This is a genomic window from Sulfitobacter sp. 1A13353 (assembly GCF_043557255.1).
Taxonomy (GTDB): domain Bacteria; phylum Pseudomonadota; class Alphaproteobacteria; order Rhodobacterales; family Rhodobacteraceae; genus Sulfitobacter; species Sulfitobacter faviae.
Window position 1 is genome coordinate 168,773 of record NZ_JBIFFS010000003.1, and the last position, 115,343, is coordinate 284,115.

The 115,343-nt window shown below is 61.3% G+C and carries 92 protein-coding genes, 1 tRNA gene and 4 pseudogenes (2 of these 97 running past the window's edge); 55 read left to right on the top strand and 42 right to left on the bottom strand.

Features of this window, described 5'->3' with window-relative positions; translation table 11 throughout:
- The 11 genes in view from ACGYLO_RS08150 to ACGYLO_RS08200 are tightly spaced (at most 53 nt apart) and all read left to right on the top strand, a layout consistent with a single transcriptional unit that may run on beyond the window.
- On the top strand, positions 1-777 hold the 3' portion of the coding sequence (locus ACGYLO_RS08150; RefSeq protein WP_271689044.1) for a C4-dicarboxylate TRAP transporter substrate-binding protein. 279 nt of this gene lie to the left of the window's left edge; 777 of the gene's 1,056 nt are visible here — the last part of the coding sequence; the start codon falls outside the window, past its left edge; it ends in the stop codon at positions 775-777.
- A 26-nt stretch (positions 778-803) separates the two neighbouring features.
- Entirely contained in the window at positions 804-1,337 is a 534-nt protein-coding gene (locus ACGYLO_RS08155; RefSeq protein ID WP_067267049.1) for a TRAP transporter small permease, read from the top strand.
- A complete protein-coding gene (locus tag ACGYLO_RS08160) occupies positions 1,337-2,677 on the top strand; it encodes a TRAP transporter large permease (RefSeq protein ID WP_067267050.1) in 1,341 nt (446 codons plus the stop codon). Before ACGYLO_RS08155 ends, ACGYLO_RS08160 begins: the two co-directional genes overlap by 1 nt.
- A complete protein-coding gene (locus ACGYLO_RS08165; protein WP_271689045.1) occupies positions 2,674-3,462 on the top strand; it encodes an IclR family transcriptional regulator in 789 nt (262 codons plus the stop codon). Before ACGYLO_RS08160 ends, ACGYLO_RS08165 begins: the two co-directional genes overlap by 4 nt.
- A gap of 19 nt (positions 3,463-3,481) precedes the next feature.
- Positions 3,482-5,578 (top strand): 3-hydroxyacyl-CoA dehydrogenase NAD-binding domain-containing protein, encoded by a 2,097-nt coding sequence (locus ACGYLO_RS08170; RefSeq protein WP_271689046.1) that lies wholly within the window; start codon positions 3,482-3,484, stop codon positions 5,576-5,578.
- Positions 5,575-6,750, top strand: coding sequence for an acetyl-CoA C-acyltransferase (locus ACGYLO_RS08175; protein WP_271689047.1), 1,176 nt, complete (start codon positions 5,575-5,577; stop codon positions 6,748-6,750). Before ACGYLO_RS08170 ends, ACGYLO_RS08175 begins: the two co-directional genes overlap by 4 nt.
- An 11-nt stretch (positions 6,751-6,761) precedes the next feature.
- Positions 6,762-7,961: an acyl-CoA dehydrogenase family protein gene (locus ACGYLO_RS08180; protein WP_271689048.1), complete on the top strand. Its 1,200-nt coding sequence runs from the start codon at positions 6,762-6,764 to the stop codon at positions 7,959-7,961.
- On the top strand, positions 7,958-9,091 hold the full coding sequence (locus ACGYLO_RS08185) for an acyl-CoA dehydrogenase family protein (RefSeq protein ID WP_271689049.1): 1,134 nt from the start codon (positions 7,958-7,960) through the stop codon (positions 9,089-9,091). The genes ACGYLO_RS08180 and ACGYLO_RS08185 overlap by 4 nt, the downstream gene beginning before the upstream one ends.
- A complete protein-coding gene (locus ACGYLO_RS08190; RefSeq protein WP_271689050.1) occupies positions 9,072-9,479 on the top strand; it encodes a PaaI family thioesterase in 408 nt (135 codons plus the stop codon). The genes ACGYLO_RS08185 and ACGYLO_RS08190 overlap by 20 nt, the downstream gene beginning before the upstream one ends.
- Positions 9,476-10,243 (top strand): oxepin-CoA hydrolase, alternative type, encoded by a 768-nt coding sequence (locus tag ACGYLO_RS08195; protein ID WP_271689051.1) that lies wholly within the window; start codon positions 9,476-9,478, stop codon positions 10,241-10,243. Before ACGYLO_RS08190 ends, ACGYLO_RS08195 begins: the two co-directional genes overlap by 4 nt.
- 53 nt (positions 10,244-10,296) lie before the next feature.
- Positions 10,297-11,796, top strand: a complete 1,500-nt coding sequence (locus ACGYLO_RS08200; protein ID WP_271689052.1) for a class I adenylate-forming enzyme family protein — start codon at positions 10,297-10,299, stop codon at positions 11,794-11,796.
- A 33-nt stretch (positions 11,797-11,829) separates the two neighbouring features.
- On the opposite strand, the gene rpe is transcribed toward ACGYLO_RS08200, so the two are convergent.
- Complete coding sequence (gene rpe, locus ACGYLO_RS08205; RefSeq protein WP_271689053.1) at positions 11,830-12,519, bottom strand: ribulose-phosphate 3-epimerase; 690 nt, start codon at positions 12,517-12,519, stop codon at positions 11,830-11,832.
- Positions 12,520-12,584: 65 nt separating this feature from the next.
- Complete coding sequence (locus ACGYLO_RS08210; RefSeq protein ID WP_271689055.1) at positions 12,585-15,791, bottom strand: 4Fe-4S double cluster binding domain-containing protein; 3,207 nt, start codon at positions 15,789-15,791, stop codon at positions 12,585-12,587.
- Between the two features lie 123 nt (positions 15,792-15,914).
- Between ACGYLO_RS08210 and ACGYLO_RS08215 the strand changes: the two genes are divergently transcribed.
- The 5 genes from ACGYLO_RS08215 to ACGYLO_RS08235 all read left to right on the top strand — a co-directional run bounded on the left by ACGYLO_RS08215 (position 15,915) and on the right by ACGYLO_RS08235 (position 21,163).
- Complete coding sequence (locus ACGYLO_RS08215; protein ID WP_271689056.1) at positions 15,915-16,934, top strand: ABC transporter substrate-binding protein; 1,020 nt, start codon at positions 15,915-15,917, stop codon at positions 16,932-16,934.
- 173 nt (positions 16,935-17,107) lie between these two features.
- Complete coding sequence (locus ACGYLO_RS08220; protein ID WP_271689057.1) at positions 17,108-18,367, top strand: sodium:proton antiporter; 1,260 nt, start codon at positions 17,108-17,110, stop codon at positions 18,365-18,367.
- Between the two features lie 81 nt (positions 18,368-18,448).
- Entirely contained in the window at positions 18,449-19,216 is a 768-nt protein-coding gene (locus tag ACGYLO_RS08225) for an ABC transporter ATP-binding protein (protein ID WP_271689058.1), read from the top strand.
- Positions 19,209-20,015, top strand: coding sequence for an ABC transporter permease (locus ACGYLO_RS08230; RefSeq protein WP_271689059.1), 807 nt, complete (start codon positions 19,209-19,211; stop codon positions 20,013-20,015). Before ACGYLO_RS08225 ends, ACGYLO_RS08230 begins: the two co-directional genes overlap by 8 nt.
- 233 nt (positions 20,016-20,248) lie before the next feature.
- Positions 20,249-21,163, top strand: coding sequence for a D-amino acid aminotransferase (locus ACGYLO_RS08235; RefSeq protein ID WP_271689060.1), 915 nt, complete (start codon positions 20,249-20,251; stop codon positions 21,161-21,163).
- A 43-nt stretch (positions 21,164-21,206) separates the two neighbouring features.
- Here ACGYLO_RS08235 and ACGYLO_RS08240 read toward each other — a convergent pair whose 3' ends face one another.
- The 5 genes from ACGYLO_RS08240 to ACGYLO_RS08260 form a co-directional block, all read right to left on the bottom strand.
- The gene (locus ACGYLO_RS08240) at positions 21,207-22,616 is read right to left on the bottom strand and encodes a PepSY domain-containing protein (RefSeq protein WP_271689061.1); all 1,410 of its coding nucleotides are present in this window, start codon (positions 22,614-22,616) and stop codon (positions 21,207-21,209) included.
- Between the two features lie 40 nt (positions 22,617-22,656).
- Complete coding sequence (locus tag ACGYLO_RS08245) at positions 22,657-23,031, bottom strand: hypothetical protein (RefSeq protein WP_394376375.1); 375 nt, start codon at positions 23,029-23,031, stop codon at positions 22,657-22,659.
- Positions 23,032-23,049: 18 nt separating this feature from the next.
- A complete protein-coding gene (locus tag ACGYLO_RS08250) occupies positions 23,050-23,541 on the bottom strand; it encodes a copper chaperone PCu(A)C (RefSeq protein ID WP_271689063.1) in 492 nt (163 codons plus the stop codon).
- A 43-nt stretch (positions 23,542-23,584) separates the two neighbouring features.
- Complete coding sequence (locus tag ACGYLO_RS08255; RefSeq protein WP_271689064.1) at positions 23,585-23,956, bottom strand: hypothetical protein; 372 nt, start codon at positions 23,954-23,956, stop codon at positions 23,585-23,587.
- Between the two features lie 431 nt (positions 23,957-24,387).
- Positions 24,388-25,293 (bottom strand): LysR family transcriptional regulator, encoded by a 906-nt coding sequence (locus tag ACGYLO_RS08260; protein WP_271689065.1) that lies wholly within the window; start codon positions 25,291-25,293, stop codon positions 24,388-24,390.
- 144 nt (positions 25,294-25,437) lie between these two features.
- Between ACGYLO_RS08260 and ACGYLO_RS08265 the strand changes: the two genes are divergently transcribed.
- The 4 genes and pseudogenes from ACGYLO_RS08265 (at position 25,438) to ACGYLO_RS08280 (ending at position 31,477) form a co-directional block, all read left to right on the top strand.
- Positions 25,438-27,135: a GMC family oxidoreductase gene (locus tag ACGYLO_RS08265; protein WP_271689923.1), complete on the top strand. Its 1,698-nt coding sequence runs from the start codon at positions 25,438-25,440 to the stop codon at positions 27,133-27,135.
- Positions 27,136-27,160: 25 nt separating this feature from the next.
- The gene (locus ACGYLO_RS08270) at positions 27,161-28,504 is read left to right on the top strand and encodes a CoA transferase (RefSeq protein WP_271689066.1); all 1,344 of its coding nucleotides are present in this window, start codon (positions 27,161-27,163) and stop codon (positions 28,502-28,504) included.
- On the top strand, positions 28,497-29,669 hold the full coding sequence (locus ACGYLO_RS08275) for a CoA transferase (protein WP_271689067.1): 1,173 nt from the start codon (positions 28,497-28,499) through the stop codon (positions 29,667-29,669). The genes ACGYLO_RS08270 and ACGYLO_RS08275 overlap by 8 nt, the downstream gene beginning before the upstream one ends.
- A gap of 161 nt (positions 29,670-29,830) precedes the next feature.
- A pseudogene (locus ACGYLO_RS08280) lies at positions 29,831-31,477 on the top strand (BCCT family transporter).
- A gap of 88 nt (positions 31,478-31,565) precedes the next feature.
- On the opposite strand, the gene otnC reads toward ACGYLO_RS08280, so the two are convergent.
- Genes otnC through ACGYLO_RS08300 form a run of 4 tightly spaced genes read right to left on the bottom strand, consistent with a single transcriptional unit; the run spans position 31,566 to position 34,952 of the window.
- Positions 31,566-32,204: a 3-oxo-tetronate 4-phosphate decarboxylase gene (gene otnC / locus ACGYLO_RS08285; protein ID WP_168612328.1), complete on the bottom strand. Its 639-nt coding sequence runs from the start codon at positions 32,202-32,204 to the stop codon at positions 31,566-31,568.
- Entirely contained in the window at positions 32,201-33,463 is a 1,263-nt protein-coding gene (gene otnK, locus ACGYLO_RS08290) for a 3-oxo-tetronate kinase (protein WP_346348280.1), read from the bottom strand. The genes otnC and otnK overlap by 4 nt, the downstream gene beginning before the upstream one ends.
- 1 nt (position 33,464) lies before the next feature.
- Complete coding sequence (locus tag ACGYLO_RS08295) at positions 33,465-33,851, bottom strand: methylglyoxal synthase (RefSeq protein ID WP_168612326.1); 387 nt, start codon at positions 33,849-33,851, stop codon at positions 33,465-33,467.
- A gap of 3 nt (positions 33,852-33,854) precedes the next feature.
- The gene (locus tag ACGYLO_RS08300) at positions 33,855-34,952 is read right to left on the bottom strand and encodes an isocitrate/isopropylmalate dehydrogenase family protein (RefSeq protein ID WP_276154630.1); all 1,098 of its coding nucleotides are present in this window, start codon (positions 34,950-34,952) and stop codon (positions 33,855-33,857) included.
- 262 nt (positions 34,953-35,214) lie between these two features.
- Between ACGYLO_RS08300 and ACGYLO_RS08305 the strand changes: the two genes are divergently transcribed.
- The gene (locus ACGYLO_RS08305; RefSeq protein WP_168612324.1) at positions 35,215-35,910 is read left to right on the top strand and encodes a GntR family transcriptional regulator; all 696 of its coding nucleotides are present in this window, start codon (positions 35,215-35,217) and stop codon (positions 35,908-35,910) included.
- A 46-nt stretch (positions 35,911-35,956) separates the two neighbouring features.
- Here the strand turns inward: ACGYLO_RS08305 and ACGYLO_RS08310 are convergent, their stop codons facing one another.
- Positions 35,957-36,964, bottom strand: coding sequence for a Gfo/Idh/MocA family protein (locus ACGYLO_RS08310; protein WP_271689071.1), 1,008 nt, complete (start codon positions 36,962-36,964; stop codon positions 35,957-35,959).
- A 219-nt stretch (positions 36,965-37,183) separates the two neighbouring features.
- Between ACGYLO_RS08310 and ACGYLO_RS08315 the strand changes: the two genes are divergently transcribed.
- The 9 genes and pseudogenes from ACGYLO_RS08315 to ACGYLO_RS08355 all read left to right on the top strand — a co-directional run bounded on the left by ACGYLO_RS08315 (position 37,184) and on the right by ACGYLO_RS08355 (position 45,149).
- Positions 37,184-38,191: a tripartite tricarboxylate transporter substrate binding protein gene (locus ACGYLO_RS08315; RefSeq protein ID WP_271689072.1), complete on the top strand. Its 1,008-nt coding sequence runs from the start codon at positions 37,184-37,186 to the stop codon at positions 38,189-38,191.
- 67 nt (positions 38,192-38,258) lie between these two features.
- Complete coding sequence (locus ACGYLO_RS08320) at positions 38,259-39,029, top strand: hypothetical protein (protein WP_271689073.1); 771 nt, start codon at positions 38,259-38,261, stop codon at positions 39,027-39,029.
- On the top strand, positions 39,029-40,534 hold the full coding sequence (locus tag ACGYLO_RS08325; RefSeq protein ID WP_271689074.1) for a tripartite tricarboxylate transporter permease: 1,506 nt from the start codon (positions 39,029-39,031) through the stop codon (positions 40,532-40,534). Before ACGYLO_RS08320 ends, ACGYLO_RS08325 begins: the two co-directional genes overlap by 1 nt.
- Positions 40,534-40,824 (top strand): putative quinol monooxygenase, encoded by a 291-nt coding sequence (locus ACGYLO_RS08330; RefSeq protein WP_271689075.1) that lies wholly within the window; start codon positions 40,534-40,536, stop codon positions 40,822-40,824. Before ACGYLO_RS08325 ends, ACGYLO_RS08330 begins: the two co-directional genes overlap by 1 nt.
- Positions 40,821-41,615, top strand: coding sequence for an N-acyl homoserine lactonase family protein (locus ACGYLO_RS08335; protein WP_276154631.1), 795 nt, complete (start codon positions 40,821-40,823; stop codon positions 41,613-41,615). The genes ACGYLO_RS08330 and ACGYLO_RS08335 overlap by 4 nt, the downstream gene beginning before the upstream one ends.
- Positions 41,616-41,653: 38 nt before the next feature.
- On the top strand, positions 41,654-42,592 hold the full coding sequence (locus tag ACGYLO_RS08340; protein ID WP_276154632.1) for an aldo/keto reductase: 939 nt from the start codon (positions 41,654-41,656) through the stop codon (positions 42,590-42,592).
- A gap of 62 nt (positions 42,593-42,654) precedes the next feature.
- Positions 42,655-43,383: pseudogene (locus ACGYLO_RS08345) on the top strand (potassium channel family protein); the annotation flags it as partial.
- A 50-nt stretch (positions 43,384-43,433) separates the two neighbouring features.
- Positions 43,434-44,729, top strand: a complete 1,296-nt coding sequence (locus ACGYLO_RS08350; RefSeq protein ID WP_271689078.1) for a TrkH family potassium uptake protein — start codon at positions 43,434-43,436, stop codon at positions 44,727-44,729.
- Between the two features lie 150 nt (positions 44,730-44,879).
- Entirely contained in the window at positions 44,880-45,149 is a 270-nt protein-coding gene (locus ACGYLO_RS08355; protein ID WP_271689079.1) for a hypothetical protein, read from the top strand.
- Positions 45,150-45,623: 474 nt separating this feature from the next.
- Here the strand turns inward: ACGYLO_RS08355 and hisI are convergent, their stop codons facing one another.
- Positions 45,624-46,097, bottom strand: coding sequence for a phosphoribosyl-AMP cyclohydrolase (gene hisI, locus ACGYLO_RS08360; RefSeq protein WP_271689080.1), 474 nt, complete (start codon positions 46,095-46,097; stop codon positions 45,624-45,626).
- Between the two features lie 188 nt (positions 46,098-46,285).
- Between hisI and ACGYLO_RS08365 the strand changes: the two genes are divergently transcribed.
- The 3 genes from ACGYLO_RS08365 (at position 46,286) to zigA (ending at position 48,776) form a co-directional block, all read left to right on the top strand.
- Positions 46,286-46,774, top strand: coding sequence for a phosphoribosyl-AMP cyclohydrolase (locus tag ACGYLO_RS08365; protein WP_168613398.1), 489 nt, complete (start codon positions 46,286-46,288; stop codon positions 46,772-46,774).
- Positions 46,771-47,406, top strand: a complete 636-nt coding sequence (locus ACGYLO_RS08370) for a DUF1826 domain-containing protein (RefSeq protein WP_271689081.1) — start codon at positions 46,771-46,773, stop codon at positions 47,404-47,406. The genes ACGYLO_RS08365 and ACGYLO_RS08370 overlap by 4 nt, the downstream gene beginning before the upstream one ends.
- 149 nt (positions 47,407-47,555) lie before the next feature.
- Positions 47,556-48,776: a zinc metallochaperone GTPase ZigA gene (gene zigA, locus ACGYLO_RS08375; protein ID WP_276154633.1), complete on the top strand. Its 1,221-nt coding sequence runs from the start codon at positions 47,556-47,558 to the stop codon at positions 48,774-48,776.
- A gap of 42 nt (positions 48,777-48,818) precedes the next feature.
- Here the strand turns inward: zigA and ACGYLO_RS08380 are convergent, their stop codons facing one another.
- From ACGYLO_RS08380 to ACGYLO_RS08400, 5 genes are all read right to left on the bottom strand, one after another.
- On the bottom strand, positions 48,819-49,058 hold the full coding sequence (locus ACGYLO_RS08380; RefSeq protein ID WP_394376376.1) for a hypothetical protein: 240 nt from the start codon (positions 49,056-49,058) through the stop codon (positions 48,819-48,821).
- Between the two features lie 306 nt (positions 49,059-49,364).
- Positions 49,365-49,439, bottom strand: a tRNA-Gln gene (locus ACGYLO_RS08385).
- Positions 49,440-49,501: 62 nt separating this feature from the next.
- A complete protein-coding gene (locus ACGYLO_RS08390) occupies positions 49,502-50,845 on the bottom strand; it encodes a mechanosensitive ion channel family protein (RefSeq protein ID WP_271689084.1) in 1,344 nt (447 codons plus the stop codon).
- Positions 50,846-50,916: 71 nt separating this feature from the next.
- A complete protein-coding gene (locus ACGYLO_RS08395; RefSeq protein ID WP_271689926.1) occupies positions 50,917-51,909 on the bottom strand; it encodes an NADPH:quinone reductase in 993 nt (330 codons plus the stop codon).
- 80 nt (positions 51,910-51,989) lie between these two features.
- The gene (locus tag ACGYLO_RS08400; protein ID WP_271689927.1) at positions 51,990-52,469 is read right to left on the bottom strand and encodes an SH3 domain-containing protein; all 480 of its coding nucleotides are present in this window, start codon (positions 52,467-52,469) and stop codon (positions 51,990-51,992) included.
- 185 nt (positions 52,470-52,654) lie between these two features.
- Between ACGYLO_RS08400 and ACGYLO_RS08405 the strand changes: the two genes are divergently transcribed.
- The 4 genes from ACGYLO_RS08405 (at position 52,655) to ACGYLO_RS08420 (ending at position 58,665) form a co-directional block, all read left to right on the top strand.
- Positions 52,655-53,641, top strand: a complete 987-nt coding sequence (locus tag ACGYLO_RS08405; RefSeq protein ID WP_067262987.1) for a D-glycerate dehydrogenase — start codon at positions 52,655-52,657, stop codon at positions 53,639-53,641.
- 100 nt (positions 53,642-53,741) lie between these two features.
- A complete protein-coding gene (locus tag ACGYLO_RS08410; RefSeq protein ID WP_271689085.1) occupies positions 53,742-55,145 on the top strand; it encodes an FAD-binding oxidoreductase in 1,404 nt (467 codons plus the stop codon).
- Between the two features lie 284 nt (positions 55,146-55,429).
- A complete protein-coding gene (locus ACGYLO_RS08415) occupies positions 55,430-57,922 on the top strand; it encodes an FAD-dependent oxidoreductase (protein ID WP_271689086.1) in 2,493 nt (830 codons plus the stop codon).
- A complete protein-coding gene (locus ACGYLO_RS08420; RefSeq protein WP_271689087.1) occupies positions 57,919-58,665 on the top strand; it encodes a hypothetical protein in 747 nt (248 codons plus the stop codon). Before ACGYLO_RS08415 ends, ACGYLO_RS08420 begins: the two co-directional genes overlap by 4 nt.
- 186 nt (positions 58,666-58,851) lie before the next feature.
- Here ACGYLO_RS08420 and ACGYLO_RS08425 read toward each other — a convergent pair whose 3' ends face one another.
- From ACGYLO_RS08425 to xdhA, 10 genes are all read right to left on the bottom strand, one after another.
- Entirely contained in the window at positions 58,852-59,640 is a 789-nt protein-coding gene (locus ACGYLO_RS08425) for a GH25 family lysozyme (protein ID WP_271689088.1), read from the bottom strand.
- A complete protein-coding gene (locus tag ACGYLO_RS08430; RefSeq protein ID WP_271689089.1) occupies positions 59,637-60,290 on the bottom strand; it encodes a DUF938 domain-containing protein in 654 nt (217 codons plus the stop codon). The genes ACGYLO_RS08425 and ACGYLO_RS08430 overlap by 4 nt, the downstream gene beginning before the upstream one ends.
- A complete protein-coding gene (locus ACGYLO_RS08435; protein WP_271689090.1) occupies positions 60,287-61,225 on the bottom strand; it encodes an aldo/keto reductase in 939 nt (312 codons plus the stop codon). Before ACGYLO_RS08435 ends, ACGYLO_RS08430 begins: the two co-directional genes overlap by 4 nt.
- A 161-nt stretch (positions 61,226-61,386) precedes the next feature.
- Entirely contained in the window at positions 61,387-62,460 is a 1,074-nt protein-coding gene (locus tag ACGYLO_RS08440) for a BMP family ABC transporter substrate-binding protein (protein WP_271689091.1), read from the bottom strand.
- Positions 62,461-62,531: 71 nt separating this feature from the next.
- On the bottom strand, positions 62,532-63,452 hold the full coding sequence (locus tag ACGYLO_RS08445) for an ABC transporter permease (RefSeq protein ID WP_271689092.1): 921 nt from the start codon (positions 63,450-63,452) through the stop codon (positions 62,532-62,534).
- Positions 63,452-64,534: an ABC transporter permease gene (locus tag ACGYLO_RS08450; RefSeq protein ID WP_209217190.1), complete on the bottom strand. Its 1,083-nt coding sequence runs from the start codon at positions 64,532-64,534 to the stop codon at positions 63,452-63,454. Before ACGYLO_RS08450 ends, ACGYLO_RS08445 begins: the two co-directional genes overlap by 1 nt.
- Before the next feature lie 42 nt (positions 64,535-64,576).
- Positions 64,577-66,094 carry an ABC transporter ATP-binding protein gene (locus tag ACGYLO_RS08455; protein WP_271689093.1) on the bottom strand — a complete coding sequence of 506 codons (1,518 nt, stop codon included), beginning with the start codon at positions 66,092-66,094 and terminating at the stop codon, positions 64,577-64,579.
- On the bottom strand, positions 66,091-66,846 hold the full coding sequence (gene xdhC, locus ACGYLO_RS08460; RefSeq protein WP_271689094.1) for a xanthine dehydrogenase accessory protein XdhC: 756 nt from the start codon (positions 66,844-66,846) through the stop codon (positions 66,091-66,093). Before xdhC ends, ACGYLO_RS08455 begins: the two co-directional genes overlap by 4 nt.
- The gene (gene xdhB / locus ACGYLO_RS08465; RefSeq protein WP_271689095.1) at positions 66,843-69,257 is read right to left on the bottom strand and encodes a xanthine dehydrogenase molybdopterin binding subunit; all 2,415 of its coding nucleotides are present in this window, start codon (positions 69,255-69,257) and stop codon (positions 66,843-66,845) included. Before xdhB ends, xdhC begins: the two co-directional genes overlap by 4 nt.
- Complete coding sequence (gene xdhA, locus ACGYLO_RS08470) at positions 69,254-70,645, bottom strand: xanthine dehydrogenase small subunit (protein ID WP_271689096.1); 1,392 nt, start codon at positions 70,643-70,645, stop codon at positions 69,254-69,256. Before xdhA ends, xdhB begins: the two co-directional genes overlap by 4 nt.
- Before the next feature lie 200 nt (positions 70,646-70,845).
- Between xdhA and dnaE the strand changes: the two genes are divergently transcribed.
- Together dnaE and ACGYLO_RS08480 are read left to right on the top strand one after the other, a co-directional pair.
- Entirely contained in the window at positions 70,846-74,382 is a 3,537-nt protein-coding gene (dnaE, locus tag ACGYLO_RS08475; protein ID WP_271689097.1) for a DNA polymerase III subunit alpha, read from the top strand.
- Positions 74,383-74,476: 94 nt separating this feature from the next.
- Positions 74,477-75,043: a hypothetical protein gene (locus tag ACGYLO_RS08480; protein ID WP_271689098.1), complete on the top strand. Its 567-nt coding sequence runs from the start codon at positions 74,477-74,479 to the stop codon at positions 75,041-75,043.
- Between the two features lie 20 nt (positions 75,044-75,063).
- Here the strand turns inward: ACGYLO_RS08480 and ACGYLO_RS08485 are convergent, their stop codons facing one another.
- Positions 75,064-75,258, bottom strand: coding sequence for a SlyX family protein (locus ACGYLO_RS08485; RefSeq protein ID WP_082851915.1), 195 nt, complete (start codon positions 75,256-75,258; stop codon positions 75,064-75,066).
- A gap of 178 nt (positions 75,259-75,436) precedes the next feature.
- Here ACGYLO_RS08485 and hisS point away from each other — a divergent pair, with 178 nt between their 5' ends.
- The 9 genes from hisS to ACGYLO_RS08530 all read left to right on the top strand — a co-directional run bounded on the left by hisS (position 75,437) and on the right by ACGYLO_RS08530 (position 85,811).
- Positions 75,437-76,933, top strand: a complete 1,497-nt coding sequence (gene hisS / locus ACGYLO_RS08490; RefSeq protein WP_271689099.1) for a histidine--tRNA ligase — start codon at positions 75,437-75,439, stop codon at positions 76,931-76,933.
- Positions 76,933-78,015 carry an ATP phosphoribosyltransferase regulatory subunit gene (locus tag ACGYLO_RS08495; protein ID WP_271689100.1) on the top strand — a complete coding sequence of 361 codons (1,083 nt, stop codon included), beginning with the start codon at positions 76,933-76,935 and terminating at the stop codon, positions 78,013-78,015. Before hisS ends, ACGYLO_RS08495 begins: the two co-directional genes overlap by 1 nt.
- Positions 78,012-78,701: an ATP phosphoribosyltransferase gene (hisG, locus tag ACGYLO_RS08500; protein WP_067624598.1), complete on the top strand. Its 690-nt coding sequence runs from the start codon at positions 78,012-78,014 to the stop codon at positions 78,699-78,701. Before ACGYLO_RS08495 ends, hisG begins: the two co-directional genes overlap by 4 nt.
- 212 nt (positions 78,702-78,913) lie before the next feature.
- On the top strand, positions 78,914-79,729 hold the full coding sequence (locus tag ACGYLO_RS08505) for an ABC transporter ATP-binding protein (RefSeq protein ID WP_271689101.1): 816 nt from the start codon (positions 78,914-78,916) through the stop codon (positions 79,727-79,729).
- Positions 79,730-79,799: 70 nt separating this feature from the next.
- The gene (locus tag ACGYLO_RS08510) at positions 79,800-80,804 is read left to right on the top strand and encodes a branched-chain amino acid ABC transporter permease (protein ID WP_271689102.1); all 1,005 of its coding nucleotides are present in this window, start codon (positions 79,800-79,802) and stop codon (positions 80,802-80,804) included.
- Entirely contained in the window at positions 80,801-81,871 is a 1,071-nt protein-coding gene (locus ACGYLO_RS08515) for a branched-chain amino acid ABC transporter permease (protein WP_271689103.1), read from the top strand. Before ACGYLO_RS08510 ends, ACGYLO_RS08515 begins: the two co-directional genes overlap by 4 nt.
- A gap of 33 nt (positions 81,872-81,904) precedes the next feature.
- The gene (locus ACGYLO_RS08520; RefSeq protein ID WP_271689105.1) at positions 81,905-83,113 is read left to right on the top strand and encodes an ABC transporter substrate-binding protein; all 1,209 of its coding nucleotides are present in this window, start codon (positions 81,905-81,907) and stop codon (positions 83,111-83,113) included.
- A 71-nt stretch (positions 83,114-83,184) separates the two neighbouring features.
- Positions 83,185-83,979 (top strand): ABC transporter ATP-binding protein, encoded by a 795-nt coding sequence (locus ACGYLO_RS08525; protein WP_271689106.1) that lies wholly within the window; start codon positions 83,185-83,187, stop codon positions 83,977-83,979.
- 11 nt (positions 83,980-83,990) lie between these two features.
- Positions 83,991-85,811, top strand: a complete 1,821-nt coding sequence (locus tag ACGYLO_RS08530) for a long-chain fatty acid--CoA ligase (protein WP_271689107.1) — start codon at positions 83,991-83,993, stop codon at positions 85,809-85,811.
- Positions 85,812-85,814: 3 nt separating this feature from the next.
- Here ACGYLO_RS08530 and ACGYLO_RS08535 read toward each other — a convergent pair whose 3' ends face one another.
- Positions 85,815-86,246 carry a DUF1489 family protein gene (locus ACGYLO_RS08535; protein ID WP_209217204.1) on the bottom strand — a complete coding sequence of 144 codons (432 nt, stop codon included), beginning with the start codon at positions 86,244-86,246 and terminating at the stop codon, positions 85,815-85,817.
- A gap of 201 nt (positions 86,247-86,447) precedes the next feature.
- Here ACGYLO_RS08535 and ACGYLO_RS08540 point away from each other — a divergent pair, with 201 nt between their 5' ends.
- Entirely contained in the window at positions 86,448-88,727 is a 2,280-nt protein-coding gene (locus ACGYLO_RS08540) for an adenosylcobalamin-dependent ribonucleoside-diphosphate reductase (protein WP_271689108.1), read from the top strand.
- 154 nt (positions 88,728-88,881) lie between these two features.
- Here ACGYLO_RS08540 and ACGYLO_RS08545 read toward each other — a convergent pair whose 3' ends face one another.
- From ACGYLO_RS08545 to hsdR, 6 genes are all read right to left on the bottom strand, one after another.
- Positions 88,882-90,708, bottom strand: coding sequence for a TniQ family protein (locus ACGYLO_RS08545; protein ID WP_394376377.1), 1,827 nt, complete (start codon positions 90,706-90,708; stop codon positions 88,882-88,884).
- 147 nt (positions 90,709-90,855) lie between these two features.
- Entirely contained in the window at positions 90,856-91,434 is a 579-nt protein-coding gene (locus ACGYLO_RS08550) for a hypothetical protein (RefSeq protein ID WP_394376378.1), read from the bottom strand.
- Positions 91,434-92,411, bottom strand: coding sequence for a hypothetical protein (locus ACGYLO_RS08555; protein WP_394376379.1), 978 nt, complete (start codon positions 92,409-92,411; stop codon positions 91,434-91,436). Before ACGYLO_RS08555 ends, ACGYLO_RS08550 begins: the two co-directional genes overlap by 1 nt.
- Positions 92,412-92,557: 146 nt before the next feature.
- Positions 92,558-93,715 carry a restriction endonuclease subunit S gene (locus tag ACGYLO_RS08560; RefSeq protein ID WP_394376380.1) on the bottom strand — a complete coding sequence of 386 codons (1,158 nt, stop codon included), beginning with the start codon at positions 93,713-93,715 and terminating at the stop codon, positions 92,558-92,560.
- The gene (locus ACGYLO_RS08565) at positions 93,712-95,277 is read right to left on the bottom strand and encodes an N-6 DNA methylase (RefSeq protein ID WP_394376381.1); all 1,566 of its coding nucleotides are present in this window, start codon (positions 95,275-95,277) and stop codon (positions 93,712-93,714) included. Before ACGYLO_RS08565 ends, ACGYLO_RS08560 begins: the two co-directional genes overlap by 4 nt.
- A gap of 26 nt (positions 95,278-95,303) precedes the next feature.
- Positions 95,304-97,673: an EcoAI/FtnUII family type I restriction enzme subunit R gene (gene hsdR / locus ACGYLO_RS08570; RefSeq protein ID WP_394376382.1), complete on the bottom strand. Its 2,370-nt coding sequence runs from the start codon at positions 97,671-97,673 to the stop codon at positions 95,304-95,306.
- A gap of 695 nt (positions 97,674-98,368) precedes the next feature.
- Here hsdR and ACGYLO_RS08575 point away from each other — a divergent pair.
- Positions 98,369-99,547: an IS5-like element ISRssp10 family transposase gene (locus ACGYLO_RS08575; RefSeq protein ID WP_394376383.1), complete on the top strand. Its 1,179-nt coding sequence runs from the start codon at positions 98,369-98,371 to the stop codon at positions 99,545-99,547.
- Between the two features lie 271 nt (positions 99,548-99,818).
- On the opposite strand, the gene ACGYLO_RS08580 is transcribed toward ACGYLO_RS08575, so the two are convergent.
- From ACGYLO_RS08580 to ACGYLO_RS08590, 3 genes are all read right to left on the bottom strand, one after another.
- The gene (locus ACGYLO_RS08580; protein WP_394376384.1) at positions 99,819-100,694 is read right to left on the bottom strand and encodes an HNH endonuclease; all 876 of its coding nucleotides are present in this window, start codon (positions 100,692-100,694) and stop codon (positions 99,819-99,821) included.
- Positions 100,695-100,696: 2 nt separating this feature from the next.
- Positions 100,697-102,244, bottom strand: coding sequence for an AAA family ATPase (locus ACGYLO_RS08585; RefSeq protein WP_394376385.1), 1,548 nt, complete (start codon positions 102,242-102,244; stop codon positions 100,697-100,699).
- A gap of 112 nt (positions 102,245-102,356) precedes the next feature.
- A complete protein-coding gene (locus ACGYLO_RS08590; protein WP_394376386.1) occupies positions 102,357-105,278 on the bottom strand; it encodes a UvrD-helicase domain-containing protein in 2,922 nt (973 codons plus the stop codon).
- Between the two features lie 44 nt (positions 105,279-105,322).
- Between ACGYLO_RS08590 and ACGYLO_RS08595 the strand changes: the two genes are divergently transcribed.
- The 4 genes from ACGYLO_RS08595 (at position 105,323) to ACGYLO_RS08610 (ending at position 110,404) form a co-directional block, all read left to right on the top strand.
- Positions 105,323-106,000 carry a transposase gene (locus ACGYLO_RS08595; protein ID WP_394376387.1) on the top strand — a complete coding sequence of 226 codons (678 nt, stop codon included), beginning with the start codon at positions 105,323-105,325 and terminating at the stop codon, positions 105,998-106,000.
- 278 nt (positions 106,001-106,278) lie between these two features.
- A complete protein-coding gene (locus ACGYLO_RS08600; protein WP_394376388.1) occupies positions 106,279-107,091 on the top strand; it encodes a hypothetical protein in 813 nt (270 codons plus the stop codon).
- Complete coding sequence (locus ACGYLO_RS08605) at positions 107,088-109,445, top strand: hypothetical protein (protein ID WP_394376389.1); 2,358 nt, start codon at positions 107,088-107,090, stop codon at positions 109,443-109,445. The genes ACGYLO_RS08600 and ACGYLO_RS08605 overlap by 4 nt, the downstream gene beginning before the upstream one ends.
- Positions 109,442-110,404, top strand: a complete 963-nt coding sequence (locus tag ACGYLO_RS08610; protein WP_394376390.1) for an ATP-binding protein — start codon at positions 109,442-109,444, stop codon at positions 110,402-110,404. Before ACGYLO_RS08605 ends, ACGYLO_RS08610 begins: the two co-directional genes overlap by 4 nt.
- A gap of 784 nt (positions 110,405-111,188) precedes the next feature.
- Here the strand turns inward: ACGYLO_RS08610 and ACGYLO_RS08615 are convergent.
- Positions 111,189-112,186 (bottom strand): annotated as a pseudogene (locus tag ACGYLO_RS08615) (IS3 family transposase); the annotation flags it as partial.
- A 67-nt stretch (positions 112,187-112,253) separates the two neighbouring features.
- Between ACGYLO_RS08615 and ACGYLO_RS08620 the strand changes: the two are divergent.
- A complete protein-coding gene (locus tag ACGYLO_RS08620) occupies positions 112,254-113,270 on the top strand; it encodes an IS110 family transposase (RefSeq protein ID WP_394376391.1) in 1,017 nt (338 codons plus the stop codon).
- 235 nt (positions 113,271-113,505) lie between these two features.
- Here the strand turns inward: ACGYLO_RS08620 and ACGYLO_RS08625 are convergent.
- Positions 113,506-113,622, bottom strand: a pseudogene (locus ACGYLO_RS08625) (transposase); the annotation flags it as partial.
- Between the two features lie 26 nt (positions 113,623-113,648).
- On the bottom strand, positions 113,649-115,343 hold the 3' portion of the coding sequence (locus tag ACGYLO_RS08630) for a TniQ family protein (protein ID WP_276154449.1). Its footprint extends 189 nt past the window's final position; only the last 1,695 of its 1,884 coding nucleotides appear in the window; the start codon falls outside the window, past its right edge; it ends in the stop codon at positions 113,649-113,651.

The window sequence follows — 115,343 nt, forward strand, 5'->3', positions numbered from 1 at the left end:
CAAGAGATGGCGGGCTACGGCATCGCCGACCTGCCGGTGAACAACCCCGACGCTTGGGTCGGCATGCGCGCCACCGATGAGCTGATGCGCAGCAACGAAGCCATTCAAGAAGACCTCGCCGACAAGAACCTCGTCTACATCGGCACTTGGACCACCTCTCAGGTGAACATCGGCTGCAAGGGCGGCGCGATCAAATCCGTCGACGATATCTCGGGCAAGAAGGTCCGCGGCGTCGGCGCCTATGGCAAGGTCTTCGGCGAGCAGGGCGCGAATATGGTCAACATGTCGATCTACGACGCCTACCAAGGGCTCGACACCGGTCTGATCGACTGTTCGCAGGGCTACAGCTATGCCGTCGCGGCGCTGAAGCAGGCCGAGGTGATGGACAGCTATACGATCCTCGATTGGGGTCAGGTCGGCGGCCTTGGCATCTTTATGAACAAGGACATGCACGACAGCCTGACGGAAGAGCAGCAGGAAACGCTGGCCGAGGTTGGCGCGGACATGGCCGATGAATTCGGTCGTCTGATCACCACCGCCAACGAAAAGGCCATCGCCTCCATGAAAGAGCAGGGCGTCGAAGTCATCACCCTGCCCGAAGAAGACCGCGCGAAACTGGTCAAGGCCGGTGAGAAGTTCCTTGACGAATGGGTGCAAACGGCAAGCTCCGCCGGTCTGCCCGGTGAGGAACTGCTCGAAGAGTATAAGGCGCTCATCGCCAAATACACCGAAGAGCGTGACGCCAACGGCTACCCATGGGACGCCGCTGGTAACTGATCGCTGACACTGGGGAGGGGCAGCATATGTTGGTAAATCTGGAGAAAATCCTGTTGGGACTGGGGGCCTTGGCGGTGATCGCCTTGGGGGTGTTGATCACCTCCAACGTGATCGCCCGCGCGCTCTTTGCCAGTCAGGTGCCCGATAGCGTGACCATGGTGCGAGAGCTCATGGTCGCCGCCATCCTGCTGCCCCTCGCCGCCGCCACCGCGGCCCGTGCGCATGTCTCGGTCGCCTTCGTGACCGACCGTTTTCCCGAACGCGCGCGTTCGGTGCTGATCGTGGCAGGCTCTGCCATCGGGATGCTGGCGCTGGCGCCGCTGATCTATTCCGGCGGGCGCGAATTCCTCTCCGTGGTGGAGAAGGGGAGCTTTTTCTATGGCGACCTGAACCTGCCCAAGTGGCCGGGGCGGTTGTTGTTCCTGATCGGGATGATCGCCACTTTCTTGCGGCTGGCCGAGCTGACATGGCGCGACGGGCGCACGGTGCTTGCAGGCGGCGTCGTCTCGGATGAGCAACATCATGCGGCTGACCTTATGGTTGAAGAGGACCTGCGCTAATGGATGCTTCGACCATCGGAATGATCGCCTTTGCCGCGGTACTGATCATGTTGGCCCTGCGGGTGCCGATCGCCTTTACGCTGGCCTCGGTCGCGACCGTCGCCACCTTCTTTATCTTCGCCTTCCGCACCGGGACTTTCATGCCCGAGCGCGCGATCAAGGCGACCACCTCGATGGTGTTCTCGAACTCCTTCGACCTTATCCATTCCTACGATCTGTCAATGATCCCGCTCTTCGTGGCGCTTGGACATATCGCTTACCGCGCGGATATCACGACGAAAATCTACCACGCCGCCAAGGTCTGGCTGACCAAGCTGCCGGGTGGGGTCGCCATGGCCTCTGTCATGGGCTGCGGCGGGTTTTCCGCGATCACCGGCTCGTCCATCGCCTGCGCCTCGACCATGGGCAAGATCTGCACGCCCGAGATGCTGCGCATGGGCTATGACCCGCGCCTCGCCACCGCCTCGGTCGCGGCGGGGGGCACGCTGGGCTCGCTCATTCCGCCTTCGGTGCTCTTCATCATCTACGGCATCTTCACCGAGACCTCGATCTCCTCGCTCTTCCTCGCCGGTGTTCTGCCGGGGCTGCTGACGCTGATGGGCTTCGTGCTGGTCATCGCCGTTTGGGTCTGGCGCGATCCATCGGTCGCCCCCTCGACCGACCAGCGCTACAGCGCGGGGGAGCGTTGGACCGCAGCGCTCGAAAGCTGGCCCGCGCTGCTGCTCTTCGTGCTCATCATCGGCGGCATCTACGGCGGCATCTTCACCGCGACCGAGGCCGCAGCTGTCTGCGTCGTCTCGGCCACGCTGATCGGTTTTGCGCAGAAGAAGCTCGACTGGGCGGGCCTCTGGGCTGCGGTGAAAGAGACCTGCGTGCAGACCTCCGCCATCTTCCTCATCGCCGCCTCGGCCAAGATCTTCGTGGCCTTCGTCGCGCTGACTGGCGTCGCTGGCACCATCGTGGGCTTCGTCTCTGACGCGCAGATGTCGCTGGTGGTCCTGATGCTCTGCATCGCGCTGATCTACCTGCTTTTGGGCATGTTCCTTGATCCCATCGGCATCATGGTGCTGACTCTGCCGCTGATGATCCCGCTGGTAGAAAGCTATGACCTGAACCTCATCTGGTTCGGCGTCGTGGTCATCAAGCTGTTGGAGATCGGCCTGATCACCCCGCCGGTGGGTCTGAACGTCTTCGTCATCGCCAACGTGGTGGGGCGTGAAGCGCCGATCGACAAAATCTTTGCCGGGATCACGCGCTTTCTCAGCGTCGACGTGATCGTGCTGATCCTGATCATGTCCTTCCCGATGATCTCGCTCCTGATCCCGATGGCGGCGCGATGAACCAGGCGGCTTCCGATACCGTCACGGACCGCAAGTTCGCCAATACGCTAGCGCGGGGGCTTGGCATTCTGCGGGCCTTTCGCGCCAGCGACAGCGGGCTGAGCCACGCCCAGATTGCCGAGCGGACGGGGCTGCCGAAACCCACGGTGTCGCGGCTGACCTATACGCTTTGCGAGTTGGGGTATCTGGCCCATGGCGGGCGCAACGACAAGTTTCGACTTGGGCCTGCGGCGATTGCGCTCGGCTCCGTCGCCTCTGTCGCGGTGAGCTTCGTGGATATGGCGTCGGATGCGATGCAGGAACTGGCGGATGAGACCCGCACGCTGGCGTTGATCGCCGTGCGCGATGGCGACCGGATGATGCTGGTACGCACTTGGCGGCCGCGCACGGCCTCGACGATCTGGCTGGAGCCGGGGCACCGCATTCCGGTCTATGGCTCCTCCTCGGGTCTGGCCACGCTGGCCAGCCTTGACGAAGACCGTTTCGAAGCGTTGGAACCCGACGACCGGCTGCGCGATTTCCGCCGTGAGGGCTATGAGCAACTGCTGGCGCAGGGCTTCGTGCTGGCCCCGCCCGACACCCGCTATGCCCGCAATGTAAACGCGGTCAGCGTGCCCTATTACGCCGGTGAGTTCGGAGAGCCGGTGTCCTTTAGCTGCGGTGCGCTGCCGGCGGACTTGCCCGACGACCGCATTCTGTCACAAGTGGGGCCAGCCCTGCGTGACGTGGTCAGCGGCATCGAACAACGCACCGGACGGGCACCCGCCCTGTCACGGCGCGGATAAAGAACAAGGAGACATCATCATGACCGACAAGATCGCCTATTCCCGCCATGACGACATCGTCGTGCTGCGCATCCAGAACCCGCCCGTCAACGCGCTGAGCCAAGCCGTACGCCAAGGGCTGGCCGATGGCATGGACCGCGCCGAGGCCGAGGACGGCGTGCGCGCCGTGATGATCGTGGGCGAGGGCCGCGCCTTCATCGCGGGGGCCGATATCACCGAGTTCGGCAAGCCGCCGATGGAGCCGCATCTGCCCAACCTGTGCAACCGGATCGAAGCCTCGCCGCTGCTGGTCGTCGCCTCCATGCATGGCGTGAGCCTTGGTGGCGGTCTCGAGGTCGCGCTCTCGGCGCATTACCGCATTGCCCAGCCTTCGGCGCGTGTCGGTTTGCCCGAAGTACACCTTGGCCTGATCCCCGGCGCAGGCGGCACCCAACGTCTGCCGCGCCTCATCGGCGTGGAACCCGCCCTCGATGCGATCACCACGGGCCGCCACATCAAGGCACCGCAGGCGCTGGAAATGGGCATCGTCGACCGCGTGGAAGAGGGCGATCCGCAGGAAGTGGGGCTCGCCTATGTCCGTGAATTGCTCGACAGCGGGGCCGAGCGCCGTCCGATCTGCGACATGCCCGCGCCTGCACCCATCGACTGGGATGCAGCCTATGAGGCGACGCTGAAAAAGGGGCGTGGCCAGATTTCCCCCGCTGAGGCGGTGCGTGCCGTGCAGGCGGGCGTCGAGAAACCCTTCGAGGAGGGCATGAAGGCCGAGCGCCGCATCTTCTCGGAACTGATGAACACCGACCAGCGCCAGGGCATGATCCACGCGTTCTTCTCCGAGCGGGCGGTCAGCAACCTGCCGGAACTCAGGGGCGTCGAGCCGCGGGAGTTGAAAGCCATCGGTGTGATTGGCGGCGGTACCATGGGTGCAGGCATCGCCACGGCGGCGCTGCTTTCGGGTTTCTCGGTCGTGCTGATCGAGATGAAGGACGAGGCCGCCAAGGCCGCGCATGACCGTATCTCCGGCAACCTGCAGGGCGCGTTGAAGCGCGGCAAGATCGATCAGGCGAAGTTCGATCACCTGACCGGCGAGGCGCTCACGGTCTCCACCGAGTATGACAGCCTCAAGGACGTCGATCTGGTGGTCGAAGCGGTCTTCGAAGACATGGACGTCAAAAAGCAGGTCTTCGGCAAGCTCGACGCGGTCTGCAAACCGGGCTGCGTGCTGGCCTCCAACACCTCCTATCTGGACGTGAACGAGATCGCCGCCAGCACCAAGCGCCCCGAGGACGTGATCGGGCTGCACTTCTTCTCGCCCGCGCATGTGATGAAACTGCTCGAGGTCGTCGTCGCCGACAAGACCGCGAAAGATGTGGTCGCCACGGGCTTTGCGCTCGGCAAGGCACTGGGCAAGGTCTCTGTCCGCGCAGGTGTCTGCGACGGCTTCATCGGCAACCGCATCCTCGCCACCTACCGCACGGCGGCGGACCACATGGTACTCGACGGGGCAAGCCCCTACAAGATCGACGCAGCGCTTGAGAAATTCGGCTTCGCCATGGGCCCCTTCGCCGTGGCCGACCTCGCCGGTCTCGACATCGGCTGGGCTACGCGCAAGCGCAAGGCCGCGACGCGCCACCCCGAGGAGCGGGTACCGACCTATATCGACCGCCTGTGTGAACAGGGCCACTTCGGCCAGAAGACCGGGCAGGGCTATTACATCTACGAAAAGGGCAAACGCGGCGGCACGCCGAACCCTGAAATCACCCGTCTGATCGAAGAAGAGCAGAAGGAGCGCGGCATCACCCCGCGCGACTTCACCGACGCCGAGATCGTGCGCCGCTACATGTGCGCCATGGTCAACGAGGCTGCCAAGGTGCTGGAAGAGGGCATCGCTCAACGCCCGCTCGACATCGATATGACGCTGCTCTTCGGCTACGGTTTCCCGCGCTACTGGGGCGGCCCGATGAAATGGGCCGACATCCAAGGCCTGCCCAATGTGCTGGCCGCAATCGAAGGTTTCGCCGAGCAGGACCCGTGGTTCTGGAAGCCCGCGCCCCTGCTGGCCGAATTGGTCAAGACCAACCGCACTTTTGATGATCTGAACAAGGAAGCTGCCAAATGAAACAGGCCGTTATTGTCTCCGCCGCCCGCACCGGGTTGGCCAAATCCTTCCGCGGGTCATTCAACATGACCCATGGGGCCACCATGGGCGGCCATGTCGTCGCCGAAGCCGTGAAACGCGCGGGCGTCGACCCGTCGGCCATTGAGGACGTGATGATCGGCTGCGGCTACCCCGAAGGCGCCACGGGCTCGAACATCGCGCGCCAGATCGCCCTGCGTGCGGGCCTGCCGGTGACCGCTTCGGGCGTCACCGTGAACCGCTTCTGCTCCTCGGGTCTGCAAACCGTGGCCATGGCCGCCAACGCGATCTGCATGGAAGGCGCGGGCCCGATGGTCGCGGGCGGGGTCGAGAGCATCTCGATGGTCCAGCCCGATGCCAAATCCGTAAAGGAAGCCTGGCTGAAGGAGCACAAGCCCGAGGTCTACATGGCGATGATCGACACTGCCGACATCGTGGCCAAACGCTATAACATCTCCCGCGAGGATCAGGACGCCTACGGTCTGCGCAGCCAGCAACTCATTGCCAAGGCGCAGGAGGCCGGTCTCTTCGACGATGAGATCGTGCCGATGCAGACCACCATGGGCGTGCAGGACAAGGAAACCAAGGAGATCTCCACCCGCGAGGTCACCGTGGACCGCGACGAATGCAACCGCCCCACCACCACGATGGAGGGGCTTGCGGGCCTCACCCCGGTGCGCGGCGAGGGGGCCTTCATCACCGCCGGCAACGCCAGCCAACTGTCGGATGGCGCCGCCGCATTGGTGCTGATGGACAGCAAAGAGGCGGAGCAGCAGGGGCTAGAGGCCATGGGCGCCTTCCGCGGCTTCGCCGTCGCGGGCTGCGAGCCCGACGAGATGGGCATCGGCCCGGTCTTTGCCGTGCCGCGCCTCTTGGAACGCCACGGCCTCAGCGTCGACGACATCGACATCTGGGAGTTGAACGAGGCTTTCGCGAGCCAAGCGCTTTACTGCCGCGACCGTCTGGGCATCGACCCGGACAAGTGCAACGTGAACGGCGGCTCCATCGCTATCGGTCACCCCTTCGGCATGACCGGGGCGCGGATGACCGGCCACATCCTGCGCGAAGGCCACCGCCGCGGCGCGAAACTGGGCGTCGTGACGATGTGCATCGGCGGCGGCATGGGGGCGGCTGGCCTCTTCGAAATTTACTAAAGGGGGCCGACATGGACCTGAGCTATACAGACGAAGAACGCGCCTTCCGCGAGGAGGTGCGTCAATTCCTCGCCGAGAAACTGCCCAAGGAACTCTCCGAAAAGGTGCGCCGTGGGCAGGAGCTGACCAAGGACGACCACGAACGCTGGCACGCGATCCTGAACGAGCAGGGCTGGCTTGCCACCAACTGGCCGAAAGAGTTCGGCGGGGCCGCGTGGAACGCCGTGCAGCGCCATATCTTCGAGGAAGAGGCCGCCGCGCACCACGCGCCGCGCATCGTGCCTTTTGGCCTGTCGATGCTGGCCCCGGTGCTGCAGAAATTCGGCTCGAAAGAGCAGCAGGACTACTGGCTGCCGCGGATTCTTTCGGGTGAGGACTGGTGGTGTCAGGGCTATTCCGAGCCGGGCGCCGGGTCCGACCTCGCCTCGCTGAAGACCACCGCGGTGAAGGACGGTGACCACTACATCGTCAACGGTCAGAAGACATGGACCACGCTGGGCCAGCACGCCAACATGATCTTCTGCCTCGTGCGGACGAACAAGGAGGTGAAGCAGCAAGAGGGCATCTCCTTCCTGCTGATCGACATGGAAACCCCCGGCATCACCGTGCGCCCGATCATCCTGCTGGATGGCGGCGCCGAGGTGAACGAGGTCTTCTTCGACAACGTGAAAGTGCCCGCCGAAAACCTCGTGGGCGAGGAGAACAAGGGCTGGACCTACGCCAAGTACCTTCTTACCCATGAGCGCACCAACATTGCGGGCGTGGGCTTCTCCCAAGCCGGTCTTCAGGCCGTCAAACGCATCGCCCGCTCCGAGATGGCCGGGGGCCGTCCGCTGATCGAGAACCCGCATTTCGCCGCCCGCGTGGCACAGGCCGAGATCGACCTGATGGCGATGGCGACGACCAACCTGCGGATCATCTCGAAAGCCGCCGCAGGGCAGGCGCCGGGCGTGGAAAGCTCCATGCTGAAGGTCAAAGGCACGATCATCCGGCAGGAGATCAACGATCTGGCGCGTCGCGCCGCCGGGGTCTACGCTATGCCCTTTGCCTCCGAAGCGGTGGCAGGCAGCAACGACGCGCTGCCCGATCCCAATGACGCGGGCCCCGTGGCCGCGCAATATTTCAACAACCGCAAGCTGTCGATCTTCGGCGGCTCCAACGAGATCCAGCGTGGGATCATCGCCAAGACCATGCTGGGAGGTGGCAAATGAATTTCGACCTGACCGAAGAACGCCAGATGTTGCAGGACAGCCTGCGGCGGTTCCTGCGCGACAAATACGACACCGAAACACGCAACCGCATCCTTGAAAGCGAGACCGGCTATTCGACCGAGATCTGGGAAGGTCTGGCCGAACTGGGCGTGATCGGTGCGCTCTTCACAGAAGAGCAGGGCGGTTTCGGCGGTGCCGGTTTCGACCTCGCCGTGGTTTTCGAGGAGTTGGGCCGCGCTGGCGTGGTCGAGCCGCTTCTGGACAGCGCCGTGCTGGCCGGCGGGCTGATCGCCGATCTCGGCACCGAAGAACAGCAAGAGCATATTGAGCAGCTGATCGGCGGCGCGCTGCAACTCGCCTTCGCCCATGGCGAACCGGGCAGCCGCTATGACCTCGAGCGCGTCACCACTTCGGCCACGCAAAACGGCGACCAGATCGTGCTCAGCGGTCGCAAGGCCGTGGTGGCGAATGCCGAGGCCGCCGACATGCTCGTCGTCTCCGCCCGCGAAAGCGGGGAGGCAGGGGACCGCGACGGCATCTCGCTGTTCCTCGTGCCCGCCGATGCCAAGGGGCTGACCGTGACCGGCTACGCGCTCTTGGCCGGTGGCCGCGCCGCCGAGGTAACGCTGGATGACGTGACCCTGCCGGAAAGCGCCCGTCTGGGCGCGGCGGGCAAGGCATTTGAGGCGATCGAGACCCGCACCGCCAAGGCCACCGCTGCGCTTTGTGCCGAGACACTCGGCGCGATGGAGACCGCCTGCACCCTCACGCGCGAATACCTCGGCACCCGCAAGCAGTTCGGCCGCCCGATCGGCAGCTTTCAGGCGCTGGCGCACCGCATGGCGGACCTGCTCATCGACCTCGAACAGGCGCGCTCGGCGGTGATCAACGCGGCGGGCCATCTGGAAGACGACCGCGCCAGCCGCGAGCGTCACGTCTCGGCGGCGAAGAACCTGATGGGCCGCGTTGGCCGTCTGGTCTCGGAGGACACGATCCAGATGCATGGCGGCATCGCCATGACGCAGGAGTACGAACTGGCGCATATCGCCAAGCGCATCACCATGGCGGACCACCGCTTTGGTGACGTCGACCATCATCTGGAGCGGTTCATTGCACTATCCGCCGCATGATGCACCGACCAGCGGGGTTCAGCAGCTGATCGGGTTTACCCCCGACCTGTCGAACCCCGATGGCAGCACCCGCGTGACGCTCGACCTCGGCCCGCAGCACCTGAATGTTTCGGGCGTGCTGCACGGCGGGCTGCATACGCTGATGCTTGACGTTGCCGCCGGTTTCGCCTGCGCGCGGCACTGCGCGATGAGCGGGCCTTTCGTGCCGATGCTGACGCTCTCGCTGACCACCGACTACATCGGCGCGGTCCGCGAGGGGCAGATTGTCGCCACGGGGCGCGTCACCGGCGGGGGCTTCAAGATTCTCTACGCCGAGGCGCAGTTGCACGATGCCGAAGGCCGCCTGCTGTCGCGCGCCACCGGCGTATTCAAGAGGGCCAAGACATGACTGCACGCGTCGAGGACCGGGGCGACCGGTTGATCGTCTGGAACGGCAACGCCGAAAAACGCGGCGCGCTCACGCCCGCGCTTTACGACGCGATTGCCGAGGCGATGCGACTGGCCGAGGAGCCGCGCATCCGCGCGGTGATCCTGACCTCCGAGGGGCGGTTCTTCTGCGCCGGGGGCGACCTCAACGTGCTCATCGAACGCCGCAAGCTGACCGAGGAGGTCCGCCGCGAGCGGGTCGATGCGCTGCATGATCTGGTGCGGTCGATCCGCGCCTGCCCGGTGCCCGTCCTCGCCGCCGTCGAAGGCGGTGCCGCGGGCGCGGGCCTGTCGCTGGCACTGGCCTGCGACATGATCGTGGCCTGCGAGGACGCGCAGTTCACCGCCGCCTACGTCAAGGCCGGGCTTGTGCCCGATGCGGGGCTGACGGCGTCACTCGCACGGCTCCTGCCGCGCCCCTTGGCGATGGAGATGTGCCTGCTGGGCCGCCCGGTCATGGCCATGCGCTTTGCCGAACTGGGCGCGGTGAACCGCATCTGCCCCAACGGTCGCGCGCTCGACGAGGCGCTGATGCTGGCCGACACGCTGGCCGCGGGCCCGCGCGCGGCGCAGGGCACGATCCGGGCCTTGGTCGGGCAGGCCTATGAGACCGACGAGGCCGCGCAGCTCGACGCCGAGCGCAACGCCATGGCCCGCGCCGCGGGCGGCGACGAAGCCGCCGAGGGCATCGCGGCCTTTTTGGAGAAACGAAAGCCCCGGTTCTAGCCGGGCGGCGGCTGCCGGAGGAGGGGGCCGCTATTAGGCAGGAGGAGACACCCATGAATGCCAGGGTACAGGATTTTCTAGCTGAGCAATTGGCGACCCGCCCAGAGGCACCAGCGCTGAGCGACGCCAGCGGCGCGGCTTGGAGCTTTGCCGATCTGGACCGCGCGCGTCGGGCTTTGGCGGCGGAGTTGCGGGCCGCGGGGGTGCAGGCGGGCGACCGCGTGCTGTTGATGGTGGAAAACTGCGTTTCCGCTGTGGCCGGGCTCTATGCCGCGTGGGAGTTGGACGCCGTGGCGATCCCCATCAACGCCCGCCAGAGCGAGGCCGAGGTCACCCGCATCATCAACCACGCCACCCCGGCGGCGGTTCTGCTGACCTGCGAGGTCTCGCCCGAGGCGGCGGCCCATGCAGCGCGGCTGGACGCACGCGAGATTGCGGGCGATTTCGGCAGCTTGCATCTGGCCACGCCACAGCCCAGCAGCCCGGATGCCGATCTGCATGACGTGGCGGTGTTGCTTTATACCACCGGCACCACGGGCGATCCCAAGGGCGTGATGCTGACCCATTCCAACCTGCGCTTCGGCGCCCGTGCCTCTGCCGATTTGCGGCAGATGGTGCCGGGGGATGTGGTCTATGGCGTCTTGCCGATGACCCATGTCTTCGGCCTCGTCTCGGTCCTGATGGCCGCCGTCAGCGCGGGCGCGAAGGTGCGGCAGGAGAGCCGCTTTTCCGCCGCGAAACTTCATGCTGCGACCCATGAGGACGTCACGATCCTGCCTGCGGTGCCGCAGATGCACGCGCTGGTCATGCAATACTCGCGCGAGCGCGGGATGCCGAAACTGGAAAGCCCGACCCTGCGCTATGTCTCCTCCGGCGGTGCGCCGCTCGACCCGGCGTGGAAGCGCAAGGCCGAGGCTTTCTACGAACTGCCCCTGCAAAACGGTTTCGGCATGACCGAGACCTGCTCGGGCGCCTCGGCCACGACCAATGCGCTTGGCTCCCCCGATACATCCGTCGGGCCGGTGACGCCGGGCACCGAGTGCAAGATCGACGACCAAGCCCCCGGCGGCAATGGCGCGGGAGAGGGCGAGGTGCTGGTGCGCGGCCCGCATGTGATGAAGGGCTATTACCGCAACCCGACCGAGACCGACAAAGCCATCGACGCCGAAGGCTGGCTGCACACCGGCGATTTGGGCAAGCTCGATGAGGAGGGGCGGCTGCACATCCTCGGACGCTCAAAAGAGTTGATCATCCACGGCGGTTTCAACGTCTACCCGCCCGAGGTGGAAGCCGCGTTGAACGATCACCCGCGCGTGGTGCAATCGGCGGTGGTCGGACGGCGGCGCGAGGGCGATGAAGAGGTGTTGGCCTTCGTGCAGGTCGCAGCGGGCGACCATGTCACGGCAGAGGAGTTGCGCGGTTTCGTCAAGGAACGGCTCACCGGCTACAAACGCCCCGCGCAGATCATCGTGGCGACCGATTTGCCCGCCGCACCCACGGGCAAGATCCTGAAGCACCGCTTGCTGACGGCCTTTGCCGATCAACTGGCGTGACAGGGCGGGGCGCAGAAGCGCCCCGCATCTCCATCAGACGTAGGTGCCTTCGGCAGCGGCGCGGATCGCGCGGATGTTCTCGCCGTAGGGTGCCGGATCGCTGACCGAGCCGCCCTTGAAGACGGCGGAACCCGCCACCAGCACATCGGCCCCGGCCTCGGCCACCAGCGGCGCGGTCTTGGGATCGACGCCGCCGTCGATCTCGATATGCACGGGCCGGTCGCCGATCATGCTGCGCAACTCGCGGATCTTGGCGGTCATGTCGATGAACTTCTGCCCGCCGAAACCGGGGTTCACGGTCATCACGCAGACCAGATCGACCATGTCGAGGATCTCGGCCACCGCGCTCGCCGGCGTGCCGGGGTTCAGCGCCACGCCCGCCTTGGCACCCGCGCCGCGGATCGCTTGCAGGGTGCGGTGGATATGGGGCGTGGCCTCCACATGGGCGGTAATGAAATCGGCGCCCGCCTTGGCGAAGGCTTCGATATAGGAGTCGACCGGGGCGATCATCAGATGCACGTCCATCACGCCCTTGATATGGGGCCGGATCGCCGCGCAGGTGGCGGGGCCGAAGGTGATGTTGGGCACGAAATGCCCGTCCATCACATCCACATGCACCCAGTCGGCGCCTTGGGCTTCGATGGCTTCGCATTCGGCGCCGAAATTGGCGAAATCGGCGGCGAGGATGGAGGGGGCGATCTTGATCGAACGGTCGAAAGTCATGGGGGCAGGCCTTTGTTACCAGGGTTGGCCCCTCATAGCGGCTGACCGCCCCCGGGGAAAGAGGGCTAGAGGTCGAGCTCCAGCACCCCGCCGGGCTGCGCTGCGCGGGACTGGCAGAGGATGATCGCCCCCTCGCGTTGCTTGGCCGAGAGCACGAAGTCGCGGTGCTCCACCTCGCCGCCGCGCAACCCGCATTTGCAGACGCCACAGATGCCGTCGGAGCATTTCAGGTCCACCGGCACCCCCGCCGCGATCAGCGCCTCGGCGGCGGTCTCCTCGGCCCCGACGTCGATCTCGCGGCCCGAGGAGAGCTTCAGCGTGAAGGGGTGGTTCTCGTAATCCGGCACCTCGGGGGTCGAGAAGTATTCAAGATGCCGCGCCTCTTCGGGGATGCCTGCGCCCTCGGCAGCGGCCATGACCGATTGCATATAGGCGTCCGCCCCGCAGGTGTAGACATGGGTGCCCTCGGGCGCGCGGGCCATGATCGCGGGCAGGTCGGCGCGGGTGTCCTCGGCGCTGATGTGCAGATGCACACGGTCGGCCCAAGCGGCCTGAGCGAGCTCCCCGGCAAAGGCTGCGGCCTCGCGGGTGGAGGCGGAGTAATGCAGGTCGAAAGGCCGCCCGAGCGCATGCAGCCGGTGGGCGAAGGCGATCATTGGCGTGATGCCGATGCCGCCGCCCATTAGCAGGCTGTGCGACGCGCCTTCGACCAGTTCGAAATGGTTCACCGGCTTGCCCACGAAGATGCGCCGCCCTTGGGTAAAGACTCGGTGCAACAGCGCCGAGCCGCCGCGGCCTTCGTCCTCGCGCAGCACCGCGATACGGTAGCGGCTACGGTCTTTGGGGTCGCCCAAGAGCGAATAGGGGCGCAGGTATTCCGGCGCCACCACGAGGTCGAGATGCGCGCCTGCGGTCCATGCGGGTAAACCGTGGCCTTCGGGATGGGCGATGTCGTAGAGCCGGGTAGTGGCGTTCAATTCCTCAACGGCGGTGATGCGCAGGTCGAGCACCGGCGTGTCGCTGCCGACCGCGTAAAGATGCAGGTGATCGGTCTCTCCGGCGGCGGTCTTGCGGCGATGTTCGTCGGCGCTGATCAGCGCGGCATGGGCCTTGATCCCGGCTTCGCGGTTCATCGGGTCGGGATAGGGCCAGGGATGCGGGGCCAGCGGGGCGGGGTAGACGGCCAGCGTCTGGTCCTCGAACTTGAGGTCCAGTTCCGGTTGCAGGTCGCGCGCGTTCACGGGTTGCGCGGGGGTATCGAACTGGCCCGACGGCTTGCGTTCGATGTCCCACCACCATTTCTTCACCGGGTTCAGACGTCCTTTGCCGACCTTGTCGTCGAGCTTGGCCAAGAGCGGTGCGGCGGCGGGGATGTTCGAGGCGGCCCAGCGGAAGGGCGCTTCGGCAAAGAGCCCTTCGAGGTTCCACGGGCAGGTCTTCATGCAGCGCCCGCACATGGCGCCGCCTTGGTTGGTGATCCGGTAGGTGGCGCATTTCTGGCTGTCGGATTTCCAAATCTCGTAGCCGTTGAACATCTTCTTCGGCCCCGCGGTGATCGCGCCGGAGGGGCATTCGCGGGCGCATTTGTTGCAGGCCTCGCAGAATTTCTGCAGGCCGAAGTCGATGGGCTTGTCGTGGGCGACGGGCAGGGTGGTGGTGACCACGCCGGATTTCAGCCGCGGGCCGAGGAAGGGGTTCAGGATCACCTCCCCGATGCGGCTGACCTCCCCCAAGCCCGCCAATAACAGAAGCGGCGGTTGCAGCACGTCGCCGTCCATCACCGTATGGGCCTTGGCGGCATGGCCGAGGTTGCGCAGGTGCTGCGCCAGCACGCCACCGAGCATCGAGAACCGCAGATAGGCGCGCATGGATTGCGACACGGCGATCCAATCGTCGCCCGAGGAGCCTTCCATCGTGTCATACCCCTGGTCGATGATCAGGCTCAGCGCCTGGTCATGCGGCGGGGTGATCGGGGTGCCGGTGGCATCGTGGCTGTACCATGTCCAGTCCGGGCAGGCCGAGAGGCCCGCGGCATCGGCGCCGAGGAAATAGCTCGCCGCCTTGAGGTTCGCCGCATTGCGGGCGGCATCCCCGGCCTCGGGGGCGCCTTCGTTCACCGGCCCGTCCTGCAGCAGGATCAGCGCGCCCAGCAGGCGGCGTTGCGCGGCGGAGGGGGCGGATTTGATCACGTGATGCCCGCCCTTCATGGCGTTTTGCACCTTCGGCCCCATGTCGCCGAACTGCCCGCGCGCAAAAAGGTCACCGCGTTTCGGCACACGCGGGACATTGGCGGCGTCGATATAGGTCGTGGGCTCCTCGACCCTCTTCAACGTCTCGAAAGGATGCGGCCCCATGGCATAATCGCGCCGGGCGTAAGGGTCGACGTCGCGGGCGCTGACGCCGCCGTGGGTGCCCAACTGCCAATGCGGCCCCTTCAGCACCGACCACGGCTGTTCGGCCAGCGGGGCGAGCGGCATGTCGGGCGCGAGGGCCATGTCGGTCGTCACCACCGCGAGGCCGAAGCGCGGGCCGATCCATGGCGCTTGCAGGCTGCCGTCCTCCATCACAGCCAGCCCCGCCGCCACGGCCAGTTGGCCGAGGTTCACGTCGGAGGTGGTGGCCGAATGCACCTTGGCCGCAAAGCCCAGTTGCCGGATGTATTCGGCAAGCACGGTGGCGTTCTCGGTGCCGCGCAGGCAGGCGCGCTCGGCTTGCGCGTCCATGATCCAGTCGCTGCCCGGCTCGCCCGCGCGCGGGTCGCGGGGGTAGGCGGTGAGGATCACCAGCGCATGACTGTGGCCGTCGATCGGGGTTTCTGGCGCATCCACGGCGTCGCGCAGGTTGGCCATGATCACATCGACGCCCGCGGCCAGCGTCTTGGTCTGTCGGCTGCGCAGACCTTCGGCCAATTGGGCGGTGCCTTGGCTGCGGCGCGGGTGGGGCAGCCGCGCCTCGCGCGGCAGGGCGCAGACGCCCATCATCGAGGCATCGTTGTAATAGCCAAAGGATTTCAGATGGTTGGCCCGCTCCTGCGGGCTGTCGGGGATCACCGCGCCCGCCCTGTTGACCGGCCCGTCGCGCAGCACGTCCATCATCGCCTGAAAGGGGGCCATGGCGTTGCAGATGCTCTGCGGCGTCTCGGGCCGCTCGAACCGCAGTTCCGGCTCGGGCGTCTTGGGCAGCCGGTCATGCGGTGCCTGTAACCGGCGCAGCCGTTCCAGCGGAAAGGGGCCGAGATGCATGGGGCGGGTCTTGGACGAAAAGAGCTTCATGGGCAAATCGATGCCACGCTTTGGGATGATATGCTAGCCTTGGTTGTATCGGTAAACACTGCTCTCGCTTGACTTTTTGCGCAGCCGCCGACCATGCTGCGGCAAAATTGGAGGAGTAAGACCATGACCCTGTTCACCCGCCGTCAGGCCATCGCAACTTTGGGCGCCGCAACGGCTGTGGGGCTGGCGGCACCGGCACTGGCGCAGAACCGCAAGATCACCCTGGGCGCGCTGCGTTTCACCAGCCACGCGGGCAGCTTTGTCGGCTTTGAACGGGACTATTTCAAAGAGGCCGGTCTGGATGTCGAACTGCGCTTTTTCGAGGCCGCGCAGCCGATGGCTGTGGCGATTGCCAGCGGCGATGTGGACTATGCGATCACCGCGATTTCCGGCGGGCTGGTGTCGCTGGCGCAAAAGGGCGCGGTCAAGGTGATCGGCGGCGGCCTGCAAGAAGAGCAGGGCATCGACGGGCAAAAGTTCCTCGTCTCCGACGCGGCCTATCAGGCGGGCATCACTGCGCCGGGCATGTTGGACGGCAAGAGCTTTGGCATGACGCAGGCGGGGTCGTCCTTCCACTACATGGGTTCCAAAATGGCCGCGGCTGAGGGGATCGACCTCAAGTTCAAGCCGCTGCAAAAGGTCGGCGCGGTGATCGGCGCGCTGAAGTCGGGCCAGATCGACGCATGGTCGATCGTGCCGCATATCGCCAAGCCGCTGGCCGGGTCGGGTGCCGTGCATATCATCGGCGATGTGGCGACCTATCTGCCGGATTATCAGGTGACCACGGTCTTCACCTCGACCAAAAACGCCACGGATGAGCAGGAGATGACCAAGAATTTCCTCGCCGGTTATTCCAAAGGTGTCGCCGATTACAACGCGGCGATGATCGCCAAGGAAGGCGGCGATGCGGGCGTGGATGAGATGGTCGATCTGATCCACAAATATGTCTACACCGACCGCCCGCGCGACAAAGCCGCGCCTTCGATCATCAACGGCACCATGCGCCTGAACGAAGGGGCCAAGCTGAACGTCGCCTCGGTCCGCGATCAGTTGGAGTGGTTCCAATCCGAAGGGTTGGTCGATGCCGACATCACTTTGGAGACGCTGATCGACACCTCTTATGTCGAAACGGCGGGCAGCTGAACGCCCTCTCCTTTAATAGCTACACTGTGCAAGGCGCGCTCGCCAGGGGCGCGCCTTTTGCTTTCGGGCTTGCAAGGGGATTTCCGCCCCGCATGACTGGCAATGCCGCCGCGCCAAGATACCTATGATGCTGAGACGGGGCCAAGCCCCTGAGCAGAAAACGGGAATCGGCAGTGAGCGACGGCAGTTTTTTCGCCCTGAACGGCTATCATTTCGCATTGGGGGCCGTGGGGGCGGTGGTCATCCTTGCCCATTGGCTGCCCCGTTTTTTCAGCCGTCGTGAGCCTGCGGCCTCGGGGTTGTTGATCCTTTTGGGCATGGGGGTTTTCGCCCTTGTCCCCGGCATGCCGACATTCCCCGACCCCCGCGCGATGCCCTTCCCATGGGAGGTCGTCTCGGAGCTTTGCGTCATCGTCGCGCTTTTCGCGACGGGGCTAAGGATTGACCGGCTTTCGGATTGGTCCCGCTGGGGGCCGACGGCGCGGTTGCTGGCGCTGACCATGCCGTTGACGATCCTGTCGGTCGCGCTGATGGGCTGGGCCTTTGCGGGGATGACTGCGGCGGGCGCGATCCTCTTGGGGGCGGTGATGGCGCCCACTGATCCGGTTTTGGCCGCCGATGTGCAGGTTGGTCCACCGCATGAGGGCGGCGAGCATCCGGTGCGTTTCGCCCTGACCACCGAGGCGGCGCTGAATGACGGTTTGGCTTTTCCTTTCGTCTACCTTGGTATTCTGGTCGCGGCCGAGGGGTTGGCCCCGGCCTCTTGGGGCGTGGAATGGCTGGCGCGCGATGTCTTTTGGCGCATCGCCGTGGGGGCCGCCATGGGGGCTGCGGGGGGCTGGGCCTTGGGGCAGGTTCTGTTTGCAGTGCCTCGTAATGCGGTGCTGGCCGAAACCTCTTCAGGGGTGGTGGCCTTGGCGGGGGTGCTGTTGTGCTATGGCACCACCGAATTGGCCGAGGGCTATGGCTTTATCGCCGTGGCAATGGCCGGTCTGGTGATCCGGCGGGTCGAGGCGGATCACGCATTCCACCGCCGTTTGCATGACTTCACCGCCGCTGTCGAACACGCGCTGACGGCGCTTTTGCTGGTGGCGATCGGCGCGGTGATGCCTGCCTTGCTGAGCGATCTGACCCTTGCAGGCGCGGTGATCGTGCTGGCGCTGATCTTTGTCGTGCGCCCCTTGGCGGGGTGGCTGTCGCTTATGGGCACGCCGCTTGAGACGCGCCCCCGCTGGGTTATCGCGCTCTATGGGATACGGGGGATCGGGTCGATCTATTACCTCGCCTATGCGGCGGGGAAGGTCGAGTTTCTGGACGAGGAGCCGCTGTGGGCGATGGTGGGTTTTGCCATCCTTCTGTCGACCTTGGTGCATGGGTTCACCGCCGGGATCGCGGTGGACGGGCTGCGCGGCAAGGGGGAGCCGCCCTCCTAACCGACCCCGCGTGGCAGGGCGGTCGCGCCCGCATGCGGATCGCACATTGCGCGCGGGGCGTTTTTGCTGAAAAAGGGCGGCATGGATCTCAAGCTTTCCTCCGTCAGCCATTACTATGGCGAAACCCAAGTGTTGCGTGACATCACGCTCGACATTCCCTCCGGCCAGATCGTCTGCATCGTCGGCCCGTCGGGTTGTGGCAAGTCCACTTTGCTGCGGATGCTGGGCGGGTTGGAACGCCCCAGCGAAGGCCGGGTGTTGCAAATGGGCGATGCGCCGGCGGGCTGTCTGAACCCGCTGACCTATATTTTTCAGGACTTCGCCCTGCTGCCTTGGCGCAGCGTGCGCGGCAATGTGGCGCTGGTGCTGGAGGGGCATGGGCTGGGCAAGGCGCGGCGCGAGGCGATCATCGCCGATGTCTTGGCGCGGACCAAGTTGACCGATTTCGCCGATGCGCTGCCCAAGCAGTTGTCGGGCGGGATGAAACAGCGGGTGGCGATTGCCCGAGCGCTGGCTGTGAACCCTGCCGTGATGCTGATGGATGAGCCGCTGAGCGCGCTCGACAGCCAGACCCGCGAATTGCTGATGGATGACCTCGTGGCGCTCTGGACGCGCCAGCCTTTCACGGCGGTCTATGTGACCCACAACCTCGCCGAGGCCGTGCGGCTGGGGCATAAGATCGTCGTCCTGTCGCGCCGTCCGGGCGAGCTGCGCGAGGTGGTGGAGTTGGACATGCCGCTGGCCGAGCGGCGCCACGGCGATCCGGTATTGGAGGCGCAGCAACAGCACCTTTGGGGCTTGATGCGTGATGAGGCCGCGGCGGCGGATGCGGAGTTGATCGATGGCTGAAATGACGGATGTGAATGCCCGCGAGGTCATCTTTCGCGGCGGCGGCTTCCAGCCCGGCACGCGGCGCGGCGTGGGGCTTGCGGTCTTTGTGGTGCTGATCCTGCTGGCGGAATGGGGCACGCGCAGCGGTTTCATCTCACCCCTGACCCTGCCGCGGCCCAGCGATGTCTTGCTGACCTTTCAAGAGCTTTATCAGTCGGGGATGCTGTTCAAACACCTCGGCCCCTCGCTGACCCGTCTGGCGGTGGGCGCGCTGATCGGTGCCTCATTGGGCATCGGCATTGGCGTGTTGATCGGGTTGTTCTCTCTGGTCCGCGCGGGGTTGGTGCCGCTGGTGGCGGCGATCTTCCCGATCCCCAAGATCGCGCTGCTGCCGCTCTTTGTCATCTGGTTCGGCATCGACGAGGCCAGCAAATACGCGCTGATCGCCTTTGGCACCTTCACGCCCACGGTGGTGGCGACCTATGCGGCGGTCGACAACGTTGACCGGGTGCTGATCCGCATGGGGCAGAGTTTCGGGCTTGGCTGGTGGTCGATCGTGTCCAAGATCGTGGTGCCCGGCGCGATGCCGGGGATCCTTTCTGGGCTGCGGATTTCGCTGACGATCGCGATTATCCTGCTGGTGGCGGCAGAGATGCTGGGCGCGGAATATGGGATTGGGGCGTATATCCTGCAGGCGGGGAGCTTGTATGATCTGGAGCGGCTTTTCGCGGGCGTGGTGATCCTGTCGTTGCTGGGCGTGGCGGTCTCTGCGGCTGTGGCCTTTGTGGAGCGGCGCGTGTTGCGCTGGCGGGTCTAACACAAGGGCCAGCGCCTGCCCGCGGGTGGGCGATCTGACGGTCCCTCGTGCCACTTTATGGTTCAACCGTGATGTGCGTCCCGCGAGGTCACGCTCAGCCTCACCAAATCGCCTACCCGTCCGGGCGGGCAGGCGATGGCCCGGCGCCTGCGGCTTGATTCCGGGCTGGGGTGGTAGTCCTGAACGGCTTTGCTATCAATAGCGCCAACCGCCTTCACCAACGGACCCTCACCATGACCGAACACACCACCACCCACGCCGCCGACGAAGACGCGCGCAACCGCGACATCAAGATCTACGTCAACGGCGACATCCTGCACCGCGACGAGGCCAAAGTCTCGGTCTATGACGCGGGCTTCATGCTGGGCGATGGCATCTGGGAAGGCATGCGCCTCTATAACGGCACATGGGCCTTCTTCGATGAGCATATGGACCGCTTCTTCAACTCCTGCAAAGCGATCTCGCTCGATGTGGGGATGGACAAGGCCGGCATCGCCGACGCCCTGCGCCGCACGGCCGAGGCGAATGACATGCACGATGACGTGCACTGCCGCCTGATGCTGACGCGCGGGATCAAGGACAAACCCTTCCAGCACCCGTCGCTTAGCACCACTGGGCCGACGCTGGTGATCATCATGGAGCATTCCAAACCCGTGGACCGGCTGCAGTCCAAGGGCATCCGTCTGGCCTCGGTCCCGCAGGTGCGCGGCCTACCGCACAGCCAAGACCCGAAGCTTAACAGCCATTCCAAGCTCAACTGCATCATCGCCTGCCTTCAGGCCGAAGAAGCGGGCGCGGATGAGGCGCTGATGCTCGACCCGCAGGGCTTCGTGAACACCACCAATGCCTGTAACTTCTTCATCGTGCGCCGGGGCGAGGTTTGGACCTCGACCGGGGACTATTGCATGAACGGGGTGACGCGGCAGAAGGTCATCGACCTCTGCCACGCGAATGGCATCCCGATGAAGGAAAAGAACTTCTCGCTCTACGAGGCTTACGGCGCGGATGAGGCTTTCCTCACCGGCACCTTTGGCGCGCAAACCCCGGTGGCCGAGATTGACGGCAAACCTATCGGCGCGGGCGAGCGGCCTGTCACCAAACGCATCCAAGCGCTGTACAAAGAGCTGATCAAACAGCACACGGCCTGAACGCCGCGAGGGTGCCCGCCCCCGCAAAGGGGCGGGCGGCATCTTAGGAGACCATGCGCTTGAGCGCGGGCACGCGGCGCAGCAGGAGCCAATCCAGCAGCCCCACGACCAGCAGGGTGACCCCCGCCATCGGAAAGGCCAGCGCCACCACCAGACCGACCACAACCGCGCCTTTCCACAGCGTCATATTGCGCGGCGCCGGCGGGGCCGAAAGCCAACCGGCAGGATTTGCCGGGCGGCGTTTCCACCACATCACCACGCCCGAGACGCAAAGAAAGATCACCGACAGGCAAAACAGCGTATTGGCCAAAACGCTCGGCCAACCCAGGGTGCCCATATGCAGCGCGATGCCCACGGCCATCGCCTTGCCGGCCAGCGAATAATCCTCATAGCGCACATCGGCGAGGATCTTGCCCGTGTGCCGGTCGATATGCACCGTCCGGTCACTGGTGGGGTCTTCGGCATCGGTGTTCATCGAATCGCGGCTCAGCGTCCAAACCCCGTCCTCGCCGCGCGGCAGGTTCATCTGATAGCGCGCGTCAAAGCCGATCTGCCGGGCCAGCGCGTCGATGGTGTCAAGCGTGGCCGGCGTGCCTTCGGCCAATCCCGTCACCCCGGCATCGCTGCCTGAGGCGGGCATCGGGGTTTGCTCCAGCGCCCAAGGCACCTCCTTGGGCCCGTGGTTCATGCTGGCGTGGAGGTCATCCGACAGCGGGGCCTCCCATTTCTCTGCCGGGAACTGGCTCCAAGCCTGCACCATCTTCTCGCCCCAGATACCGGCCCACGACAGCCCGGAGATCAGGAAGAAGAACAGCACCACCGACACCCAAAGCCCGATCGCCCCGTGCAGGGATTTCCACAAGGCCCGCCCACGGCCCAATCGCGGAAGCAGTGCCGCGCGCAAACCGGTGCCGCGCGGCCACCAGAGGTAGAGCCCCGTGGCGATCAGCACCATGCCAAGCGAGGCCGCGATCTCGATCATGCGGTCGCCGGTCACGCCTAATAGCAGGCTGCCGTGGATGTTGTCGGCCATGTCGTACCAGCCGCTGCGGCGCGGGAAGCTGGCGAGGACTTCGGCGGTATAGGGATCGACGGCGACCATGGTCGCCACGTCATGCGCGTCCACCCGAAAGATCGCGGCCAGATCATCGGCGCGGGGGGCGACATATTGCACAAGGGTGCCGCCTTCGATGCTGGCCTGTGCGGCGGCGGCCTGATCGGAGAGGGCAAGGGGCGCGTCTTGGGGCGTGACGGCAATCCGCTCTCCGTCCCGGCCGCCGATGAAGGCGATCCAAAGCATCACGAGCCCGGTTAGGGCGAGCATGATGAAAAAGGGGATGACATAGACCCCGGCATAGAAATGCCAGCGCCAAGCGGCGCGGTAAAAGCTGTTCGCACGTTGCGTGTTGTCGTTTTGCAGGGCTGCCGCGCCTGCAGGATCGATGGAAACCATGTGTTTGGTCCTCTGACTGAATTGATATGTGGTTTGGAGGTCAGAGAACCCGTGGCGGCGCCCTTGCGCGTTTGACAGAGGCGCGGCGCGGTTTGGGCCCTGTGGCAGGGGCAGGGGGCAGCGGTGGCGCCGGGTGAAAGGTGACGGCCAAGGGCTGTACCGCCAGCCCCCTGCGTAGGACCGCGAGGGAGTGCTGGTTCCAATCGCAGGGCTTGTGCTCGGGCTGCACCGGTTCGCCATCCGGCCCGATGGTCACCGTCTCCACCCCGTAGCCCGTGCACAGCACCATGGTCAGCGCGCCTTGCTGGCGCTCTGGCATGGTTCCGGGCGCGAGCGCCGAGAACGCCCCAAACAACAACACCACCGCCCAGAGGCAGAGGTGTTGAAGCGGGCCGGTCAACGCCTTGCGGCGCATCCTGCGATGGGCTTGGGCTTAGTGTTTATGCTCGTGCGAGGAGTGATCCATTCCGCCCGCGTCATGCCCGCGGCGGCTTTCGACATTGAACGTCACATCCAAGGTTCCGGCCTTTTCAAAGGTCAGGGTGGCAGGAATTTTCTCGCCTTCCTCAAAAGGGTCACCGTCGAGGCCCATGAACATCACATGCAGCCCCCCGGGCTTGAGGGTGACAGTCTCGCCCGCGGGCAGGTCGATGCCGTCCACATGCGACATGCGCGCGACGCCCATGTCATCGGTGGTCGTCTCGTGGAGAGAGACTTCGTCAAAGCCCTCGGCGCTGATGCTGACAAGACGGTCGGCAGTGTCGCCGCCATTGGTGATCGTCAGATAGCCGCCGCCCACGCGGGCGGTTTTCGGGGTCTCATAGGCCATCGGGTGATCGACGGTCAAAGCGCCTGCGGTGTACTCATGCGCGGCGGCGGGCAGGGCGAGGAGGGCAGCCAAGGCTGCGGTATAGAAAGATTTCATTGTCATGTTCCATTGTCTGAGATGTGCAAAAAAAAGTGGTGGCTCAGACGAAGGGAGGCCCCCGGACAGGCGGTGGCGCCCCGGCGGGGCTGCGTGGTGCGCCCAAGGCACGGGTCAAGCGGGGCGTGGCAAAGTGCAGCGCCGCGCGCGGCAGCAAGACATCCGCCGGGTTGAGCAGGATCAGTGCGTTGACGATGCGGCAGGCTTCGCAATCCAATGCCGCATGGTTCTGCCCTTCGACCGGCCCATCGCAAAGGTCGCTCAACGTGCCGCCCGCTTGGATAAAGGCGATGAACGCCGGATCCTGCTGCACCTGCGCGGTCGCCCGATGGGCGAAAGGCAAGCTGGCAAGGGCCAGCAGCAGCAAGAGGGTCAGGCTGGCCCGAAGCGAGGATATGCGCGAAACGGCGGACATGCGCCCTGATACCCCGGCTGTCGCGGCAAGGCTATAGGGTGCTTTGATCTGCGACGCGATGTCGTAGGCCGGGCGCTGTGCGGGGGATGTCTATCGAGGGAGAGTGTTGGCTGGGATGGTAGAATACCCCAGTCAGTCGATCCCGTTCATCGGCTTACGTCACGAGAAGCAGAATCAGGGGCGCTTTTGGGGGCATTTGGGTGCCCAGAGGCGGCAGGATATCCATCTCGGTAGGTGGCCCTTTTCGGAGGCTAAAAGGACAGACAGGCAGTATCTTGATCCTAGGATGGGAGCCCAGCGCCTCCCAGAAGGACTAACCCAGAACAGCAAAAAATAGTGAGGAAGAGCCGCCCCGCCCGAACACCTCTAAGGATGCACGGACGGGGGATTATGGTGGGGATAGCGAACTGGAAGGTTTAGAGATCGACCGTTCACCATACTTTCTGCAACTGCTCGAAGAGCGCGGCGATCACCGGGTCTTGCATCCTGTCCTTGAACGCAATGAGTATAAGGCAGGCGGGCACGTGCAGGCTCTCGCTGACGGTAAGGCCAGAACTTTGACGTTCATGTAGCGCGATGGACTCGCGGCATAGGCTCAGCCCCACACCAGAACGGACCATTTCTAGCATAGAGGCTTCATGGTCGACCAGCGCGACCACCTTTTGACGGCAGTTATGCCGCGCAAAGATGTTTCCTAAAAGGCGATTATGGGCCGAGGCGGGCGAGGTGCCGATCCAAGGAAGGGTTGCAAGCTGCGCCCAATCATCAGTGGAGAGCTGCGCCTCCCAGCCTGCGGGTGCAATGACGCGATAGGAGAATTGAGCTAGCGTTTTGGTATGCAAAGGCCGTGTCGAAGGAATTGAATTCGCTTCATCTGGATCGGTGAGGTAGAAGCCTGCATCAAGCTGGCGTCCCTTCAGCATGCGCAGGATGTCACCGCTGATACCGTGTACCAACTCTGTCGTCACTTTGGGATGGGCCTTGCCCAATTGGCTTAGCAACCGTCCAAGACGGATGAACTCAGGATCGACAATCGTGCCGATTTTCAGTTTGCCTGACAGCTCACCAAACTGCGTGCTCGCGCGGCGATGGAAATCGGACATGGCAGCGAGAACCTGCTCTGCCAGCGGTAACAGTGCCGTGCCATCAGGCGTGAGCACCAGGCCGCGCGGCGATCGGGTGAACAGGGTGACACCTAGGTCCGTGCTTAGTCGTTTAATCTGATGGCTGAGCGCGGGTTGGGTGAGGTTAAGCACCTCGGCTGCACGCGAGACGCTGCCCTCACGCGCGACGGTTGCGAAAGCCAGAATTCCATTCACGTTCGTCAGCCTATCCATATTAGAATCTTTAATATCAGGCGAAGGAATTTGTCATTAGGAAAGCCGCGCATGGCTAACTAAACCTTGGCTGATGTTGCAGCGGCGTGGGGGCGTTGGCGTAGTGAGTTGCGCGGTTCGATCGCAGCGAGCCCCCTCGCACGAATGCTGCAGCAAGAACAAAGGGGAGGCCGGGTGGTGTCGCAAACCGAGAGTGAATTCGACTTTATCGTCATTGGGGGCGGTTCCGCGGGGTGTCTTTTGGCCAATCGGCTAAGCGCGGATCCGAGCAACCGGGTTCTGCTGCTCGAAGCGGGGCGGCGGGACAACTATCACTGGATCCATATTCCTGTCGGGTACCTCTATTGCATAGGCAATCCGCGTACCGATTGGATGTACAACACCGAGGCTGATCCCGGGCTGAACGGCCGGGTCTTACGCTATCCGCGCGGCAAGGCTTTAGGAGGCTGCTCTTCTATCAACGGCATGATCTATATGCGCGGGCAGGCCAGAGACTACGACAATTGGGCGTCCCTTTGCGGGGACGAGGACTGGGGCTGGGAAAGCTCTCTGCGCGATTTCATGGCGCATGAGGATCATCAAAAGCTTGAAGATGGCGCCGACCCGACCACGGGCGACAACAGCCGATTTTCCGACATGCATGGCCATGGCGGGGAATGGAGAGTTGAAAAGCAGCGGCTGCGCTGGGACGTCTTGGATAGCTTTGCCGATGCGGCAGAACAGGCAGGAATCGAGAAGACAGAAGATTTCAATTCTGGTGACAACGCAGGTGTTGGCTACTTTGATGTGAACCAGCGCTCTGGTTGGCGGTGGAATACGTCCAAAGCTTTTTTGCGGCCCGCCAAGGATCGGCAGAACCTGACGATCTGGACTGAAGCACAGGTAGAAAAGCTGGTATTCGGCGCTAATCCGCAAGGACAGCTACGCTGCACCGGCGCGCGGGTTCAACGTAAAGGGCAGGCGATTGAGGTGACTGCGCGGCGTGAGACAGTACTATCAGCCGGTGCGATCAACTCCCCACAGATATTGCAACTGTCGGGTATTGGCCCGGCAAACTTGTTAAAGACGCATGGCATCGAGGTGGTGCGAGACGCTCCTGTTGGGGAAAATCTTCAGGATCACCTGCAGATCCGTGCGGTCTATAAGGTGGCGGGGACACGAACACTGAACACATTGACGGGGAACCTTTTGGGTAAGGCCGCCATTGCGGCAGAATATTTCTTCAAGCGTTCCGGTCCGATGAGCATGTCCCCCAGTCAGCTCGGGGCGTTCACGCGCTCGGACCCGAAACGGACTTATGCAAATCTCGAATATCACGTGCAACCTCTGAGCCTCGAAGCCTTCGGTGACGACCTTCATAAGTTTCCGGCAATTACGGTCAGCGTTTGCAACCTCAACCCATCCAGTCGCGGGCATGTCCGGATTCGGTCTGCCAATTTCCGCGATGCGCCGATGATCTCGCCAAATTATTTGGCGACAGAAGACGACCGCAAAGTTGCCGCCGACAGCCTACGCCAAGTGCGCGAGATTATGGCGAAGCCTGCGATGCGGCCTTATGAGCCGGAAGAATACAAGCCCGGACCCCAATATCAAAGCGACGCAGATCTCGCCAAACTCGCGGGAGATATCGCCAATACGATCTTTCACCCTGCCGGTACGGTCAGAATGGGAAGGCTTGACGATGATCGCGCCGTTCTCGACCCGCACCTGCGAGTGAAAGGCGTAGCAGGGCTGCGGGTGGTCGATGCCAGTGTCATGCCGGAAATAGTCAGCGGAAACACCAATTCGCCCACTTTGATGGTCGCGGAAAAAGCAGCACGCTGGATTCTTGCCGGCCAGTAGACACCCCATTTCCCGAGGAGGAAATATGCGAAACTCTAAATCCAACCTTCCTTTGACCGGGGTAAAAGTCATCGACTTCGGTCAATATATCGCTGGCCCTGCCGTGGCGATGTTGCTGGAGGATCTGGGCGCTACTGTCGTACATATTGATCCCCCGGACGGACCGATGTGGGACAGCCCGGCCAATGCTGCGCTGATGCGCAATAAGATGATTGTAACGCTTGATCTGAAATCAGAAGAAGGGCTGGCGCAGGCACGGGCGCTTTGCGCCGAGGCTGACATCATTGTTGAAAACTTCCGCCCCGGCAAGCTGGCCGCACTCGGAGTAGACTTTACCGAGATGCGCACCGCGCGGCCCGAGTTGATCACCGTGTCTATCCCCGGGTTCGCCTCCAACGATGCCGAACGGCGTGAACAACGCGCGTTTGAAAGCGTCGTCGCGGCGAGTTCCGGGGTCTTTACGGACATGGGTCTAAATCGTGTCCTTATGGGGTTGAACCCGTCCTTCTCTCCCTTGCCGCTGTCGTCAGCCTATGCCTCGCAGATTGCAGCCTCGGCCACTGTGCTGGCGCTTCAGTCGCGGCAATTGACCGGATTGGGAGATCATATCGAAGTGCCGCTGGCCGTCGCTGTGATGGAAGGACTGTGCTACAATTCAATCAAGGTCGCAGATATGCCGCAGCGCTATCTGACGCAGCGCGAGATCGAAATCGAACGCCGCCGTGTCGAAGGCCTGCCCATGAACGTTTCATATGAGGATTTGCAAGAACTACTGGATCCGTTCTTTCGCAGCTACATGTGCAAGGACGGGCGTATGTTCTACGTCGTTTGCCCCAGCCATAAACACCATGCCCGGCGCTGTCTTGAGGTGTTGGGCCTTTATGACGAAATGGTTGAGGGGGGGCTTCGGGAAGAAGACGACACCTATAAGCCGCAGGCGGAATGGGAGTCAGATACCTCACTTGGTGTCTATCCGATGCCGAAACCTTGGGCCGATAAGATCGCGGCTCGGATGAAAGAAGTCTTCATGACCCGGACCTCTCACGAGTGGAAACGCATGTTCGGGCGGGCTGGAATTCCGGGCGCACCGCAACGTTGGTTGCAAGAGTGGATTAATGACGAATACGCCGAAGCTTCCGGCCTGATGATCGACGTCGATGATCCGATTTACGGAGAGATGACCCAACCCGGCCCGGTGGTGTGGATGGAAGAAAGCGGCGAAGAGGCGCTGGCCACCGCACCGCGCCAATGGGTTGAATTCGATGTGGCCCTGAAGGCTTTGCGCAAACTTCGGACTGATATCCCCGAACCGGAAGAGGGCATTGATCAGGAGGGCTGGCTCGGGCGTTCAAGTATTGGACATGTGTAACGTGATCGCAGGGCCGCATGCCGCAAGCTATCTGGCGCGGTTCGGTGCTGAAGTGATCAAATTGGACCCGGCCACGCCGCTTTACGACAGCTGGAACACCGTGATTTACGGGATGAGCCAAGGGCGGGGAAAGAAATCCATTCTGGCGGACATCAAATCTGAGCATGGTCGCAAGGTTTTTGAAGACCTTGTGAAATCGGTTGATGTGATCTTTTGGAATGCGCCCGACAGTCAGATCCGCCGGATGGGCCTTGATGCTGAAAGCCTGCGTAAGCTGAATCCCGAAGCGATCTTTTGTAAACTTGACTGCTTCAGCGGCGTTCAACGCGGCGTGCGGACCGATTACATCGGCTATGACGACCTCGTACAGGCTACAACGGGGATCATGCTGCGCTTTGGCGGTGCGATGGACCGGCCCGAAGAGCACGCCCATGTGGGCACCATCGACGTGATGTGTGGCTTCGGCGGCGCTTTGGCTGTGGCGGCGTCGCTTTACCAGAAACACCGTTTCGGTCGGATCGGGCGGGGGCGTACCTCGCTGAGTTCAAACAGCGGCCTGCTGCAAATCCCCTTCGCCTATGATTTCCGGGGGCGGGGCCTCTTCGATGAACCTTCAGGGCCGGAAGTGAATGGTTACGACCCGCTCAGCCGTTTTTACAGTACCGCTTCGGGGGTTTATATCCTGCTCAGCGCCTATGAAGCAGACCTACCTCGTTTTCGTGCTGTGGAAGGACTCGAAGACCTGCCAAATGTGCCTGCGGAAGAGCGTGCCGCTTTTCTGGCGGGGGCTTTCCAGTCCCACCCCGCAACCGAATGGATCGCCCGGTTGCGTAGTGCCGATATCGGCTGTGCGTTGTGCAATAACATCGACGAATTACGCTCAGAGAATATGCGCGAGCCGGATGGCTCGCCGGGCACCGAACGGGGCAGTTACTCATTCTCGCAGTATGCAGATCATCCGAGTGGCCATGAGGTCATTCAACTTGACCCCTACGCCGTGCGTCCGGAACGAGGGCGGGTCTTTGCGTTGCCGCCAACCGAGAAGTTCGGAGCCTCCACGCGCATGGTTCTGGCCGAGCTAGGCTATTCCGATGGCGCGATCGAGCGGATGTTGAAATCGGGGCAGATCAGCGAAAGCTGGAGCGGAGAATACCTGCCTAGCTAGCAAAAAATTAGGGCGGCGCCGAACGGGCTGCCCTTCCTTTGCAGCGTACTCGGACAACCAAGGTGCTGCGTTACCCGAATGGTTCGGACCAGTCATGTCGTGCATCGGTGTACGGCAAGTGGAGGATGCTGTCTGGATCTTATTGCCATGATGGAGGATATATGGCCTACAAACCACCCTTAATGGATTTGCACATCGCAACCACACGCCGGGGATTCTACTCCGGCTTTACCCGCAGTGTCGCTATTCCATCGAAAATTCTGGTGAGCGCCCTTATCGTCTGGGCGATAACCGTCCCAGCGAATGCTGCTTCTGTACTGAACGCGCTCAATGGCGCAATGCTGAGCAGTTTTGCCAGTTGGTACATTTGGGTGGTCGCGCTCTTTTTACTGCTTTGCATCGGTTTGGCGGTTGTGCCCTCAACCGGCCGCCTGGTGCTCGGGCTGCCTGATGACAAGCCTGAATTTTCGCGGTTTTCGTGGTTCTCTATGATGTTTGGCGCGGGGATTGGCTTTGGTATGCTGACCTTCGCAACTGCTAAGCCAATGCACCACTTCGCAAACAATCCCAATGTTATCATGGGCGAGACGACGGGTTCGGCAAGCAGCAATGTGACGGCGGCCTATGTATGGTCTTTCCTACATTGGGGTTTTTCGGCTTGGGCCTGCTATGCGCTGGTTGGGCTGTCCTAGGCCTATTTCTCCTATCGCCGCAGCTTGCCGCTTACAGTCCGTTCAGGGCTCACGCCCCTTTTCGGAAAACGCTTGTCCGGCATTGGCGGGCATGTCGTCGATATTGTCGCCGTGGTCGCCACGATCCTCGGCGTAGCCCAGACCTTGGGCTTTGGCGTTGAGCAGTTTGTTGCGGGGCTTAGTCGTATCGGCTTTGGCGATTGGATTATATCTGAGGATGGCAAACCATCGGCTATGGGGATCGTGGTCGCACTGATTGTTATCCTCGGAGCCTCCACGCTCTCGGCCCTTTCAGGGGTCGGGAAAGGGATCAAGTGGCTGTCTAACTTGAATATGGGGCTGAGCTTTTTCCTATTGGCATTCTTTTTCCTCTTCGGGTCCACCTTCTTTGGCCTCGGATCGTTGGTAACTGGGCTTTTTGCTTATTTGGTAGAACTGCCCGGAATGCTGTTCACTGTTTGGCATGCGGATGGAACTGAGACGGGTGACGCGTTGGCCGCGTGGCAGGGGGGGTGGTCCCTTTTCTATTGGGCATGGTGGATCGCCTTCGCCCCCTTCGTCGGTGTGTTCTTGGCGCGTATTTCACGGGGGCGGAGCATTCGTGAGTATGTATTGGGGGCAATCGTTATCCCTTCGTTGATGTGTTTCGTTTGGTTCACAATTGTCGGCGGCACAGCGATCGATCTTACCCTAAATGCCACAGCAGGAGATGCGATTTCAGGTGCTGGTCAGGAAAGCCAACTCTTCGTAGTGCTTGACCTCATTCTGGCAGATGGACTGGCATGGGGGATGACCGCGATTGTTGTAGTTTTGTTGCTGACCTATTTAGTTACAACAGCAGACTCGGCGATCTTGATCGTGAACACGATCAACGCGGCGGGGGAGGAAAACCCAAAGGGTCGTGCGCACATCGTCTTTTGGGGCGTGGCGCTCAGCCTTGTCGTAGGCGGCTTGCTACTGGTTGGAGGGCTCAATGCCATCAAGACAGCGATGGTGATCGGGGCGTTGCCCTTCAGCTTTGTTATGTTCTTGATGTGCATCGCGCTAGTTAAGGCGGTCATCCGTGACGCCATTCGCGACAAGAACGGCGTTCAAAGTTTCTCCGCTGCAGAGTAGTCGTTTTGCGGGGGGGCATGCTCTGCGCCCCCGTATATTGTACTTAAGTTCGCAAAAGATGCGTTCGGAGCACTGCTCGATTGCGGCATCAGGTTTGCGTGGGAAACCGCCGCTCTAAATCCGCAACCTGTTCAGCTGTGAGGGGCCGCGTTTCCATCGCTTGGAGTGCGAGGAATAGTTTTGCGGTCTCCTCCAACTCCTCGGTTGCATAGACCGCGTCGGACAGCGATTTCGCCGATACAACTGGTCCGTGGTTCGCCAGCAGAACAGCATGATGGTCCGAAGCCATTTCGCCGACTGCTTTTGCCAGTTCGATATCCCCCGGAGCGAAATAGGGAATGAGGGGGAGCTTGCCGACACGCATGACGTAATAGGCCGTCAGCGGCGGCAGAACATCCTTATGGTCAATGCATTTCAGGCAGCTTACGGCGACAGAATGGGTCGAGTGTAGATGCACGATGGCCGATGCGCCGGAGCGTTTTGCATACATTGCCATATGTAAGAACGCTTCTTTGGTGGGGGCGTCACCTGAAATGTGGCGGCCTTCGGGGTCTAACAATGACAGGCGCGCTGGATCGAGGTCTCCCATGGAGGAGCCTGTTGGGGTCATCAGCCAACCGTCGTCGACCCGTACACTGATGTTCCCGGAGGAGCCAAAGCTCAGCCCTCGGTTATAGAGCGACGCTGCACGGCGCACGATGTCTTCGCGGATTTTTGCATCACTCATGGCAGCACCTTTAGGGCATCTTCGAAAAAGCTGGGTTGACCAAAATTTCCAGACTTCAGCGCCAATGTTAAGGGCCGGTCCAATGCTCGGGTCCACGGCACGCCCGGCGCGATCTCGGGACCAATTTCGAGCGTTTTGATCTGAAGGGCCGAGACAACTGCGCCGGAAGTTTCTCCTCCTGCGACCACCACTCGATGAAAGCCCGCCTCGGTAAGGCGCTGAGCAAGGGCGCTTAGAGTGTCTTCCATCATTTGCCCAGAGGCGGCCACGCCGTAGCGTTTCTGGATACCGGCCACTTCTTCTGGATCTGCCGACCCGTAGATGATTACTGGGCTGTCGGTAGGCTGGGCTTTTGCCCATTCCGCCAATTCAGTCACCATCTCCTTACCAGCTGCGATTTTATCGATGTCGACCTTTGCATGAGGCCATAGTGCCTTGGCCTGTGCAAGCTGCGCGCGCGTGGCGGCCGAGCAACTGCCCGCCAAAATCAGCGCGCGGCCTTCGTTTGGCAGAAAATCGGTATCTTGCTTCGGGGCTATTTTGCCCCGTCCGCGGAAATTGGCTGGCAAACCAAGCGCGATACCCGAGCCGCCGGTGATCAGCTTGTGATCTGTCGCAGCTTTGCCGATGGTTCGTAGGTCGGCTTCGTTGAGCGCGTCGATGACGGCGTATGAAACGCCTTCGGCTATCAGGGCTTCCATTCTTGCGCGGATGGCTGGCACACCTTGTTGAACGATTGATGCGGGAATGAGTCCTACCTTGCCGGTGGATTGCGCCTCCATCAGACGCATAAGGTTTGAATCGCGCATTGGCGTTAGCGGGTGATCCTTCATCGAGCTTTCTGCCAAGGGCAACTCTCCGACGAAGAGTACGCCGTTGTAGATTGTCCGGCCATTCTTAGGAAAAGCAGGGCAGATCAATGTGAGTTCGCAACTCAGCGCTTCGCGCAGCGCATCAGCGACTGGCCCGATGTTTCCTTTCGGTGTTGAATCGAATGTTGAGCAGTATTTGAATAGGATTTGTTCAGCGCCCTCCGACTGGAGCCACTCCAATGCGGCCAAGGACTCGGCAATTGCATCCTCTACTGGCGCCGTTCGTGATTTCAGCGCCACAACAACCGCATCCGCATCGCCATAGGTCGCTTCGGGGCCGGGGACGCCGATGACCTGAACGACCCGCATCCCTTCACCGACTAATGTATTGGCAAGATCTGTGGCGCCGGTGAAATCATCGGCGATAGCGCCAAGAACGATGGGCATTTCAGTATCCTTTCAGATCGATATCGCGTTCGAGAGCCGCGATAAGTAGATTTGCGGTTGCACGGTTGGTTGCGACAATCGCTTGATACAACGCTGAGACCCGCAGCAGGGCTTTAACGTCCACATCGTGGGGTACCGCTGAAAGCGGATCGAAGAAAAAGACCAAGGCATCAATTCGGCCCTCTGCGATCATCGCGCCAAGCTGTTGGTCGCCCCCAAGCGGTCCGCTTAGCAGCCGGGTGATCTTGAGCTTCGTTTCCAGAGCGATACGTTTGCCCGTCGTGCCGGTGGCATAGAGTGTTTGCTGCGCCAATACCGCCTTATGGCGGGTAGACCACGCAATTAAAGCGTCCTTGCAGCAATCATGAGCGACCAGCGCAATCCGCATCGGTTACCCCTTAAGGCCGGCCACGACTTCGCGTGTTGTTGCAAGGGTGCCCATATCGCCGCCAAATTCCATCGGGCGCAGCGCATTGGCGGAAAAACCCTTATCGACGGAAGCTTCGATCAAAGCGGCCGCGTCGGTATACCGACTGTCGCCTGAGCGTTCGCCAAGGTAGTCCAGCATCAGTGCTCCGCTCAGGATTGCGGCAAGAGGGTTCGCCTTGTCCTGCCCCATGATATCAGGGGCGCTGCCATGGGCGGGCTGAAAAAGACCGTTCTCATCGCCAATTTCGGCGCAAGCAGCCATGCCCATGCCGCCGACCAGACCACCGCCCAGATCAGACAGGATATCGCCGAACATGTTCTCCATTACCATGACATCGAAATCCCAAGGGCGCCGCACCAGATCGAGCGCTTGGGCATCGACGTAGTTATAGTTCGCCTCGATGTCGGGGTAGTTCGGTCTGATCTCGTCGAAAATCTTGCGGAAGAAAGCCATCGATGTGAAAACATTGGCCTTGTCGACACATGTCACGCGACCGGGCTTTCCGCGCTCTTTGCGTTTCTGAGCCAGTTCAAACGCGAAATCATGAAGCTTCTCCGTGGTCGCGCGGGTAATGCGAAGGGTGTCGCGCACCTCGGTGTCACCGATCACTTCGCTGCGTTTATGGGCAGCGGCGGAATAGAACAGCCCCTCGGTGGACTCACGCAAGATAACCATATCGATCTGGGCGGCGCGAGGGTCCGCCAAACGTTGCGGCGCGTTGGGATAGGCCTTGATCGGGCGAATGCCAGCGTAAAGGCCAAAGCGGTCGCGCAGGCGTAGGTGAGGTGAGATTTCGGTGCCGTCCTCATGGCGGATTGAAGGGAGCCCGATCGCGCCTAAGAAAATCGCATCAGCCGTGCCTGCACGTTCTTCGCCCCCCGGTTCAATATCTTGCCCGGTTTCAGCATAGTAGCCCGCGCCCGCGTTGATCTCGTCATAGGTTAGGGCAGGAGCATTGCAAATCTCGCAGGCTGCGTTGACGACTTCGATGGTCGCGTCTGCCACATCGATACCGATCCCATCCCCACGGATAAGGGCGATTTTCAAACCAGAAGCCATGTCATTTTCCTTGGTCTCAATACTTTCTTGGGGGGAACAGGCCCGCGCCCGTTTTCTCTGCTGACGATTGCCACCTCTGCTGGGTCACCATGCAACTTCGCCCATCACAGTGGGGCGAAGGGCTAGCGGCAATGCTCCCTTACAGCTTCCGGCCGGCATGGCCTGCTCCTCCACGTATTTAACTGCGTATGCGTTGATGCATTGATAGTCAATGACTTTCAGGCTATCTTTTCTGGGAGCAGAACGAGAGGGAGCCGTTGGAATGAATGCTGGCAAGGTAAAGTTGGCGGAGGTCGAGAAGCCGGTCTCTCAAGCTGCTCGTGTTGCCGGTATCCTTCAGGGGATGATTACCAACAACGAACTGCCGCCGGGTTCTAACTACCTTGAAGCCGAACTCGGAGAGATGCTGGGTGTTTCGCGCACGCCCATTCGAGAAGCTGCGGTAATTTTAGCCTCTCGTGGCTTGGTCGAAATTCGGCCCCGGCATGGTATTCGCGTTCTGCCGCTGACCATCGCTGATATGGTTGAGATCTATGATATCCTGATTGAGCTTGAACCTTTGGCCGCCTTTAAGGCTGCGGAGCGGGCGTATCCAGAAAAGGACTTAAGTGGGTTGGATGAGAGCCTCATCCAGATGGAATCTGCGCTGAAGCGCGAGGATCGCAAAGAATGGGCGGCGGCGGATGACCGGTTCCATCAGGGTCTGGTGTCCCTGTCGGGAAGTCGGCGTTTGGAAGAGGTGATTGCGATGTACAGCACTCAGGTGCATCGCGTGCGGTTGCTGACCCTCTACATGCGCCCATTGCCCCATGCATCGAACGAAAACCACCGCGCGCTTTATGATGCGATCCGAAACGCTGAGCCAGAGCGCGCCCGTGAACTGCACCATGAACATCGGGTGGAGGCCAAAGCCCTCCTGATCTCCTTGTTGGAGCAGAACAACCTCTCGCGGTTTTGAAAGAGGCGTTACGCCGTAGAGGCGTATCGCCTGAGCGGTGGCGCGCCTAGACCGCTAGTTTGCGGCCTTCGTCGGCAGAGCGATAGATTGCATGCTCGATCTCGATCACGCGGAGATAATCGCGCGCCTCATTCTCCAATGCGGAGCCATTCAGCAGGGCCGACACGACATGTTCTTGCAAGGCTTTGGTACAATCCCCGCCGAAGCCCTCATGCTGGTCGGGGGGCGCAATCTCTTCTGCCTCAAGCGCCCCGAAGGGGCGAAGCCATATTGAGCCGTCTCCATAGAGCGTGAGCGTGCCATCGGTTCCTTCAATCAACGCCTCGCCCATCGTGCGGCGGGTGTTATCAGCGGCGTGGTCCAGGCTGCGGTTGGCGTCAAACAAAGCCCTTACTCCACCCGGGTGGTCAAAAGTGACATAGCCTGCATCTTCACCTGCGATGACAGAGTTCACCCGTCGCAGATCGGCGTAGACGTGGCTCGGCTCGCCAAAGAGGTAGCGGAAGGTATCGACCCAATGAACGCCGGTCTCATGGATTAGGAAGCGCTCCATCTTCTGGAAATAGGGCTGGCGGGCAAGATAGGCGTCCGGCCCCTGACCATCGCCCGGGCGCAGTCGAAAGCTGGCCTGTAGCGTGGTGCCGATCTGGCCAGCTTGAAGCGCGGCCTTGATCTTGCGGTACCAAGGTTGGAAGCGAAAGTTCTCATGCACGATGAGCGGCACACCGGCATCCTCGGCCAGTTGGGTGATTTCGCGGGCTTCTTGCGATGAAGTGCAGAAGGGCTTTTGACAGATGATCGCTTGCGGGCTTTGGCGAAGCGCCTTGCGAATGGCTTCCGCGTGACCAACAGGCGGCAAGATGATATCGACGATATCGGGGTTGGTCGCCAAGAGGGCATCGATATTGTCGAAGGCAGGGGCGCCGAAAGCTTCTGCTTTCTCCAAGGAACGATCTGCAACACCAACAAGGCTCACCTCCTCTATGCGTTGCCATCCATCGATGTGAAACTGGCTGAAATAGCCAGCTCCCAAGCAGGCGATCCGTAAAGTCATATCTTCGTTCCTTTTTTCTTTTCTCGCGCGCCCTGCGGGTACCGCTTGCCCTATACCCTCTGTTGCATCAACAGCCCTGTTCTCCGGCAGCTCCTGCCGCCTGTCTAGGGCAGGGGGCGGATAGAAACGCCCCTCTAAACCGACGTGTGAGTTGACAACACATTTGTTAATGCATACGCAGATAAATGCAATAGGCACCATATCCATTGGGAGGATGAGATGAAAACCAAATTTGCATTAGCCGCGCTTGCCGCGACGCTGGGCGCCGGACTGACCGTTCCGGCGCAGGCGCAAGAATACCCATTCCGCGATATCACAGATGTTGTCGTCTGGGGCGCGGGCGGCGGTACCGACAGCATCAACCGGATGATCATGGCCGAGATGGAGAAACATCTTCCGGTGTCGATCAACGTCACCAACCAAACAGGTGGCGTAGCCGGATCCAATGGTATGGTCTTTGTCCAGAACCAAGCCGACGACGGTTATACGCTGGCAGGCATCTCTGAATCCAATGTGACGGCTGCCGTTCAAGGAGGCTGGGATCAGAAGTTTGATTTCTGGTACCCCTTCATCATCGGCGGTTCGCCCGATCTGATCTCAGTTCCCGTGGATAGCCCCTATGACACACTGCAAGAGCTTGTTGACGCCGCAAACGAAAAGCCTGGCTCAATCCCTGCTGCGGCATCCGGGGCGGGGTCGATCCACCACCTAAACCTGCTCGCCATTGAGAAAGGTGCGGATGTCTCGTTCAAGTTCATCCCCTATGAAGGTTCCGCCGCGGGGCAAGAAGCGGCGATGGCGGGCGAAGTAGCTTTGGTCGTAACATCATTGGCTGAGCAGGCGCCTTTGATCGAAGGTGGTAAGCTGCGCCCGCTGGCGATGCTGACCCCCGAAGAGGGCAAGTTGGGAGAAACCACGATCCCATCCGCATTCGACATGTATGACGGGCTCGAAGCCTACCTTCCGCTCAAGCAATCCATTGGTTTCGGCGTCGCCAATTCGGCCTCTGACGAGGTGAAAGCCACCTTGACCGAAGCGTTCGACAAAGCGATGGCGTCGGATACCGTGGCTGAATGGGCCGCTGTAAACTACTATGACATCGGCGGCCAATCCGGCGAGGAAGCACAGGAAATTTTCTCCAAGCTGGAGAGCACCTTTGCCTATACGCTGAAAGAGCTTGGCTCGACCACGGTCGACCCGGAAAGCCTTGGCATCGAAAAGCCTTAAAGGCCACTCATAACAAAAGTAAACGGGGCGCGCATCTGCGCCCCGCTTTGCCGATTGGGGGAGCGAAATGGATATCGAAAAACTGCAGGCGGAGCTCGACAAAGATTTAGAGATGCTCCGCGCCCGCGACTTTTGGGGCGCTCTGGCGCTGATCGGTTGTGCGGTTTTCTTCCTTTGGCGCACTAGCTTCATACCTTTTCTAGGAGAGAACCGCGCCGGGGTGAGTGGTGCAGAGTGGTACAACTCTGCCGCGATCGTTCCCTTTGGAATCTGGCTGGCCATGCTTTTGCTCGGTTTGGTCCTGCTGCGCATAGCAATCAAAGCAGGGGGGGCTAAGCGAGCATTCTCCTCCGTGGGTCTTGGCTGGAACCGGCAAGAGGCTATCCGCATCGGTTCAATTGCGGTTATCATGGGCATGTTTATTTTTGCTCTCGTACCGCGTGTCGATTTCATTCTTGCCAGTGGTCTGGTGATTACTGCGCTGATCTACGGGTTCCACGCAGGGCGCCTCGGGCGAATGTTGCAGGCGGCAGGTGCAGTGACATTGCCCGGGATATACGCGCTTTCTATGCATTTCCCGCAGGCGGAGTGGAACAAACCTCATGATGACGATTGGGTCGTGTTGGCGGCATGGATGCTGCTGAGCGTCTGGATGTTAGTGCATGATCGCAGCCGCATTGCACGGTCTACCCCTTGGATTGCGTTGCTGACACCTTTGATACTCGTGACCGCAATGGCTTTTGGCTTTCGGCAAAATGTGCCGAACCGGGGCGGGCTGCTGTTTTCACAGATTGAGTATCACTACTACGTCACCCTTCGGCCGCTTTGGAGAGACTGATGGAATTTTTCCTGTCGCAACTGCAAGGGTTCGGAGGGGCTTTCTCTGCCCTTGTCACGGATCCAATTACCTATCCCTATATTGTCATCTCGGTTTTCTTGGGCATTGTCTTTGGCGCATTACCGGGACTGACGGCGACCTTGGCAGTTACGATCCTCACGGGCTTTTTCGGGAATAAGATTCCGCTCGATTATGCGCTGATTGCCCTGTTGGGCGCCTATGTCGGCGCAATCTACGGTGGGTCTTACCCTTCGATCCTGCTTAATATTCCCGGCACGGCAGCCAGCGCGGCCACGGCGATGGATGGCCATCCACTTGCTAAACAGGGGCGCGGGGCCGAGGCCCTGGGTCTGACCACCACGGGTAGTTTCGTCGGCACGCTCATCGGGACGGCTGCTCTATTGGTCTTCGTTTGGGCGCTCTTGCTGATCTCTCAATCCATCGCCAGTCCTGAAAAGGCCTTGCTTGCGCTCTTCGGGATCTTACTGTCCGGAACGCTCATGTCCGAAGACCTTGTCGTTAAGGGCTGGATCGCGGGGCTTGCGGGGTTGGCAATGGCGATGGTTGGGCTCGACCCGCTGTTGAGCGAGCCGCGCTACACCTTCGGCTGGTCTTATCTGATGTCAGGCTTTCAGGTCGTACCGGTGCTTATGGGGGCCTTTGCAATCCCTCAAATCATCGAGGGCCTCCGCCAAGTTGATCCGGGCAAAGTCATCGCGCTAAAGGGGCGTATCTTGCCCAACCTTGCAGCCGTGCGACGGCATATGCCCACGATTGCACGTTCCGGCGTAATTGGTACCGGGGTGGGCGCTTTGCCGGGCGTGGGCGAGGATGTGGCCGGTTGGGTCAGCTACGGCGTTGGCAAGTCGGCCAGTCATGATGGCAAGAACTTTGGTAAAGGATCAATCGAAGGGCTGCTGTCGTCTGAGACGGCGAACAACGCCTGCATCGGGGGGGCGCTGATCCCCTTGCTGGTCTTGGGTATTCCCGGTTCGCCTCCTGCAGCGGCACTGATGGGTGCGTTCAAGCTCAACAATATCATTCCTGGTCCGACGATTGACCCTTCGATCATCCTCCGGGTCTGCGCGATCATGGTGCTGGCGTCGCTTACCATGTTCATCATGGGCCTGTTCACCGCACGCGTATTCATCCAGATCCTGCGCCTGCCGCAGACCGTCTTTCTGCCTGTCGTACTTATCTTGACCACCATTGGTAGTTTCAGCGTGGGAGGCGGGATCAATGATCTCTATCTCATGCTCGGGGTAGGTGCGCTGGCCTACTTTATGAACCTGATGCGATATCCGATTGCGCCGCTGGTCATCGGCGTCATCCTGGGCGGACTATTCGATGAAACCTTCCGCCGCTCTTTGCTCTTGAGCGATGGCGACCTGTCCGGCTTTTTCACGCGCCCAACCGCGGCGGTTCTGCTGGCGCTGAACGTGGCGCTGATTGCCGGGCAGATGCCCGTGGTCCGCCGGGCATTCGCAAAAATGAGGAAAAGATAATGTTTGCTATCTGCGTCACCTTTCGCATCAAAACCGATCAGATGGAGGCATTCATGCCCCTGATGCTCGAAAACGCTGCGGCATCCAAAACCCTGGAAGCAGGTTGCCATCGTTTTGATGTGCTTACAGATGCCGATAAGCCTGGGCAGGTGTTTCTCTATGAACTCTATATAGACAGCGCAGCTTTTGACGCACATTGCGACAGTGCCCATTTCAAAGCGTTTACTGCGGCCACGGCTGATATGGTGGCAGGTAAAGATATCACAAGCTGGAGCACGGTAGCATCATGAGCGAATGGGAGGTCAACGCGGTCAAATACGCAGATCGCAACGCGCGTGTAAGAGGCGATAGTTTCGTTTTTGATGACCGCCACGATGTGGCTCACCCGATGGACTATTTCATCTGGGTCTTACGCCAAGGAGAGCGGGTGATCCTTGTAGATACGGGCTATGACGCGGCTGAAGCTGACGCGCGTGGCCGACCGATCCGGCTTGATCCGCGCAGCGCCTTGGCCCCCTTGGGCATCGCTCCTGAAGCGGTCGAGACCGTTATCGTCACCCATCTTCATTACGACCACGCTGGCGGGCTGCATCTTTTCCCCAACGCGAAATTGCATATTCAAGCGGCTGAGATGGCCTACGCCACGGGGCCGTGTATGTGTCATGACACGCTACGGATGCCCTTTTCGGCAGGTCATATTTGCGAGACGGTGAAGCGGCTCTATTCCGGCAAGGTGATTTTCCATGACGGTGATGCCGAGGTCGCGGAGGGAGTAACGGTCCACCGCATCGGAGGGCATAGCCGGGGGCTGCAAGCGGTACGGGTGTTCACATCGGCGGGCTGGCTCGTACTCGCCTCTGATGCAGCGCATTTTTATGAGAACTTCCAAAGCCGCAAGCCCTTTCCTATCGTGGTCGATATGCAGGACATGCTGGAAGGGTTCACAACGATTGAGCGACTCGCCAGTCAGCCCGAGCTGATCGTTCCCGGACATGACCCATTGGTTATGTCGTCCTTCCCACGTGACAAGGCGGATCACATTGTGCGGCTGGATCGTGGGCCGAACCTGCCGCCGGTTTGACTAAGGTAGCCTAGCCTCCTGCCAATGAAAGTATGCTGATGAGCCGCATTCAAACCAAGAATGGAACCCCTATCTCACGCTTGGGATTTGGCGCCATGCAATTTGGTCGCACGGCGGATGCCCGCAGCGCGCAAAAGATGTTCGAGGCCTGCGTCGCGGCGGGGATCAATCACTTTGATACGGCTTATAGCTACAACGGTGGCGCGTCTGAGCATATGTTGGGGCAGTTCTTAGGGGCGAGGGGGGATGATCTGATCATCGGGACCAAAGCACCGAATGACCGGCCCGCCACTGCGGACAACCTGCGCGCCGCCTTAGACGAAAGCCGCAAACGGTTGGGGATTGACGCGGTAGACATCTACTACTTGCACCGCTTCGACGCAGAGACGCCTTTTGAAGAGACATTTGGCACCCTGGCCGAGATGCAGTCGCAAGGCGCGATCCGCTACATCGGCGTGTCAAATTTTGCGGCTTGGCAGATCATGAAGGCGCAAGCGGTGTGTAAGGTTATCGACACCCAGATTGATGCCTGCCAGCCGATGTATAACCTTGTGAAGCGGCAGGTAGAGGTAGAGATTCTCCCGGCCTGTGCGGACCAAGATATTTCTGTCTGTCCTTTCTCGCCCTTGGGGGGCGGCTTGCTTACTGGGAAATACACCAGCGGCGCCGAGGGGCGTTTGCAGGAGGACAAGGTCTATGCCAACCGCTATGGGCAGCCATGGATGCATGAGACCGCCCGTGATTTGGCAGCGCTTTCGCAGCGTATGGGGATTGCGCCAACAACGCTCGCCGTGGCTTGGGTGGCTTGGAATTCGGCGGTAACCTCAACACTCATTTCAGGCCGGAATGTGGAACAGCTGCAACCGTCGCTCGATGCGATGACTTTTGACCTGTCAGAAGGCATCTACGACGAGATTGCGCGGTTTAGCCCCAAACCAACGCCCGCGACAGACCGGTCTGAGGAAACCTTACCGTGATCGGTCGGTAAAGCTGAAGCGCCTTCACCGCGCGCGTAAATGCGAAATCTCGAAACGCCCCTTCGATTGACATCATTCTGCGTTGCGGCAATGTTCCGGGACGGTCAGTTCGGATGGACAGCAACGTGACAAAAATCAAGAAGCGCACCTTCGGTGTCGTTGGTTTAGGCAATTTCGGAAGCTCTGTTGCGAAGGAATTGCAACGTTTCGGCAACCACGTCATTGGCATCGATATATCTGAAGCGCGTGTCGCTAACCTCGCAGATACGCTGTCTCAAGCCATGATTGTGGATGCCCGTGACGATGCAGCGTTGCGTGATGCCGGGTTTGCTGACTGTGATACAGCCGTGGTGGCCATGGGGTCGGACTTAGAGGCCAGCATCCTATCGGCGATGAATCTCAAACTTGTGGGCGTTCAGGTCGTCTGGGCCAAGGCAACCACCAGAACCCACCACAGGATCCTGAAGAAGCTCGGCGTGGACAGAATCGTGCATCCCGAGGTCGAAATCGGCCAGCATATCGCGCAGATCCTGCACAATCCGCTTTTGCGGGACTATGTCAGCCTCGGCAACGGTTACCATGTGGTTAACTTTCGCATCCCCGAGAGCTTAGAGGGCAAGCGGCTAACCGAGTTGCCGCATGGGAAAACCTATAATCTGCGCTGCATCGGTGTCATGCGGGGGAGCGAGTTCATCGGGCAGGATGGAGACGAATGCCAGTTGCAGCGCGATGATCTGCTCTTGTTGTTGGGTCAGCGCAAAGACCTGCACAGCTTTGCGGCCAGCCTCTGATAATGAACCTGTCTTTTCGGTCCCTTCTACGGCGGAAAAAGACCCTGCGAATGCCGCCGCCCGCGCTTTTGTCGCTCTACTATTTGGCCTTTATCGTTCTGGGGGGCATTCTGCTGTGGCTGCCGATTTCGCATCACGGTGATATAGGTTTGGGCGAGGCGCTTTTCACCTCGACCTCTGCGGTGACGGTCACTGGGCTGGTGCTTGCCGATACCGGGGCGGCCTTTACGGGATTTGGGCAAGCGGTCATCGCGGGTCTGATTCAGCTTGGTGGCCTCGGCCTGATGACGTTTGCAGTGCTGTTACTGGGCGCGCTTGGCATCCCTATTGGCATGCCGCAGCGGTTGATCCTGCGCGAGGATCTGAACCAAACATCACTGTCGAACCTGTCTTATATTGCCCGTATGATCCTGATTATCGCGGTTGCTTGCGAGGCGGTGGGGGCAGCGCTCTTGGCCCTGGTCTTTGTGCCTGAGTTCGGCTGGGCCGGGCTGTGGGAGGCGATCTTTCACTCGATTTCAGCCTTTAATAATGCCGGGTTTGCCCTGCATCCCGACAGCCTGTCGAAATGGGTGGGGAACCCGATCATCAATCTGGTGATCCCCGCGCTTTTCATCCTTGGCGGGCTCGGGTTTATCGTCGTGGGCGATGTGTACCGCGCGCGGGATTGGCGCAAACTGACCCTACATTCCAAGCTGATGCTGGTTGGCACGACGCTGCTGATCACTTGGGGCAGTGTCATGTTTGGGCTGCTGGAATGGGGCAACCCTGAAACGCTCGGCTCCTTGAACGTCGTTGAAAAATTTTGGGCGAGTTGGTTTCAGGGCACCACGCCAAGGACCGCCGGTTTCAACACGATCAACACCAGCGGGATGCACGACAGCACGTCCCTGCTGACGATGACGCTGATGCTGGTGGGGGGTGGCAGCACTTCGACGGCGGGCGGGATCAAGGTGACCACGCTCTTTGTCCTGCTGCTTGCCACGATCGCGTTCTTTCGGCGTCAGACGACGCTACATGCCTTCGGGCGGTCCTTGGGGCTGGATGAAGTGATGAAGGTCTTGGCTCTAACCACGATCTCAATGTTGCTGGTGCTGACGGGGGTATTCGTAATGACGATCAACCACGACGGCCAGTTCACCGATATTGCCTTTGAGGTTACATCCGCTTTCGGAACGGTCGGCCTGTCGCGTGGTATCACGGCGGAACTAGATGGTATCGGACGCTTCATCATCATGATGATTATGTTCGTCGGGCGGGTCGGGCCCTTGGCAATCGGGTTCTTCCTCGCCACGCGCAGCGTTCCAAAGGTGAAATATCCGGCGGGGCAGATTTATCTGGGGTGAGAAAGGAATTTGTCGGCCCGCCCCTGCGGCTTTCGGAGCTTCCGTGACAAGGCAAAGGTTCGGTTTCGGCCCGTCTTGACCGATGCTCCGATGTGCTCGCGTGAATGTAATTTCTACGTGTCGGCTATGCCTAATGTAGGGCGTTTGGATATGGATCACATCACAATCGTCGAGCTTGTCGAAAATGTCGCGTGGCTCGCCCTCACCGGGGAACCGAGCAAAGCGCGTGCCACCGGTCCCCGTACCCCAACTCGGCACAGCTACCGAAAAGCCTTTTGCGCGGTCTTTGAGGGCGTCAATATCGATTCCACCGCGGGACAATTTCTCGCCCAAAGCGTCGTAGTCATTTTTCAGGTCTGTGTAGCGCGTCGCGTTCTGGGCCTCGATGATGGTGGTATTGATCATGATTTTCTCCGATGAAAACCGCGCGCCCGGCCCTCTTTTCAAAGCGGGCGCGCAGATTGGACCGTGGGGTGATGTCTTTGCCCTCGCTCAGCGGGTAAAGGCCTGCACGTTGCCAGCGTCGACGTTTACGATTTTGCCGATTGTTCCGAAGCGAAGAAATAAGCCGCTTCCGCGATGTCTTCGGGTAGAACTGAACGTTTGAGCATGGAGCGCTGACGATACATTTCCTCAAGCCTCACGCCGGATATGCTCCGGTTTCGGTAAGGGCGGGATCCCTCGGCATTTCGGCAGGACTGGCTCGGCGAATGTCCAGCTGCGACCTATTGTATTTAAAGTCCTACCGCATGTCCCGTTTCGACACGAAAATGCGGTCAGCGCTGAAAGTCTATCCTCTCAGCCGATCGACCGCGGCGCAGGGGTCGGCATCTAAAGAGCTTCGGCGGCGTCCATTCGCGGGCGCAGCTTCGCCGTCCCCCTCCTAGGACCGGATCAGAGTTGGGTTGGGTTCGGCACGTCGCCGTAGACGGCCATGGGGTCGAATGTCTTGTCATCCTCGACAAAGACCAGCGGCGCGCCGGCATCTACCCCATGCGGGACGCCGCGGTAAAAGCAGGAGCGGTAGCCGACATGGCAGGATGCGCCTGAGCCAGTGACGGCGACACGCAGCCACAGCGCATCCTGATCGTCGTCGATCCGCGCTTCGACCAACTTCTGAACCAGACTGGAGGTCGCGCCCTTGTGCCACAAGACCTGCCGCGCCCGGCTGAAGTAATGCGCCTCTCCGGTCTCTATGGTCAAGCGGAAAGCCTCGGCGTTCATCCAGCCCAGCATCAGGACCTCCCCCGTGGCGGCATCGGTGGTGATGCAGGGCATCAAGCCATCCGGCCCGAACTTGGGTGCAAGATCGGTGCTTTCCTCGACCTGATCCACGGAGCGGCGGGGGTCAAAGTTCAATGCGCGCATCTTGGTCCTTTCAGTTCTCTTGCGGAAAGGTATGTTATATCATTACAAATCGGAACAAAAAGCAGATATCCCACGGAAAGGAGACCCCATGACGGCCGAGGATACACGCGTTCCCGTCACCTTGTTGCCGGGGTTTCTGGGCTCGGGAAAGACGACGCAGACTGACAGACAGGACAGAAGGACACCCCATGCAAATCACCCAAGACGAAATCGATCAGGCACTGAAAACCTGGGGCGAAGGCAAGATCGCCATCTCCAAGGCGTTCGAAGAGGGCGGGATCGAAGCCGCGCGCAAGGTCGCCTCGGCCAATATCGACAGCTACTACGGTTTTGACCTCGGCCCGGTTCTGTTCAAACCAACCATGGCCAGCGGCGCGCAGACCTTCCGCCCGACCAAGGCCGGGGCCCTTGCCTATTTCTGCGGCCATTCCGAGGAATACCCGCTGGACAACGGCTTTGCCATCATGGGCTGGGTCGCCTCCGAAAGCATCACCTCGGCCAGCTTCATCCAAGGCGATATCGCGATGTGGATGGGCTGGGTCTCGCTGACCAACAAGGACGGCTCCGTCACCACGGTCGACAAGAGCTTCGGCTACAAGAAAGACGCGGCCGGCACCCTGCGCATCGTCCTGCACCATTCCTCTTTGCCCTATCAGCCGTCGGAGGCAGGCTCATGATCGTCGACACCACCGCGCCACTGCAACGCTGCACCAGCCCCGCGGGCCTGTCCTCTATCCGTGAGCCCGGCACCGCCGCGACAGTCTGGGAGCGCGCGCCGCTGCCGGGTTTCCAGGCCTGGATCGACGCCCTGCCGCCCAGCCAGCTGCCCCGCGCGCGCGTCATTCTGCGGGCCGAGGCGGTCTGCGACGCGCTGATCGAGATCGCGGATTTTCACAAGATGCCGAAGGGCGCCGAGCGCAACATGCTGATCGAAGACGCCGCGGCGCTGGCGCTGATCTTCGGCGACCTGATGCGCTGCGACCATGTTCAACTCCGTCTCGACGTTGTCGACACCAATGCCTGCAGCAAGTTCCACATCGACGCGGTAACCGCGCGGCTGGTCTGCACCTATCGCGGGACCGGCACGCAATACGGCATCTCCGAAAGGGGCAAGGAGCCCGCCGAGATCCTCACTGTGCCGACAGGCTCTCCGATCTTCCTGCGCGGAACGCGCTGGCCGGAAAGCCCGCCGGTGGGCCTGCTGCACCGCTCGCCTCCGATCGCGGGGACCGGGGAGACGCGTCTGCTGCTAGTGCTGGACCCGGTCACCGACCCCGAGCAGGATGACGACACGATCTATATCCACTGATCGCGGCGACCGTCTGTGAAGTTGCTCTGCAGTGACTTCACGCCACCGTCATTCCTCATCGTCAGCGGACGCCGCAAACCGGGTTGCAGTCAGTCCTTCGCGCACTTAATGTTATGATATAACATGCCACTTGCTAATGGAGACCCCCCATGCCAGCCAGCGATAAGCGCCTGCCTGTCACCGTCCTGTCGGGCTTTCTCGGCGCCGGGAAGACCACGCTTCTTAACGACGTTCTCAACAATCGCGAGGGGCGCCGCGTCGCCGTGATCGTCAACGACATGTCGGAGGTGAACATCGACGCCGATCTCGTGCGCGACGGCGGCGCCGACCTGAGCCAGACCGAGGAAAAGCTTGTCGAGATGACCAACGGCTGCATCTGCTGCACCCTGCGCGACGACCTGCTGGTCGAAGTGCGTCGCCTCGCCGAAGAGGGGCGCTTCGACTACCTGCTGATCGAAAGCACCGGCATATCCGAGCCGCTGCCCGTGGCCGCGACCTTCGATTTCCGCGACGAAAACGGCGAGAGCCTATCAGACGCCGCGCGCCTCGACACGATGGTCACCGTGGTCGATACGGTGAACCTGCTGAACGATTATTCCAGCCATGACTTCCTGCGGGACCGCGGCGAGAGCCTGGGCGATGCGGACGACCGCACGTTGGTCGATCTGCTGGTCGACCAGATCGAATTTGCCGATGTCGTGGTGCTCAACAAGGTCTCCGACGCCGGGCCTGAGAAGCTCGACGCCGCGCGCAAGATCATCACCTCGCTAAATCCCGATGCGCAGATTATCGAAACCGACCAGAGCAAGGTTCCGGCCGACCGTATCATGAGCACCGGCCTGTTCGACTTTGACAAGGCGCATCTGCACCCGATGTGGGCGAAGGAGCTTTACGGCTTTGCCGATCACGTGCCGGAGACCGAGGAATACGGCGTGTCCTCTTTCGTCTACCGGGCGCGGCGTCCGTTCCACCCGCAAAAGATCCATGATGTCCTCACTGGCGATCTACCGGGCGTCATCCGCGCGAAGGGCCATTTCTGGATTGCAACACGTCCGGACTGGCTGGCGGAGTTCTCGCTCGCTGGCGCGCTTAGCAATGTCAAGCCAATGGGCAACTGGTGGGCGACGGTGCCGCGCGAACGCTGGCCCGATCACCCGCAGGCCCGCGCCTATCTCGCGCAGCACTGGCAGGAACCCTACGGCGACCGCCGGCAGGAGTTGGTGTTCATCGGCGCAGGCATGGACAAGACGGCGATTACGGCCGCCCTCAATGCCGCCCTCGTCGGCGACGAGAGCACCTTCGTGCCCCACCAGTGGGAAGATCTGCCAGACCCCTTCCCCGGCTGGCGCCGCGCCCCTGAGGCTGCTTGACGACATCGGCGGAATAATCAGGGCCGGGAGCGTATCCCAGCTCTAAGGCGAGGTGTCGCTCAGCGACGCCTCGCAAGCGCCGACAGCGCAAAGAGGATCGCCACAAGGCAGACGATTGTGGGCCCGGTGGGCGTATCTAGCCGTCAGGCTGCCATCCATACGCTCGACCATCCGCACGCGATGCGCCGATGCCACCCAACGGGTGAGCTCAGCCTTAAAGAAGGCTGAGACTTCTGCCGTGGGCAAGTCGATATGAAGGTCGTTGTCGAGCATTCGGTCCATGTGTGCGGTCAGTTGCACGCATAACCTAGTCGCTGCCGAGTGATCCGTCGTCCGCAAGGAGACCATCACGGGCAAATGATATGTGGAAAACTTCGGGATCCGCCGGCGGACGTAGAAGCGCCCGCGTCTAGTGCAGAGATAGGGGATAGTGACCATGACGACCGCCTTTCGAGTCGGCCATCGCTCCGGACGGTGTGACGGACTACCCGCGCGGTCTGTGCGACCAAACGCCAGTGTAACCTGCTCTTCAGCCCTACGAAGCTGATAAGACCAAGCCTCTGAAAAACTAAATATTTTCGGAAGTGTTGGCTGGGATGGTAGGATTCGAACCTACGGTACACTGTACCAAAAACAGTTGCCTTACCACTTGGCTACATCCCAACACAGGGCGCTAACTAAAGTTCTCTGGCCCCGGGTGCAAGACCCGTTTTAAAGAAATTAGCCTATTCTTCGGCTGCATCAACAGAGAGCAGGTCTTTGCTGGGCAATTCGGCACGTTCCTGCGCGACGATGCGGGTCAATTCCCGCTCGGTTTGGGGCTCGACGGGCTGAACAGCGGCGGGATTCGTGGGCGCGGCTGCCGTTTGCGGCGAATCGACGGGTCCGTCGGAGGGCGATTCGCTTTGAGAGAGCAATTGATAGGCCGGTGGCCCTGCGGTGAGGCCCGCCGCATCGAAAGCTGAGAGGGTTAGGCGAATCGCTTCGCTGCGGGCGGCGACCAGATCGGTGCTTTCTTGATTGATCCAACCGGCGAATTGCATGTTGATCCAGTGATCGGCGACCTCGTCCACCCAAGCGGCGGCTTCGGGGCTGGACAGAACGAAGGGCAAACCGTTCAGCACCTCCAGCGCCAAATCACGGGCGCGGGCCAGATCGGCGTCGCTGGCGACCGAGAGGGTAAAGGTGAACCGCCGCTCGGCGTTGCGTGAATAGTTGATAATCCGGCTTTTAAAAACGGTGGCATTGGGGATGCGCAGGTGGTTGCCGTCAAAGGTCAGCAGGATCGTGGCGCGGCTCGTCAGGCGGATCACCTTGCCGGTGTCGCCGTCGATCTCGACCGTGTCGTTGGGGCGAAAGGGCTGGCGGATCGACAGCATGATGGAGGCGATGAAATTCTCGACCGTGTCGCGCACCGCGAAACCGATGGCGAGGCCGACAATCCCCGCCGCGCCAAGGATGCCCGACAGCAGCGCCGTGGCGCCGAGGATATCCAGCGCCACCACCAGGGCTGCGATGACAAAGGCCAGCCGGATGATTTGGCGGTAAATGTCAGCGATGAACGCGTTGGGGGCGAGCCGATCCCACGGGTTGCGCAGCCGCGCCAGCGCCAGCCCGGCGACGATGATCAGGCCAAAGACGCCAAGCGCCACTAAGGCCAGCGGGAGGAAGGCCACGGCTTGCGCCATCCGGTCGCGAAAACGCGCCACGGCGGGGTTGAGGCGCTCGGCCACATCGGTGCTTTCGCGCACCTCGTTGCGGATCGCCACCACCCCTTCGACACGGCCCGCCAAATCGTTCAGCCGCGCGGCGCTGGCGGTGTCGAGCGTGGTGCCGGTCAGCGTGACGATGCCGGAGGCGACAGAGACGCGGACCTTCTCGAACCCCTCAAGCTCGCGCAGGATGGCGCGGATGCGCTTGGCGATGGCGGCGTCCTCCGTGGCGTCGCCCTCGACGGCGATGGTTCCTTCGGGCTGGTCGCTGGTCTGCGCGAAGGCTGGGGCGAGCGGCAGCGCAAAGGTCAGCAGCAGACACAGGAACAGGCGGGGCAGGGCGGCGGTGAGGCGCATGGGGGAACTCCGTCAGCGGGATGGGCCACCGCCCCCAGGCGACGGGGGCGGCAGCTTGGCCAATTAGCGCGTTACCCCTGACAATCGAGCAGCACCGCCCCGCTGCGCTGTCCGGCCTCGACCAACTCATGGGCGCGGGCGGCCTCAGAAAGCGGCAGGACCGTGTCGACGGGGCAGCGGAGGGCGCCGTCCTCCAGCGCGTGGTGCAACCGGTTGATTGCCTGTTCGCGCGGGCCTGCGGGCAGCAGGTAGATCAGGATGATGTCGATGGTGACCGCTTTGAACAGCAGCGGATAGAAGGGCAGCACCGGCGACATTTCCGCCGCCGAGCCATAGGCGGCGATGCGGCCATTGGGGGCGATGACCTCGGTGTCGGTGGTGATGTTCAGGCCGAACTCCGTCTCGACGATGGTGTCGACCGGCTTGCCGCCATTGGCATCAAGCACGGCGGCGGCGAGATCGGGGTCGGCGTAGTTGAATACGGCATCGGCACCTGCGTCGCGCAGCAGATCGTTGTCGCGGGGGCTACAGGTGGCGATCACCTTGGCCCCGCCCCATTTCGCCAGTTGCACTGCAAGATAGCCCACCGTGCCTGCGCCGCCTTGGATCAGCACCGTTTCCCCGGCCACCCCGCCGCCGCCAAAGACGGCGTGGCAGGCGGTCAGCCCCGGAATGCCAAGCTGCGCACCGACCTCGGACGAGACGCCATCGGGCAGGGGCACGGCTTGATGGGCGGGCAGGGTGATCTGCTGCGCGGCCGTGCCAAAGCCGCGTTGCCACTGGCCGTTCCAGATCCAGACCTTCTGGCCCACGCGGCTCGCATCGACGCCCGCGCCCACGGCGACGATCTCTCCCGCGCCGTCGCTATGGGGGATGACCTGCGGGAAGGGCGGTTTGGTCACGCCGGGGCGGGTGCCCGCGCGGGCCTTCACGTCCGACGGGTTCACGCCCGAATGGCTGAGCGCGACGCAGACCTCTCCGGCTTGCGGGGCGGGGCTGTCGACCTCCGACAGACGCAGCACGTCGGCGGCGGCTCCGAATTGGTCATAGGTGATGGCTTGCATGGCGCTCTCTCCGGCTTGAATTTCGCGGGCAGAGTGGCGCATGCGCCGGGATCATGCAATTGCGGTGGCGAGGGCGGGCGTTACTCGCGCAGCTCCTTGGGGCCAACACCCCAGAGCCGCACCTTGGGCGCCCAGCCTGTAAAGCCGCCCGAGCGCAGCTCGCACCATTCCAGCGTGCATTCGCCCAGACGGGCCACCACGCCGAGTTCCAACCGTGCCACCACGGCGGCTTTGGGGTCGGGATTGATGCGCAGTTGCAGCATGTCCTGTTCGACCAGCACCGTGCGGGTGCCGGACAAAAGCGAGTAGTGGACCCAGCCGCCCATACCGTCGCGGTCTTCGACCCGGCGCCAATGGCCATGTTCGGCGGTGATCCTCAGCGGCAGGTCGCGGCGTTTGTAGACCCAGTCGATCCGGTGTGACAGGGACGGGCCGCGGCGCACGTTGCCTTCGGAGGCTTTCATCGAAACGAAACGGGGCAGGGGCAGGTTCGTGACCTGACCGCGCGCCTCTTCTGCGACGCCGGAGGTCGGCTGTGCCAGAAGCAGCGCGCCCACCATCAGGGCGCTGCGAAAGAAAGCGGTTATCATTGAATTGCCTGCTATGCGGTTCACTGCTGTGGGTCGGTGCTGTGCAAATCTGCGGGTTATTGTTGCTCTTTTTCGGGCGCGAGTTCTTGTGCCTCGTCGCTGCATGAGACACCATGCCCGCGAAACGAGGCGACGCCAAGACCGGGAGAGCAGGCATGTCAAAGAAGCGGTTGAGTGTTGTAGTGACGCGACGGTTGCCAGAGGCCGTGGAAACACGGCTGTCAGAGCTGTTTGACGTGACCCTGCGCGAAGATGACAGGCCCATGACCCGCGAGGAATTGGGCGCGGCGATGCGTCAGGCCGATGTGCTGGTGCCCACGATCACAGATGAGATCGACGCGCCGCTGATCACGCAGGCGGGCGAGCGGTTGAAGCTGATCGCCAACTACGGGGCCGGGGTCGATCACATTGATGTGGCCACCGCGCGCCAGCGCGGCGTGCTGGTGTCGAACACCCCCGGCGTGCTGACCGACGATACCGCCGATATGACCATGGCGCTGATCCTCGCCGTGACCCGCCGCATGCCCGAGGGCATGGCGGTGATGCAATCGGGCAATTGGGACGGCTGGGCGCCTACGGCACTCTTGGGGGGCCGCGTTGGCGGGCGCCGGCTGGGCATTTTGGGCATGGGCCGGATCGGTCAGGCCGTGGCGCGCCGGGCGCGGGCCTTTGGCATGCAGGTGCATTACCACAACCGCAAACGCCTGCGCGAAGAGATCGAGGGCGAGCTAGAGGCCACCTATTGGGAGAGCCTTGATCAGATGGTCAGCCGGATGGACGTGATCAGCATCAACTGCCCCCATACCCCCAGCACCTTCCATCTGATGAACGCCCGCCGCTTGGGCCTGATGAAGCCCGACGCGGTGATCGTGAACACCTCGCGCGGGGAGGTGATCGACGAGAACGCGCTGACGCGGATGCTGCGATCTGGCGATATCAAGGGCGCGGGGCTGGACGTCTATGAACATGGTCGTGAGATCAATCCGCGCCTGCGCGAGCTAAAGAACGTCGTGCTGCTGCCGCATATGGGCTCCGCCACATTGGAAGGGCGGATTGAGATGGGCGAGAAAGTCCTGATCAATATCAAGACCTTCGATGATGGCCACCGCCCGCCGGATCAGGTCGTGCCCTCCATGCTTTGACCCACGGACGGCTGCGGCAACGTGGGCCTTTCGGATGATTAATTTACAAAGATGCCGCCGCAGGATTTTGCGGCGTGAGGATGCTATTGGGAGATAAAACGTGACGAAAATCGCAGATTTGCCGCGAAATGAGGTGGGGATCACCGCCGCGCTGGACGAGTTGCAACAAGCCTTCGGGGACAATCTGCTGACCGGCCAAGCCATTCGCGAACAGCACGGCCACACCACCACATGGATCGACACGCAGGCGCCTGATGCGGTGGTCATGGCGCGCTCGACCGAAGAGGTGGCGCAGGCGGTGCGTATCTGCGCCGCCCATCGGCTGCCGGTGATCCCCTTCGGCACGGGCACTTCGCTTGAGGGGCATGTGAACGCCCCGGCGGGCGGGGTTTGCATAGATGTCATGCAGATGGACCGCGTGCTTGAGGTCAATGCCGGCGATCTGGACTGCCGGGTGCAGCCCGGCGTGACCCGCGAGGCGCTCAACACCCATCTGCGCGATCAGGGGCTGTTCTTTCCGATCGACCCCGGCGCCAATGCGTCGCTCGGGGGGATGACCGCGACGCGGGCCAGCGGTACCAATGCGGTGCGCTATGGCACGATGAAGGACAACGTCCTGAGCCTTGAGGTGGTTCTGGCCGATGGCCGGGTGATCCGCACCGGCGGGCGGGCGCGGAAATCTTCCGCGGGCTATGATTTGACGCGGCTTTTCGTGGGCTCGGAAGGGACGCTGGGGATCATCACCGAGATCACCCTGCGCCTGCAAGGCATCCCCGAGGCGATGTCCTCGGCCCGCTGTTCCTTCCCGACGGTACAGGCCGCCTGCGAGACCGTGATGGCGGTCATCCAATACGGCCTGCCGGTGGCGCGGATCGAGCTTTTGGACGCCGATGTGGTGAAGGCTGTGAACGCCTATTCCAAGCTGACCCTGCCCGAAACGCCGCTTTTGCTGCTGGAATTCCACGGCTCCGAAGCGGGCGTGGTGGAACAGGCCGAGACCTTTGGCATGCTCTCGGAAGAGTTCGGCGGCAGCGGCTATGCCGCGACGACGACCCCCGAAGAGCGCAGCAAGCTATGGCAGGCCCGCCATGACGGCTATTGGGCGGTGCTGGCGCTGAGACCGGGCTGCAAGGCGGTGGCCACGGATGTCTGCGTGCCGATCTCGCGCCTCGCCGATGCCGTGGTGGCGGCCCAAGCGCGGGCGGAAGAGTTGCAGTTGATCGCCCCCATCGTGGGCCATGCAGGGGACGGGAATTTCCATGCGTCCTTGTTGATCGACATGGACGACCCCGAGGAAGTCGCACGCGGCGAGGCTTTCGTCAGCTGGTTGGCGGAACTGGCGATTTCGATGGACGGGACCTGCACCGGCGAACATGGGATCGGGCAGGGCAAGCGGCCCTATCTGCGCAAGGAATTGGGGGCTGCGGTGGATGTGATGGCGACCCTAAAGGCGGCGCTGGATCCGCAGAATATTATGAACCCGGGGAAGATTTTGCCGGGGTGAGTTGGGTGTTTTTCCCTGATGTTGTGCGGCGGGAGGGGTCGTGCAGGGTATTTGGGAAAGGATGAAGGTGGAGGGGCGGTGTGGTCTGCCTTGATGTAGTGCGGCAGGAGAGGTGGTGCAGGGTATTTGAGAAAGGATGAAGGTGAGGGGGCCCGCTGGGGCTGAGGTGGCGCTTTGGGGGAGCGGGTGAGGTCGGTTTTTGGCGATGTTGGGTCGGCTGCTGCCTGCGGGGCGTGGTGCTGCTGCGTACAACGGGAGTGGGCCTAGCGCAGGGGGATTGGCAGATGAAAACGCAAGTCAAAGCATTGGTTGTCGGGGGCGGCGCGGTTGGCACGTCGATTGCCTATCATCTGGCGAAGGCCGGTTGGGATGATGTGATGCTCTTGGAGCGGGACGAGTTGACCTCTGGCTCGACTTGGCATGCGGCGGGGCTTTTGCCTTTGTTCAACATGTCTTATGCGACGACTCATATTCATCAGTATTCGGTCGAGTTTTATAAGAGGCTGGAGGCGGAGACGGGGTTGAACGCGGGCTTTGCCGTGGTGGGCAATCTGCGTATGGCCCAGACGGATGCGCGGATGGATGAGTATATGCTCTATGCTTCCACCGCCGAGACCTGTGGTGTGCCCTATCAATGGCTTACCCCCGATGAGATCAAGGCGAAGTGGCCGCTGATCGAGACATCGGATTTGAAGGGGGCGCTTTATCATCAGACTGATGGCTATATTAACCCCGCCGATGTGACCATGGCGATGGCCAAGGGCGCGCGGCAGCGTGGTGTGGCGATCGAGCGCAAGTGGCAGGCGGATGGGTTCCATTGGAATGGAACGCATTGGGAAGTGACCTGCACCAAGATGGTCGAGAAGGGCGGCAACCTTGTGCCGTCGGACGAGCAGATCGTCATTACGGCGGAACATGTGGTGACTGCGAGCGGCAACCATGCGCAGCGCACGGCGCGGATGCTGGGCATCAAGATGCCAGCGGTTCCCGTGGAACATCAGTTCATCGTCATGGACCGCGATCCGGCCTTGGTCGATTACCGGGCGGCGGGGCATGGGGAACATCCGGTGATCCGCGATGCCGATGCGCAGAGCTATGTGCGCGAAGAGCGTGGTGGCTGGATCCTTGGGGTTTATGAGAAGGGCGCGCCGGCGCGGTTTGAATATGGGGTGCCAGACAGTTTCCGGGCCGATCTGTTTCAGCTCGATCTTGAGCGGATCGAAGAGCAATATATGGCGATGAACCACCGCATCCCCTCGGCCGAGGATTGCGGGCTGAAGGATGATTTCAACGGGCCGATTTGCTATACGCCCGATGGCAACCCCTTGGTGGGGCCAGCGCCGGGGCTGCGGAATATGTGGCTGGCGGAAGGGTTTTCCTTTGGGATCACGGCGGCGGGCGGCACCGGCTATTATCTGGCGCAGATGATGGTGGAGGGCGAGTCCGAGATCGATATGGCGAGCCTTGATCCCAAACGCTACGGCGATTGGATGACCACGGAATATGCCGCGCGCAAGAATGAGGAAGCCTACGACCACGTTTATATCCTGCACCATCCTGACGAGGAGCGGCCCGCGTGCCGTCCGCTGCGCACCTCGCCCGCCTATGACCGGCAGGCGGCGCGGGGGGCGCAGTTCGGGCAGGTGAATGGCTGGGAGCGGCCGAATTATTTTGCGCCCGAGGGGTTTAGCGATCACGACAGCCGCTCGTTCCGGCGCGGGGGCTGGTGGCAATATGCGGTCGATGAGGCGCGGGCGATCCGTGAGGGGGTCGGGCTGATCGATGCTACGGCCTTTACCAAACATCTGGTCCGCGGGCCGGGGGCGACGGCGTTTCTGAATTGGTTCACCTGCAACAAGCTGCCTTCGGTGGGGCGGATCAACCTGACCTATGCCTTGACCGGGGCGGGGACGACGCGGACGGAATATACCATCGTGCGTTTGGCGCAGGACGAATATTACCTCGTCTCGGCGGGGGCATGGACGGCCTATGACAGCGATTATCTGCGCAAGGCGATTGCCGATAAGATGCCTGAGGTCGGCTACGTGGAATGTCATGACGTGACCACGCAGTGGGGTGTTTTCGCGATTGCCGGGCCGAAGTCGCGTGATGTGCTGGGCGCTTTGGTGCGGGATGCGGAGCCGGAGACGGTGCTCAGCAACAAGCGGTTTCCGTGGCTCACCATGCGCGACATCGAGTTGGGCATGGTGCCGGTGCGCGCGATCCGGGTGGCCTATACCGGGGAGCTTGGCTGGGAGTTGCATCACCCGATCGAGATGCAGAACCATCTGTTCGACCAGTTGGAGAAGGCAGGCACGCCGCATGGGATGAAGCTGGTCGGCGCGCGGGCGCAGAACTGGCTGAGGCAGGAGAAGAGCTATCGCGCCTTTGGGCATGAGTTGGGCCGGGATGCGACGCCTTTGGAAGCGGATTTGCCGCGCTTCGTGGACCTGAACAAAGAGTTTCACGGGAAGCAGGCGATGGTCGATCACGGCATCCGCGCGAAATGCGTGACCGTGCTGATCGACGGGCCAGAGGATGCCGACCCTTGGGGCCGCGAGGTGCTTTACAATGGCGAGAGCCGGACCGGGCGGCTGACCTCGGGGGGCTATTCCGTGGCCTTCGGCAAGAGCATCGGCATGGGCTATGTCAAACCCGAGGATGCGGTGGTAGGCACGAGGCTGAAGGTAAAGATGCTTGATCAACTGTGGGAGGCCGAGGTGGTCGAAGACAGCCCCTATGATCCTAAGAACCAGCGCATCCGGGCGGACGGTTGATCCGGCGCGGGCTGCTGGCACTCTTTTGCGTATTGGCGCTGACGGCGGCGCTGCTGCGCGACAATCCCGTGGTCGGCGCGGCGCAGGGCTATGCCGCGGATGTGGCGACCACGGCGGCGGCCTCTTATGTCACGCTGCGCACGTTGAATGCCTTTCTCTCCACCGCGCAGGAGATCGAGGTGGGGCTGTCCTTCATCGCCTCCGGCTCGGCGCGGCCTTTAAAGGTGTTGGAGCCGATTGACGACACGGTGGAGCGGATCGCGGGGCTGGTTTTCGGTGTCATGGTGGCCACGGGGGTGATCGCCGTGGCGCTTGGTCCGGTGAGTGCGATTGGGCTGGGGCTGTTGTCTGTCGCACTGGCAGTTTGGACCTTGAGCAAGCGCGGTCATGCGGGGCTGCCCCGGCGGTTGGCATGGTATGGCGGGTTTTTGGGGCTGGCGCTTCCGCTTGCCTTGGTTGTGTCTGAGCCGCTGGCGGGGGCGCTCACCGAAGGGGTCTATCTGCGGAACATGGAGGTGATCGAGGAGATCACCGCCCATGTCGGCGGCAGCGAGGCTTTGGGTGAGGAAGAACCGGGTTTGACGGAGTATCGGCAGCTTGCCAGCAACCTTTGGAGCCGCGCGGATGAGTTGATCGGCGCGCTGTTGGCGGTGCTGGGGGTACATATATTTCGGATATTCTTGTTGCCGCTTTTGTTGGTGGGCGGGCTGTTCGTTGTGGCGCGGTATTATGCGCGGGGGTGAAGGCTGGCGTGGCGTCTGGGGTGGACGTTGTGCAGAGGTATTTGGGAAAGGATGAAGCGGGCGGGGTGGCGTTTTCGTTGGAGGCGTTTGGTTTGGGAGTAACCGATCGCGTCGCCTTTGCGGCGGGGTGGCGCAGAGGTATTTGAGAAAGGATGAAGGAGGGGGAAGGGCGCCCTCCCGTTGGCTTTAGCGCAGGGCGCGGGTGGCGACCCAGTTTTGCCAGTCGGCGCGGCTGCCTGAGAAGGCGTTGAGGTCCACGTCGCCGCCGATGCCGGGGACAATGCCCGTAGCGCTGTATTGCCAGAAGCGCCATGTTTGGCCGGGGTAGGCTTCGGCTGGGGTTTTGGCGGTGGTGCGCAGCCAGAAGTCGTATCCCCGGAAGCGGCCAAGGTCGTTCTCACGGTAGAATTTGGGTGTGGTGTAGATGATCGGGCGTTGGCCGTAATGGGCCTCGACCACGCGCAGCCAGCGGCGCATTTGATCGCGGACGTCGGCGGCGGGCGGGCGGACATGGGCGCAGGTGGGGGAGAAGGGGTTCCATTCCATATCAAGCACCGGGGGCAGCATGCCGCCTGTCTTGGGCACGTTGCGGATGAACCAGCGGGCCTGATCCTCGGGAGGGGTGCAGAAATAGTAGAAATGATAGGCGCCGCGTTTCACGGCGGCTTGGCCCGCGCCTTGCCAGTGGCTGTCGAAGTTGATGTCTTTGAGGTCGCCGCCTTCGGTGGCCTTGATGAAGGCGAAGTTCACCCCGGCGCGTCGGGCGGTGTTCCAGTCGATATCGTTTTGGAAACGGGCCACGTCGATGCCGTGCACGGGGTAGGCGGCGGGGGTGCGGCCTTTGAAACTCACCGGGTCGCTGTCGCCGAAGGCGGCGGGAAAGAGCACGCCGGGCGCGGCCGAGGGCGGGCTGTCGGGGTTGCCGCAGGCGGCGAGGGCGAGGAGCGAGAGGATCAGCGCGCGGCGGAGGATCATGGGCTGGGCTTTCTGGCGATGAAGGCGAGATTGTTGGCGGGCATGTCCACTTCGTCGATCGGGCTGAGGGCTGCATCGCTGAGCCAGCGGGCCATCTCGGTATTGTCTTTATAGCCAATCGCGGGGTCGGCGGCGCGCAGTTGGGCGTCAAAGCGGGTATCGCCGGGGGAGGTGGTTTGGCCGTCGCGCTTGAACGGGCCGTAGAGGATCAGCGTGCCGCCGGGGGCGAGGGCTGCGGCGGCCTCATCGATCAGGCACCGGGTGGCGGGGGGCGAGATCAGATGCAGCAAATTGGCCAGCATGATCAGGTCGAAGGGGCCGTGGTCGCCCGCCCAGCCGGGCGCGGTCGCGTCGAGCGGCAGGGCGGGGGCGATATTGGGCGAAGCGGCCTCGGCTGCATAGGCGTTAATGCTGGCGCGGCGGGCGGTGTCGATGTCGCTGGGTTGCCATCTAAGGCCCGGCAGGCGTTTGGCGAAGCCCACGACATGTTGGCCGGTGCCGCTGGCGATTTCCAGCGCACGGCCCCGGGGCGGGGCGTGGGTGGCCAGCAGGTCGCAAAGCGCGTCGAGATTGCGCGCGGCGGCAGGGGCGAAGAGGCGGTCGCCGCCTGCGTCTTCGGCGACGCTGGCGTTGGGGGGCAGGCGGCTCATGCCTGCTCTTCCAGCCGGTCGGTGGCCGGGGGCGGTGTGGGCGACAGGGCCGAGATGGCAGCGTAGGTCTGCGGCGTCATCAGGTAGGTCAGCGCGGCGAGCGACGGCTCTAGTTGGGCCAAGGAGCGGGCCGAGATGATCGGCGTCGGCTTCGTGGGATGGGCCGCTGCCCAAGCCACGGCGAGTGTTGCGGGATGGGTGCCGAGATCCCGCGCGAGGGCGGCAAGACCGGCAGCGGCGCCGTGCATCCCCTCTTGCCCGTAGCGGGCGGCATAGCGGTCATCCTCGCTGAGGCGGCCAGTGCCGCCCTCAGCGTATTTCCCGGTCAACAGCCCACCGCCCAGCGGGGAGTAGGGGGCGACCAATATGTCGAGGTCATGGGCCATCGGCAGGATCTCGACCTCGGCCTGACGTTTGACGAGGTTGTACATTGGTTGGATCACCGCGATCTCAAGCCCGAAGTCGGCGGCGATATGGGCGGCTTTTACGACCTGCCATGCGGCGAAGTTCGACAGGCCCACTTGGCGGATATGGCCCTGTTGTTGCAGGTCGGCCAGCGCGGCGAAGCTTTCGGTCAGCGGGGTGCCGGGATCGAAGCGGTGGAGGTAGAGCACATCGAGCGTATCAAGCTGCATCCGCTGGCGGGATGTCTCGGCAGAGGCGAGGATATTGGCCCGGCCCGCGCCCCCGGTATAGGCGGCTTTGGTGGCGACGATCAGGCTTTCGCGGCGGTCTTGGACGAACTGGCCCAACAGCCGCTCTGACGCCCCGTCGGTATAGACATGGGCCGTGTCGAAATGGGTGATCCCGGCCTCGATACAGGCGTCGAACATCGCGCGGGAGGCTGCCGCATCGGCGCGCCCGCCGAACTGCATGGTGCCGAAGGCGAGGCGGCTGGCGGGGGTGCCATCAAGGCTGGTGAGCATCTGTATCATGCCAGATTGGTGGCATGTGCGCTGCCCGCGCGCAATGGGTTTACGCAGGGGCAGGCGGCGGCGCGCTTGGGGACCGCACGCATGGGGCCCCGACCGGGGCGGCGACGAAAAAGGGGCGCGCGGTTGACCGTGCGCCCCTGTTGTCGGTCAGCCGGTTCGGCTTACTCAGGAATGGTGCCTTCGATGCCTTCGACATAGAAGTTCATGCCCGCCAGCGTGCCGTCATCTGCGGTCTCGCCTTCGGCCAGCCATGCGGAACCGTCCTGTTTGTTGATCGGACCGGTGAAGGGGTGGTACTCGCCCGATGCAATTTTCTCTTTCAGTTCCAGCGCTTCGGCTTTCACATCTGCGGGTACGGCGTCGGTGATCTCACCAATGCCGACCATGCCCGGCCCGATGCCGTCCCATGTGTCTTGGCTTTCCCATGTGCCGTCCATGACCGCTTTGACGCGGTCGATGTAATAGGGCGCCCAGTTGTCGATGATCGAGGACACGCGCGGCTTGGGTGCATATTGCGCCATGTCGGAGGCTTGGCCAAAGGTGATCACGTTGCCCGCTTCCTGCGCAGCGGCCTGCGGCGCGGTGGAATCGGTGTGTTGCAGCACCACGTCGGCGCCCTGTTCGATCAGCACCTTGGCGGCGTCGGCTTCTTTGGCCGGGTCAAACCACGTGTAGGCCCAGACGATTTTGAACTGAACGTCGGGGTTTACCTTCTTGGCGTGGATATAGGCGGAGTTGATGCCGCGGATCACTTCCGGGATCGGGAAGGAGCCGATGTAGCCGATGATGTTGCTCTCAGTCATGGAGCCCGCGATGTGGCCCTGAATGGCGCGGCCTTCGTAGAAACGCGCGGAATAGGTCGAGACGTTGTCGGCGCGTTTGTAGCCGGTGGCGTGCTCGAATTTCACATCGGGGAATTTCTTGGCCACGTTGATGGTGGGGTCCATGTAGCCAAAGGAGGTGGTGAAGATCAGATCGGCACCGTCGAGCGCCATCTGCGTCATCACACGTTCGGAATCGGGGCCCTCGGCCACGCTTTCAACGAAGACGGTTTCGACCTTGTCGCCGAACTCTTCTTCGACGGCCAAACGGCCTTCGTTATGCTCATAGGTCCAGCCGCCGTCGCCCACGGGGCCGACAAAGACAAAGCCGACCTTGGTCTTGTCTTGGGCCACAGCGCCCGAAGCAAGGCCGAGCGCAAGGGCCGCGCTGGTCATAAGGGTGGTTAGTTTCATGAGGTTTCCCCTGTTTGCGTGCCCCTTTGCCGGGGCTTGATGTGCGGGCGATGCCGCGTGACGTGGTGCCCCTAGTTCGAGGCGTGGAAGGTACGGCCCAGCGAGGCCGGCGCGGCGCTTTTGTCCGCCGACAGCACCACCAGAACGATGATGGTGATGATATACGGCGACATTGCCAGATACTCTACCGGAATGGCAACGCCCGCGCCTTGCAAGTTCAACTGCAACTGGGTGATGCCGCCGAAAAGATAGGCACCCAAAAGCGCGCGCCATGGCTTCCAAGAGGCGAAGACGACAAGGGCAAGGGCGATCCAGCCGATGCCGGCGGTCATGCCTTCGGTCCATTGCGGCACGCGAATGAGGCTGATGTAAGCCCCGCCCAGGCCCGCGCAGGCGCCGCCAAAGAGGATTGCCGCAGTGCGGATGCGCTTGACCTTGTAGCCGAGCGCATGGGCTGCGTCGTGGCTCTCTCCTACAGCGCGCAGGATCAGGCCCGCGCGGGTGAATTTCAGCACCGCCCAGACCCCGGCAACCAGCGCGATGCCGAGGTAGAGGATGATGTCATGGGTGAAGAGGATTGGCCCGATCACGGGGATATCGACCAGCGGGCCGAAGTCGATGTCACCCAGCCGCGGCGGCTTGATCCCGACGTAGCTCTGCCCGATCAGGGCCGAGAGGCCGAGGCCGAAGAGCGTGAGCGACAGGCCCGAGGCGACCTGATTGGCCAGTGCCACTTGGGTTAGGAAGGCGAAGAGCAGGCTGAGCACGGCACCGCCCGCGGCGGCGGCGGCGAAGCCCAAAAGCGGCGATCCGGTCTCGACCGCCGTGGCAAAGCCGCAGATCGCGCCGGTGATCATCATGCCTTCGACGCCGAGGTTTAGCACGCCGGATTTCTCGACCACGAGTTCTCCGATGGCGGCGAAGATCAGCGGCGTCGCGGCCACGAGGAAACCTGCGACGAACAAAAGCGGGTTGATTGCGGAAAGATCCATCAGGCAGCCTCCGCCGCGCCAAAGCGCAGCCGGTAATGAGTGAAAACGTCCAGCGCGAGCAGGAAGAACAGGAGCATGCCTTGGAACACCTGAATGGCGGCGGCGGGCAGGCCGAGGTTGGACTGCGCGATGTCCCCGCCGATATAGGTCAGCGCCATCAGCGCCCCGGCGAGCAGAATGCCGATCGGGTGCAACCGGCCAAGGAAGGCCACGATGATCGCCGTAAAGCCATAGCCCACGTTAAAGTCGATGGTGACCTGACCCGAGGGGCCAGCGACCTCGAACATGCCCGCAAGACCGGCGAGCAGGCCAGAGGTGCCGAGGCAAAACAGCACCAGCCGCGCCGGGTTCACGCCGGAAAAGCGCGCCGCGCGGGGGGCCTCCCCGGTGACGCGGATGGCAAAGCCCAGACGGTGCCGTGCGAGCAGGACATAGGCAAAGATCACCGCGATCAGTGCTGCGACCACGCCCCAATGCATGCCAGAGCCTGCGAAGAGTTCGGCGTTATGGGCCGAGGCGTATTGTTGCAGGTTGCGCGAGCCGGGAAAGCCGTAGCCTTCGGGATTTTTCAGCAATCCGAGTGACATGGAGGCAAGGAACTGTTCCGCCACATAGACCAGCATCAGCGAGACGAGGATTTCATTGGTGCCAAACCGCACCTTGAGAAGGGCCGGGATCATCGCCCAGAGCCATCCGCCGAGCGCCCCGGCGAGGACCATCAGCGGGAAGATATACCAGGCCTCAAGCGGGTAGAAAGCCAGCCCCACGCCCGCGCCAAAGAGGGCGCCCATGATATACTGCCCCTCGGCCCCGATGTTCCAGATGCCCGCCTTGAACCCAAGGCTGAGGCCGATGGCGATCAGCACCAAGGGTGCGCCTTTGATTAGCAGTTGCGGGCGGTAGTAAAAGGCGTAATCGCCAAACAGGGGCTGCCAAAAGATCGTTTGCAGCGCCTCGATCGGGTCTTTGCCCAAGGCCGCGAACAGCAGCCCGCCGAAGATGAATGTCGCCAGCACCGCCATGATCGGTGTCGACAGCGAGAGGGCCCGGCTGGGCTGCGGACGCTTTTCAAGGCGGATCACAGATCACCCCCAATGGTCAGAGTGAAAGATGAGAGGCTCGGCTTAGACATGCGCCACCTCCATGCCATGTGCCCCGCCCATCATCAGGCCGATCTCTTCGACGGTCAGCCCCTGCGCGGGGCGAGAGGGCGACAGGCGGCCTTCGTTCAGGGCGGCGAAATTGTCGGAAATCTCCATCAGCTCATCAAGGTCTTGGCTGATGACGATCACGGCGGTCCCGTTTGAGGCGAGGTCCAAAAGCGCCTGCCGGATCGCGGCGGCGGCAGAGGCATCGACGCCCCATGTCGGTTGGTTCACGACCAGCAGCTCGGGCCGTTGCAGCACCTCGCGCCCGATGACGAATTTTTGCAGGTTGCCGCCTGAGAGCGAGCGCGCGGCATTGGCGGGGCCGGGGGTGCGCACGTCGAAGGTCTTGATGATCTTCTCGGCAAAGCTGCGCGCCTTGCCCCAGTCGAGCATGCCGCCGCGCTCCAGCCCCTCACGGGCGGCCCCGGTCAGCATGGCGTTTTCCGTCAGCGACATGTCCGGCACGGCGGCGTGGCCCAGCCGCTCCTCGGGGGCGGTCAAGACGCCAAGCGCGCGGCGGGCGGTGGGGCCGAGCAGCCCAATGTCGCGCCCGTCAAAGGTGATCATCCCCGCGCCGACCAGTGTTTCGCCCGAGAGCGCGTTGAGCAATTCGTCCTGCCCATTGCCCGCGACGCCGCCGATGCCCAGCACCTCCCCGCGCCGCACCTCGACGGAAATATCGCGCAGCGGCATGCCAAAGGCATGGGCAGACCGGGCCGAAAGATTGTTCAGCGTCAGCGCCACTTCGCCCGGTTCCTTGCTGTCGCGGGTCGGCGTTTTCAGCGCGGAGCCCACCATCATCTCTGCCATGTCGCGCGCCGAGGTCTCACGCGGGGTGCAATGGCCGACGACCTTGCCCAAGCGCAGGATCGTCGCGCTGTCGCAAAGGCTGCGGATTTCTTCGAGCTTGTGCGAGATATAAAGGATCGCGGTGCCCTCTGCGCTGAGCTTGCGCAGGGTTTTGAACAGGATTTCAACCTCTTGCGGGGTCAGAACCGATGTCGGCTCGTCCATGATCAGCAGTTTGGGCTCTTGCAGCAGGCAGCGGATGATCTCCACCCGCTGACGTTCCCCCGCCGAGAGGTCGCCGACGGTGCGGTCCGGCGCAAGCGGCAGGCCGTAGGTGTCCGACACATCGCGGATCTGTTGGCTAAGCTCGCGCATCCGCGGCGGGTTTTCCATGCCGAGCGCGATGTTTTCCGCCACGCTGAGCGCATCGAAAAGCGAGAAATGTTGAAACACCATGCCCACGCCCGCCTGCCGCGCGGCGTGCGGGTCGGTGGGGGCAAAGCTCTCCCCCCGCATTAGCATCTGGCCCGCGTCTGGTTTGACCAGCCCGTAGATCATTTTAACCAAAGTGGATTTGCCCGCGCCGTTCTCGCCCAGCAGGGCGTGAACCTCGCCCGGAGCGATCCGCAGGGAAACGTCATCGTTCGCGACGACGCCGGGGTAGGCCTTGGTCAACCCGGTGAGGTCGAGAAGTGAATCAGTCATGCGGAAACCTTTGTCTGGGTCCGGGCGATGAGGGCGATCAGCGCACCATGGGCAATTTGCGCAGGCAGCTTGCCCAGCGATTTATCGCCAATTGGACAGGTGATGCCAGAGGGATCCAACCCCATGTCACGCAAGCGGCGGGAAAACCGTGACTTTTTTGTGTCAGAGCCGATCAGCCCGACGCTCGCGGCGCCGCGATTGAGCAGCGCGGCACAGAGTGCGAGGTCGATGTCATGGGAATAGGTGAAGATCAGGTGATGCGCCTCGCGCGGCGCATGGGCGGCCAACCGCGGCATGTCGGCGGCGGGGGTGACGGTGACATGGGGCAGGATCTGGTCGGGGAAACGGTCGCGGGCGCTGTCGATCCATGTCAGATCGAAGGCCCGGGGCGGGCAGGCGGCCACCACCGCCCGGCCCACATGCCCTGCGCCCCAGAGCCATAGCGGCACGTCGCTTTGTACATCCGGCAGGGGCAGGGGGGTGGCCGCGTCCAGCGGGCGCGGCGTCGTGGTGTAGCGCAAGCTCACCGCGCCGCCGCAGCATTGGCCCAGACCGGGGCCGAGCGGCAGGGTCTGGGTGTCTTCGCACCGGCCCTCGGCCAGCATCTGGCGGGCGTGGGCGATGGCCTGATGTTCCAGCGCCCCGCCCCCGATAGTGCCCGCGATCGCGTCAGACGTGACCTTCATCGCCGTGCCCGCATCCCGCGGGGCCGATCCGCGCGTGGCGGTGACCTCGATGAAGATCGCGGTCATTTCCGCGCCCGTCCAACGGCGGTGAGCACGGCCTCGGCGGTGGCCGGGGCTTGCAGGTCGCCGTAATGCGGGCCGCAGGCCGCCACCGCATCCGACAGCGCCATGAAGGCCGAGATGCCGAGCATGAAGGGCGGCTCGCCCACGGCCTTGGAGCGGTAGACCGTTTGCGCCGGGTTCGGCTGGTCCCAGAGCGCCACGTTGAAGACTGGCGGGCGGTCCGAACAGGCGGGGATCTTGTAGGTCGAGGGCGCATGGGTGCGCAGGGTGCCACTCTCGTCCCAGACCAGTTCCTCGGTCGTGAGCCAGCCCGCGCCCTGCACGTAGCCGCCCTCGATCTGGCCGATGTCGAGCGCGGGGTTCAGCGAGGCCCCGGCGTCATGCAGGATATCGGTGCGCAGGATGCGGTTTTCGCCGGTTAGCGTGTCGATCACCACCTCGGTGCAGGCCGCGCCATAGGCGAAATAGTAGAACGGCCGCCCGCGTCCGGCGATCCGGTCCCATTCGATCTCGGGCGTCTTGTAATAGCCGGTGGCGGAAAGGCTCACGCGGTTCTCATAGGCCGAGGCGGCGGCGGCGGCGAAGGTGATCTCCTCTCCGTCGATGCGCACCATGCCGTCGGCGAATACCACCTGATCGGGGGTGGTCTGGTAGCGTTCGGCCAGATGCGCGGCCATCCGGTCGCGGATCGTGTCGCAGGCGTTCTGCGCCGCCATGCCGTTGAGGTCCGATCCCGAGGAGGCCGCTGTGGCCGAGGTATTGGGCACCTTGGCGGTGTCGGTGGCGGTGATCTTGACCACCTCGGGCGAGACGCCGAAGCGCGCGGCGGCGACCTGCGCCACCTTCTGGAACAGCCCTTGGCCCATCTCGGTGCCGCCGTGGTTCAGGTGGATCGAGCCGTCTTGGTAGACATGCACCAGCGCGCCCGCCTGATTGAGGTGAGTGAGCGTGAAGGAGATGCCGAATTTCACCGGGGTGATCGCGATGCCGCGCTTCATCAGCGGGCTTTTCGCGTTCCACTCGGCAATGGCGGCGCGACGCGCGTCGTAATCGCAGCTTTCGACCAGCCGGTCGGTCAGCGCGTTGACGATGCAGTCGGTGACCGGCTGCTGGTAGGGCGTGGTCTGCACGTCCGAGGGGGTGGCCGGGATCGACGGTTGCGCGCCGGGCGCAGGGGGCGCGCCGCGTGATGACAGATCGGCCTCGGCATCCGGCGGGGTGCGGTTGTCGATCGCGGTGCCGGTGTTCTCCACCTCGGTCGGGCGGTGGGCGTTGTCGCTGTAGTAATTCGCCCGGCGCACGGCGAGCGGATCGAGGCCCAGCTCATGGGCGATATGGTCCATCACCCGTTCGATGCCGACGATCCCCTGCGGCCCGCCGAAGCCGCGGAAGGCCGTGGCGCTGGCGGTATTGGTCCGCAGGCGGTGCGAGGTGATGCGGATGTCGCGCAAGTGATAGGCGTTGTCGGCATGCAGCATGGCACGATCGGCCACGGGCAGCGACAGGTCCATCGACCAGCCGCAGCGGGTGTAATGGGTCACGTCCAGCGCGGTGATGCGGCCCGTCTCGTCGAAGCCCACGTCATACGCGACACGAAAATCATGCCGCTTGCCGGTGACGATCATGTCGTCGTCGCGGTCATAGCGCATCTTGCAGGGCTTGCCGGTCAGCGATGCGGCCACGGAACAGGCGATGGCCAGCGCGTTGCCCTGGCTTTCCTTGCCGCCGAAACCGCCGCCCATGCGCCGGGTCTCGACCCGCACGGCGTGCATGGGGCGGCCAATGGCATGGGCGACTTTATGCTGAATTTCGGTCGGGTGCTGGGTCGAGGAATGCACCAGCATGTCGCCATTGTCCTGCGGCAGCGCCATAGCGGCCTGACCTTCGAGGTAGAAATGCTCCTGCCCGCCCATCTCGATCTGGCCCGAGAGGCGGCGGCCGGCCTTCGCCAGCGCGGCCTCGGCATCTCCCTTCTGGTAGATGCGGGGGCCGTCCTCGAAACGGCTGTTGGCGTCGAGCGCCTGTTCCACCGTCAGGATCGGATCGCGCGGGGTGATCTGCGGTTTGCCCAGTTGCGCGGCCCGGCGCGCGGCGAGGTGGCTGGTGGCCACGACGAGGTAAAGCGGCTGGCCCGCGTAATGCACCTGATCGGTCGCTAGGAGCGGCTCATCATGGTTCGAGGGAGAGGTGTCGCAATCGTGCTCCAGATCCGCCGCGGTCAGCACCGCAACGACGCCGGGCGCTTCGCGCACGGCAGACAGGTCGAGACCCTCCAGATCGCCCGCCGCGACGGGGCTGAGGCCAAAAGCCAGATGCAGCGTGCCGCGCGGGGTGGGGATGTCGTCGACGTAGCGCGCGGCACCGGTGACATGGAGTTTCGCAGCATCATGGGGAAGGGGCTTTGCAACGCTCATGCCGAGACCTCCAGCAGATTGGTGGGGGTGCCATTGGCGTCGTGGAAATAACGCAGCAGCATGTTCTCCGCCGCCTGCATCCGGTAGCCAGCCGAGGCGCGCATGTCCGACAGCGGGGTGAAGTCGTCGCGCATCGCCTCCATCGCCTTGTGGATGGTCTCTTCGTTCCATGGCTGGCCGACAAGGGCGGCCTCCGCCGCGGCGGCGCGTTTCGGGGTGGCGGCCATGCCGCCGAAGGCCACGCGGGCGGTGAGGATTTCAGAGCCATTGCCGGTGATCGAGATACAGCCGCAGACCGCCGAGATGTCCTGATCGAAACGCTTCGACAGCTTGTAGCAGCGCAGGGTGTCGTGCTGGCGCGGCACGGTGATCGCCTCGACAAATTCGCCCGGCGCGCGGTCTTGCTTGCCGTAGTCGAGGAAGAAGTCCTCCAGCGGCAGTTCGCGCCGCGCGTCGCCGCGGCGCAGGTGCAGCGTGGCACCAAGCGCGATCAGCGCGGGCGGGCCGTCACCGATGGGCGAGCCGTTGGCGATATTGCCGCCCAGCGTCGCCGCGTTGCGCACCTGCGTCGAGCCGTAGCGCCGCAGCATCACGCCCAGGCTGGGGAACAGCGGGGAAAGCTTCGCCTCCACCTCGGTCAGGGTCGTCATGGCGCCGATGCGCAGGCCGGTCTCGTCCTCGGTGATACCGCGCAGATCGGCGCAGCGGTTAAGGAAGGCCACGGCGCCCAGATCGCGGAAGCCCTTGGTGACCCAAAGGCCCACGTCCGTCGCCCCGGCGATCAGCGTCGCGTCGGGGTGGTCGAGGTACCACGCGGCCAACGCGTCGCTGCTCTCGGGTTGCACATGGGGCGCGCCCTCGGCTTTGGCGGGGGCGGGGATGTCCTGTTTGAGCTTCGATTTGAGACCCAGCAGATGCTCCGGCACCGGCTTGTCCGCCGCGGCTTCGGCGGCGCGGATGATCGGCGCGTAGCCGGTGCAGCGGCAGAGGTTGCCGGCAAGCTGCACGTCGTGGTCGCGCGCGCCGTTAAGATGCGCCGTCGCCATCGAGACGACAAAGCCCGGGGTGCAGAAGCCGCATTGGCTGCCGTGATGCTCCACCATGGTCTCTTGCACCGGGTGCAGGGTGCCGTCGGCGCCCGCCATGCCTTCGACCGTGGTGACGGCCTTGCCGTTGATCTGGGGCAGGAACAGGATACAGCCATTGAGCGCGCGGTGCCCGCTCTCATCGCTGATCATGACCGAACAGGCCCCGCAATCGCCCTCGTTACAGCCCTCTTTCGTCCCCGTCAGGCCAAGCTCTTCGCGCAGCCAGTCAAGCAAGGTGGTGGTCGGGGACACGTTGGAGAGTGACACGACTTCTCCATTGAGAAGAAAAGTGATGTCCATTGGTTCTCATCCGCCGCGGTACAAAGTGGCCCGTTAACATGCGCGGGGTTCGATGCGGCGTAGAACCGGGCGCGGGCGAGGTAGAGGTCAGGCTAGCGGGGCGGGGGGCGTTTTGGCAAGAAAAAATACCTTGGGCGAAAAATGCAGCACCGCGGCATCCGACGCTGGTGCCGGGCAGGCGGCTGGCATAGTTTGCGCCCATGTCAGATGCTCCCCGATTCATTCACCTGCGCAGCCATTCCGAGTATTCCCTGCTGGAAGGCGCGCTGCGGCTGAAAAAGCTGCCCGGCATGTGCCGTGACGCGGAAATGCCCGCGCTGGCGCTGACCGATACCAACAATATGTTCGCCGCGCTGGAATTCTCCGTCGCCATGGCCGGGGCGGGCGTGCAGCCGATCATCGGCTGTCAGGTCGATGTCGCCTATGTCGAGGTCCAACCGGGCGAGAAGCCGCGCCCGCCCGCGCCGGTGGTGCTGCTGGCGCAGAGTGAATTGGGCTACGAGAACCTGATGAAGCTCAACTCTTGTCTCTATCTCGACAAGGGTGGGGCGGCGGCGGAGGTAACGCTGGCGGAACTCGAGGCGCTGAGCGCCGATCTCATCTGTCTCACCGGCGGGCCTTCGGGGCCGGTGGGGATGCTGTTGCAGGGCGGTCAGCGCCCGGCGGCGGAAGCATTGATGGCGCGGCTGCACCGCGCCTTCGGCGACCGGCTTTACGTCGAGTTGCAGCGCCATCCGGAGGACGGCGGCCAGCCCGAGTCCGAGCGCCTGACCGAGCGCGGCTTTGTCGAGATGGCCTATGCGATGGACATCCCGCTGGTGGCGACCAACGACGTCTATTTCCCCAAGCCGGACATGTATGAGGCCCATGACGCGCTGATCTGCATCGCCGAGGGCGCCTATGTCGACCAGAGCCAGCCGCGCCGCCGTCTGACCGCGCAGCATTACTTTAAGTCGCAGGCCGAGATGGCGACCCTCTTTGCCGACCTGCCCGAGGCGCTGAGCAATACCGTCGAAATTGCCAAGCGCTGCGCCTTCATGGCCTACCGCCGCGATCCGATCCTGCCCAAGTTCGCCGACGATGAGGTCGCCGAGCTGCGCCGCATGGCCAATGAAGGCCTGCAAGCGCGTCTGGCGGTGATCCCCCATGCGGTGAGCGTGGAGGAATACCAAAAACGGCTCGATTTCGAACTGGGCATCATCGAAGGCATGGGGTTCCCGGGCTACTTCCTGATCGTGGCCGACTTCATCCAATGGGCCAAGGACAACGACATCCCGGTCGGGCCGGGGCGGGGCTCCGGCGCGGGGTCGCTGGTGGCCTATGCGCTCACGATCACCGACCTCGACCCGCTGCGCTATTCGCTGCTCTTCGAGCGCTTCCTCAACCCCGAGCGGGTCTCCATGCCCGACTTCGACATCGACTTCTGCATGGACCGCCGCGAGGAGGTGATCCGCTACGTGCAGGAGAAATACGGCCGCGACAAGGTGGGGCAGATCATCACCTTCGGTGCGCTCTTGTCGAAGGCGGCGGTGCGCGACATCGGGCGCGTCCTGCAGATGCCCTACGGACAGGTGGATCGCCTCTCGAAGATGATCCCGGTGGAGGGGGTGAAACCCGTCTCCATCGAGAAGGCGCTGGCGGACGAGCCACGACTGCGCGAGGAGGCCAAGAACGAGGAGGTCGTCGACCGTTTGCTGACTTACGGCCAGCAGGTCGAGGGGCTTTTGCGCAACGCCTCGACCCACGCGGCGGGCGTGGTGATCGGCGACCGGCCTCTGGATCATCTGGTGCCGCTTTATCAGGACCCGCGCTCGGACATGCCGGCGACGCAGTTCAACATGAAATGGGTCGAACAGGCCGGGCTGGTGAAGTTCGACTTTCTGGGTCTGAAGACCCTGACCGTCATTCAAAACGCGCTCGACCAGATCAAGGCGGGCGGGCGGCATCTGCATATCGCCGCGGACGGGCGCCAGATCTACGAGCCGCCCGAGGGCCATGTCGACGACGTGGCCACCCTCCCGCTCGACGACAAGGCGACCTACGATCTCTATTCCAGCGCCAAGACCGTCGCGGTCTTTCAGGTGGAATCCAGCGGCATGATGGATGCGCTCAAGCGCATGAAACCGACCTGTATCGAGGATATCGTCGCCCTCGTGGCGCTCTACCGTCCCGGCCCGATGGAGAACATCCCGGTCTATTGCGAGGTCAAGAACGGCAAGCGCGAGTTGGAATCGGTGCATCCCAGCATCGACTACATCCTTGAAGAGACCCAAGGCATCATCGTTTATCAGGAACAGGTGATGCAGATCGCGCAGGTCATGGCGGGCTATTCGCTCGGCGGCGCTGACCTGTTGCGCCGCGCCATGGGTAAAAAGATCGCCGAGGAGATGGCCAAGGAACGTCCCAAGTTCGAAAAAGGCGCGATGGCCAATGGCGTCGATAAGAAGAAGGCGGCGGAGGTCTTCGACCTTCTGGAGAAATTCGCCAACTACGGTTTCAACAAGTCCCACGCCGCGGCCTATGCGGTGGTCAGCTACCAGACCGCATGGCTGAAGGCGAACCACCCCGTCGAGTTCATGGCCGGGGTGATGAACTGCGATATCCACCTTACCGACAAGCTGGCGATCTATTTCGAGGAGGTGCGCAAACATCTCGAACTGCCTTGGGTGCCGCCCTGCGTGAACCGCTCTGATGCCACTTTCAAAGTGGTCGACGGCGCGCTGGTCTATGCGCTGGGCGCGTTGAAGAACGTCGGGCTGGAGGCGATGCGGCTGGTGACCGAGGGGCGCAAGGTGGATGGCGTCGACAAGCCCTTTGCGACGCTCTTCGACCTCGCCCGGCGCGTGGACCTCAAGCGCGTGGGCAAGCGCCCGCTGGAGATGCTGGTGCGCTCTGGCGCGTTCGACCAGCTCGACAGCAACCGGCGGCGGGTGTTCCAATCGCTCGACGGGTTGGTGAGCTACTCGGCTGCGATCCACGAGCAGAAGGCCAGCAATCAGGTCTCGCTGTTTGGCGAGGCGGGCGACGACCTGCCCGAGCCGCGGATGCTGCCCTGCGACGACTGGCAGTCGGCGGAGCGTCTGGCCGAGGAGTTCAAGGCCGTGGGCTTCTACCTCTCGGGCCATCCGCTGGACGACTACATGCCGCCTCTGAAGCGCAAATGGGCGCGGGAGACCGGTCTGCCTTTCCTCACGCTTGATGAGCTCAACGAGAAGGTCAGCACCCGCGGCGCGATGAACGCGCGGCTCGCGGGCGTCGTGGCGGGCCGTCAGGAGCGCAAGTCGGCGCGGGGCAACCGCTTTGCCTTTGCGCAACTCTCGGACCCCACGGGCGGCTACGAGGTGACGATCTTCTCCGACGTGCTCGAAGCCTCGCGCGATCATCTGGAGGTCGGCTCCAAGGTCGTCGTCACCGTGGAGGCCACGATGGAAAGCGACCAGTTGAAGCTCTTGGCCCGCGGCATCGGGCCGATCGACGCGGCGGTGGCGGATGCGGGCAGCATGGGGCTGCGGGTCTTCATCGACGGGCCGGGGGCGATCCAATCGGTGGCCGATGTGCTTGCCGGGGCGCGGCAGGCGGTGAAGGCGGCGGGCAAGGGGCCGGTGCAATTCTGCCTGATGGATCCCAGCCTGCCCGGTGAGGTCGAGGTCGATCTGGGGCGCGAATTCCCGGTGACACCGCAGATCAAGGGCGCGATCCGCTCGCTCGACGGGGTGATGGAGGTCGAGGAAATCTGACCTCCGCCGCCTCGGCGGCCTCCCGCGTTGCCGCATCCAGTGGACGGCGGCGGGTGGCTGCGCTACCTGCCTGCCAAGCTATGGGGAGCAGAGCATGAAACGACGCATCGGCCTTTTGATTATGGGGACGTTGCTCTCCGCCTGCGCCATGGCTCCCTCAGCGCCGAACCCGCAGGTCTCCGAGGTTTCATTCGGCACCGTCCTGCCGTTTGGCGAGGTGGCCCGCGTCTGCGATCTGGAGTTGAGCGAATTGGGGCAACTGGTCGAGGAACCTTCGGCGCGGGGCTACCGGTTGTTCGATTCGCAGCCCGGCAGTGCCGGGGCGCGCAGCTTCTACATCACCGGCTTTGCGGACGATTGCGCGCGTCAGTTGACGGCGGCCAATGTGCTATTCGGCACGCCCACGGTCTACGAGCAACTGCACTATGGCCCGGGGGGAGAGAACCTGCCCACCGCCGAGACCGACGCGGCCTATGAGGCGATCAAGGCCCGCGTCTGCGGTGCGGGGCGCGGGAAACCCTGCGGGCGGCAGATCGGCAAACTCGACAAGACCACCTTTTTCGTCAGCGCCTATGAGCGTTTGGGGCAGACCGCGCGCTGGTCCGAATTGCTGGTGCATGACGGGGCCGTCGCCGCCGTGGCAATGAAATCAGCCAATTGACGGGTGCGCGGCGCTGCCGCTCAGTAATGCGGGGGGCGCTCATCGCCCAAAAGCACCGCGCCGCCGCCCGAAGCGTCCCGCTCTCCTTCGCGCTGCATCAGCATATGGACGCGGCGGTTGAGAGTGACGATCTCGGCCTCCTGACGGGTGACAATCTCTGACATATCGTCGACCGCGCGGGTCAGATGGGCGATCTGCTCTTCAAGGCGGCTGATATGCTCGGCGGTTTGGTCTGGGGTGTGATCAGGGCTTTGGTCAGTCATGGCGCGCATCCTTTTTGCGCGATCTAGCACGGACCGGCGGCGCGGGACAGGGGCGGGATGCCGCGTTGCTTGCTCTTGCGGGGGGCTTGGGCTAGACGCGAGGCCAATTGATGCACCGAGGATCCTTGCCATGGCAAAGCCCAAGAAAACCCCCCGTCCCAAGGCGCAAACCCCGAAAGGGTTCCGCGATTATTTCGGGACCGAGGTGACCCATCGGGCCGAGATGCTGAACAAGATCGCCGCCGTCTATCACCGCTATGGTTTCGACGCGCTGGAAAGCTCGGGCGTGGAGACTGTCGAGGCGCTTGGCAAGTTCCTTCCCGACGTGGACCGCCCGAACGAGGGCGTCTTTGCGTGGCAAGAGGATGCCGAGGGCGACAAGCCCGGTGACTGGCTGGCGCTGCGCTATGACCTGACCGCGCCCTTGGCGCGGGTCTATGCCCAGCACCGCAACGAGTTGCCGATGCCGTATCGGCGCTACGCCATGGGCCCGGTCTGGCGCAACGAGAAGCCCGGGCCGGGGCGGTTTCGGCAGTTCTACCAGTGCGACGCTGATACCGTCGGCGCGCCCTCGGTCGCGGCCGATGCCGAGATCTGCGCCATGCTGGCCGACTGCCTTGAGGAAGTGGGCATCGCGCGCGGCGACTATGTGGTGCGGGTGAACAACCGCAAGGTGCTGAACGGCGTGCTCGAAGTGGCCGGGCTTTCGGGCGACGACAAGGAAGCCGAGCGCGGCATCGTGCTGCGCGCCATCGACAAGCTCGACCGGCTGGGGCCCGACGGTGTGCGCGCGCTTTTGGGTGAGGGCCGCAAGGACGACAGTGGCGATTTCACCAAGGGCGCGGGGCTGGGCGAGGCGCAGGCCGATGTCGTGATGGGATTCATGCAGGCCAAGCGCGAGACCGGGGCCGAGACCGTGGCGCGGCTGCGCGACTTGGTGGCAGGCTCCGAGGTCGGCGTGCAGGGCGTGGATGAGTTGCAGCTTATCTCGGACCTGTTGGCAGCGGGTCGCTATGGCCCCGACCGGGTGGAGATCGACCCCTCGGTCGTGCGCGGCCTTGGCTATTACACCGGCCCGGTCTTCGAGGCCGAACTGACCTTCGAGATCAAAGACGAGAAGGGCCGCGCGCGGAACTTCGGCTCGGTCGCCGGCGGCGGACGCTACGACGATCTGGTGAAGCGTTTCACCGGGCAGGAAGTGCCAGCGACTGGCGTCTCCATCGGTGTTGACCGTCTTCTCGCCGCGCTGGCCGCCAAAGGGCGGCTTGAGGCCGAAGCGACAGGCCCCGTCGTCGTCACCGTGATGGACCGCGACCGCATGGCCGATTATCAGGCCATGGTGGCCGAGCTGCGGCAGGCGGGCATCCGGGCGGAGGTTTATCTGGGCAACCCGAAGAACTTCGGCAACCAGATGAAATACGCCGACAAGCGGCAAAGCCCCGTGGTCGTCATCGAAGGCGGTGACGAGAAGGACCGCGGCGTGGTGCAGATCAAGGACATGGTGCTGGGCGCGCAACTGGCGCAAGAGGCCAGCCATGACGAGTGGAAAGAGCGCCCCAACCAATATGAGGTGCCGCGCGGCGATCTGATCAAAGCGGTGCGCGATATTCTGGATCGGACAAGCTGATGCCCACACGTTCCGAAACGCTGGCGCGCGCGGCCTCCCTGCGCGCGATTTTCGAGGGGCAGGGCGCCGTTCTGGTCGAGCCGCCGATCTTGCAACCGGCGGACACGCTGCTGGATCTCTATGGGGAGGATATCCGCGCCCGGGCCTATGTCACCTCGGACGCGCTGCGCGGGGAGCAGATGCTGCGCCCCGATTTCACCGTGCCCGTAGTGCAGATGCATATGGCCCATGGGGCCGAGCCCGCGCGCTATACCTATTCAGGCGAGGTTTTCCGCCGTCAGGAACATGACCCGAACCGCGCCAACGAATACATTCAGGTGGGTTTCGAGGTCTTCGACCGTGCCGATCCGGCGGCGGCGGATGCCGAGGTTTTCGCCCTGATTGCCGAGGCGATGCAGGGCCTTTCGGTGCGCCCGGTCACCGGGGATATTGGCGTGCTGATGGCGGCGGTGCAGGGGCTGGGCACATCCCCCGCGCGCAAACAGGCGTTGATGCGTCACATCTGGCGCCCGCGCCGTTTTCGCGCGCTGCTTGACCGTTATGCCGGGCGCAGCCCGGTGCCCGCGGGGCGCAAGGCGTTGCTGGCCGAGACCGAGGTGACATGCGACGCGCCGATGGTGGGGCTGCGCTCCCGCGCCGAAATTGAAGCCCGCGTTGCGGCCCTGCGCGAGGATGCGCAGACGCCGCCGATCTCTGCACAGCAGGTCGACCTTTTCGAGGCGCTGTTGGAGGTGCGGGAAACCCTGCCCAATGCGCTGAGCCGTCTGCGCGATCTGGCTGTCGACATGCCCGCCATCGGCGATGCCGTGGCCCGTGTCGCGGCCCGCGCCGATGCGATGCGCGCCCGCGGGATCGACACCGACGCGCTGCTCTTCGAGGCCAGCCATGGCCGGTCTTCGATGGAATATTACGACGGTTTCGTCTTTGCCTTCCGCGCCGCCTCGCGGCCCGATCTGCCGAGCATCGCCTCTGGCGGGCGCTATGACGCGCTGACCCGGCGACTGGGGCAGGGCGATGAAATCCCGGCGGTTGGCGGTGTGATGCGCCCCGGCCTGATGCTGGAACTGGAGGCCGGGCAATGACGCTGAAACTGGGTGTGCCGTCCAAGGGGCGGCTGATGGAGAAGACCTTTGAATGGTTCGGCGCGCGCGGCGTCAGCCTGCAACGCACCGGGTCCGACCGCGAATATGCGGGCAAGGTCGAGGGGATCGAGGATGTCTCGCTCGTGCTGCTTTCGGCGGGTGAAATCCCGCGCGAACTCTCGGCAGGGCGGATCCATCTGGGCGTCACCGGCACCGATCTGGTGCAAGAGAAGCTGGCGCTTTGGGATCAACTGGTCGAGCCGCTGGAAGAGTTGAACTTCGGCCATGCCGACCTGATCATAGCCGTGCCGCAGGCTTGGGTCGATGTCGACACGCTGGACGATCTCGACGCCGCCGCCGCCGCCTTCCGCGCCGAACATGGCTTCCGTCTGCGCATTGCCACCAAGTATCACCGGCTGGTACGGGAATTCCTGCGCACCCATGGCGTGGCCGACTACGCGCTGGTCGACAGCCAAGGCGCGACCGAGGGCACGGTGCTGAACGAGACCGCGGAGGCCATCGCCGATATCACTTCCAGCGGGGAGACCCTGCGCGCCAATCACCTGAAGATCCTCAGCGACGGGCTGATCCTGCAATCGCAGGCCACGCTCTGGCGCTCGCGCATGGCGCCCCTAGAGGATCACAGCCGCAAAGCGCTGAAAACCCTGATCGCACAGCTGACCTGACGTAGCGTCACAGCCCCGGGTTTTTCCCTTCCCTTCCATGGCATTGCACCTTCCGAGCCGCTCCCGGCGCGGGGGCGCTTTGCCGCGCGTCTTATCGAAAGACTTGCGAGATGCCGCGCTTCGGATAGGGTGAAAGGGTCAACAGGCCGATACCACAAGCACCGCCAAAAGGGGCAGGGGTCGGGACATAGGGAGGATCCGTCGATGATCGGATGTCACGCGCCCCTTGCGGGGGGCCGCAGCCGTCGCCGCATGGGAGTGGGCGATTGCTGAGGGTTGAGGATTTGCATCTGTCCTTTGGCGGCATCAAGGCGCTGCAGGGGGTGAATTTCGAAGCCAAGGCCGGAGAGATCACCGGGGTGATCGGCCCCAACGGCGCGGGCAAAACCTCACTTTTCAATGCGATTTCAGGGTTTTACAGGCCCGACCGGGGCAGCGTGTCCTTTGACGGAGAGGATATCACCACGCTCAGCCCCGACAAGCGCGCGGGCCTTGGCCTCGCACGGACCTTTCAGAACATCGCGCTGTTTCGCGGCATGACCGTGCTCGACAATATCAAACTTGGCGGCCACACGCGGCTCAAAACCAATGTCTGGCAGGCGCTGCGCTATTTCGGTGCGGCGCAGAAGGCCGAGCTGGAGCTGCGGCGCGAGATCGAAGAGCAGGTGATCGATTTTCTCGAGATCGACCACATCCGCAAATACCCCATTACCATGCTGCCCTACGGTCTGCAAAAGCGGGTCGAACTGGGCCGCGCATTGGCGATGCGCCCGCGCGTGCTGCTGCTGGACGAGCCAGTGGCGGGCATGAACCGCGAGGAGACCGCCGACATGGCACGTTTCATCCTCGATGTGCAGGAACAGTTCGGCACCACGATCCTGCTGGTGGAACATGACATGCACATGGTGATGGACATCTGTAGCCGCATCGTTGTGCTGAACTTCGGTCAGCAGATCGCCAGCGGCTCGCCCGAGGAGGTCTCGAACAACCCGGCGGTGATCGAAGCCTATTTGGGGGCCGCGGCATGACGATTTCTTTCAAAGAAATCGGGCCGGAATTTTTGAAAAATTCCGAGGGTAAGGACAGGGAGGCGCTGTGATGGGGCAGTTCGTGCAATTCGCGATCAACGGGCTGATGGCCGGGGCGATCTACGCGCTGATCGCCGTGGGCATCGTGAGCGTCTACAAGGCCACCAAGGTGGTGAATTTCGCCCATGGCTACCTGATCATGTTCGGGGCCTATTTCTATTTCACCTTCGCCGTGATCGTCCCCGGCCAGCCTTGGGCGCCCGGCTGGCTGGCCTCGTGGCAGCCCGGCTGGATGGTCGAGATGCGGGGTGATTTGCCGATGTTCTCGCCCGTGGCGGCGGTGCTCGACTGGGTGGCGAACCTGCCGCGCATCCTCTTGGGGCTGGCTGGGGCGCTGGTCTGCAACGCGATCCTCGGTCGGGTGATCGAGCGGGTGCTGATGCGCCCGCTGATGGGGCAGTCGATCTTTGCCATGATCATGGTGACGGTCGGTCTAATCTCAATCCTGTCGGGCGCGGCCCAGTTGATCTGGACGGCGGATGCCGCAAGCGTGCCCTATATCGCGCCTAACATGCCGATCCGGTTCGAACTGTTCGGCACCATGATCTTCCTCTTCGGCACCGATTTGGTGAACATGGTGGTGGCGCTGCTGCTGTTTGGTGGCATCGTCGCCTTCGTGAAGTTCACCAAGGGCGGCATCGCCATCCGCGCCACGGCCGAGGACCAATCCACCGCCTATTCCATGGGCATCTCGGTGCCCAAAGTCTTTTCCCGCGCCTGGGTTCTGGCCAGCACCACCGGGGCCATCGCGGGCGCGATCCTCGCCACGCGCAACGGCATTTCGCCGAGCCTCGGTCTTTTTGGTTTCTCGGTGCTGGCGATCGTTCTGATGGGCGGGCTTGATAGCTACGTCGGCGTGCTGATCGCGGCGATGGTCGTGGGCGTGCTCGAAGCGATGACCCAGTGGCAGATGGGCGGCGGCTGGGCCGAAATCGTGCCTTATGTCACCGTGCTTGTGGTGCTGATCTGGCGCCCGCACGGGCTGATGGGGCAGAAGGAGGTCGAGCGGATATGATCAACGCCAACCTGAAGTCCAGCTATGCCGCCGACGAGCGGGTGCTGAACAACCGCTACAAACAGGCCTTTGTCTACGGCTCGATCCTTGCGCTTGTCCTGTTCACGCTGTTCGGCAACGATTACCTCATTCTGATCGCGAGCCAGATGGGCATCCTGCTGATCGCCGTGGTGGGGATCAACATCCTCACGGGCTATACCGGTCTGGTGTCGCTGGGCCATGGCGCCTTCGTCGCCATCGGCGCCTATGCGGTGACGATCTTCGGCAACCTCGGGGCGGGGGTGATCCCGGCGGGGCTGATGCCCTTCGTCTCGGTGCCGCTGGCGGTGGCGCTGGCGGCGGCGGTTGGCGTGCTGGTGGGGCTGCCGAGCCTGCGGGTGAAGGGGCTCTACCTCGCCGTGGCGACGCTGGCGGCGAATTTCATCGTGATCTTCCTGATCGAAGAAGACCTCTTTGCCCCCTGGACCGGCGGGATGGTCGGGATCAACACCAACGTGCCCAACCTGCTGGGCTGGGAGCTTGATACCAAGCGCGAGATGTTCGGGCTGATCGCCGTGGTCGGCCTCGTCTCGCTGCTGGCGGCGCAGAACCTGATCCGCACCCGGGTGGGCCGCGCCTTCATCGCCATTCGCGACCGGGACTATTCGGCCGAGATCCTCGGCATCTCGCTGCTGCGCTACAAGCTGATGAGCTTTGCCCTCTCGGCCGCCTATTGCGGGCTGGCGGGGGCGCTTTTCGCCTATTTCTACGCCCGTATCCTGCCCGAGCAGTTCGAACTGGCGCTCTCGCTGAATCTTGTGGCGGCGCTGATCATCGGTGGCATGGGGCGCACGATGGGGCCGGTTTTCGGGGTCATCATCGTGGTGATGGTGCCCGAACTTATCAAAGTGCTCTTTGGCGCGCTGGCCGGTGACAGCGCCGGCGCGGGGCAATTGCGCGCGCCCTTGCAGCAGATCGCCTTCGGCGTGCTGCTGGTGTTGTTCCTGCTCAAGGAATCCTTGGGCATCAACCAGATCGTTGACCGTATCCTGCGCGCCGCAAACCGTTGGCCGTTTGCGCGCGGGTAAGAATTCACAAGGCCACATCAGGGAGAAGACCAGATGACCATGAACCGCCGATCCTTCCTCGCCACCACCGCCGCCGCGACGGCGGCCATGGGCACGCCGATGATCTTGCGCGCTCAGCCCAAGGAGTATGTGCTCGGCGCCTCGCTGCCGCTCACCGGGCCCTTCGCCACGGCGGGGCAATTGGTCGCGCCTGCCTTCGCCATGGCCGCGAAACTGTTCAACGACGAGGGCGGCGTGGCCGGTGTGCCGATCCGCTTCGTCACCGAGGATTCGGGCTATGTGCCGCAGAACGCGCTGAACAACTACCAGCGCGCGCTGGCCTCGGAAGGCAAGAACATGATCGGCTATTTCGCCGACAGCACCGGGGCGATGAAGCTGATCGCGCCCGAGCTCAAAGGCGAGAACGCCCGCATCATGGGCTCGACCTCCTTTGCCTCGGAACTGGCCGACCCGGCGACCCATCCCTATCAGTATCTCTCGGGCCCGACCTACCAGAGCCAATTCGACATCCTTTTGCAGAACATCAAGAACGAGGGCGGGCAGAAGGTGGCCTTCATCTTCTCCAACACCGAGTTCGGGCGCGATCCCATCGAACATGGCCGCAAGACCGCCGAGGAACTGGGCCTCGAGGTCGTGTTGGAGGAAAGCACCAAGGCCGAGGGTGCCGACATCCCGACCCATGTCACCAAACTGGCGCAGTCAGGCGCGGATCACTGTATCCTGCAGGGCTATGTCACCGGCGTCTGGCCGCAGCTCATCGGCGGCGCGCGGCAGTTTGGTCTGCCGGTGAAGTTCAAGGGCACCTTCTGGGGCATGGAGAAGCTGATCGCCGACCGGATCACCGCCGAGGCCGGGCCCTTCCTTGCTGGCTACGAGGGCGTCATGCCCTACCGCTATTTCTATGACCGCGAGGACGCGCCGCGTTATCAGCAGTATGCGGAACTCAGCAAGCAGATGTTCGCGGGCACGCCTCTGGAGAACTACATGTCGACATGGGCGATCCAGACCATGTGCGGTTTGGAGATTGCCATGAAGGCCTTCCGCGACACCGCCGAGGCGGGGCTCGAACTGACGCCCGACAACATCGCCGAGAAGCTGGCGGGAATTTCCGATTGGGACTCGGGCGGTTTCTTCGGCGGGCCAGTGAGCATGGAGAACAACGCCATCGGGACCGGCCGGGTCTATGGCTATAACCCCGAGGATGGGCTGTTCACGCCGAAATCGGACTGGTTCACCGTGTAAGCGAAACAGGTTCGGGGGCGCGGCCCCCGGACCCCCGAAGTATTTTTGGCCAAAAAGAGAGAGGGCCTCGCGTGCTGACCATCGAGAACATCGAAGTGACCTATCACCACACGGTGCAGGCGCTGCGCGGGCTGTCGCTCGAGGTGCCGGACGGCAAGATCGTCACGCTTCTGGGCACCAATGGCGCGGGCAAGACCACGACGCTGAAGGCGGCGAGCAACCTGCTGGCGTTGGAGAACGGCGAGGTGGGCGAGGGGCGGATTTCGTTCAAGGGCCAGTCGATCATGTCGATCCAGCCCGACCGTCTGGTGCAGCAGGGGCTGTTTCACGTGCGTGAGGGGCGGCGGATCTTCAGCGAGATGACGGTGGAGGACAATCTGATCGCCGCCTCATACGCATTGGACCGGCGGCAGGCGAAGGCGGATTACGACAAGGTCTATGCCTTCTTCCCGCGGCTGAAGGAGCGGCGGCGGCAGATCGCGGGCTATCTGTCGGGCGGGGAGCAGCAGATGCTGGCCTTTGGCCGGGCGATGATCGCGCGGCCCGAGCTCATCCTGATGGATGAGCCGTCGCTGGGGTTGGCGCCCAAGGTGGTGGCGGAGATCTTCGACACGATCAAGCGGCTGAACCAAGAGGACGGCACCGCGATCCTGCTGGTGGAGCAGAACGCCGGGGTGGCGTTTTCGGTCGCCGACTACGGCTATATCATGGAAAGCGGCCAGATCGTCATGGAAGGCGATGTGGAGAAGCTGCGCGGCGACAAGGACATCCAGTCCTTCTACCTCGGGATGGGCGAGGAGGGCGGCGCGCGGCAGTCCTTCCGCGACGTGAAACATTACAAGCGCCGCAAACGCTGGCTCAGCTAGGGAGGCCCGTGATGGCATTCGACGAGTTCAAGGGCGACTTCGCGCCGCTGGTGCGCATGGTGCACAACCATGCCAAGAACCGCCCCACCGGCGTGGCGATGCGGCAAAAGGAATTCGGGATCTGGAACGAGATCACCTGGGCCGGGCTGCAGGAGATCATGCAGGCCGCCGCCGCAGGCCTTGTCGATCTGGGTCTGAAGGCAGGCGATCACGTCGGCATCCTGAGCGAGAACCGCAGCGAATGGGTGCAGGCGCAATTCGGCATCAACGCGGCGGCGGGCGTGGTCGTGGGCATGTATCCCACCAGCCCGGCGGCGGAGCTGGAGCATCTGATCAACGCCTCGGACAGCACGGTGCTCTTCATTGAGGATCAGGAACAGCTCGACAAGATCAAGGAATTGGGCGACCGGGTGCCGCAGCTGCGCCAGTTGGTGATCTTCAACCCCAAGGGCACGCGGGGCGAGGACGTGCTGGGGCTAATCAGCTTCGATGAGCTTCTGGAACGGGGCCGGGCGCGGCTGGCGGATCTTGCCGATGATCTGCGTGCGCGGCAGGCGGGGATTGAGCCTGACGACACCGCCATGATGGTCTTCACCTCGGGCTCCACCGGGCTGCCCAAGGCGGCAGAGATTTCCTATGGCAACATCCACGCCGGCGTGGGCGTGGCGCGCGGTGTTTTCGGGGCCTATCCGCCGGGGACGGACGTGCTGAGCTACCTGCCTCTGTGCCATATCGCGGAACAGGCGGTGACGGTGATTAACGGGCTGGCGCAGCAGTTTGTGATGAACTTCGGCGAGAGCCTTCGGACCATCACGCTCGACCTGCGGGAGGTCGCGCCGCAGGTGTTCTTCGGCGTGCCGCGGATCTGGGAAAAGATGCAGGCGGGCGTGCTGGTGCAGACGCAGACCGCCGGGCGCATCAAGGGGCCGATGACGCTGATGGCGCTGAAGGGCGCGCAGCGGCGCGGCATGATCCGGCGCGACAAGTGGAGCGCCGGGGACCGGCTGGCCCACGCCTTCTGGGACGCGCTGATCTACCGCCATATCCGTAGCTATCTGGGCCTCGGTCGGACTACCTTCGCGATCTCCGCCGCCGCGCCGATCAGCGCCGAGCTTCTGGGGTTCATGCGCGGGATCGGCGTGAATATCCGCGAAGCTTGGGGCATGTCCGAGACCTCGGGCGTGGGCACGATCCAGCGCTCATGGGGCCAATGCAACGGGCGCATCGGCTTTCCGGTCAGCGGCGTGCGCACCAAGATCGCCGAGGATGGCGAGGTGCTGTTCTCGGGCGGGACGATCTTCAAAGGGTACTACAAGAACCCCAAGGCCACCGCCGAGACGCTCCGTGACGGCTGGCTGCATACCGGCGATGTGGGCCGCGAGGAGGCCGACGGTTCGATCACGCTGATCGACCGCAAGAAGGACATCATGATCAACGCGGCGGGCAAGAACCTCGCGCCTGCGCATATCGAGAATGTCATCAAGGCCAGTCCCTACATCAAGGAGGTCGTCGCGGTGGCCGACAAGCGGCCCTATGTGACAGCACTGGTGCAGATCGACATGGATACGGTCCGGCTCTGGGCCGAAGGGCAGGGGATCGCCTATACGACCTTCCGTTCGCTCGCCGAGCACCCCAAGGTGCAGGAATTGATCGACGCGGAGGTGGCCAAGCAGAACCGCGATCTGGCGCGAGTCGAGCAGGTCAAGAAGGTCTGGCTGATGCGCAAGGAGCTCGACCACGACGATGGCGAGGTGACCGCGACGATGAAGGTGCGCCGAGCCAAAGTCTACGAACTCTATGGGGATCAGATCGAGGCGCTCTACGCCGACTGAGGCTCAGAGCACGCCGATCTCGGCCAGCGCGCGGTTCAATTCCACGGGCAGTTCCGCCTCGGCCTCGCGGCCCTCGGGCAGGTCGGGCGGGGCATCCTCGGGCTTGAGGTAGCGCCAGCCTTGGAAGGCCCGGCGCAGGCTGTTCTGGGTGCGGATGATCTCGGGGTCCAGCACGATGGCGCAGCGGCGGATGCCGTCGGCGCGGGTGACCTCTTCCAGCCGGACGATGCGCTGGCGGGCTTGGATCACGCCCTTGATGACCCAGTAGATCGAGCCGCCGTTGAGAATCTCGGCCTCGCGCTTGGGCCACATGCGGGTCACATGGCGCGGCAGCCCGTCATGCGTGCGCACGTCCTTGCGCGCCTGCCATTTGGCAAGGCTTTCGACGCCTTCGGTGCCGACCGAAAGTTTGATTAGATTGATGTAGTTATCCAAAAGTTCCCCCGGAGCGCTGCCTGAGAATGAGCCTTTATATAGTAGTTTCTCCTTCGGAGCTAGCAAGGTATTGTGGTAGGCTGAAGAATAAATTCCGGCCGATCTGCATTTTCGGCGTTGAGAAATCAGCCCGGCCTGTTGTATCGATGCCAACTCTTAAGTCGCATTCGTGCCGCCCTCACGACTCAAAGGAACCGTTGTATGTCCCGCTTTACCGCCCCGATCGCCGAACAAATCTGGGATATGAAATACCGTTTTAAAGGGGCCGATGGCACCCCGAAGGACGTCACGGTCGAGGACACATGGCGCCGTATCGCCCGCGATCTCGCGCAGGTCGAATCGAAGGCGGATGTTTGGGAAGACAAGTTTTTCAACGCGCTGGAGGATTTTAAATACCTCCCCGCGGGCCGCATCACCGCAGGCGCCGGCACCGCGCGCCGCGTGACGCTGTTCAACTGCTTTGTCATGGGCACCGTGCCCGACAGCATGTCCGGCATCTTCGACATGTTGAAGGAGGCGGCACTCACCATGCAGCAGGGCGGGGGAATCGGCTATGACTTCTCCACCATCCGCCCGCGCGGCGCGGATGTGCTGGGCGTCTCTGCGGATGCCTCCGGCCCGCTGTCCTTCATGGACGTCTGGGACGCCATGTGCCGCACCATCATGTCCGCAGGCTCGCGCCGCGGCGCGATGATGGCGACCATGCGTTGCGACCATCCGGATGTGGAGGATTTCATCGCCGCCAAGTCCGACCCCGCGCGCCTGCGCATGTTCAACATGTCCGTGCTGGTCACCGACCCCTTCATGGAGGCCGTGAAGGCCGACGGGTCTTGGGACCTCGTCTTTGGCGACAAGGTCTATAAAACCGTGCAGGCGCGCGATCTGTGGAACAAGATCATGCAGGCGACCTATGATTACGCCGAGCCGGGCGTGATCTTCATCGACCGCATCAACGCCGCGAACAACCTGAACTATTGCGAGACCATCGCCGCCACCAACCCCTGTGGCGAGCAGCCCCTGCCGCCCTATGGCGCCTGCCTTCTGGGCTCGATCAACCTTGCCCGTCTGGTCGCCCAGCCTTTCGCGGACGACGCCCATCTCGACCAAGACGCGATGAGCGAGTTGGTCGCCACCGCCGTTCGCATGATGGACAACGTGGTCGACGTGTCGAACTTCCCGCTGCCCGAGCAGGCTGCCGAGGCGCAGAACAAGCGCCGCATCGGTCTGGGCGTCACCGGCCTTGCCGATGCGCTGTTGATGGTCGGCTTGCGCTACGGCTCTGACGAGGCGGCGGCGCAGACCGAGGCATGGCTCAAAGCCATCGCCCGCGCCTCCTATCTGGCGAGCGTGGACCTGGCGAAAGAGAAGGGGGCCTTCCCGCTGTTCGATGCTGAGAAATTCCTCGCCTCCGGCACCATGCAGCAGATGGACGATGACGTGCGCGAAGCGATCCGCGAACACGGTATCCGCAACGCGCTTTTGACCTCCATCGCGCCGACCGGGACGATCAGCCTCTACGCGGGCAACGTGTCCTCGGGGATCGAGCCGGTCTTTGCCTATGCCTACACCCGCAAGGTGCTGCAAAAAGACGGCAGCCGGACCGAGGAAGAGGTCGTCGACTACGCCGTGCAGATGTGGCGCGAGCTGAAGGGCGATGCACCGCTGCCCGACTATTTCGTCAACGCCCAGACCCTGCCGCCCGCCGATCACGTCAAGATGCAGGCTGCGGCGCAGAAATGGATCGACAGTTCGATCTCCAAGACCATCAACTGCCCCGAGGACATCTCCTTTGATGCCTTTAAGGACGTCTACATGCAGGCGTGGGACACGGGCTGCAAAGGCTGCACCACCTATCGCCCCAACGATGTGACCGGTTCGGTTCTGAGCGTCTCTTCCGAGAAGAGCGACAAGGCCCCCGCCGACAGCCCCGATCAGGTCAGCGAAGGCGGCGAGATCGTCTATATGTCCGACCCGCTGGACCGCCCCGCCGAGTTGGAGGGCAACACCTATAAGGTCAAATGGCCGGATAGCGAGCACGCGCTCTACATCACCATCAACGACATCGTGCTGAACGGCCATCGTCGCCCCTTCGAGGTCTTCATCAACTCCAAGAACATGGAGCATTTCGCCTGGACCGTGGCGCTGACCCGCATGGTCTCGGCCGTGTTCCGCCGTGGCGGTGACGTGTCCTTCGTGGTGGAAGAACTGAAAGCCGTCTTCGACCCGCGCGGCGGGGCTTGGATGCAGGGTAAATACATCCCCTCGATCCTCGCGGCCATCGGCGGCGTGATCGAGCGCCACATGATCGCCACCGGCTTCATCGCGGGCGAGGGCATGGGGCTGAAGACCGACCCGCAGGCGAAGGTCGTCGGCCTCGACGCCCCGCGCGGCAAATCCTGCCCGTCTTGCGGTCAGTTCGACATGCGGATGGTCGAGGGCTGCATGACCTGCGGGAGCTGCGGGCATAGTAAGTGTGGGTGATTAAATGCGCCTTATGAAGTGTGAATCACCTCATCCGAGTTCCGGAAATCACCTCATCTGATTTCCGGATCGGGAGACCCGAGATCGCAGAATGAATGCATAGCGAGGCCGCGCAATAGCGCGGCCTTTTGCTTTTTCTAATATTTTCAGTTCCTTACGAGAGTGTCCGGTCGATGTCTTCCCGCAGGTACAACGTACCGTAATCCTCGCCATCCGGCGAGAAGATCGTGACCCCAGCGGCTCGCAAGGTTGCCGTCATGGACTGCCAACTCTTTCCGTGGGCCTGCGCCATGGTTCGCGGCGTGTAGAAGCGCCGGTGGAAGGCGTCCGCGTCGTCGCGTGTGATAAACAGCTGTTTCGTCTTCAACTTGGGATGCACCAACTCCGTCGCCGGCGTGTGGCCATTGATGACAAGGCGCTTCATGCGGATGGGCTGGCCGATGCCGACGGTTTTCGAGAACAGCTCGATGCTCTGGTGGGACGAGGGCTCAGGCGACAGGACCGAACAGACCTCGTCATGATAGACGTACAGCGCCGCGTAGCCGTCGAAATCGGCGTGGTTTCCGATCCTGACGATCCGCCGGTCTTGGATCGCCCGGATGATGACTTCCGGGCCCACCATCAGGCGCGCGGCGGACTTCGAGATGTGCTCCCAGCCATGCTGCGCTTGGCGGAGCGGCGATGCGCCGATGAAGACGCTGTCGAGGAAGCGCACGCCGTCCACCGGATCCCAGATGGTCTTGGTACCGGCGTCGTGGACGGATGGCAGTCGTGGCGCGAGGACCCCGCCCGCGACAAGCAGATCGAACTGGGACCGAGATGCGTTAATGCCCTCGGCGAACTCCTTCGCGGTGATCAGCGTCGTCGCGGCTTTCAGCACCGTGTCGGCGCGTTTCGCATCGAAGACTTGCCAGGCATCAGGCAGACCTTCTTCAGGAATGATGTTCTCGGCGGCAAGGATCTTTCGGAGGCGTCTCTGGTCGATCCCTGTTGCCTTGGCCGCGCTCCTCACCGAATGGAGCCTCCGTTCGACGATGGGCTCTCCGAGTAGTTCGTCCCCGACACCGAGGGGCCATGTCTCCAACATGTGTGACCGCAGGATCCGCCGGAATTCATCGTAATCAGGGTTGTCGATGGTGTCGTAGGCCAGCCGGTCGTACATCTTCGGGAAGATCTTCTTCGGGCCATCGTGCGGTCCGCCCGGGAGGTTTTGCAGGCCCTGCAAAGCCCCCCTGATCGCCACTTCACCTTGTCGGGCACTCCGAAATCCCAGATCGTACACGAACCATTTGTCCTCATCTGTCACGGCAGACGGGGCCGACGTGATATGACGCAAAAGCGAGGTTCCGAGCATCAGGCAATAGTTGCAGGCCGCATGCAGCGGGTGCTGTTCCAGCCAGTTACCGTCGCCGTGGCCCTCCAGCTGTGCATCCAGCCACGTGTCGAAGCTGGTGGGGGCTCGTGGTTCGAGGGTCAGGTTTCCCTCAGTGATGGCCGGGATCAACGAGGCCAGGTGCGGTGCCGAAGCAAACCGTGGGACTGGTTTGCTTTCCTGCCATAGCGTCATCAACGGTGTGTTGTGCTCCAGACAGAGTGTCACGTGCGGCACCAACCAATGCCCTCGCATCGCCATGGCTGCCGGACCGGTCCCTTGGTCCTCAAGGTCCTGACGAATACACTCTGGGCAGCCGCGCATCTTTGGAGGCTGCAGTATCTTGGAAGGAAAGGTGTGACCGCGGAAAAGGCGCATGGTCCCGGCAACCCCATCTTTCGAGGGCGACCATGCAACGACGTCTTCAGGGATCGGGCAGCCGAAGGCTTCGAGCGCTTCGATGGCGGTGGAGGCTCCTGAGATCACTGCGAGGAACGACGTTTCCCGGTCTGCCGAGAATGTTGCCGCATCCATATGGTAGGCAGCTGCCGTCCTCGAGACGAAAGAAGCGACGGTTTCACGCGGTCTATGGGGGATGGAAGTAGCCATGAACACTCCGAAGTTTCGGGCTTCGTACGTGAGGCGATCCAAGATGCAAGATCAAAGTCGATAGATCATAAAGTTGCTGAAATGCACCCCTAATTGAGCCCGCGACGAATTTTATAGTGCAGGAGCACTAAGAAACTTCCGATCAATTTACTCCCGATGCATGCGATCAATGAGATAGTGCAGGCAGAGCAGTGTTATCGTGCCGAGACTTGATATCATCCATGTGTAGATTATCCAGTACGCCGACTTTATCAATTCAACGCACCAACCTTTGTAAATCGGCTTGATAGAAATGGCCGAAGACACAGAGCCTGCCAGAAATATCAATATCGAAAGAAATGCGCAGTATCCAAGCAATATGGAAAGGAAGCGTCTCCGCGACACTTCTTCAACTCCTCGGCCACATTTTTCTCTCAGGGAAGTTGACCGACCGGCCATGAGATTATCGAGATTCTTATTCGGGAAGCTCGTAACAGCAGCGAGTGCGGCGATATAAAAACCTACGAGGACACCCATCAGCGTAGTGGCGCTGGCGACAACTTTTTCGATATCAATGATAAGATAAGTACTGCCCCACGTATTAAGAGAAACGAGTACGACCGCTGAAATTGCTGTGGGGTAGACATACTGGAAATAGGGGAGGTTTTCACCGCGCAGACGAAACAACGTAAACGCGGTGAACAGAGTATTTGCGTTTATGAAGAGTCGACGAAGATGCTTGAACATCATCCTGCCTCTAGCTCTACGGCCTTTTCGATGAGCTTATCGAGCATATCTTGCCGGACCTCACCATAGTATTGCGTGAGAGGCTCCTCGAATCCAGCAACCTTCTCGTTCAACATGAACGCGTTCTCTAACGCTTCGTTGGTGTCATCCTCGAGGTCACCATCTCCCACCGGCACTTCGACGGTCTTAATCTGCCCTTCGTTTGACTTCAGTCGAACGAGCAATTCTTTGCTGTCATCTTCGACGTCTTCCCAACCCCGAACTTTATCGATTCCCAGCTTGATAAGGCGACGGGCGCCGTCCGCGTCGACCTCCCGACGAACGTCCAAAGTCAGCCGACGACTGGTTTCTCGAATAAGATCGGCTTCATCCTGGCCCTGTTCCTGCGCTTCATGGCCGATCAGCTGAAGGTCAAGGATTGTGCCAGTCGTCATGGCCTGCTGAAGAGTCTTTGACTGGAAACCGTCGATCTCGCATTTGCCCTTGTAGGACTTGTCTTCGTCTTCCACCTTGAAGATCTTTGGCGTTGCTCCATTCAGGATCCAGTTGAAATGCGCCTTCAGGCTGGTGAAATTGATCCCGGGTACTTTCTCCGCAAGAAGCAGATGCCTTCCGAGCGCATCGGCCTGCCTCTTGACCAAAACATGCGCACAATAATGCGCCCCCTCCGTATCCTTTTTACCGCTGTTCCTCGTTTCGTCTGTATCAAAATCGATCCAAGCCATATCCGCGACGTCGCGATCACCGACCTGCATCATGAGCCCGTAGTACTCCGCATTCTCGACAACGGGATTGCACCACATGAGGCGCGTTTCTTTTTGATACGCCCTCTTGCCTTCCTGACTGTCTTGAAGGGCCTCAAGGCGAGCAATCAAATCGATCAACTCGTGTTGCGGTGCGCCGACAGGTGAATTCTGCCGGTTTTGGATCTTGATCTTTCCAACGGAAATCCAGCGGTAGTCAGTAGGTAACGCCATTCAGAAAAACCTATTGCCTGTTCAATGTATCGTCCTGGCGCGCCTTGCCATTTCGCGGAGCGCTTTGCACAAGTTGCCGCCTTTATTGCACTTTTGATATCAGAGGCGAATAACCGGCAACAGAGAAAACGGTGGGGTTGTGCTTCTTACGCAGGCGTCGGGCGCTTCCCGAAGACCTCGTCGAGGAGGGAGGGCATAAGCGCGTCGATGTCGGCAGAGGATGCGGTGCGAAGCTGCTGAATGCGGCGGGCCTTGGCTTGCAGGGCATTGAACCACCTCTGAGAATCGCGGTCCGGAATCGGCACTGCGATTTTCTCAAGCTTCTTCAGGCCCAATGTCCGGTTACGCCCAGCCCCACCGGGAGAAGCCTCGTTCAGTTGCAAAATTCCTTCCGGCGATTGGAAGTAATAAAGCAGAAAATCGGCGCTGGTGACCTCGGGATCGGCGACACAGGTCAGAAAGCGATGCGAGCCAACCCGGCCAGCGTCCTCAGGCTGGACGATCGCGACAGCCCCTTCCCATGCAAACACGATATTGAAGACCAGGTCCCCCCGCGCCATTTCGAAGAGCTTCTTTGACCCGACTTCGGTGCCGGGCAGCACGGGCTTGTGGAATGTACCGCGTCCGAAAGAGCGAACACCAAGTTCGGGGTAACCCTGGCTCGGGTCGATCTCGACCGGGCGGCGGACGAGAGGGGCAACTTCGGACATGGGGCAGCAGGGGGCGCCGTCTATACAGCGGGCGAAGGCCTTGGCCAGCAGCTGCTTCATCTCGGCCTCGGCTGCCGCGACGGCCTCGGATCGCCGCGCGATCAGCTCGGCCGCCCGGTCCAGTCGTCCGGCGATCCGTTGCTGTTCATCTAGCGAAGGAAGGTCCAGAGTTAGATTCAGGAAGACGTTTTCCTTAAGGCGAACACGGTTCGTGGAGCCTTCACTTGAACGTCGGCACAGATCGACGAAGGCTTCGGATCGCGAATACCATTGCAAGAATTCTGGGAGGATTTTGGTCTGGTCTATCTCGAAGCACGGAAAGTCATTGCTGACCAATGCGCCATCGAGTTCGGGCGGGACTATCCCAAATGCCCCATGTCTGGCGTCGATCCGTGACAGAAGAAACTGGCCTGCCTTTGCCTTGATCTGCCGCGCCGCCGCGATCTGTGCCCCGGAAACCTCGCCGCGTAGCGTCAGGCCCTTTCCCCAGAGACGGGCCGTGATCTGCTTGTAGGTTTCATTCGGCCTAGGTGCGATCCAGTCGTCAGACTTGGTGAGAACAGCGCCGATCGGCACACATGCGGCGCACATCATACGTCCCCTGCGAATTCGCTGCGCAGATCGTTCATGATCGACAGGACTTCCTGCTCGCGTTTGATGATCGCGTCGACGATCTCGCGCGGTTTGCGGTGGTCTACGGCTTCCTTGGCGTGCGGGTTCTTGACGTCGAGGTTGCAGGCGATGACCCGGCCTTCCTCGTCTTTCTGGATCAGGCCGGGGCCATCCACCTTCCAGGCGAATTCGCTGTCCTTCCGATCCTGCCACCAGTCGAGGCAGCCCTGAAATTCTTCGTAGGTCATGGGCGCGGTCTTGGAGTATTTCTTGCGGCCTTCGGGGCGAGGCAGCTCGTAATACCAGATGTCGCGGGTCGGGCCGCTGGTATCGAAGAAGATCAGGTTGGCGGGGATGTCCGTGTAGGGGGCGAAGACGCCCTCGCGTAGGCGGACCACGGTGTGCAGGTTGAACTTCTCCAGCAGGTCGGCCTTGATGCGAGCCGAGATGCCATCGCCGAAGAGTGTCCCGTTAGGTACGACGACCGCGGCGCGGCCTTTGCCGCCACGCTTCAGCCGACGCATGATCAGTTGGAGAAACAGCAGCGCTGTTTCAGTGGTACGACGGTCTTCGGGGAAGTTGTTGAGGATGCCCACCTCTTCCTCGCCGCCAAAAGGTGGGTTGGACAAGATGACGTTGACGCGTTGGGCCTCTCCAATCTCGTTCAGGCGGAAGCGCAGGGCGTTGCCAGAATCAATCCGGGGCGCGTGCATGCCATGCAGCAGCAAGTTGAGCTGCGACAGCAGGAAGGGAAGCGACTTCGCCTCGCCGCCCATAACGCTTTCTTCCTGCAGGATGCGCCGCTTTTCGACGGTGTCGGCTTGCGGATCAAGGTGCATGAAAGCGTCGGTCAGGAAGCCGCCGGTGCCGCAGGCCGGGTCAAGCACGGTTTCGCCCAGCTGTGGGTCGGTGACTTCGACCATGAATTTCACGACGGGGCGCGGAGTGTAGAATTCGCCCGAATCCCCGGCGGCGTCGCGCATCTCGCGCAGCAAGGTTTCGTAGAGGCGACCGAGGAGGTGGACCTCTTCGGAGGAGTCGAAGTGGATTCCGTCGATCAGGTTGACCACGTCGCGCAGCAGGTAGCCGCTTTCCATCCGGTTGGCGAAGCCCTGGAAGACGGTGGCGATCACGTCGCGTCGTTCACGCCGACCGTTGTCGCCTCGCAGGTTGCGCAGGTAGGCGAACAGGCCGGGCCCTTCACTGCCGTCGGAGCGCTCCGCCTTCTCGGCCGTCAGGAAGCTGAGCAGGTCCGGGCCGGTGATGCCATCGACCTCTGCTGCCCAGTCCCGCCAGCGATAGGGGGATTCGATGATCGGTTTGTAGTCTTTCCCGGACAGTTCCGCTCGGCCTTCCTCGATCTTCTCCATATCATCGAGAAATTTCAGGAACATGATCCAGGTGAGCATCGGCAGGCGATCAAGGTCGCCATTGAGCCCCTTGTCCTTGCGCATCATCTTGCGCGCGGTTTTGATGATGCTGTCCAGCCGTTGAGCAGTGGTCAACTGTTTGGGCGCAGCCTTCTTGCGGGCGGTCTTGGCCATAAGGTCGTTCCTTCAGGTCGTCTAGGTCACGCGGTGTAAAGGAGCCGCTGCAGCTCCGTCATGGCACCGCGTAGCTCCTTTCCCCCGCCAAATCGTTGCGCGATTTCTATGACGTTGCCCCATTCATTGAAAGGCGGAACCTCGAGAAGGTCAGGCAATTTGAATTGGGCTGTCCCATGCTCGGCGTATTTCTCGATCACCGCATCCAGGATTTCGCGGGCTTCCGGCGTGTATTGGCCAAGGAACTCGGCCTGCTCTCGCATCAACCGGTCGGCCCTTTCACGGCGAGTTCGGAGGGGCGTGTTGTAGGCCAGATGGCATAACAGGTCGAATGGGTCTGCGTCCGGCGCGCCAACGACCTCTGCGAGGCTGTCCAACTCAATGCCCTTTTCCTCCAGGCGTTCGATGATGTCAGCGCGCCTATCTGGGTCCAGCCAGTCATGTCGCAATTGCGAGGCATTCGGATAAAGGGTTCGCACCTTGTCGCCAGTGTAATCGGTCAATTGGCGGCACGCGAGCTGGCGCCCCTCGGAGTCGAGTTCGTAAACCAGATGCCGGATCACCGACACTTCACCTTCATCGAAGTAATATTTGCGAGGCGGCCCATCGGCGTCGTCATCCAAGGGTGACGGTGGAGCTTCGTGATTAGGCAGGTCATCCGTGTCCGGCTCTATGTCTTCGCCGGGCTGCTCATCGACAACCACGCCGTCATCGTCGATGGTCTCCTCTTCCTCTCGTACCGGCTCCCCGTCAAATGCAGGATCGGCAAACATCCGGGTCGCGGTGCCGGTGTAGTCAATGATGTTGAACGCAAGCTTGCCGTAGTCCGGTCGCAACCGTGTTCCCCGACCGATGATCTGCTTGAATTCTGGCATGGATCCGACAACCCGCGCCAATACGACGTTCTTGCAAGTCGGTGCATCCACGCCAGTCGTCAGAAGCTGCGAAGTCGTCAAGATGACCGGAGTTTCCGTCTCGACATCTTGGAAGCGCGAGAGATGGCCTTTTCCGATCTCTTTTTCATCAGAGGTCACCCGGCAAACGTAGTTGGGATGATCTCGCATAAGGTCTGCGTTGAACTCGGCAAGGAAGCCCCGCATCTCCAAGGCATGCTCTTGATCAACGCAAAAGACGATGGTCTTCGCGAACCTGTCGGTTTCGGCCATGAAGTCCGTTAGATGCCGGGCGATGGCCCTTGTGCGCGCGCGGAGCGCTACCACACGTTCGAAATCGCCTGTCTGGTACTCGGCATCCGGGATCTCTCTTCCAAAGCGGTCCATATCTCCGGTGCTCGGACGCCATCCGGCTGCGTCGTAATCGGTAATTACGCGGTGGACGCGGTATGGAGCAAGGAAACCGTCGGCAATCCCTTGAGCGAGACTGTACTCGTAGACGGGGGTGCCGAAGTAGTTGTACGTATCGACGTTGTCTTCACGGCGCGGGGTTGCCGTCATTCCGATCTGTGTCGCGGGTTCGAACCAGTCGAGGGTTTCGCGCCAATTGCTGTCACTACGCGCGTTGCCCCGATGACATTCGTCGATGATGATCAGGTCGAAAAAATCCCGCGGATACTCGCGGTACAGCCCTGGACGGTTCTCGTCCCTGGCAATCGACTGGTAGATTGCAAAGTACATATCACGGCTTTTAACAGCTTCGCCTCCGCCAATCTTGTGGCGTGCTTCGCCAAATGGGCTGAAGTCCTTTGCCATGGGATCATCAACCAGAACGTTCCGGTCTGCCAAAAACAGGATCTTCGGCGTCCTGTTGGTTCCTTTCGTGTTCCAACGCGACGACCAGAGTTTCCAGGAGATCTGAAAAGCGATGGCGGTCTTACCCGCACCGGTGCAGAGCGTCAGCAACGTCCGCTGCCGTCCCTGCAGGACTGATTGAACCGCCCTGTTTACGGCGATCTCCTGATAGTACCGTAGAGGCTTGGCACGGTCTGGGTAGGTCGGTGTCAAAAGCCGGTCGGCGACTGCTTGGTCGTAGATACGTTCTGCGTCCTTCAGGCGTGTCCATAGCTCTTGTGGAGTCGGAAAAGCCGAGAGTTCGCGCTCTACGCCCGTGGAGTAATCAAACTCGATGATGCCCATTCCATTCGTCGCATACGCGAATTTGAGCCCGAGGATTTCGGCATACTCCTTGGCCTGCTGTAGACCTTCTGCTGGATGCTTGTACTTGGCCTTGGCTTCCACGACAGCAATTGGGAAGTCTGGGCTGTATCTCAGAATGTAGTCCGCACGTTTCTGCTTCCCTCGTCTTGCCTTGCCGCCGACGAAAATAATTCGGCCGTCAGTGAAAGATCTCTGTTCGTTGATGGCGTGTGGTGCGTCATCCCAGCCGGAGGTTTGAAGTCTAGGTACGACGTAACGTCGGCACGTATCAGCTTCATTCATCAGGGCACGCTACTTTCAACTGGAATGCGCATATCTTTGAAGGCACTCTGCGTTAAGGCTAATTTGTCGAACCTTCGCCCGAAACCGATTTAGGATCAATCGAAGAAGTCATTGGACGAGAACGAGGTTTACCGCAGCGTCGAGGTGGTGCGTTGTCCAAAAGCTGGCGAAATGCGTTGAATGCCGAGGTGTCGGCTTGCCTTTCGCCCCCGTGTAAGGCGCGCTTGCGGCAGGAGATAAGGATTTGGCGGAAGCTAACTTGAACCACCGCAGTTTTGCCCGAAGCCTAGGGCTCTACCGTATCGACGCGACCGCTCTTGGCGCCGTGTCATGGCAATCGCGAGGTTGGACGCTGCACCGCGTCCTAGAGGACCACTTCCGGGCGCGGCTTCAATCGTCTGGCTTCGACGAGGTTCGAACTTCCAGGGCTGTGTGGGATGATGCTGTTGGTGTGGCGGTCGGCGAGGCTTGGGATGACGGGGATCGTGCTGCCCGCGGCAGCCGTCGAATGGTTTTCCGATTGATTGGCTCCCTCAGTGTCGAGATTGGTTATGAACAGCGAACAGCATCAGAGGAATACAGACCTCGCCGGCGTTAGTGCTTCGGATTTAGCAGGCTGCTGAAAAAGTCGGCCCTCGACGCGGTTATGAGAACATGATTCACTTCCGACATGGCAGCGGCAGCAGGAGGTGGCGATGCGTGGGACGGACGAGGCAAGCGGGTCGCTGTTCAGCTATGTTGATCTTGAGCAGCGGGTTCCGGATCGTCATCCGCTGCGGTTGATCCGTCGGGTCGTCAATGACGCGCTGGCCAGCCTGGATGCCGAGTTCGCCGCGCTCTACACCGATTTTGGCCGCCCCTCCATCGCGCCGGAGCGACTGATCCGTGCGAGCCTTCTTCAGCTCCTGTTCTCGATCCGCTCGGAACGGCAGCTGATGGAACAGATGGACTACAACCTGCTGTTTCGGTGGTTCGTCGGCCTTGGCATCGACGATCCGGTCTGGGTTCCTATGGTGTTTACCAAGAACCGCGATCGGCTGCTGACGACCGACATGTCGCGCAAGCTGATGGCGGCGATCCTGGCGCACCCGGAGGTCCGTCCGCTCCTCTCGGATGAACACTTCTCGGTAGACGGCACTTTGGTCAAGGCGTGGGCGTCCATGAAGAGCTTTCAGCCCAGGAACAGCGCGCCGCCACCGCATGACGATGATCCTGGCGGACCGCCACCACCGGCCGACGCGACCTTCGCAAACACCGAACCGCAGCCCCAGCAGACAGAAACGCAGCCGATGCCCGACACGCCCCGCCATATCCGCAACGCCGCAGTGAACTTTCGGGGCCAGAAGCGCTCGAACGCAACCCACATCTCTGTGACGGACCCCGATGCCCGTCTCTACAAGAAGGCACCGGGTGCCGCGGCGACATTGTGCTTCATGGGACATACGCTGATGGAGAACCGCAACGGGCTGATCGTGCAGGCCGATTTGACCCATGCCGATGGTTACGGCGAGCGCAAGGCGGCCCTCGAGATGATCAACCGACACTCCCCTGGCTCGACCCGGCGCCTGACGCTTGGAGCAGACAAGGGATATGACAGCGCCAACTTTGTTGCCGCACTCAGGCGCATGGTTGTGACGCCACATGTCGCGCAGAAGGCCCGGAGTTCCGCAATCGACGGGCGAACCACCCAGCATCCCGGTTATGCCTTGTCACAGCGGCGCCGGAAGAAGATCGAGGAACCCTTCGGCTGGGCCAAGACCGTGGGCGGCATGGCCCAGACTGTTCATCGCGGCCTCGACAGGGTCCGCGCCCAATTCACAATGACCATGGCAGCCTGCAATCTGGCCAGACTACCGAAACTCCTTGCCCCCTGACGAAGGGGGCAAACCCGACCCGGCGTCCGCAGTCGCAAAGAGCCACCTTCAAACCGTGGGGGAAGAATAACGTCCTTCAAGGCTGACTTCTTCAGCAGCCTGTTAGAGGCTTATTTCATATGCGATGTTTGCTGTGTGTGTGGGGCCGTAACTTGGTGAAAAATGTAGCATAAAGAATAACGTTTGGATGCTGCCTATGCGGGCTGTTAGTAATATTCTAAAAAGGCATGCGATCGTCGCAAATAGCACTAATGAGGATTTCATTCAAATTTTATACATTTAGCCAATCCCCATTAAAGTTAGCGTTGCAAAACCAGTCTGATTCACATAGCGCATGGTATAAAGTCCTTTTCCAACCATTGAGTAGCAGATTGGCATCGCTGCTGACGATGTTAAGATGGTCCCGGAACTGATCTGGTGAAAATTGCGAAAGACTGCTTTGCCTCTGCAATATGAGAGGGCTAATATCCCCAGCCACTCGGCTGGAGTACCGCCCGGCTAAGCTGCAGGCTGCGAAATGCTGCGTGGCCCGCTGCTTGTCGTGGTCTACCCAATGTTCAGGGGGAATGACCGAGAAGGTTACAACAATTGGATTGCTCCGATGCACTTCACCGTAGACCCATCTTTCGTTAAAAAAACATTCTTTATCCAAATAAGGGTGAATGGGTTGATGTTGAGGCGTGTTCGGAAAATCCGCTCCAGCATCCGTATTGCAGTCTCGACATGCGGGGACTAGATTCCTTGGGTGAACGGAGTATGCGGGGAACTTGGATTTTGGAAGATAGTGATCGAGCGTACGCGGAGTTCCGATTCCCCCGCAATAAGGGCACTCGCCTTTTGCAGCAACCATAATATCGTCATATATTCTTCTTGGTTCTCCGGTTGAGCCCACAACGCCGGAACTGTACAAATCCATTAACGATCCTTTGCTCAAGGTCCCGACTATTATATCTTCTCGGTGACCACGTCGTGCTCTCGGAATATCGCACCATGTCTTTGTGGCGGAATGTGTATCGAATACATTAGCAGCTTGGTCAAGAAAGATGCGATTTTCAGCGAGATGCGCTTTCAGCGCACCTTCGGCTTCGCTGACGCAAGCATCATAAAGGTCGAGCGAAGAATGAGGTGGGGAGGCTAGTCTTTTCATCTTTATTGCGTAGAATTATCTCTGTTGATTACCAGGGCTCGCAGTATGCCTCGCGCTTCAAGGCCAAGGCTGCTATTAAATTCATCGATTATTTCCTCGTATGTTCCGCCTCGCGCGACAGCATTTTCCAGCAGAGTGTGGAAACCGGACTTTTCAACCTCGAGCTGAAAAACCTCTTTTGTCAGTGTGCCGACGTTTTCACCAAACGTTTCTATGGTTGGGCGTGCCGTTTCCGATGAGGCGCGCTCCCTGTATAGTTTCCAAACGCAAGACTTGGGCACTTCCTGTAATACAACAGGAGAATGAGTGGCAACAATTGCAACTGCATTCTGCTTGTGAAGGAGGTTGCTCAAACTTCTTACAAACGCAGAAAGAAGTGGTGGGTGGAGGTGACTTTCTGGTTCATCTATAAGTACAAGCGTCTTCTCTTCAACCTTTTCGATCAATTGGGTGATCGTTAGTATTGTTATGGCATGACCGGAGCTCATTCTGGAGATTACCACCTTTGCTCGCTCCAGTGCTTCCGGCGGATCCAGCTCGAGCAAGCTGAGCAAGTTCATCTCTGCAAAATTTTGATCGCTCTCTAAAAGTCTTATGGATTCAGACCATCGAACTTTGCGTAAGGGCTCGCTAAAGCAAAAGTTTAGAGAAGCAATGAACTCACCATGTAGCTCATCCCTTGATTTTAGTATTGATCCATCATCTCCGCTATAGTCGGTTAGGCCGATATAGCTATACGGAGTTCCGGTAGATGGGTTATCGCTTGCGGCCGGCAGGTCGAAAGGGTCAAAGGCGCTGAATGCTACTGAAACGAGATTTGAGAAAAAATCCTTCCCAAGCCATTCGCTCTCCATGGCCCACATTGGCTTGTGATAAAAGCCGGTTCCCGCCTCCGCGCTTCCCGCAATTGATTTCACCATGTGTTTCAGTAATGTGGTTTTCCCAACTCCGTTTCTCCCAATTAAGGCGTGAATGTTCGTTCCAGGCAGGGAGCCGGCTTTTACCTCAAAGTGAAGATTAAATCCTGCAAATTTTTCGGTTTCCGTAAGGATAAAGTTGAATAGAAAATCAGTTTGAGGAGCTTCACCTGCTAAAACCCTGCAGAACTGTGTTTGTATTGCGTTCACACTGACGCTTCTAAGGTGAGATGTTCGAAAAACTTCTTCATCTTTTGCGCGCTCAAGAATATGCGGATTGTAAACGACATCTCTAAGCTTGTGAAGGAAAGCATCCCTCCATTCGCTTGAGAAATCGCGTGACAGCGTTCGGTAGAATTCTACATCTGTCGCTACCGAAAAGTAGTTGCTAGATAGCTCCGCGAATTCATTTTCTAGCGTTTCATAGGTGCCAGTTTCTGTGGTTTGCCCAAAGAAGCCAATTTTTATGTTCGGGAGTTTTCGTCCATTTCCCGTTTCATCATAGGCGTAAACTTCGAACATTGTTACAAATGAATAATCGTTCCACCGATCAATCTCTAAGTATACGCAATTTTGTAGTCCGGTGCTGTACCCACTGCCGCGACTAACCACTCTGAATGTAATGTCGATCATGGCTAGAGTGTCGCTTTCTGGTGATTGCAGGAGTGACCGATGGTCAACTGAACGTTGTCGAAACATGGCCCGCTTGCGCCTGATTTCACAAGGGGTTTCCTGTGGGCAATGCCTATGCCGGTTCGCGTTTCCGAGACTTCCTCCTTGTCTTGGACTTCCCAGAACAGACAGGGAAGCGCACGCACCCCAAAAAGGCACCGTATCTCCCTTGCCGCTCCACAAGCCAGCCGTCAGAGCAGCTTGGGCATGGTGTTTGGACGGCTCCGCATTCCGTGCAGGTTTGCTCGCCATTTGCCGTCTGGCGCAAGGGTAGGCCAATGCCACACGAAGGGCAGGCCGACATTCGGTTGCCGCAGAGCTTCACGTGCTCGCAGCGATACCACCCCGAATCCTCCTGACCGGGCATGTAGAGGAGGCGGCCACCGCATTGCTGGCACGCATGCGTGCGCTCTAGGGCCTCACGCGGACTTGCGACGTCGTACTCGGGGTCGTTCAGCAGTTCCGTGACGAACGTAGATGGCCGCGCCTCCGAGGCCATGATGGTCACGGTGCTGCGGGCCCGTGTCATGGCAACGTACATGACACGGCGCTCTTCAGCGTTGGCGAAAGGTTCTGCCTCCGGCGATACGAGACCCAGCAAGGGGTCATCGACGATCATTGAAGGGAAGCCCATGCGAGCGTTATCGGCGCCGAGAATAATGACGTGATCTGCCTCCAGACCCTTCGATGCATGGATTGTCTTGAAATTGATCGTCAGGTCCGGGTGTCTGCGCCTCAGGTCACGCATGTTAGGCTCGATGAATCTGTACCGCCCGAGGAGCAAGACTGTCGGCTTGCGATTGTCGGGCTTCGGTTCGGTCAGGATGGCCGACAGGGTATCATCCATTACTCTTGCGCCCGTCTCGCGGCGCGTCCAGGCGATCCGGATGGCGGGCTGACCCGTTTCGCCCGCCGGTACGACCGTCTTCGTGATTTGAGCCGGATTGCACAGGACGAACCGTCGCGCGGCCAAGGCGATCTTGTCGACCGAGCGGAAGGTGCGTCCAAGGTCGACGGTCCGATGGATACCGGTTTCGCCCGCATAGGTTCCGCCGAACTCTGTGCCGAAGTTCCGCATGATATGGATGTCAGATCCCGCAAAGCGATAAATGGACTGCCAGTCGTCACCCACAGCGAAAATGCGGGCATCCGCGTGCTGGGCCTTGAGCGCCTTGATGAGCTTTGCTCGGCCGATTGAGATGTCCTGGAACTCGTCGACAAGGATGTGCCGGAAGGGGCTGTCGTATTTCCCGGTTTCGACCAAGGCCGTGGCGTGGTTCACCATGTCCTCGAAATCGATACGATCACCAAGTCGTGCCTGATACTCGCGGTAGACAGCCGCGAAGATCTTCAGGAATGCCTCGGCGCGCTTCCCCATCTTCGCGTCCGCGGCACGCGTTTCGCAATCCTCGGTCCGGTAGCCACCATTCTTGAAATGCCGAAGGAAGGTGGCAATCAGGGAGGTGAAGCTGTCGACCACGCCGAGCTGTGTGACCTGATCGTAAATCTCGATCTCGGGGAGAGGGCGTATCGTCACATAGGGCGCGACCTTTTCAGCCAGTGCCTCGAGTAGGCAACCTTCTTCCCGCTCCCAGCTGTAGGACTCCAACAAGGTGGTGCCGTGTTCTTCGTGGACCTGTCGTTTCCACGCCATGCCCTCCAGGTATTCGTCACGATCGATAAACGGGGCAGTCACCAGCTCGTCGGTGCCGTCGCGCTGCTGTTTCTTCCGGACGCCGAAATGCTCCAGGTACACGCCGCTTTCGGTGAGGCGAAAGTCAGGTGTGTAGGCGCGGCGCCCGGTCCCTGTCAGCTTGTGCTCGTACGTGGGCTCGTATTCGTAGTCGATACCATTCAGGTACAGCCAGTTGGCGATGATCAGCTCCTCGAAGCTGGCGACGGTTTCACCTTTAAGGCTGCGCAGGTTGCGACTTTCGACCTCCGAATACCACTGGTGTGCAGATTGGTAGTCCCAAGCCGTAGGGAAATCCTCGAAAAAGCCGGCGAACCATCCAATCATCAAATTCGCGATGTCCGCCATCTTGCTGACGATGTCACGGAGGATGTTTTTGATCAGGGACAGGAAGGCCTTGTCGTCCGTGGCCGTCGGGGCCAGCGGCGGTTTTTCCCCTTCGACCGTTCCGATGATCTCGTAGGCAAGAGCGTGGAAGGTCCGCGCGGCAATCGGCACGCCGCATCGGGCTTCGATGCGTTCAGACATCTCCGTCGCAGCATCCTTTGCGAAGGCAAGGAGCAGGAGTTCGTGAGGCTTCCGTATCTCGGCTTTCAGGAGATAGGCCGCTTTGGCAGTGATGACCGATGTCTTGCCGGATCCAGCGCCCGCGAGGACCAGCGTCGCGTCCTCGTCGACGACGACCGACAACCGTTGTTCCTGCGTCAGCGGCATGGACTCGACGCTATCAAGGAAGCTCTTCCAGTCAGCCAACTGTCTGTCGACGAAGGAGACAATCGCAGCGTTCCGGGCCGTTTTCGGATCGCGTGCGAAATCCATGATTGGCTTCAGACGCGTCATGGCATCGTCGCCGATGGCGGTCGGGTTCAGTTTGGAGATGACTCGGGCATTGAGGTCGGTCGCGTGGCGTGCCTCCGGACCTATCAGGCAGGCTGCGGGGTATCGTGTCGGGCTCTGCATGCTGGCGATGGTAGACAGCAACGACGAGATCGCATCCTCTTCCTTGACGAGCTGTTCCAGATTAAAGCGTGACCACGCTGCCTCAACGACTTTTCCGAAGTCACCCGCCGCGCCAGGCGCAACGGCTGGAAGCCGAAGTTGGGTTTCACCAAGGTCCAACGCGAGTGAAGTCGCGAGACGACCCCGCTCTACGGCCGGTGCTCTCGCGAGATCGGCCAGCTCTATCCGTTGCCGAGTTCCACCGGTCGCGACAATGGTGCCGCCTTGAAAGAGTAGGGACCGGGGGTGTTTCCGAAAGGGGTCTGCAAGGAAGGCCAACAGAGGGCGGGATACAAGCTTCATGAAAACCAAATGCCTATTTCCCGTATTGGTATAGCAGACGGTTTTTGGATGAAAAGCGGGACTGGCGCATGGTCTGCCTCTGCCGGGGCTGCGTGGGAAAACTTCGCCGCTTGCCGTTAGAAATCCTGATGCTGTATTGCACCGCGATGGAACCGAACCCCTTGTCCGAACCAGAACTGCTCCGATGGTACTGGATGTCGCTGTACATGCGTCTGCCGGATGCCGGTATCGCGGCGACCCTCCCGTCAGAGGATGCGGCCCGCGAGCAACTTTTGAACGTTCGTTGGCCAAATGGCATCGTTTGCTCGGATTGCGAAAGCGATCAGGTTGGACGGAAGACGGCGCGCGACATCTACAAGTGCGGAAGCTGCGGCTACCAGACGTCAGTGACAGCAGGCACAGCCTTGAGCTCGACCAACATTCCGATATTGCTCTGGCTGCTCGCCGCCGAGGAGTACATCACCCGGCAGGCCACTGGCCGCAAAAACATGCTGACGAACGCAAGTTTCATGGAATTCCTCGGTACGCGCTCAAACGACACCGCCGTGCGAGTAAAGCGCAAGCTAAAGGCCGATCTGGAACCAGGTGGGGTGGGGATGCTGCTCGCATGCATCTGTTCGCCTTACGACGAAGAGCATTTCGCAGAAACACCGGCCCGCAGCGATTTCAATGCCCGTGTTGCGCACGTCTTGCAGCGCAATCTTTCTCGCTCTCGCCGTTGAGGATTCCGGACGATTTTCTCCCTCCCAGACGTATCGACATGAAAATCACCGGCATAACTGAATTTTGAGCAAGGAAGGACGAACACCGATATATTGGTCGTTCCTAAAAGAAACATAGCAGGGAAAGGAGCTTGTGCGAGAAAGATAACTTTCGCCGTTTTCGGCGTAAAGTATTGAAAACATTGACTCGAATCGACTGATGGCGCCTACTTTCACAAGTGGCGATCTTCACGGGGCTCGCGTTTTCATGCATAGGCTACCACAAGAACGAGACGAACATGACAGCACCTTTCACATCCTTCGCTATCGACGTGGTTCCGGCTCCCGTGATCCCGGCATACGCGATAGAGGCCTTCGAGAAGGGCCCGATGGGTGAGAACCTGGCGGCGAAGCTTGGCTATGAGAACCTCGATCAGCTTCTGCCTTATCATGGTGTCCGGAAGGTCGTTCACCGTTCGAACTTTGCGAAGACGGGAGAACTGGTGGCGCGGGTCGAAGCCGATGACAATCGCCCGCGTGTCTTCGGCGTGGAGTCCTCTCTTGAACGGGCCACTGCCGTCGCTGCATTGATTAACCCGAATACGTTCGACCTGCACTGTCAGCCTCGCAAAGTTGACTTCCAGAAGGAGGTCGACGGGAAAAAGTCCAACACGCTGGACTTTCTCGTGACCTTGAAAACCGGAGAGAAAACGTACCTTTACGTGAAGAATGACGACGCCCTGAGCCGCGAAGAAACGGCGTTCATCACCCAACAGATCAAGCTGGGTCTTCCTTCCGGATGTGGGTTTGCGACAATTTCCGAGGCGTCGTTTCACCCGCAGGTTCGCGGCAACAACGAGCGAATTCTTCAGGCGAAGCGCTTTCCTGACCCGGCGGCCGACGACCGTCTGGTCGAAGTGCTGGTCGATATTATCGACGTGCCAGAGTTTTCGATCGAAGAGTTGGTCGTGCGTGGTGTTGGCGCCAAAGCGCCCAAGAAGGAGATGGGTCGCGTCTTTGATGCCGTCCTTCGAGCCATCGCGAACGGGGATCTGGAGACCGACAAGACGCGGCTTATCAATTATTCGACGCGGGTTCGCCGAGTGTCATGAGCGTCGTCCCGAATTTCCACTTTCCCAATGGTACTCTGCTTGAGTTCGGCGGTCATGCTGTCGTCGTCACAGGGTTCTGCCCTGACGGATTGATTGTCAGGAATGAAATCCAGGACGGCGCCGCGCAGCATTTTGTGATCGAGCATGCGAAGCTCCGCGAAATCCTGGCGCGCGTGGATTTTTCTGCCGATTACAACTATGTCCGCGACACGGCCGAGGAGGCTATGCATGCCGCTGCTGCGAAGGTTGCAATCAAAGCTTGGGCTGGTGCATCGAAGAAGGAGCGCGAAGAGGCCCAGATGAAAGAGGCCTGGGCGCTGGCATGCCAAGAGATCATTCCTGGTGGGCAATACACCTGGTCAGCCGTTGAACGGCACTATGACAAGATTCAGAAGAAAGCGATCGAGCGGCAGAAGCGCTTGCGTTTTGGCCGGGATAAGAAAGGAGAGTTCAAGACCAAGACCTGGGGCTCCAAGAGGATTAGCCAGTTCTGCCAGAAATATTTTGGGCAACTGCGACCGACAGCTGAGGTCCTTCTGAACCAGAAGAACCATGGCAACTCGAAACCTGGGCTCATGACGCCCCAAGCATGCGAACTTCTGACGGCAGTTTGCAAAAAGTACCTATCGACCTCGCAGCCTTCGGATGCTTCCATTGTCAGAAATGTCAAAATGGCTTTCGATGCCGCGTCTGCGGAGCGGATCTCGAAGGGAATGAGCCCGCTTAGGCTTCCGCATAAGAACACCGTCTATCGTCGATTGGCGCGCATTCCGAAGCACGAAAAGATCCTCGGTCGTTTCGGGTTGCAGGAAGCCCAAAAGCTCTTGTCGCCGACTGAGCATGGCGTACGTGCCCTCAAGCCCGGCGAGCTTATCGAATTGGATTTCCAGAACATCGACGTGTTCACGCTGCGCGAGAAGAGTGAGTTTTGGGGACTGCTCGCGCCGGATCTTCAGGAGAAACTGGAGGATCAAGAGCGCACGAAGCCCAAGAAGAAAAAAGTTCAGCGCCTTTGGGTGTGCGCGGCCATCGATGTTGCCACACGCATGATCCTCGGTGTCGGTGTGGCCGAGACAGCGAATGTCCGCACGGTGATTGAAGTGTTGGACATGGTCACGCGTAGCAAGGCGGAACTCAGCCGTTTGGCGGGATGTGTCGCCACTTGGTTCCACGCGACGGGACTCGGCACGATCGTGGTCGATACCGGCAACGAGTTTTTCAACGAGGAGATTCAGGCGGTTATTCTCTCGATGGGCGGCGCGTATATCTACGGTCGGACTGGCGTGCCAATGGATAAGCCATTCATCGAAAGATTTTTCGGGACGCTGCGAATCATGTTCTCGGACGAGTTGCCCGGCAAGACTGGGTACTCGCCCGACTGCTTGGTTGCTTACGACAGGGAAGGCTGGGCGTGCTTCGATGCGAACGTTTTCCGCCAGCTTCTGTACCAGTTCATTGTCGACTACTATCCGCTTCAGGAGCACGCTGGCCTGCATCGGAAGCGTCCCATTGACCAGTGGAAGGAGGCGCAGAAATACGGTGTCGTTGCGCCGCCGCCAGTGCGTGTACGACGGGTCGCGACTGGCCTCAAGCTGAAGCGGAAGCTGACGAAGGAAGGCATTCATATCCTTGGGGTTCCGTTCGGTGACATGACGCAGTTCCCAAAGGAAATCTGGGGGGAGAACGTAGATCTCGAGATCCGTCTCGATCCGACGGACTTCCGGGAAGTCACCGCCTTCTACAAACGCAAGCATTACTACCTAGAGAACAAGCGCCCGGATCTGGCGCATCACTCGATGCGGACCTTGATGGCCGCGCTTCATGAGATGCGGGCCACGCGCCCCACCGATCAGAAGTTCTACGAATACGCTTTGGCGAAGTATGCCAAAGCACTTGACGAAAAGATCGAGAACGCAATTTCTGTCAAGTTCGCCAATGTTCTTGCCACGCATGGCATGCCTTCCACAGAGCTGGATGAAAAGACACTGGCGTGGTTCGAGGACAGCTTCGTCATGAACCTCCAGATTAAGGAAAACCCGCAGGAGACGCTTTCGGCTGACTTGGAAACGCTGCTGGCTGGAGGGACGGGACGCGGGATTTCGACACCAGAAATGATCGAAGAAGAAAAGTCGAGGTGGGCTGCTGAAGAGACCGAGGAGCCTGAGTTCGAGGAGCCCACTGAGACCTATCTCGAGACCTCCAGCGTCAACGATACTGAGCCTGGCGCAGGGCAGGAGAGCACACCTCAACGGCCCCCAGGCGGCACTAAACCACGAAAACAGAAGGCGCCCCCCGGCAAGAAATCGGGGAGGAAATTCTCGGGCGCACCCAAAGGAAGAGGCAGTTTCAAATGAAAGATCAGAGCAATATGGACGGCATGTCTCTCGCGATGCGCAAGGCGCGCCTGCGTAACATGTACTTCCACATGTCTAGGGCGGAAGACCTTGATCGCCTCTTCAAGGCTGCGGCGGACGACTACGACTCGGGCGTGCTTACGGGCAAGCTGTTCGAGGCCAGCTGCTTGACGATCGTGGGCGAAAGCAATTCCGGAAAGACCGAAGAGATCCGGCACGCGTTGTCGCGTCTCCGCGAGGGGTGCCCAACTTTGGAATGCGGCCGCGACGTTCGGAGCCTGTCGATCTTTCTCGATGGCGAGACAACCTGGAAGTCGCTCGGCATCAAGATCCTTGAACAGGTGGACTACCACATGTCACCTCGCAAGACGGAGCATGAGATCTGGTCCCGCGTCCGTCATCAGTTGAAGACGCAAGGGTATTGGATCGTACATATTGATGAATGTCAGCATATGTTCGAAACGCTTGGAGAAAAGGACACAAAGAAAGTCATCAACTCGATCAAAACCCTGATCAAGAACCCCGACTGGCCCGTTGTCGTCGTGCTTAGCGGAATTCCCGAGCTGTTGCCTAAGGTAAACATCGATCCGCAGCTAAGGAATCTGACATCAGCATACCACATGCGGTCTTTGGACCCCTTGTCGGATCACGACCTGAATGAGGTGGATACTGCGTTTTACCACTACGCGAAGGCCCGAGGGGTCAACATTGATAACGTTCGAGACGAGGACACCTATCACCGCATTTGCTATGCCCATGGAAACCACTTTGGTTTGATCTTCAAGTTTATGGTCGATGTTTTCGCGAACATTGAAGACGAGTTGACCGAGCTGGATCTTCCTTGGTTAGCAGAACGGTATGCGGCAAAAACCGGGTGCGTTCCCGGACATAATCCATTTACTCGGGAAGACTACCAGCTGTGCGAAGTTAGGGAGCTTCTGGCAGGCATGATGGACTGACGAAGCCCCACGCCATATTTGATTTCCTAAAATGAAGGGCCTTGGCTTGCGAAAGCCAGGGCCTTTTCGTATCTGTTGTCGTCCGCAGTGTTGGCGCCCTCGTCAAGTTCCGTAGGCGCATCCGATCCGGAAACAGCGTCTGGTGACTCGGAAATCGCATGAGGTGACTGGAATGGAAAATCTCCAATGATTTCAATGACCCGATTTTCTCATCCGGAACTTCGATGAGGTGATCCACATGAAGTAGGCAGTCCAAGGAGAAGCATGCGCAAAGAAAACTTAAAAGCGTGCGCAAAACCTTGGAGGTGCTTGGGTTTCTACATCACTCAGTCACAAGTCACTGAAAAAAGGGGAAAAGAAGCGCAGCCTTCGCTCTTTTCCCCTTTTACGATGCAGTAAAGAGTGCTTAAAGGTCCGTTGGTATGTCTGAGCGCAGGTAAACATTCCCATACTCTTCCCCAACGGGGGAGAATGGGTTGACCGATTAGGGCCCTCACTTTGGAGGACAGGTTCTGCCAGCTTATGTCTAAGGACAGGAGCATCGTGCGCGGCTTGAAATACCGTTCGTTGAAATACGCGGCATCCTCATCGGTGATCTAGTACTGCAGGCAGTGAAACGAGATGCGGTCGCACGATCCTCGAATAACGACCCTGCTCGGCATCATACTTCGCAATTCAGCTATACTGCCGAACCGGAATGGTTCGCTACGAAACTGTAAACAAGAAAGGCGGAGCATTCAGCCCCGCCCACCTCTTGGAGTTGACCTGCTCCCCATTGAGTCCGCTAATTTAGGTTAGCTCTGTTCAGGTTTTGGTCCTTTTCTGACCGGTTAGCATATTCAGCTGGCGTCATGCCAGCGAGGCTTGTGTGTGGGCGGTGGTTGTTGAAGTCATTACGCCACGCTGAGATCAGTCTGCGGGCATGGCGCAGGTTGTCGAACAGATGTTCGTTCAGGCATTCATCCCGCATTCTGCCGTTGAAGCTTTCCACAAAGCCGTTCTGCATTGGTTTCCCGGGGGCAATGTAATGCCAGTCGACCTTGCGGTCTTCCTGCCATTTCAGGATCGCATTCGAAGTTAGTTCTGTGCCGTTGTCGCTGACCACCATACAGGGGTAGCCACGCATCTCAGCAATGCGCTCCAGTTCACGAGCCACACGGTTGCCTGAGAGCGATGTGTCGACCACGGCAGCAAGACATTCGCGGCTGAAGTCGTCTATCACGTTCAGAATGCGGAACCTGCGGCCACATGACAGGCTGTCAGACACAAAGTCGAGCGACCACCGTTGGTTTGGCCCCTGCGGGATCGCCATCGGTGCTCGAGTGCCCACTGCACGCTTGCGACCGCCCCGTTTACGGACTGTTAACCCTTCTTCGCGGTAGATCCGATACAGCTTCTTCCAGTTCACATGCCAGCCTTCGCGTTTGAGCAGGATGTGCAGCCGTCGATAGCCAAACCGCCTCCGTTCAGATGACAGCTCTTTCAACCGATCCCTCAGCTCGGTATCCGCTGGCCGCTTTGACACACGCCGGTAGACGCGCGGATCGATCCCGACCAAAGCACAGGCCCGCTTCTGATTATATCGCTTCTCTTTCATGGCCCAGCTTGCAGCTCTGCGTCGCGCACCAGGCCTCAAAAGTTTTTTCCCAGCATTTCCTTGAGCGTCGACACATCCATCATCTGCTCAGCCAGCAACTTCTTCAGCTTGGCATTCTCAGCCTCAAGCGCTTTCAGCTTCTTCGCGTCCGACACTTCCATGCCACCGTACTTGGATCGCCATTTAATGGGATGGATGTCTCTCCCGCCTTCGGTAACGCTGCGGGTGTGACGCAGCAGAATGGAGAGAGATATGACAGTCGCATTTATTGGAATTGATCTGGCCAAGAACGTGTTCCAGTTGCATGGAGCAAACGCTGACGGACAGGCTGTATTGAAGCGCCGTATCCGCCGCGAAGGACTGTTGGCCGAGGTTGCTGAACTGGAGCCTTGTGTCATTGGTGTTGAAGCCTGCACAGGGGCCTTCTATTGGCAGAGGCAGTTCGAAGCGCTTGGCCATAGGGTCAAGGTGATCGCGCCGCAGTATGTCAAACCCTTCGTCAAACATCAGAAAAACGATCAAAATGATGCCGAAGCCATTTGCACCGCATTGATGCTTCCGAACATGAAGTTCGTGCCGACCAAGTCCGAGGAACAACAGGATATTCAGGCCCTGCATCGGGCGCGGCGCCGCCTCGTCAATCACAGAACTGCACTCGTGAGCCAAATGCGGGGCCTACTGTTGGACCGCGGTATACCAATCGCCCTGTCGATCGGGCGGGCGCGGCGCGCAATTCCAGAGATACTTGAGGACCGCACGAACGGACTTAGTGCAATGAGTCGAGAGATCATCGGTGACCTTTTCGACTTTATGAGCCAGATTGACGCCCGCATCACGGCCTTCGACCGCCGCATCGATACTGTTTTCAAGTCCAATGCAGATTGCCGCCGGATCGCACGCATCTGCGGTGTCGGCCCAAAGACGGCGACAGCTGTTGTCGCAGCCGTGGGCGACGGTCGGGAGTTCAAGAATGGAAGACATCTCGCCGCTTGGATGGGGCTGGTTCCACGGCAGCACTCAAGCGGTGACAAGAGGCTTCTTATGGGGATTAGCAAGCGCGGAGACAGACACCTACGAACCCTGTTGATCCACGGAGCTAGGTCCGTGGTCCGTGTCGCGCAGCGAAAGACAGACCCGTTCAGTCAGTGGGTCAACAGGTTGCGCGAGCGACGCGGCATGAACCGCGCCATCGTCGCCGTGGCCAACAAGAACGCCTGGATCATCTGGGCTATGCTCAACAGAAACGAGGAGTTCCGCGCGCCCGTCTAAGCGCGCAACAAGGATTGCAAGAAAATCAAAGAAATGAACCGACCGGCAAACTCCGGTGTGTGAGGAACCTGGCTTTTATAATGGCCTCTTGAGGCCGACCATTTGTTGAGGCTCACCACGCGGAATTCCCATTTGGGCGCACCATCCCGGTGACGCCGGATAGATGTTTGCAACCTGGGACATGGCGGCGGAACAGATCAGCGGGAATCTTGCAAAGGGAGAGACATCCATAGATGTAAAACGTCGCATCGCTGACACCGTGCTTGCGACACAGCTCCTTCGCCCCAAGCCCAGCCTGATGCTCATTCAATATCCCGATAATCTGTTCGTCGCTGAAACGGCTTCTCTTCATCGTCTGTCTCCTTGTTGGAGAACAGGCTAACTCAAAACACCGGACTTTTCAGGGGAGCAGGTCAGAGTTAATCCGCAGTCTTGACCGACTGCTGAGTCCACCTCTGCACGGAGAAAAAGTTTTCCATAATTAATGCCGTCAGGGCTGAACGGGTAAACGCCAGCGGCAGAAAGTAAGGCGGACATCTGTTGCCAAGATTTTCCATGCGCTCTGGACATGGTCCGGTAGGTGTAGAACTTCTCGTGGAACTGAACCGTGTCCACCTCAGCGAAATACCGTTGAATGGCGCGGGTTCGGGGGTTCCGAATTAAGGTCGCTGTTATATGTCCATTCGAGATCAGTCGGTTCAGAAATACCGGCTGCCCGATACCCACGGTCTTTCCAAAAATCTCCAGAGACATGGCGGCCGGCCCATCATCAGAGAGAGCCGCCGAAACTTCGTCGTGATAGACGTAGATAGCCTTGTACCCATCGAAGTCAGAATGATTGCCCACCCGTCGGACCCGGCCTTGCTGGATTGCCTTTACGATATCGCCGGGTCGAATCTTCAATCGAGCTGCAGATTTTGAGATGTGTTCCCATCCGTGCTGGGCCTGTCGGAGAGGCTCCGCTCCGGCAAGCAAGCTGTCAATGAAGGCCTGCCCTTCCCGGGGATCCCAGACATTTTTCGTGGTGGTGTCCGGCAACTTCGGCGCTAGGACACCATCCTCCGACAGCAGGTTGAACTGGGATCTGGACATGCCGAGACCTTCGGCAAAGGATTTTGCTGGCAGCAGGGTCGTCAGTGAATCGAGCAAGGGCGCGGCAGCTTCCGCGTCGAACACTGCCCAAGCGTCGGGACGGGCGTCATTCAGGATTCCAGCGCTCTCGAGCATCTTCCGCATACGGCGTGGGTCGATCCCCGTTTCCCGGGAGGCCGAACGCACCGAATGTAACCGCCGCCTTTCCACTGGTTCCCCGAGCAGATCATCTCCGGCGTTGAGAGGCCAAGTTTCAAGCAGGTGTTCTCGCAGGATGGCACGGAAAGGAGCATACTCAGGGACATCTGCGTAGCCTCGGGACAAACGGTCATATAAAACCGGATAAATTGCCTTTGGCCCCTGATGTGGGTCGCCGGGTAGGTCCTGCAAGCGTTGCAAGGCGGTCTTGATAAACTTTGGACCATGCCGGGAGACCTCATATCCCATTTGTAGTAGCGCCCAGCGATCCTCCGGGTCGACGTCCGATAACGATGTGGTCTCATGACGCATGCGGGCACTTCCCAGTAAAAAACAGAAGGTGGAGGCTGCATGCAAAGGATGCAGATCTAACCAGCAGTTTCCTGACCCATCAACAAGCCTGGCTTCCAGCCATTTGTCGAAGTCCGTAAGTTCACGGATCTCGCGGTCAAACTCACCGGCAACAATGGCTGGCGCGATAGACCGGAATTGCGTCACGGTGTCATATCGAGCGAAGGGCTGGGTCTCCCGCCAGAGCGGGACAAGAGGGTGCTTATGCGCAACGCAGATAGTCATGTGCGGAACCAGCCAGTGCCCGCGGATTGCCATCGAATACTCTGGCGATCGTTCCGATGAATTGGCGTCGTGTTTCAGACAGATGGGACAACCCCGGATTTCAGGGTTGCGGATGATTTTTGCAGGATAGATTTCCCCGCAAAGCTCATGGCGACGACCTTCAAGTTTTGTTCCCGACCAGTGTTGCAGGCACTCGTGATCAGTCCC

What these genes read in the sequence shown, in the direction of transcription:
- ACGYLO_RS08300 (WP_276154630.1), bottom strand. Translation starts at nt 34,952, where the DNA reads ATGGCTTCTGGTTTGAAAATCGCCCTTATCCGTGGGGATGGGATCGGT.
- ACGYLO_RS08225 (WP_271689058.1), top strand. Translation starts at nt 18,449, where the DNA reads ATGGATCTCAAGCTTTCCTCCGTCAGCCATTACTATGGCGAAACCCAA.
- ACGYLO_RS08215 (WP_271689056.1), top strand. Translation starts at nt 15,915, where the DNA reads ATGACCCTGTTCACCCGCCGTCAGGCCATCGCAACTTTGGGCGCCGCA.
- ACGYLO_RS08600 (WP_394376388.1), top strand. Translation starts at nt 106,279, where the DNA reads ATGACAGCACCTTTCACATCCTTCGCTATCGACGTGGTTCCGGCTCCC.
- ACGYLO_RS08265 (WP_271689923.1), top strand. Translation starts at nt 25,438, where the DNA reads ATGCTGCAGCAAGAACAAAGGGGAGGCCGGGTGGTGTCGCAAACCGAG.
- ACGYLO_RS08610 (WP_394376390.1), top strand. Translation starts at nt 109,442, where the DNA reads ATGAAAGATCAGAGCAATATGGACGGCATGTCTCTCGCGATGCGCAAG.
- ACGYLO_RS08560 (WP_394376380.1), bottom strand. Translation starts at nt 93,715, where the DNA reads ATGATGTGCGCCGCATGTGTGCCGATCGGCGCTGTTCTCACCAAGTCT.
- ACGYLO_RS08445 (WP_271689092.1), bottom strand. Translation starts at nt 63,452, where the DNA reads ATGGATCTTTCCGCAATCAACCCGCTTTTGTTCGTCGCAGGTTTCCTC.
- ACGYLO_RS08390 (WP_271689084.1), bottom strand. Translation starts at nt 50,845, where the DNA reads ATGCGCCTCACCGCCGCCCTGCCCCGCCTGTTCCTGTGTCTGCTGCTG.
- ACGYLO_RS08495 (WP_271689100.1), top strand. Translation starts at nt 76,933, where the DNA reads ATGCCCACACGTTCCGAAACGCTGGCGCGCGCGGCCTCCCTGCGCGCG.
- ACGYLO_RS08430 (WP_271689089.1), bottom strand. Translation starts at nt 60,290, where the DNA reads ATGAGCCGCCTGCCCCCCAACGCCAGCGTCGCCGAAGACGCAGGCGGC.
- ACGYLO_RS08295 (WP_168612326.1), bottom strand. Translation starts at nt 33,851, where the DNA reads ATGCGGATTGCGCTGGTCGCTCATGATTGCTGCAAGGACGCTTTAATT.
- ACGYLO_RS08165 (WP_271689045.1), top strand. Translation starts at nt 2,674, where the DNA reads ATGAACCAGGCGGCTTCCGATACCGTCACGGACCGCAAGTTCGCCAAT.
- ACGYLO_RS08200 (WP_271689052.1), top strand. Translation starts at nt 10,297, where the DNA reads ATGAATGCCAGGGTACAGGATTTTCTAGCTGAGCAATTGGCGACCCGC.
- ACGYLO_RS08255 (WP_271689064.1), bottom strand. Translation starts at nt 23,956, where the DNA reads ATGTCCGCCGTTTCGCGCATATCCTCGCTTCGGGCCAGCCTGACCCTC.
- ACGYLO_RS08160 (WP_067267050.1), top strand. Translation starts at nt 1,337, where the DNA reads ATGGATGCTTCGACCATCGGAATGATCGCCTTTGCCGCGGTACTGATC.
- ACGYLO_RS08365 (WP_168613398.1), top strand. Translation starts at nt 46,286, where the DNA reads ATGCAAATCACCCAAGACGAAATCGATCAGGCACTGAAAACCTGGGGC.
- ACGYLO_RS08340 (WP_276154632.1), top strand. Translation starts at nt 41,654, where the DNA reads ATGAGCCGCATTCAAACCAAGAATGGAACCCCTATCTCACGCTTGGGA.
- ACGYLO_RS08380 (WP_394376376.1), bottom strand. Translation starts at nt 49,058, where the DNA reads ATGGACCGAATGCTCGACAACGACCTTCATATCGACTTGCCCACGGCA.
- ACGYLO_RS08355 (WP_271689079.1), top strand. Translation starts at nt 44,880, where the DNA reads ATGGATCACATCACAATCGTCGAGCTTGTCGAAAATGTCGCGTGGCTC.
- ACGYLO_RS08335 (WP_276154631.1), top strand. Translation starts at nt 40,821, where the DNA reads ATGAGCGAATGGGAGGTCAACGCGGTCAAATACGCAGATCGCAACGCG.
- ACGYLO_RS08230 (WP_271689059.1), top strand. Translation starts at nt 19,209, where the DNA reads ATGGCTGAAATGACGGATGTGAATGCCCGCGAGGTCATCTTTCGCGGC.
- ACGYLO_RS08620 (WP_394376391.1), top strand. Translation starts at nt 112,254, where the DNA reads ATGACAGTCGCATTTATTGGAATTGATCTGGCCAAGAACGTGTTCCAG.
- ACGYLO_RS08250 (WP_271689063.1), bottom strand. Translation starts at nt 23,541, where the DNA reads ATGAAATCTTTCTATACCGCAGCCTTGGCTGCCCTCCTCGCCCTGCCC.
- ACGYLO_RS08455 (WP_271689093.1), bottom strand. Translation starts at nt 66,094, where the DNA reads ATGACTGATTCACTTCTCGACCTCACCGGGTTGACCAAGGCCTACCCC.
- ACGYLO_RS08315 (WP_271689072.1), top strand. Translation starts at nt 37,184, where the DNA reads ATGAAAACCAAATTTGCATTAGCCGCGCTTGCCGCGACGCTGGGCGCC.
- hisG (WP_067624598.1), top strand. Translation starts at nt 78,012, where the DNA reads ATGACGCTGAAACTGGGTGTGCCGTCCAAGGGGCGGCTGATGGAGAAG.
- ACGYLO_RS08530 (WP_271689107.1), top strand. Translation starts at nt 83,991, where the DNA reads ATGGCATTCGACGAGTTCAAGGGCGACTTCGCGCCGCTGGTGCGCATG.
- ACGYLO_RS08155 (WP_067267049.1), top strand. Translation starts at nt 804, where the DNA reads ATGTTGGTAAATCTGGAGAAAATCCTGTTGGGACTGGGGGCCTTGGCG.
- ACGYLO_RS08350 (WP_271689078.1), top strand. Translation starts at nt 43,434, where the DNA reads ATGCCGCCGCCCGCGCTTTTGTCGCTCTACTATTTGGCCTTTATCGTT.
- ACGYLO_RS08245 (WP_394376375.1), bottom strand. Translation starts at nt 23,031, where the DNA reads ATGCGCCGCAAGGCGTTGACCGGCCCGCTTCAACACCTCTGCCTCTGG.
- ACGYLO_RS08415 (WP_271689086.1), top strand. Translation starts at nt 55,430, where the DNA reads ATGAAAACGCAAGTCAAAGCATTGGTTGTCGGGGGCGGCGCGGTTGGC.
- ACGYLO_RS08270 (WP_271689066.1), top strand. Translation starts at nt 27,161, where the DNA reads ATGCGAAACTCTAAATCCAACCTTCCTTTGACCGGGGTAAAAGTCATC.
- ACGYLO_RS08195 (WP_271689051.1), top strand. Translation starts at nt 9,476, where the DNA reads ATGACTGCACGCGTCGAGGACCGGGGCGACCGGTTGATCGTCTGGAAC.
- ACGYLO_RS08235 (WP_271689060.1), top strand. Translation starts at nt 20,249, where the DNA reads ATGACCGAACACACCACCACCCACGCCGCCGACGAAGACGCGCGCAAC.
- otnK (WP_346348280.1), bottom strand. Translation starts at nt 33,463, where the DNA reads ATGCCCATCGTTCTTGGCGCTATCGCCGATGATTTCACCGGCGCCACA.
- hisS (WP_271689099.1), top strand. Translation starts at nt 75,437, where the DNA reads ATGGCAAAGCCCAAGAAAACCCCCCGTCCCAAGGCGCAAACCCCGAAA.
- ACGYLO_RS08210 (WP_271689055.1), bottom strand. Translation starts at nt 15,791, where the DNA reads ATGAAGCTCTTTTCGTCCAAGACCCGCCCCATGCATCTCGGCCCCTTT.
- ACGYLO_RS08330 (WP_271689075.1), top strand. Translation starts at nt 40,534, where the DNA reads ATGTTTGCTATCTGCGTCACCTTTCGCATCAAAACCGATCAGATGGAG.
- ACGYLO_RS08505 (WP_271689101.1), top strand. Translation starts at nt 78,914, where the DNA reads ATGTCACGCGCCCCTTGCGGGGGGCCGCAGCCGTCGCCGCATGGGAGT.
- ACGYLO_RS08520 (WP_271689105.1), top strand. Translation starts at nt 81,905, where the DNA reads ATGACCATGAACCGCCGATCCTTCCTCGCCACCACCGCCGCCGCGACG.
- rpe (WP_271689053.1), bottom strand. Translation starts at nt 12,519, where the DNA reads ATGACTTTCGACCGTTCGATCAAGATCGCCCCCTCCATCCTCGCCGCC.
- ACGYLO_RS08370 (WP_271689081.1), top strand. Translation starts at nt 46,771, where the DNA reads ATGATCGTCGACACCACCGCGCCACTGCAACGCTGCACCAGCCCCGCG.
- zigA (WP_276154633.1), top strand. Translation starts at nt 47,556, where the DNA reads ATGCCAGCCAGCGATAAGCGCCTGCCTGTCACCGTCCTGTCGGGCTTT.
- ACGYLO_RS08565 (WP_394376381.1), bottom strand. Translation starts at nt 95,277, where the DNA reads ATGGCCAAGACCGCCCGCAAGAAGGCTGCGCCCAAACAGTTGACCACT.
- ACGYLO_RS08400 (WP_271689927.1), bottom strand. Translation starts at nt 52,469, where the DNA reads ATGGTGGGCGCGCTGCTTCTGGCACAGCCGACCTCCGGCGTCGCAGAA.
- ACGYLO_RS08180 (WP_271689048.1), top strand. Translation starts at nt 6,762, where the DNA reads ATGGACCTGAGCTATACAGACGAAGAACGCGCCTTCCGCGAGGAGGTG.
- ACGYLO_RS08185 (WP_271689049.1), top strand. Translation starts at nt 7,958, where the DNA reads ATGAATTTCGACCTGACCGAAGAACGCCAGATGTTGCAGGACAGCCTG.
- ACGYLO_RS08480 (WP_271689098.1), top strand. Translation starts at nt 74,477, where the DNA reads ATGAAACGACGCATCGGCCTTTTGATTATGGGGACGTTGCTCTCCGCC.
- ACGYLO_RS08305 (WP_168612324.1), top strand. Translation starts at nt 35,215, where the DNA reads ATGAATGCTGGCAAGGTAAAGTTGGCGGAGGTCGAGAAGCCGGTCTCT.
- ACGYLO_RS08325 (WP_271689074.1), top strand. Translation starts at nt 39,029, where the DNA reads ATGGAATTTTTCCTGTCGCAACTGCAAGGGTTCGGAGGGGCTTTCTCT.
- ACGYLO_RS08545 (WP_394376377.1), bottom strand. Translation starts at nt 90,708, where the DNA reads ATGGCTACTTCCATCCCCCATAGACCGCGTGAAACCGTCGCTTCTTTC.
- ACGYLO_RS08510 (WP_271689102.1), top strand. Translation starts at nt 79,800, where the DNA reads ATGGGGCAGTTCGTGCAATTCGCGATCAACGGGCTGATGGCCGGGGCG.
- ACGYLO_RS08435 (WP_271689090.1), bottom strand. Translation starts at nt 61,225, where the DNA reads ATGATACAGATGCTCACCAGCCTTGATGGCACCCCCGCCAGCCGCCTC.
- ACGYLO_RS08580 (WP_394376384.1), bottom strand. Translation starts at nt 100,694, where the DNA reads ATGAAAAGACTAGCCTCCCCACCTCATTCTTCGCTCGACCTTTATGAT.
- ACGYLO_RS08585 (WP_394376385.1), bottom strand. Translation starts at nt 102,244, where the DNA reads ATGATCGACATTACATTCAGAGTGGTTAGTCGCGGCAGTGGGTACAGC.
- ACGYLO_RS08275 (WP_271689067.1), top strand. Translation starts at nt 28,497, where the DNA reads ATGTGTAACGTGATCGCAGGGCCGCATGCCGCAAGCTATCTGGCGCGG.
- ACGYLO_RS08555 (WP_394376379.1), bottom strand. Translation starts at nt 92,411, where the DNA reads ATGGCGTTACCTACTGACTACCGCTGGATTTCCGTTGGAAAGATCAAG.
- ACGYLO_RS08440 (WP_271689091.1), bottom strand. Translation starts at nt 62,460, where the DNA reads ATGAAACTAACCACCCTTATGACCAGCGCGGCCCTTGCGCTCGGCCTT.
- hsdR (WP_394376382.1), bottom strand. Translation starts at nt 97,673, where the DNA reads ATGAATGAAGCTGATACGTGCCGACGTTACGTCGTACCTAGACTTCAA.
- dnaE (WP_271689097.1), top strand. Translation starts at nt 70,846, where the DNA reads ATGTCAGATGCTCCCCGATTCATTCACCTGCGCAGCCATTCCGAGTAT.
- ACGYLO_RS08575 (WP_394376383.1), top strand. Translation starts at nt 98,369, where the DNA reads ATGCGTGGGACGGACGAGGCAAGCGGGTCGCTGTTCAGCTATGTTGAT.
- xdhC (WP_271689094.1), bottom strand. Translation starts at nt 66,846, where the DNA reads ATGACCGCGATCTTCATCGAGGTCACCGCCACGCGCGGATCGGCCCCG.
- ACGYLO_RS08605 (WP_394376389.1), top strand. Translation starts at nt 107,088, where the DNA reads ATGAGCGTCGTCCCGAATTTCCACTTTCCCAATGGTACTCTGCTTGAG.
- ACGYLO_RS08425 (WP_271689088.1), bottom strand. Translation starts at nt 59,640, where the DNA reads ATGATCCTCCGCCGCGCGCTGATCCTCTCGCTCCTCGCCCTCGCCGCC.
- ACGYLO_RS08320 (WP_271689073.1), top strand. Translation starts at nt 38,259, where the DNA reads ATGGATATCGAAAAACTGCAGGCGGAGCTCGACAAAGATTTAGAGATG.
- xdhB (WP_271689095.1), bottom strand. Translation starts at nt 69,257, where the DNA reads ATGAGCGTTGCAAAGCCCCTTCCCCATGATGCTGCGAAACTCCATGTC.
- ACGYLO_RS08405 (WP_067262987.1), top strand. Translation starts at nt 52,655, where the DNA reads ATGTCAAAGAAGCGGTTGAGTGTTGTAGTGACGCGACGGTTGCCAGAG.
- xdhA (WP_271689096.1), bottom strand. Translation starts at nt 70,645, where the DNA reads ATGGACATCACTTTTCTTCTCAATGGAGAAGTCGTGTCACTCTCCAAC.
- ACGYLO_RS08395 (WP_271689926.1), bottom strand. Translation starts at nt 51,909, where the DNA reads ATGCAAGCCATCACCTATGACCAATTCGGAGCCGCCGCCGACGTGCTG.
- otnC (WP_168612328.1), bottom strand. Translation starts at nt 32,204, where the DNA reads ATGAGTGATGCAAAAATCCGCGAAGACATCGTGCGCCGTGCAGCGTCG.
- ACGYLO_RS08175 (WP_271689047.1), top strand. Translation starts at nt 5,575, where the DNA reads ATGAAACAGGCCGTTATTGTCTCCGCCGCCCGCACCGGGTTGGCCAAA.
- ACGYLO_RS08310 (WP_271689071.1), bottom strand. Translation starts at nt 36,964, where the DNA reads ATGACTTTACGGATCGCCTGCTTGGGAGCTGGCTATTTCAGCCAGTTT.
- ACGYLO_RS08240 (WP_271689061.1), bottom strand. Translation starts at nt 22,616, where the DNA reads ATGGTTTCCATCGATCCTGCAGGCGCGGCAGCCCTGCAAAACGACAAC.
- ACGYLO_RS08550 (WP_394376378.1), bottom strand. Translation starts at nt 91,434, where the DNA reads ATGTTCAAGCATCTTCGTCGACTCTTCATAAACGCAAATACTCTGTTC.
- ACGYLO_RS08540 (WP_271689108.1), top strand. Translation starts at nt 86,448, where the DNA reads ATGTCCCGCTTTACCGCCCCGATCGCCGAACAAATCTGGGATATGAAA.
- ACGYLO_RS08260 (WP_271689065.1), bottom strand. Translation starts at nt 25,293, where the DNA reads ATGGATAGGCTGACGAACGTGAATGGAATTCTGGCTTTCGCAACCGTC.
- hisI (WP_271689080.1), bottom strand. Translation starts at nt 46,097, where the DNA reads ATGCGCGCATTGAACTTTGACCCCCGCCGCTCCGTGGATCAGGTCGAG.
- ACGYLO_RS08515 (WP_271689103.1), top strand. Translation starts at nt 80,801, where the DNA reads ATGATCAACGCCAACCTGAAGTCCAGCTATGCCGCCGACGAGCGGGTG.
- ACGYLO_RS08170 (WP_271689046.1), top strand. Translation starts at nt 3,482, where the DNA reads ATGACCGACAAGATCGCCTATTCCCGCCATGACGACATCGTCGTGCTG.
- ACGYLO_RS08590 (WP_394376386.1), bottom strand. Translation starts at nt 105,278, where the DNA reads ATGAAGCTTGTATCCCGCCCTCTGTTGGCCTTCCTTGCAGACCCCTTT.